Origin of the sequence: Terriglobus sp. 2YAB30_2 (assembly GCF_052114765.1) — a bacterium.
In the GTDB taxonomy this organism is placed as follows: Bacteria; Acidobacteriota; Terriglobia; order Terriglobales; family Acidobacteriaceae; genus Terriglobus.
Genome location: NZ_JBFRFJ010000004.1, coordinates 1 through 115343, shown reverse-complemented (window position 1 = coordinate 115343; position 115343 = coordinate 1). Strand labels below are relative to the sequence as shown.

Below are 115343 nucleotides of genomic sequence, written 5' to 3'. Positions count from 1 at the left end.
GTGGCCCGATGCCGTCCTGTTGCGCCTTGCTGTCCTTGCCTTCTTTGGCCTGATGGCCGAGGGGGCGATCGGTGACTGGGCATCGGTATATCTGCACTCCAATGTGGGCGTGACACTCTCGCTCGCTGCCGCGGGTTACGCTGCCTATGCCATCGCCATGGCGGCCGGAAGGTTCTCCGGTGACTGGCTGGCACAGCGCGTCAGCAGCAAGCACATCCTGCATGGCAGCGGCTTTCTGATTGCTTTAGGTATGGCCTGTGCTCTTCTCATACCCTCGTGGTGGCCGGCGGTCGGCGGCTTGATGCTTACCGGAATCGGAATTGCAAATATTGTGCCTATCATCTGGGGTGCGGCCGGACGCGATACACGCATGGGAGCCGGTCCCGCGATCTCGACGGTTACAACCATCGGCTACTGCGGTTTCCTCATGGGGCCTCCGGTCATCGGCTCGCTCTCCGTGGTCGTTGGCTTGCGCGCGGCAATGGCCGTTATTGCAATCGCCGGCCTTATTGTTGCCGTCGGGCCAGTATTGTTTCCAATAGAAGCCACCTCGCGAGAAGAAGAGAGACAAGTCATCGGCGCTTGATCTCTTCCACCAGCGAATCAGCACGCGGACTGCGGATTTGTTTTCACCGGATACCAATCGGGATTCTGGTAAGCTGTTACTACGATTTTTGACGAAAGGAAAGAACCATGGAGACCACTAATATCCCCAGCGATCCCAGGACACCGGCCGAGTTCTTTCCCAACGTCTCGCGCAGCTAGACTCTCCCTTCGATAGATTCAGAGTTCTTCGGCGCAGCCTGCGGGCGGCTCTCTCTACCCGTCTTCCCTTTTTCAACCTTGATTGGCCTGCGGATATCCGTGGCCTTTTGATTCCTCTGGGAGTCCTTATGAACGAACATTCCAGTAAAAACGCAATGCGCGAAGTACTGGCTTTCTTATTCCGTCACTGGCGCCGCGAACGGTGGATGGTCGTGTGGGTGGCGCTCTGCATGATCTTCGCCACAGCCGCTGACCTGCTGATGCCCATCTATGCGGGCAAACTCGTAGATGCAATCGCGATGCACGCATCCCTGCGTGCACTGGCGCTCCATAACGCACTGCAGGCGATCGCAATGATGGCGCTGCTCGGCATCGTGCTTACGGTGCTACGCTACGTGGCTCTGGCCGGGATTATCCGGCTGACGTTGCGGCTGATGACCCGTTTTGCCAGCGAGACCTTCTGGCGAGTGCAGCGGTTTTCGACGGACTGGCACGCGAATAACTTCGCGGGCGCAATCGTGCGTCGAATCACACGCGGCATGTGGGCCGTGGACGTGATGGACGACATTCTGCTGCTGGAGATGCTGCCGGCCTTGCTGGTACTGGTCGGCTCATCGCTGCTGCTTGGGCTGCACTGGCTCACCATGGGAGTGCTCGTGGCTGTTGGCGCCGTCGCGTACATCGCGGTCTCCATAGCATTGTCGCTGTACTACGTCGCCCCGGCAGCGCGGCTATCGAATGCGCAGGACACGCGGATCGGCGCAGCCATGGCAGATACGATCACATGCAACGCCGTCGTGAAGTCATTCGGAGCCGAAAGGCGGGAAGATTACCGGCTGGCGAAGATCGTGGAGAAGTGGCGCAGCCGTACCTCGCGAACCTGGATACGGGCAACGCTTAACGGAAGCCTGCAGACTCTTCTCCTGCAGGCATTGCGGACCTCAGTACTGCTCTATGCGGTATGGCTGTGGTGGCACGGACGAGCGACCGCCGGTGATGCAGCCTTCGTGTTGACGAGCTACTTCATCGTGCAGGCTTACCTGCGCGACATTGGACAGCATGTGCGCAACCTGCAACGCGCCGCCAACGAGATGGAGGAGATGGTGGAGTTCCACTCGCATTCGCTCGGCGTGATGGACCGCGCCGATGCGAAGCCGATTCATGTGCGAGAGGGTGCGATCACCTACGACCGCGTGACATTCCGCTATGGAATGCACACCGAGCCGCTCTTTCAGGATTTCTCCTTGAAGATCCGTGCCGGAGAACGCGTGGGACTTGTAGGCCACTCCGGATCTGGCAAGACCACCTTCGTGAAGCTGTTGCATCGCTTGTACGACGTACATGGAGGAAAGATCGTCGTCGACGGCCAGGACACTGCCCGCGTGACCCAGGACTCGTTGCGCGCGCAGATGGCCTTGGTGCCGCAGGAGCCGATTCTCTTTCATCGCACATTGGCGGAGAACATTGCCTATGGAAGGCCGGACGCTTCGATGGAGGAGATCGAGCACGCAGCCCGGCTGGCCAACGCGCATGAGTTCATCCTGCGCCAGCCAAAGGGATATCACACGCTTGTCGGTGAACGCGGTGTGAAGCTCTCCGGTGGTGAACGGCAGCGTGTCGCGCTCGCGCGCGCGTTCGTAGCGAACACTCCGGTGCTGGTACTGGATGAAGCGACCTCAAGTCTGGATTCAGAGTCTGAGGCTCTGATTCAGGAGGCGATGGAGCGGCTAATGGCGGGCCGCACATCGATCGTGATCGCGCATCGCCTCTCAACCGTGCGAATGCTCGACCGGATTCTCGTCTTCGAACGCGGAAGAGTTGTCGAAGAAGGAACGCACGAAGAACTGGTACGACGCGAAGGCGGCACGTACAGACGACTGTTTGAGCGACAGGCACTCGGCCTGGTAGTGGACGATGAGGACACGACAGATGACGAATCTGATTTCTCAGACAGTGTGGTGAGTTACTAACATTCGAGAGCAGTACTCCCTCATTGCCTCCTTGCTTCGCGGCTTTATCGCGAAGCAAGGGGGCAACGAGGAGATGTATGTTTTGGCTTGTGTATTTATTCACGGTTGTCGTGGGAGGGACCTTTGCTGTGATCCTGCGGGCTCTCAGGAGAGTGCTCAGGCGTCACTTTCCAGCAGCGCCTTACTGAGGCAACCATTCCGGTTACTCTTGAGAAATTAACCCCTCGCACCGTTGACACAACAAGGGGGAACTGGGATGCTGGTCCTCAACCCCCAATTCCGGGAAGTCTACACCTGGATATCGTTGTCCTCGAATCCGCTTCTCTCCGCATGCATGTGTTGCCCGATGCAACAGTGGAGATCCTTCATGACCGACAACGCTAAGAATTCCACCGCCCGAAACACAATCCAAGACCCACCGGAGTACAACGCCGAAAGTGCTAAGAACCTTGCCGCCCAGAAAGACCAGTCACCCACCTTCGATCAACTAGGCGCAGACCTCCAAGGCTTGATTACCCAATTTCGCGTTTGCATCGCGGAGCCAGCCATATACGGGCCAAAGTTCACGAGGGCGGCCCCGATCCTGGAAACATTCTGTAGTCCGAATGAAAATGACGAACCGATGACAGCCTCCGATGCATACCAGGCGATCAGCTACCAGCTCTCTCACTGAGGAGAGCTGGCTCCGGAGAAGTCCGCCTTACCCAATCCAAGAATGACGCAACTGTGGAGATCCGCCATGTCCGAAATACAAGCAGAAGGGCTCAGCACCGCCGCCACGAACCCAAACATTACCAATGATTCAAAGAAGATTCCTGCAAACGGGGGCGAGGAAGGCAGCTTTAGAAATCCTCAGACTGAAGAAAGACAACCCGGTAACCCCAACGGCACCGGCAGTGGCGGCAATGGGGACACAACCTCCGTCGGAGCCGCTCCTTCCAAGGGAGACGAAACCCCTGGGCACGAAAAGAAGGCCCCCAAAGGGTCCCTGAGTGGAGGCACAGACTTTGAAAAACCGTCGAGCAGCTCGGAAAAGACGATAGGAGGAAGTTACACAGATCAGTTGGGTAGTTCTGACTGGCTGGGAGGGCCGCAGAACGGAAGCGAAACCTCCACCGAATCCGATTTTACCCATCACCGCTTTAGCCAAACCCCCAGCGACGGCGGTAATGGTGACACAACCACAGTCGGATCCGCAGGAACCCCTGGTCGTCCTGGACACTAGAAGAATGGACCATTGAGGGGGTACGCCCAAACGCGAGAAAATTCCGCCCGGGAACGTCATTGGCGCGGTTTCCGGTCACTGCTGCGATCCTAGGCGGTTTCCCGTACATGTTTGCCCCGGTTTTGGTCGCTGCTTGGGGTCTGCGCTCTGGCGTGTCGGGAAACATCTGTTTGACGTACCCCCGCGCCAACCCCCAAACCTAAAAGTAATGTTGGGCTTGGGCTTGATGTCGACGCCCAGCATGCACCCGATGTCGGAAATCCAGCTAGTACGCACTTCTGAAAGATACAAGGGGCGCGTGCGAGCGCGCCCTCCGTGAATGCCCCGAGGAGAACAAACAGATGGCACATCTCGCACAACTCGTATGGATTCACCAGCAGTACGCGCCGAAGGACGCAATACCTGATATTTTCGGTGACCCATTTCTGGTCAGCCAGAATCGGCTGTTCCGAAACACCCGGAAAGGTGTCCTGGATAAGGGATATCGCTTTATCGCGGGCGGTTCACCACTGGCAAAATACTACGAGGCCGCGCCGCTCCTGATGCTGGGTGAATTGCTCTCAGAAAGGACCCTTCCATACCGTTCTACCCTGCCGCCAGTTCAGCAGTTGTTGAGCCGTACACCAACCATCGAGATTGAGGACCATGTTCTGCTTTCCCTCGCGACGAAGAACGTGGTATTTCACGAGTCATTGCATGGATTCGGATCTCACTACATCGACTCGGAGCTCGATGAAGCGGGTATCACGGATCCTGGGCAGCGCTTTGTCATCGCATCTGCGTTGGTCGAGTCGTTCGCAAACACGGTGGAGCGTCTTGCCTTCCATGAGGCCATCGAGCCGATGCATCGCCTGTTTCTTTTGATGAACACGTACGTGACGTATTCCGCTGAGACTTGTAAGTTGCTAAACGATATCGTGAGTCATTTCGGCCCGCGTAGCGCTTTTCGCATGGGGATGGGCGTTCTTTGCCTTTTGAACCTTCGCCGAACGGACCCTTCGGCTGCGGATCTGGCAACAATTGCAGATTCGGCCGCAGTGCCCCAATCTCTCACTAAAGCAGAGAGAAGGCTTTTGACCGAATCCGCCAATTTCTTGTGGGGGCTGCCGCGCGAATTTCGCGATGGTACCTCACGCTTCTTCTATCGAATGCACAGCCATGAGAAGGAATATCTCGATATTTCAGGTCAGCCGAGTTTTGCTCCACCCTGCACCGCAGAGATGATCAGCCATTGGGCAGACACAATGTTTGACCACGTCTGGGAAAGTCAAACGGAGGGCGCGGACTCGATCTAGGAGCGGAAATCATAATGGAATACAGGATATTCAAACATATCCTTCCCCCCGGGCAAGGTGAATTTTCCGAATGCTTATATCGAGCGAGGCCTCGAATCCGATCGTTTCAGGAATCCGGATCGGTTGGGGCCAGCGAGTCGCGCGGCCTATGGAGACCCATTGACGGAGCGGTTGTCGGGGGACGTCTGTTTGACGTACCCCCGCGCCAACATCGGTTTTGCGCTCATGCCGGAAAAATCTGGCTAGAAGCGATTCGTGGAATAATCCCGACGACGCTGGTTTAGTGTTGGTATCGCGTAGCACGGCCTTTTTTGTGTAGGTCCAACGGTCGTTCAGAAGAGATTGATACGGGTGCCGCGATGGTCTGGCTAGCTGGTATCGTTCCAGTGTCATGCGAATGGACCGTCGACAACTTCTTCAGTTACTCGCACTCTCCGGGGCAGGCGCCGCGGCGGCACGCGGTTTCGGCGCTCCTGCCCGCAAGCGGCCACCGAACATCATTGTCATCCTGTCAGACGATGTCGGCTACGGGGATCTAGGCTGCTACGGTGCAAACGATGTAAAGACCCCGCACATTGATGAGCTGGCGAAGGATGGACTCCGGTTCACCAACGCGCACTGTGATGCGGCGACCTGTACCCCTTCCCGCTACGCGTTGCTCACCGGCAGTTACGCTTGGCGGAGAGATGGAATCCAGGTGCTCCCCGGCGATGCGAAGCTTCTGATCCAACCGGATCAGCCAACCATCGCGTCGATCCTCAAGAAAGCCGGATACAGAACCGGGCTCGTCGGCAAGTGGCACATCGGCCTGGGAAGCGGAACCATTGATTGGAATACTTCCATCGAGCCGGGACCATGCGAAGTGGGCTTTGAGGAAGCGTTCTTCTTCGCTGCAACAGCCGACCGTGTACCCACGGTCTATATCCACGATCACCGAGTCGTTGGACTCGATCCGGCAGATCCGATCCAGGTCTCGTATCGCACGAAGGTCGGAAGCGATCCCACGGGGCGGGAGAATCCAGACCTTCTCAAGATGAAGCTGAGTGAAGGACATGATGGGACGATCGTCGACGGCGTTAGCCGAATCGGCTTTATGACCGGAGGAAAGTCAGCTCGCTGGACAGACGAGAACATGGCAGCCACGTTCACGGACAAGGCCGTCGAGTTCATCGAGAAAAACCACAACCAGCCATTCTTCCTGTACTTCACACCCAGCGACATTCACGTACCGCGTATGCCGAACGAGCAGTTCGCCAACAAAAATACCTGCGGCATCCGGTGCGATGTATTGAATGAACTCGATTGGAGCGTCGGGCGCATCGTCGACAAGCTCAGGAGCCTGCACCTTGAAGAAGATACGATCGTTATCTTCTCTTCCGACAACGGCCCCGTTGTTAACGACGGCTACGATGATGGAGCGGACCCATCATACCGACAGCCATCCGCCTGCCGGTCCTTGGCGTGGAGGCAAGTACACCATCACCGAAGGTGGCACACGCATACCCTTCATCGTGCGCTGGAAAGGAAATGTAAAATCCGGCGTCTCTGATGCGCTCATCAGTCAGTTGGATCTCACCGCAAGCCTGGCTAACTTCACCGGAACACGAGTTCCTCAGGGCGCTGCGGGAGATAGCGAGAACGTACTGCCCGCACTCCTCGGGCGTTCAAAGATCGGGCGTCAATCTCTCGTCGAAGAAGGACAGTGTCTGGCACTGATCGAAGGCGACTGGAAACTCATCGATCGGGCACAAAGACCTGGAACCACTCCTCAACCAAAAGGCCGATACATCCCCGATACCATCCTGGGCGATGCTCCGCGAGAGACTCCGCCACAGTCAGCGACTGAGCTCTACAACCTCAAGGCTGATCCGCACGAGATGCACAACCTTGCGACCCAGCATCCGGAGATCGTGGATAGGATGCAACGGAAGCTCGCCGGCATTCGTTCGCGTCGAACTCCCTAAAGAGCGTGGCTAAAGTATTTGAGAATTGTCTGTTAAACGAGATCGATTGCAACCACCTCATGTAACGCGATGGATGGAACCTCCAACCGGAGAAATCCTTCCTGGTGCGTATAGTTCGGCTTCGTCCCCGCGACCAGCAGTTTTACCTGTTTCACCTTGCGACCGGCTGGGATTTGAACTTTCACCCTTTGCGCAGAGATTGGGATGATCTCGCGTACCGGGCCCTTCATCATCATGGGGTTGGTCAGGTTCACCAGGTGGGCAGTGATGGAGCTCTTCTGCTCCCAGACGGAAACATCCAGCACACCTTTCCCTTCGACCGTCAACGGAGCGGGCTCATCCGTTGCCCAGAGCACCGCATTGCGGAGCAGCCTGGCCTGATCGAAGTTCAACGTCTCCCAGAACGTTCGATCGACGTCGCCGGGCAGATAAACCACACGCCCCTTGCCTACCTGACGAACGATAGCGCCAGGCTGCCCAGCAGGCGCATCTTCGCGGGGAAAGACCTCTTCCATCGGAAGATCCGGATAGGTGGGGATCACCTGCAAAGGATATGTTCCTTCGCCCGCCGGGGTGACCGATACCTGATTCACAGCATTGATGATGCGTACGGCGTTTTCGAAATCCTTCAGAAGAGGATGAAATTGCCCCGATGAGTCTTTCTTCAGACTCAAGTAAGAGTTCTTCATGGGGCCTTCCACTCTGCCTGCGTAATTAACACCGAAGAGAGAGGCGAGGCCAAAGTTTGGCTGACGAACGCCCCACTCGTTATACAGCGATGTCTCATAGGTGGCGATCAGGCCGCCGCCATCTCGCACAAACGTCTCAAGCTGTTTGCACTGCTCGGCAGAGAGTGCCGCGATATTGGGGAGGATAAGCGTGCGGAATGGACGGATGTGCTCAGGATCGAGCAGATGGTCGTGAACCATCTCAAATGGGATACGCGCCTCGACGAGTGCCTGATAAAAACCCAGACTTGGGTCCTCGACTTTAGCGCGCGCTTCGTCGCCTCCGTAGTACGTGGCAGTCTGTTGCGAGTACACAAGACCGACCCTGGCAAGCGGCTGCTCGTTACGCAAGTAGGTCTCATTCGCTGCGTGCCACTTGTAGATGTCTTCCACGACGGGCATCCAGCGCGGATCGATCACCTTGCAGTCAAACTTCGTGAACCACGGGCGGAGATCATGCGCGATGCCATCCGCAACCCACATTCGTATTTCGTCGTCACTCTGTACAGAATCTTTCCAACGGTATTTCTCCTCCAGTCCAACGCTGAAGATGCCGACGATCGCTTTGCGGCCCAGCGTGGCGCGGTACTCTTTACCGTTCTTGCCGTTGGCCCAGGAAGGCATAAGGCCTGATCGTCCCTGACGATCGGCGAAGAGTGTCGGCGCCAGGTCGCCGACCGTCTTCATATCAAGTTCGCTTAAGGCGCCGCCGCCTGCGTTGGCAATGTAGCTTGCGTTGGGATTGATGCGCTGGATTCTTTCGTTCCACAGCCGCCAAAGCTCAAAGAGCCGTTGCTGCCGCCAGAGGATGTATTGCCGCCGCGCCGGATCCTGAGGATTGTGGGTGCGAGGAAGCGCCATGCCGCTAAAAGCCTGGAAGTTCTGTTGGCAATGCTCGCAGTAACACATGCCCGATCCTGCCCATCGATTCGTGAAGATGCCGCCGGTCATGTACTTCGTCATGATCTCTTCGTGAACTGCGGTCATGAAGTCGAAGTTGTACGGTCCCAGAGCGCAGGTCAACCAGAAGTCTTTATCCGACGGATGACGAATCTTATCTCCGTTCGCACCCACCATGATCCAATCCGGATGCGCGTCATAGACGTCCTGATGGCAGGCATGAGCGTCCGTCCGTGCAACGACGACCATACCGAGCGCGCGGCAACTCCTCTGCAGGTCGCCAAAGGTATCCATATCCCTGAGCCACTTGCTGCGATAGTGAAAAGGAACCTGTGTGGGATAGAACGCAACAGCTCCGCCGGCGTTCAGAGTCACCGCATCAATGCGCAGACGCTTAAAGTAGTCCAGCCAGAATTGCGGATCGTAATTGCCAGGATCATCTTCGGCAAAAGCGATCTGAGCCCATCGCATGGGCCTGTCGTACCAGCCGCCATTCGGCTGACCCTGACGGCTAGCGTCCTGCTCCATCAACGCACCAAAAAAGGATTGCGAGTGACCAGTCGCGGAGGATGCAGTGATCATCGTGGCAGAAAGAAGAAAGTCTCTCCGGGTGATTTCGTTGCGATCATCTATCACGGTTGCTCCAATGGGTGCACGACGGCGGCCCCACTGTAGCATTTCTGTGCAAAGAAGGGCGAATGTCGCTCCGTCTTCACACGCAAACTTAGTGCAAGGTGTAGGTGAGATTCGTAGAGACTCGCAAGATATTGCGGCGCAGCAGGAAGGTGAAATTCAGACCGATGCCCCTCTCGCGAAAGGCATCGGTCTTTGCAGACGAAATCAAAGCTGGTTAGAAGTTAATCTTCAGCGCGAACTGACCGAAGCGGCGTTCGTCGTTGGCTCCACTATTGTTGCCGATACCGCCCTTGGACGCGGTGACCGGCAAAGGATCTCCCGGGTTGACGTTAGCAACATCATTCAGACCTTGCTGGATGAAAAGATTGTGATGGTTGAGAAGATCGAAGCCTTCTGCACGGAACTCGATGTTGACCTTCTCATGAATGGGGAAGGTCTTGCTGACAGACGCATCGAAGGTCCACGCGCCAGGTCCGCGGAAGCTGTTCCGGGAGACCATGGTCGCAGGGAACGGGCCCCAATCGGAGATTCCGCCCAGCGCAGCATTAGAGAAGGAGACGGCCGGCGGAAGGTTGCCGATGACGTAGCTGTTCAGTCCGCCGCCATTCTGGCCATTCGGGATTGATTTGAAGGTGTGTTGTGGGACCTTGCCGGCGAGTGGTGTATACCGCGCGACTTGATAGCCGCTGTTATTGTTCGTGCTGTCGAAGTAGGTGAACGGCGTACCCGTGCGGACAGTATAGATACCCGTTACCTGCCAACCGCCCACTGTTTGCGCCATGAAGCGATTGCCGCCGGCAAAGGAAGGCGTCCGGAAGATAGGGGCGACCACCAGACGATGACGGATGTCGAGATCCCCGTTGCCCCGATCGAAACCGGGATTGAATGGCTGCAGATATCCAAGCGCGAACGCGTTGTTGGTCTCAGAGAATGTCGTGCTCAGATCGTCTATCTGATGCGCGAGCGTGTAATTTGCCACCAGGCTCAACCCGGAGTTGTGGAGATTCGTACTTTGGAACTGGATGTTCATTGCCTGGTAGTACGAGTCGCCATTGGAGCCCCGGTTATTGATGTTGGAGTATTGGTTCGTCAGCCTTGTGAGCCCCGTGTTCCCACTGCTATCTGTTCTTGGGTCGCCAAGAAGCACATTGCCCGAACCCAGGGCATTGATGTTCTTGATGTCATAGAGATGGAGTCCGCGAGCGCCGGCATACTGCAGCGAGAGCATCGTATTGCGTGCCAGCTGCTGCTCCAGTGCCGCATCCCAGAACTGCGTCTGCGCCGTGCGGATGTTTTGATCCACATGCCGCAAGCTGGTGGGTGGCAGCGGAACACTACCCGACGATCCACCAAGCGGACCAGCATTCGAGGTAGTAATACGCACATTGTTGACTACGACGACAGCATAGTTCGGGGGATTCTGAATCACGTTGAAGGTGACATTGCCGAAGTTCCGTTCGTAGCTGAGGCCGAAGCCGCCACGAATTGAAGTCCGGCCTGTCCCGAATACGTCAAACGCGAAACCGACGCGTGGCGAAACCGTGCCCCACTGCGGTTTCCATAGTTCGCCAATAGGACTCTTTGGCGTGGTAAATACCTGACCGTTGCGAATGCTCTGGAAGAGATTTCCGCCCGAGCCATAGTAGAAGTTCGACTCCAGATCCTTCTTGTTGTTGTGTTGCACGCCATAGTGCTCGTAACGCACGCCATAATTAAAGGTGAACCTCGGCGTCAGCTTGTATGAGTCTTGCGCGTAAACTGCCCAGTCGTGGAAACGATTGCTGCGCGCAAAGACGGGTTGAGTTGCCGGCAGGTTGATGGAGCAGGCCGAGGTCCGCGTGAGCGTGCCTGTATAAGGATTGCGTACGCAGGGCAATGCGCCGTTTGGATTCACCGCGGCCTGGAACTGGAACAGATCGCCGGTGAGCAGATTCTGCAATCCGGCCGTCCGATTGACGCCAACCTGCTCTGTGGCCTGCGCGTACGCACCATAAGCGTTATTGGCCTGCAGGTAGAGATACTGTCCACCAAACTGCATGGAATGTTTCCCCTTCTGCACATTTAAATCCTGATTGATCTGGATCGTGTTTTGGGGTCCGCCGAACGGAAGGCCGCCATTCGCTGGGTTGAAGTCATAAAAGCCCGGCAGTTGGATAAACGTACTCGTCTTTGGCAGCTGCGCATTCACTGAAACGATCAGCGTTGGGACGTTCTGTAATTTCGTGTCGTAGGTCACGGGAGCGTTGAACCTGCTGAAGCTGAGCTTTGTGCTCGAAGCCACGGAGGGACTGAACTCGTGAAATGCGCTCAGGAGATAGGCCCGAGCCCTGGTGGCCGCGCCTACGTTGTATTGTGAGTAAGGCGACGCGAACGATGTACCGTTTGCATCTGTCTCCTCATAGTCTGCATAGCGGAAGAACATCCGAGTGCGGTCGCTCGGGTTGAAGTCCGCCCGCCCGACGATGTTATAGGTGTTTTGCGGAACACTGCCGCCGGCGTTGATCGGCGCGGTATACGCCACGACACCAAAAGCCGGCGTGCTGGCCGGGATCCCCGTTATTCCAAGCTGCCCCGCAGTGTAGGTGTTCGTGAAGTTGAAGTTCTTCCCGCCGGCGTAAGCCGTAAAGAAGGCTTGCGTGTTTGCCGCCGAAAGGGCAAGAAACTGGGACGTGGGAACTCCGGCAAAAGCGATTCCGGAACTGCGGACCCGGGTCCACTCCGTGCTACCGAAGAAGAACAGCTTGTCTTTGACAACGGGTCCACCCACCGCAAAGCCAAACTGATTACGCGTGTACTTTCCCTTGGGCTGACCTGCCTGCGCATTCAACACCGTATTCGATGTGTAGGCGGAAAGGCGGTTGAACTCCCATAGAGTGCCGTGGAATGCATTGGTTCCACTCTTCGTTGTCACGTTGACGATTCCACCCGATGCTCGACCATACTGAGGCTCAAAGTTGCTGGTCTGAACACGAAATTCCTGCGTCGCATCGATCGGCACATAGACTCCTATGCCATCCGTGAAGACGCTGATGTTTTCAACACCGTCCAGAAGAATCTCAGTACCGCTGGACCGTTGGCCGTTCACATTGAATCCGACGCCGCGCGTGGTAGCATTCTGTGAATTTCCACTCGACCCGCCTGAAACGCCTCTCGAATCTCCACTGTTTGTACTGTCGCCGGCGGATACGTTGCCTGCGAGCGCTACAAAGTCGTAAGCGTTGCGCGTAAGACTAGGCATTTGCGAGACCTGGGTTGCATTTACGATCTGCGACAACTCCTGTGACTGCGTGTTTACCTGTGCGCCCCCCTCAGCGGTCACCTCTACGGTGCTGGTGGCTTGGGTCACCGATAACTTGGCATCCGCCGTTACTTTGGCCGCAACCGTGACCTCAACACGCGTCGTGTACGCTTGGAAACCACTGGCCTTAATAGCGACCTCATAGGTAGCGGGCTGCAAGCCCGTGACTACAAAAGTACCGCCACTGTTAGTCGCCACGGAGCGAACCGCATTTGTTCCCAGGTTCGTGATGGTGACGGCGGCATTTGGAACAACCGCACTCGACGGGTCGGTTACCGTCCCTGAGATCTGTCCGGTCTCCTGGGCGTATGCGCTTTGATATGTGAGAGCAAGAATGAAGGCTACTACGCCTAAGAGAAAAGTTATCTTGCTGAGCAGACTGACTGGATTTTTCATTGGCACTCCTCGACGCTTGGGCAAGCGTTCGTACGGAGTGCGCAGTCCTGTTGCTGTTGGGGCGTTGCAGTAACGGGGCCTGCGGAGCGCCCCGTGCGTCAGTTTGTCCACGCAGCCCTCGCAAAGTATCAAGGCTGCAGCTAGTTATTATTGCATATTTTACAAAAACATGGTAGTAGTTCTCACCCTTCCGGCGCTCGCCGTCTACTGGTTCGCGATTCGTTTCCTCAAAATGGGATCCAGGTTCGTCTTATCGATCAGCGCCTCTCCCGTATCGACAAACACCGGGAACGGAGAGTTTGGATCCAGAAAATAGTCTCCACTCATTGGCTTCACGGGGTAGTGATGGACTTGGTCCAATGCCTTCAGCCCCAGAACGGCCATCGTGTAGGGCTTTTGGGCGATGGTCGAATCAATCGTTCCATCCCCCACCAACTGCAACGTATCGGTGTCCGTATCCATCGCTATCAGCACCCGGTCGGTCGCACTCCGCCGCTTGAGGGCTTCGGCTACGTTCGCCCCGGACCTTGATTCCAGGCAAATGAACGCGTCAATCTTGGCAGCACCCGTCCGCGCCAGGTACACCATCGCCTGATCCAGCGCCTTACCTGGATCCGCCTTAATGTCATAGACCTCCGCGGTCTTGATCCCGTTGAAATCCTTCAGGATGTCCTGATAGCCCTTCAATCGCTCCTCAAGGTTCGGCTGCCCCGGATTGGTGAAGAACACGACATTTCCTTTCCCATTCAGGCGCGCCGCCAGACGCCTTCCGCCCAGCCTACCCGCCTCAAGGTTATTGGTTCCAATGAAGTACAGCCGCTTGCTCTCCGGCGAATCCGAGTCAATCGTAATCACCGGAATGCCTGCCGCGATGGCAGCATCGATCTCTGGCGCCATCAGGCTCGAGCTCGCCACCGAGACCAGAATCCCCGCAGGCTTGCTTGCCACCGCTGCTTTGAACTCATCCACCTCGGCCTGAGGATTTAGACCCGCTGGCCCACGCGTGTCCACCGTGACCCCATATTCCGCTCCCGCCGCTGCAAGCCCCGCCGCGGCCGACTTCCAGTACGGCACTTCCGTGTTTGTGGCAATCAGGTAATACCGCTCGTTCTTACTATGCCGGGTGCAGCCCGTAAGCAAGGGAAGCACCACCGTCAAAAGCGCTAAAAAAATCCGTTTGCTCAACGTCATCATCGTCAACCTCCGGAACTTCTGTTGTGAAGCACAGCACTAGAGCATTTTTCCTGTTGCTCGGAATCCCGGGAGGAGCGTGCAGCGGGCGTTTTCATTGGGCAAAACGCCCATAGATGCACAAGCCCCGTACTACACCTACAGGAAAAATCCTCTATCCTCCGCAGTAGGTGAACACCCACGTCCTCGTTCGCGTGGGAGCCAGATATTACTCCAATTTGGATGAGGAAAGCTAAGTAGTTTGGAATCAGCGGATACCCTTTTTGAGACGGTGAGCGTATTTCCCTGTGCGTGTCATGTATGGTTCCGCACATATGAGCCGGAGCAATCAGGAGAAATTCCGGGCATGCGGGCGACAGGAGGTTTCGTTTCAGTTGTAAGCCATTCAGGTAATGAGCATTTTCCTTGTGGGTGCGGTGTACGGCTTCCGCATACTATGGGCATTTTGCGCAATGAAAACGCCACTGCACGCTCTTCCGAGATGCCCAGCAACAGAGAAGACGCTCTAGCGTGATGCCGTGATACTAAGATGGTGCTGTATCTATTCGACCGTTGAAGCCATGTAAAGAGATGAAGCGAAATGACAACGCTGACATCATCGTTTTCGAAGCGGCGCTTGTTTAAGCTTTTCAGGCAGATTCGAGATTTCTGCTACATGCCATGGAACGAGCAAAGCATGATCGCCGAGGCCTTCCTGCTGCTTGCCGCTACACGGGCGGCATTGCTTGTTGTCCCATTTCGCGCGGCGGCAGGGTGGGTTGGAGTCGTTGTTCCGCCCAACGGTCCTGGTCGATCACCGGCCCAGGGACTTGCCGCTGAACAGCGCAGGATTGCGGAGGAGGTGGCAGTTGTCGTACGACGGGCGTCTCGCGTGGCGATCTTCGAATCAAAGTGCCTTCCACAAGCCCTGGCTGCGCGCATGATGCTCAAGCGGAGAGACGTGTCGAGCGTGATTCACTTCGGTGTGCGTTGTGGTGAGGAGAGAAAATTGCTGGCACATGCCTGGCTTGAGGCAGGAGATGTCGATGTTACCGGTGGCGCGATAGCGACTCAGTATTCTGAGATCGCGCGGGTCATTTGACGGCTTTACGCCGCTCGGCTTCACGGACCAGCATCCGCGCGCGAAATGCCTCTGCAATAGAAGCAGCATCCACTTCATAACCGCACGATGCGGCGTAACCAACAAGAGCATCTTCATCGAAAGCCATCACCTGCGCTGGATCATGAGCACCGGTGATAGATCCTGACCTGAGGCTTGCCAGAAATCGGATCGCATTCTGCACGCGCTTTAGCGTCATGGTTGCGTATCCTCTGCAGTCGTTGGTTGTACCCCCAATGCTGTGAGGGCCATCAAAACAGCCGCCGTTGTAAAAATCCGGTAGGGCTCCTCAAGATGGCGGGCAGTGGCGCCACTCCTGTCGTCGGTGTCAGTACTCACGATGTCTGTACCCGACGGCCAGCTACCGTCCTCCAGTTGACGACAGGCTAACGCTTCAGCTCGGCGGTGGGCTTCCTGCTGGTCTGACGCATTGCCCAGCCGCAATATCCGTATGATCCAGGCATCGATCCAGGCACTTGGTGCGGATGGCCTGTAGGACCAGGCCCAGAGAATCGCACGATCGACCGATGCGCGATACTCAGTCACGGAGGCGAGCGCCTCAGCCGCGAGAGCGGTAGACAACGCAGGACACTGCCACCAGTAGGCCGTCCAGGAGCCGTCATCATTCTGGGTTTCACAGAGCCGTCTCATGGGAAGGCGTCCCAGTAAAGGCGCTACATTGGCCGCGGTACAGAGATGTTCGGACTGCCACCCATCGTCATTCTCTTTTGCCGCATGGCCGCGGTACTCAACAGATACGCCTGCTTGGTAGGTTGATATCCCGCCATACTGCAAAAGGTGTGCGCTTATAAACTGCATGGCGCGTACCAATGCCATCCCCTCATAGCCCATCCGTCGGAACAAATGCACTGCCCATGCTGTTGAGTCTGCATCAGGAGGTAGACAGCCGTTCCAACCCCACCCTCCACCGGCTCGCTGACGGCGCAGCAATTTGTTGACTGCATCCTCTGCCCCTCTGCGTGCATCGGCATCGTCGATGCAACCTAGAGCATAACCAACAAACGCCGTGGCCCATTCGTCGCTTGGGCCTAAGTTTGTTCGAAACTCGGTCCACCAACCGCTCTGGTGTTGGCGACTTAATAGAAATTTGATCGCGGCGCTCACAGTGGCCGACAGGCAGGGCGCATGCGAAGTGGAAATGGCGACCGGATCTGCTGGTGGCGTGTCAGACCAGCAATGCTGAGCACTGACATACGCTTTCGCCATCATTTTTCCCTCGGCAGAGAGAGTCACCTTGAGGTGTGACAGTGCACGCTCCACATACGGGACTGCATCGCCTGACCGGAGTTCCGTTGCCAGTAACCAACTTAGCGGCCACGTTTGTTTCGGCATATAGGGATACAACCGGCCGTCAACTTTCAGCAGGCAAGCGGCTTCCACTTCGGAGCAGATTCCAAGTTTCCCCAGGAGCATGAACAACTGTTGCCAGCGCGGTTCGGAAGACGGTTGTTCATCGAACATGATCTCGAAGCCGATATCTTTGGTCGGGCGGCGGTGTATGAAGTTGATGGCGACCGTGATGGTGTCCGCTATCTCGACGAGTTCGTCGAATAACTCGAACGCAGGCTGTGTCTCTCCGGGCCAGGCGATTTCCTGTAACAGCAGACCGAGCTTTGATTGGCGTACGTTTCGATAGTTGACCCTTAGAAGATCACCACGCGAGGGCATGGAGCCGATGTGACTTACTGAAACATTGTCCTGCATCGCAGGCGCCCAGGGAGGAGCCTCCTGGCTGGCCGCGGCGGTTTCCGAAATTTGCCCAGTTGTCGTCAGAGCCCGGAGTTGTCTCATCCGCAGATCATGGAGCGACAGTGCCGGTAAGGCCGGGAACTTGGCATCGACGGGAAGAAAGACCGAGGCCGGCTGATGCAAACGATCGAAATCCCATTCGAAGAAGATAGCGCGTGTTGGCTTGGCCTGAGAGTCGTCGCTCTCTCCTGACGCGACAAATTCTCGTAGCCGCGGTGGATACTGAAGCGAAGGACGGCTTTGCAGGAACCACGTGAGAGCATCATCGTCGTCGCCGTATGGCTGCACCATCTGGTGCAGATCAGGAGTTTGCGCTCCCGCATTCAATCTGAGTTCAAGGGCCAGCCTCGGAATAGGCGCAAGCTGTCGAGCGGCGTGATGGATGCTCTCACGCGTTTGTTCGTCAAGATGAAACCCGGAAAGTACGGGCCAAAGAAACTGAAGACATCCCTCGGCGGCTAGAAAGGGACCAGCAACGATCGAGGAGTTCTTGCTGCCGCTCATGACTGCTTCGACAGGCAAAGCTGTAAGCTCTTCGCAAATGCCTCTGCCGATTGCCTCAAAAGAGAAAGATTGTCCGGCATCTGCAGTTCCAGGATACTGGCCTGAGAAACCAGATGACTCATCATCCGTCCAGCAGCAAGAGGTGGAGCATTAGGCGGCAATGGATCGCGGATCAGATGCCTGGCGAGGTGTAGCACGGCACTTTGGCCGGATAACGTTCGTATTTCCGGGCTTCCGAGAGATAAGCTGCGTGGAAGCAGACAAATCGCAGCCGCAATCCGGAATGAGGCATTTTCGTCTTCCGGGATTGCTGCAGGAAGCAATAGCTTTTCATCCCATTGTTCGTCGAAGTCGCCTGGCAGCGTCCTCGCCCACCGCTCCTGAGCCGTCTCGGGTGAGTGTCCAAGTGCCTGCAGGCTGTCGAGGCGTAGTTTGTTACGACGCAATCCGGGGAGTGCACGCACTATGCTTTCGTCACAGCAGATCACCCGCACCAGATCATCAGCAAGCAGAGACCAGCCTGAACGCTGTAGTGCAGCAGAGAGGGTCGATTTTCCAGCTCCCTTAGGACCCATCAAAAGGATGGCCTCGCCGGCCTTTACCAGAGCAGCAGCGTGAAATGCGGGGAGGTTCAACCGGCACAAGACCGTGCGCATCACTGGCTCAAGAAGAAGTTCTATCAAGTTGCTCTGGGCAACAGATGGCAGAGCTGAGGACTTGACGACACGGCCATCCAATGACACGCGAAACCGGCAGCGAACGTTCCCGCCGGACCCGAAATCGTGTTGGATCCAGGTTTTGTCCTCTTCAAGGATGGGGCCGGTAGCTGCGACGTCTACGTTCAGTAGATCAGCCGCAACCGCCTGGTCCCAGGAATGGGACCAGGACACGTCGGCGTCAGCGGGAAGCGTTGCAGCTTCCCCTTCGTCAATGCTGAGTCCGTAATGGAGCATTCTCTTGGTAGCAATCGACGCAAAGGACCACAGGTCAGTGCATGAAGTGTTTATGCCTATGCGAAAGAGGCGGATGTTTAGGAATACGAACTACCGTCGCTGGCACCGCTGCTAGCGGCTTGAGTGATCTCTTCAATCTTGCCGTATTCCACCAATTCCGACTCCGCAAACTGAGACTGTTTTGCGGTGAGACGCGCCTCTTCCGAGGGTATTGTCTGCATAGGATCTCCTGAGTGTTCGCCGCAAGCATACGGTATCTATTCTCCAACTGCAAGAACTTGTTTTCCGCTCCATTGGGAGGTTGATGAGGATTCGTATTTAGGTTCTGGGAGTCCTCTTCGATGACATATAACTGACGTGCCGATATGGGGGGCGAGTGAACGACGACAAAAGTATCTATCACCTGTCCGAGCAGGTTCTAGCCGTTGAGACAAACGGTGAATACGTGTTAATGGACTATGGATCAGGCAAATTCTTCGGGATTCGCGGCGCAGCCCAAATTCTGATGGAGCCGCTACAGGCAGGGATGACATTGGATGCCATGGTGGCCCTGGTTCAGCGCCATTACGGAGTTGACGCGATCCTTGCGGAGAAAGATGTGCGGAAGATCCTGTCCAGGCTGCTCGATGCGGGGCTGGTTCTAGATGGAGATACGCCGCGATGAGCGCGATCGCCGGCTTATGGCACCGCGATGGTGCGCCAGAAGCCAGGGCACGACTAGGAACTGTGCTGGCCGCGCTCCATCATTACGGTCCTGATGCACGCACGCTGTGGGGGGACGGTGCGGTTGCGTCTGGCTACTGCCTTCGCAAGATCCTTCCGGAAGACGGTATGCAGGCACAGCCCATCTCGCCCGATGGGGGACGCACACACGTTGTCGCGGATGTCCGGCTGGACAACCGGCCTGAGCTTACTGAACTCCTTCGTATCACCCCGAACGACGCGGCAGCGATGAGTGATGCGTCGATCGTGGCTCACGCAGTAGCGCACTGGGGAACCGATTGCTTCCAGTACATTGTTGGGGATTACAGCTTTGCTGCCTGGAATTCGCTGGACCAAAGCTGGCTACTCGCCCGCGATGTTGCAGGCGCTCTTCCTTTGTACTTCTATTCCAACGAGAAGATCTTTGCATTCGCCTCTATGCCGATAGGACTCCTCGCGTTGGCTGAGGTTCCGGGCGAAGCGAACGAGGAAGGCTTGTTACAGATGCTGGAGATTGCTCCTCGTGCCTCGGCTGAAGTCACCGAGTGGAGCGCCTTCCAACATATCCGCAGAGTTCCGGCCGGCCACTTTATTCGCATTGATGGCCGTGGTGAGAGGACTTTTGAACACTGGAGACCGCCTGCTGAGCTCCGGCTGAAGCGTCCGGAGGATTACTACGAAGGCCTGCGAGAACACTTGAATCGCGCCGTCGCCTGCAGGTTGCGTGGAGCCGGAGATGCGGCATCGCACCTCAGCGGTGGATTGGACAGTTCTTCCGTAGCAGCCACCGCCGCTCAGTTGCAGGCACAACGCGGAGCCGGCATCGTTGCATATACGTCTGTCCCTCAGCAGCCCTGTTCCTTAGAACCCGATAACCGCTTCTCCGACGAACGTGCGCACGCAGCGGCAACGGCAGCACTGTACCCGAACCTTCAGCATGTCCTGATAACAAGTGAGGGCCGATCTCCTTGGCACTCGTTGGACAGTCATTTCTCGCTGTATCAGCAGCCCCTGCTGAATCTCTGCAACAACGCCTGGATTTCTGCGATTCATAACGATGTTGCGCGGAGGAACATCAAAGTCCTCCTCACTGGAAGTCTGGGGAACTTCACGATCAGCTATCGGGGACTTGATATGCTGCCCGCGTTGATCACAAGCGGGCGGTGGTCCGAACTTTGGCAGTTAACGCGGGCGCTTCACCGGCGTGGCATGTCGAGGAAGCTTCTGTTGGCGAGTTCCTTCGCTCCCTGGATTCCCAGGACTCTGCTCATGGCTGCAAAGAGGAGTCCTCCCCTCCCTAATCTCTTGCATCCTGACCACAAGGAAAAGCGTCGAGGGTTGCCGCCTCCATCTCCGTTTGCCTTTACCGCAGATCATGTCCGTTGGAGAATGTTCCTCTTGCAGCGAAGCGACCTGGCTGCAACTCGCAAAGGAACCCTGGCCGCCTGGGGAGTAGACGAACGTGATCCGACAACCGATCGCCGGCTGCTGGAATTTTGTATGAGCATTCCTGCGACGGAGTGGATGCGAGACGGTTTACCGTCTGCGCTGCTTCGGAATGGTCTTGCCGATCGCTTGCCGAAAAAAGTTCGCTACGAAACACGGAAAGGCCTGCAGGCGACCGACTGGCATATCGAAGCGGCTAAGGCTTTGCCGCAACTGCAGGAAGAGATACGGAAACTGGAGAAGTCCCCTTCCGTAAATGGCATGATCGATATCCCGCGCATGCGCTCCATGATGGAGAACTGGCCGAAGGATGACGACTCCGAGAAGATTAGTAGCTACCGATACACATTTCTTCGGACGCTTTCAGTCGGCAAGTTTCTCCGTGATGCGGAGAGCTGTAAGACCTCTATCAACGAGATTGCCAGCCAAAGCCCGTAAGCGACAGGACGTTCGAGCCGAAATGGTGGACGAGATCGATGCGTCGGCAGTTGGCCTTTTCAGGGCCGCGCGCAAACCACCGAGCTACGCTCCAGGGAGCGCGGCCGAAGTTGCCGTAGTTATCGGGATGGCGGCCAGGGACGCCACCGATGGTCATTCCTCATAGTTGTGTAGCCCCTGGCCTTCGCATTCCCTGTAGAACGCTCGGACTTCATTAGCCACAAAAGCTGAGTCTAAGAGCCCTGCCTGCATTCTCGAAACGACTTGACGGGAAGCTCTCTCCCTGGGTCGTGCAGTGCCGTTCTTAATCGCAGACTCGATGTCACCCACTCGACGTATACGAGCATGCCGGTAGGGGACTACAGATGGTCGAGAAATGAAGGGATGGTCCCCGACGCCCAGGCATACAAGGATTTCCGACCTTGACTGCTGTGTGCATATCGAGGCAGTCACTAACTCGCCACGGTTGTTAGGTTTTGACAGCACAATGTGTAGATGCTCTTTAGCCTGATCGTCATCTTCGATCATGAAAGCATCACCACAGTTCATGTGTTATGCGACGCTTCCCAAGATTCGTTCAGAACGCTCGACTTCATCGTTCTCCTTGAGAATCGCCAAAATATCGTCTTCCGGAACGCCTTGAACGGCAAGGATTTCTCGAGTACTGATAGCCGCTGATGAGCCGTCAGGATCATGCCATTCTGGCAACGTGTGGCTGAAATCACGCAGCTGCCACCGCGTCATCCTGCCATACTTGTCGAATATTTCCGACAGCAACTTCTCTTCTGCGCGGGACAGTTTATCCGTAGGACATTCCGCAGCCGTCAACTCGATCTCATAATTGCCAAGGGGAGGAGTTATGTACTGACTCCAAAATGGCTTGTCTACCTCATCAATCATGAGATTGTATGTGTGACTAACGACAGGCCCATGTGGCATCGAGTAGTGTGCATCATTGCTGATCGAAAACCCCCACCGAGCGAGCGCTTCCCTATCGGCGAGATAAAGCAACTTGATCAGTTTCAGGTAAGACATACGTCCGCCTCGCAACCTGAGAAGGTATGCTGCAGCTTCCGTGGCTTTCTGTTCGTCAAATGCCATACTCTACCTCCCTTAGATATATCGGCGAGGTGCAATTCTGTTTAGAAACGTTCAGAACTATCTAATAAAGTATACATCCTTCGCCATTCATTCGCCTAAGAATGCTTTATCCGTACAAGGAATATGTCTCGTACACCTGACTTGTACAGCTCGGCCATCGACTCCATTCGTTAGATACAGGAACGGAGCAGAAAACATGCCCTTAGGAGCGGCTGTAGGACTACGAAGAAGGGGAAATCAAGTGAGCCCGGGGAGTAAAACTATCGAACACCGTAGGTCGATACAGCTGCGGTGCTCCGCTGAACGTTAAGATCTGCCTTGGTACGCTCTTCTTCCCCACGATTCGGGAAAAAGCGTTGGATGAACTCGTTGTAAGTCGTGAGTTTTGAGGCGGTCTTCGTTTCGGGCTGGGCGTTAGTGTTCATTGCCATCTCCTCGATAGTAATTTGCAAAGAAGGACGGATTCCAATCCCTCTCGAAATAATGTTTTCGTTTGATCCAAATGAATCCATCACCTTTGCTGATGACAGCTACGTCAATCGGACCTCCTACGGTCTCGGCCTCACGCAGGATCTTCCGTTGGAACGAAGTGAGATTCACCAGTGATTCTGCCATTGCTGCTAGTTCATCTTTGGGTAGTCCATCCACGACGTCCATGACAGGTGCAACGAATTGAGACATTTGGAGATCGTCGATCTGATTGATGAAATTCTGTTTACATGTCTCAGCAGCCCGTCCAACGAGCCCAGTGATGCGCTCCCTCTCCGCTCCATTGCCTTCTTCAGGTGCAACCTGCTCAAGTAGGCTGGTTGTCATGGTCGACAAGGCTTGATCAAGGTGAGAGTGCAGTTTGATGCGAAATTGAGGGTCTACTCCACGCAGGAAACGGTGGACAGTGTCTGATTGTGCGTAGGGAAAGATCCAACAACGTCGCCCGTCATTGTTCAGGTTAGAAGATGATTGGGTAACTCTTCCATATCGAAGGACGTCCCCGATCATGCCGTCCACCCAATAGGCCTCAACTACCGGTAAGAATTCATCTCTCCCAAATCCAGCGAACGTTACACCTGAATAAGCAGGTGTCGTATCGATCAAGAACTGCTCGCGCACCAACTCTATAACGGCAGCCGCGGAGTCACGCGTTAATAATCGTTCGAAGATTTCCGCCGATAGCGTCTCAATGATGGGCGTTATCGCTCTTCCCGATGCATCTCTGAAAGCAAGGTCAATCCAATCGACACGACCACGACTATTGAGGATCGCATGGTTTTCAGCAATGAAATCGAGAAATATCTGCTGAACTTCTCCAGCGTCAAGCGCCCCGGTCGCCTCGAAGCGAGATCGAACGATCTCTTCGAAGGTGCTCTTCAGCATCCGGATGTAGTTCCGCAGAAAAGATGTTATCCACTCGATTTGTTTCGCATCTCCATAGAGATGCCGTTGCGAGGTCAAATATCCAAAGAAATCTGCTGCGTAGTCGGACACCTGCGGGAAAGATCGGGTGCCGAGTTGCCTTCGATAGGCTTTGATCATGGTTTCCCATGGGTAGCCCATAAAGTCAGCATTGTTGTGAACCATGATCCCGACGGGATGGTATTTGGACAACGTGAATAGCTTATTGGCCCCATTATGAACTTTGACGCCCCCGGCACTTCGGGTGGTAACAGCGCTATCGCTGGCGAGTGCAACAGCGTTTCTGTTCATGATTGCGATCTGGGCAGTCATCTGATGACGTGTTCTTGGGTCGAACGGAAGTGTAGCGCAGTAACCTCCGTCTCAAGCAATGAAGTTTCGATGCGCATTCAAAGAAACAAGTCCGATGCCTAGGAGGGCTTCGCTACAGCAATCATGCCGAAAGACGCAGAGACATCCATAAGAATGGGGATCGTCAAACCGTACCCTGGCGGCGACTTCCAGATAGCTGGCATCCGTAAACGATGCCAACCACCTTTTCAACGTAAGGCAAATAATGGCTGCGGAGCAACGCATTTATTGCTTCCTACTATTGGCGGTTGTGGCTGCATCAGCCCACCATAGGTACGCATCTAGCCTACATATGGCGAAGGGTGGGGAATCTTTCTGATGCCAGGTACCGCATCGAACCGCTGACGGCTGGACCTGTTCATGGCCGCGTGCAACATACGCCGCTACGCGCTCTAAGAGCGCGGCTGAAGTGCTGTATTTTCATCAGGATGGTGGCCAGGGACGGGATCGAACCGCCGACGCCGGCCTTTTCAGGGCCGCGCTCTACCACTGAGCTACCTGGCCCTTCGTGGAGTGTCCTTAGTATAGCAATCGAAAGGCGGATGGGACAAACCTCGACCCGGCGTCGGTAGGGTATGCTGGGCCTGTTTCCACGAAAGGATTTCCCTCTGATGAGATGCACACGAGTACTCGCGGCCCTCGCATGCCTTGCGATCACCGCGGCCGCGCAGACCCCTAGTGAGTTGAAGGCCGGCCGCGCCCTGGCCTCTGCCGTGAAACAAGGTCCTCTCTCTGCGCATGCCTTCCTGGCCAAGATGCCCAAGGGCAGCGACCTGCACGTCCACCTCTCCGGCGCGGTGTATGCCGAGACCTTCATCAAGGACGCCGTCGAAGACCACATCTGCATCGATCCGAAGGCCAAAGCCTTCGCCAAGAACCCCACCGGTACCTGCGCCGACGGCCTGGTGCCAGCCGAGAACGTACTCAAAGACCAGACCCTCTACGACAACCTGGTCAACGCCTTCTCCATGCGCTCGTTTGTGCCCTACGCCGGTTACAGCGGCCACGACCAGTTCTTCGCTACCTTCGGCCGCTTCGGCGGTCTCGACCGCAAACATGTCGGTGAATGGCTTGACGAGGTCGCTTCCCGTGCCGCCTCACAGAACGAGCAATATCTCGAGATCATGCACACGCCCGACTTCAGCGCCAGCGCTGCCCTGGGCTACAAGCTCGGCTGGAACGATGACCTCGAAGATCTGCGCCAGAAACTGCTCGAGGGCGCCGTGCGTGACAACGTCAAACGCGACATTGCGGAGATCGACAGCATCGGAGCCCGCCGCAACGAGATCGAACACTGCGGCACACCTTCCGCGACACCCGCCTGCGGCATGACAGTACGCTTCATCTTCCAGGTGCTGCGCGCCTTCCCACCGCAGCAGGTCTACGCACAGACCCTGCTTGGCTTTGAGCTCGCCTCCGCGGATCCACGCGTCGTTGGCATCAACTTCGTGCAGCCCGAAGACTCCTATATGTCGATGAGCGAGTACGACCGGCAGATGAAGTTCCTGCAGTTCCTCAAGACAAAGTACCCCAAGGTCCACCTCTCGCTGCACGCCGGAGAGCTCGCCCCCGGCATCGTCCCGCCCGATGGGCTGAAGTTCCATATCCGTGAAGCCGTTGAGGTCGCCGGCGCTGAACGCATCGGCCACGGTGTCGATGTCATGTATGAGACCGATCCTCACGCCCTGCTGAAGGAGATGGCCGCCAAACACGTGATGGTCGAGATCAATCTCACCAGCAACGACGGCATTCTCGGCATCACCGGCAACCACCATCCCCTGGCCAGCTACCGTGCGGCCAAGGTTCCGGTCTCGCTTTCGACCGACGATGAGGGCGTCTCGCGCAGCGATCTCACCAACGAGTACACACGCGCCGCCATGGAGCACAGCCTTACTTACATCGATCTGAAGAATATGGCGCGGACCGGCATCGAACATTGCTTTCTACCCGGGGACACTCTATGGTCGGGCCCTGACGCCTGGGGCAAGCCGGTTGCCGCCTGCGCCGCGCAGCAGCTGGGTGCTGACAAACCTACGACCAAGTGCGCAGAGTTCCTGAAATCCAGTGAGAAGGCAACACAGCAGTGGGAGCTGGAACGCCGCTTCCGCACCTTCGAGGCAGGTGTGCAATGAAGTCCGCTCTCATCGCCATCGGCGAGTTGCTGCTGCTCTTCGTTGCAGCACTCGTCGGTTTCGTCATGCATCCTTTCAACGTTGAGAAAATTCTTCGCACCGAAAACGGCGTGGTGCGTGTAATGGTCTATGACTGGATCATCGCCGCCGCCATTTCCTGGATTGTCCTTCTGGCCATCGAGTTCGGCATACGGCGGAACCGCAATGCCTGGCTCCGGCCGACCCTCTGCTTCGCCGTCGTGGTAGTACTCGGCCTTTTGTCACATCTCGGACTTAAGTCCACCGAAGTAGGTCTCAACCACTTCTAAACTCTGCCCTCTAAAAGACATAGCGAGAAATATCGCCGCCCCGGCTGTCAACCCAGCCGGGTTTTTTTCGTCATACACCGAAGTAATGTGCCTATTTTCCGCAGGAATGGAACGAGATTTGCATTGATTTCCTCGGGTTAGTGCTGTGAAGTTGTTATGTAAGGGGTCCGAACAATTCACGGGCTAAAGCAGGACGGAACGATGAGCCTGCATATCTGGGACCCCGAAGGGCGAGGTTTTATCTGGCATGACTCTGCAGGATGTTGCCGCTGAAGCGTTGAGAAATAGTCGTGTTGCCTACTTTTCCATGGAGATCGCATTGGAAGTAGGGTTGCCCACTTACTCGGGCGGTTTGGGTGTTCTGGCGGGAGATACGTTACGCTCCGCCGCGGACATGGGAGTTCCAATGGTCGCTGTGACCCTGGCTCACCGCAAGGGTTACTTCCGTCAGATGCTCGACAGCGACGGACGGCAGACCGAGGCTCCAATGCCGTGGTCGCCTGAAGGCCGTTTGCCCTCGGCCGAGGCGGTCGCTGCCATTACTGTTCAGAACCGTGAGCTCCTGGTTCGCGCGTGGCGCTACGATGTCGTTGGCGTAACCGGGCATGTGATTCCGGTGCTGCTGCTCGATACCGACGTCGAACCGAATGACTCGTGGGATCGCACCTTTACCGACACCCTTTACGGTGGCGACAACTACTATCGTCTCTGCCAGGAAGCCGTACTCGGACTCGGCGGCATCGCTATGCTGCACGCTCTCGGCGTTCAGCCAGAGGTCTTCCATATGAACGAGGGCCACGCGGCCCTGTTGACCACTGCTCTGCTGGAAAACCGGCTGAACGGACGTCCGTTGAGCACGGCTACCGATGAAGAGGTTGAGGCAGTCAAGCAACAATGCGTCTTTACGACGCACACGCCCGTACCCGCGGGTCACGACCGCTTTGGCTACGACCAGATGCTCGCCATCCTTGGACAGGAGCGCGCCGGCCTCTATAGCCGTTTCGGTGGCATCCACGATGGGTTGCTGAACATGACATACGTGGCCCTTCGCTTCTCTCGCTACGTAAACGGTGTCGCAATGCAGCACGGCAAGGTTTCGCAGCAGATGTTTCCGGATACGCCGATCCACTACATCACCAACGGCGTACATGCGGGCACCTGGGTCTCGCCGGCCATGGCTGACCTCTTCGACCGGAAGCTGGATGGATGGCGCGCCGACAACTACGCTCTGCGCGGCATCTACGGAGTCGAGCCGCAGGAGATCGCAGCCGCGCACGCCGTAAACAAGCAGCGTCTGATCGAGACCGTAAAGGAACGCACTGGCGTCATCCTGCGTGAAGATGTCCTGACCCTGGGCTTTGCCCGCCGCGCTGCCACCTACAAGCGCGCGACCCTTCTCTTCGAAGACACGCAGCGTCTTCTCCATATCGCTGAGGCGATCGGCGGCCTGCAGGTTGTCTACGCCGGCAAAGCACACCCCGCTGATGGACCCGGCAAGGCATTGATTCATGAGGTCATCAGCGCAGCCCACGGCCTGAAGCGGAGCCCCATCCACGTCGTCTATCTCGAAAACTACGACATGAATCTGGGCGCGTTGCTTACCGCCGGCGTGGACATCTGGCTGAACACACCGCGGCGTCCCTACGAGGCCAGCGGCACCAGCGGCATGAAGGCCACGCTCAACGGCGTACCCAACCTCAGCATCCTGGACGGATGGTGGATCGAGGGCTGCGCCGAGGGCTCGACCGGATGGGCTATCGAAGACGGCGTAAATGATGAAGAAGAAGCAGTCTCGCTCTACGAAAAACTGGAGAAGGCTGTAGGCCCAGCCTTCCTCGACAAGCAGAAGTGGGCAAAGATCATGCAGCACGCCATCGGCATCAACGGGGCCTTCTTCAATACGCAACGTATGGTCGACCAGTACATCTGCCGGTCTTACCGCCTGGATCGCGCGACTCTGCAACCAGCCAGTCTTGTTGCACCGATCGCCGAAAGCACGCTGGTAAGTGAGACCTCGATATAACCCTGGACACCAAAAAAGACACGAAAAAGAGCCTGCAGCGGGATGCGAAACCGCTGCAGGCTGCGAGTGTTTCGAGGGTCCTCAGTTACTCCTGAGGAGCTTGGTCAGGTAGTCCAACGCTTTTGGATCCTTCGACTGGCCGAGCCAGAAGATCGCCTGCTTGCGTACATCAGGATCCTTGTTGGTTTCTGCTACCTGGATCAGTTGAGCGGCTGCTTCGCCTTCCGGCAGCCGCGAGATCGCGAAGACCGCAGACCGGCGAATGCCTCGGTCCGGGTCATTCTGAACAATTTGACGAAGTTCCCCCGCAGCTCGTTTGCCGGCTTTCTGAGCCATCCAGAACTGGGCCTCTTTGCGGACGTGAGGCGAAGCATCGTTCTTTGCCATCCAGATCAGTTCATCGATGGCTGAGGGATTTTCTTTACCAAGGGTTAAGTCGAAGGCGAGCTTGCCGCGCAGATGTTCATCCTGCTCGGTGCGTGTAAGCTGCAGCAATCCCTTGACGCCATCCTGCCCGCGATGCGCACCCAGCCAGAAGGCAGCCTTCTCACGGACAAACGAATCGCCATTGGTTGTCATGGAAATTAGAGTGCTGGTCGCCGCAGACGATTCATGCTGCGCGATCACCATCACCGAGGCATCGCGCACCCTGCGTTCCTGCGAGGCATTGTTGGCCAGCGATGCGAACTCGCGAATGCTCTCATCCTGAGAGACACCCTCAAGCCACACAAACTTCACCCCGCCGGTATCCAGCTTGCGGTTCGGAGTCGCCACGCGGACCTTTGTGACCGCGCCCTTCTCCATGCGCAACAGAACATTTACATGGTCGAAGTCCTGCCGGTCGCTATCCCGTGCTTCTCCGTCATGGGAGCCCTCCAGATAAAGGGTCTCTCCATCGTTGTCCGAGAAGTGTCCGAGTACTGGGATGGAATAACCCACCCACGCAGTGCTGTCTTTCGCCGCGGCGCTCAGCTCCGCGGACAGACCATGAGCGACGTGCGCGTCGACCTGCACGCCGGTAACAGCCGGTTGCTGGGCCGCAAGCGGTGCAACCAGCCCAAGTGAAACGACGAGGATGCGGAAGGCGATTCTCATGGCCTTTGTCTCCTGATACGAGAGTTTTCGTAAAAAGTTCTTAGGGTATGGGAAAAATCCGGAAAATCGATCCAATTCACTGGATGACGGAGGGATAACTGCCTGTATCGTCCATTTCCGGACAGACGACACAGGCAGGTTGGTTATTGGCGCAACAGCTCGAGCATGTAGTCCTGGGCGACCTTGTCGTTCATCAGTGCAAGCTGCGAGACGATCTGCCGCTTCAGCTCAAGATCCTTCTCACCTCGGGCAATTTCAACCAGCTTCTGAGCATCTCCGGAGATGAACATCGCAGATACGGCAGCCCGCTTCGTCTTCGGATCAGTGGATTGTCGATAGGCATCTGCCAGCGTATCGTTCGCCTTCTTCCCCTGGGTGATAGCCAGCATCTGCATCGCCTGCCGCTGTAGATCGGGGTCCTGCTTGCCAAGCGCGATCTCCCGCAACAGGTTCTGGCACTCGGGCGACTTGTTCTGGCCAAGGACGAAGAGCGCCTGCCTCTTCACCGCCTCCGGCTGATTGCCCCGAAGCAGGTCGCGGATCACCGGGACAGCTCGACTGGCATCCTGGTTCGCCAGCGCGCCCAGCGCAAGGATCTTCAGATCGGCATCGGGATCTCCCGTACTTCTGCGATCGCGCCTGTAGGTATACGAGCCCTCCCCTGCCGGAACCGGCGGCATGGGAGGAACCGGCGGGACGGGGCCGATCGCAAAGGTGTTCTCGTCGTCACCGCTGGACGATGACGATGAAGAGGAGGAGCTGGACGTGGAGGAGCTCGTCCTGCCGTTCTTGCCCACAACCACACGCACATGTCCGGTGCTAATACCCAGGGCGGCGCAATCCTTATTCCACGTGGACTTCGGATACTCGCCCCGCAGTGCACTGCAGGTCGCTGCCGAGTCATCGCGCCGGCCCAGCTTGTTGAGGGCATAGGCCTTCCAGTAAAACGCCGCGTCGGCCTTCGATCCCTTAGCGGCAATGACTTTGTCGAAAGAAACGATCGAGTCCTGCCAGCGCTGCTCGTTCATTGCCTTGGTTCCGGCAGTGTAGTCGTCTTCCCCGGTAGGGGCGCCGGGCTCAGTGATAAAGATTGCGGGCTGTAGGGGACCAGCAGCAAGCGCAACGTGCGCGCAACCAGCGGATGCCAGACCTGCAAGTAAAATCCAGTGCTTCATAAGTGCATCTCCTTTGTGACCAAAAAACTCATTTACTACTGCTTGCCGCTTACCTCGAAGAGCCGTGCTCATCGTTCTGGCGCAGCACACGCAGGTCCAGCAAAAGCCCGTCGGTATTCATCTCCAGCCGCAACTGCCACGTACTCCTCGGTGTCTCCGGCGCATGATCCAGACCGATGAGGACGCGTCCGAGGTTGTCGAGCACTACCGCCTCTGCGAGATCACCGCGGTCGCGCGCTGTCTGCGTATAGACCGCGTTCTTCAGCAGCAGATCGTGTGCCTGGGCGCGTGTCGCCTCATCGAGTGGGCCCTCTTCATGGTTCACCGTGGTGAGCAGACGTTCGGCGGAGTCGAGATGCGCGGAGATCTGCGGATCGTCAGACGGAACATCGGTCAGCGGTCCATGGCCGTTGATAGGGTGCGCCTGTTGATGCCGGCCCACAAGACTCTTCAACGCATCGGTCACCGAGGCACGCTGCGTCGCGGTCTCTTCTCCTCCGCCGGTGTTCGGCATATGGTGCATGCGCAGACCAACCACAATCATGACGACTGCCGCTGCGGCAAAAGCTCCGGCAGCCGGCCACATCCAGAGGGAGAACCACCGCTTCTTCTTCGGCGCTGCCTCCAGCACGGCCAGATTGCCGCGTAACCGCTGCCAGCTCAGGTCCATATCCACCGGCGTCCGCATTGGCACCGGCTCGGCCGAGAAAACACGCAAGGTCTGTGCAACGGACTCGGCCAGCGTGGCACACTCCGCGCATTGCTCGAGATGTTCGCCGATCGAGCGGGCCTCAGAGCTCTCGCCCATCTGGTACGCAATCAGATCTTCTTCGCTATAGTGCTTCATCGCATACCTCCTGCGACGGGTTCCAGGGCACGCCGAAGCTTGGCGACGGCGCGAAAAACAGCCTGCTTGGCTGAGTTGACGGGGACACCGAGCGCCTCGGCGATCTCCGCCATACCGACCTCTTCCATATGGCGCAGAGTGAAAGCAGTGCGCTCCATCGGGGTGAGGGATGCCATGGCGGCATGCCGCAGCGTCGCCGTCTCCATGTCCAGCAGAGCGCGCTCCGGACCGGCGCGGTGGCTGGCCACCTGCACGGTGCCCTCACCCACCTCGTCGGAGACACGCGGCGCATAGACCGAAAGGTCCCGATTTCTGCGCTCTACCAGATTCATGGCCGTATTCATCGCTATCCTCGTCACCCAGGTTCCAAAGGCAGCATCCTGCCGGAACTCCGGAAGTTTGTTGTAGGCGCGCAAAAAACTCTCCTGCGCCGCCTCTTCCGCATCGGCTTCGTTGCCGGTAATGCGGAATGAGATCCGGAAGACGGCAGCGTAGTGGCGGTCCATCAGAACGCGGTACGCGTCCCGGTCGCCGGCAACTACCCGCCGGATCGCCTCTTTTTCTGCCTTCTCCATTTCGCCTCCTTAGACAGGGGGGATAGGGGTGCGGTTAGGTACGGTGTGAAAATTTTCTACCCCAACCAACGCGATGGAGCATTTTCCCTGTGGGTGCAATGCAGGGCTTCCACATCTATGGGTGTTTTCCGCAATGAAAACGCCGCTGCACGACCGTTCTGGGATGCCCAGAAACAGGGAAAACGCTCTAGAGTCTTCTTATGCCGCAACCACCCTACAGTACCGAACGACTGAGATTCTTCCGTTCCCAGAACCTCGACGAACGTGAAAAGAGAACCATGGATCACATCGAGGAGTTCGGATGGGAGGTTGTTATGATCGATCCCGTCCATGAAGGAACTGGCCGACTTACCTCCAAGGCTGGTACGCAGTGCGCGATACTCCTACAACACCATGGCAACGCTTCGAACATGGTCCTGACGAAGACCACAATTAGGGTTCTAAGCGCTGAAGGCGCGTTCCATATCATCCTGGGGCAACGCCCGGTCCCGGTCACATTGAACGACTAAGGGCTGAAGGCCCGCTCTATAACTCGACTCCCAATGCAGCGCGAATCTTATCGCGGTGAGAGTTATCTTCGTGCCAGCTGAAGAATTCTAACGGGGAGAGCAAAGACCGGGCCCATGTCCCCGAGGGACATGGGGCACCCCGTGCATGGGCTCTGTCTAATTCTTCGATACACCTGAGGTTCCACTCGTGGCGCACTAATGCGTGCTACTGGGATCCTTCACCGCGGCTCGCGAAACTTATTCGCCCGCTGGAACTCTTCCCTCAGCTCCGGAGCGCGCAGATGCTCGCGCAGGTGCTGCAACCGCTGCTCCAAGGCCAGCAACGAGTTCGCCAGCGGCGCCGTATTGGTCATGGCAACATCGCGCCACATGCTATACGGCGAGCTTCCCAACCGTGTCATTTCCCGGAGCGCACGGCCGCCGATGGCCCGCAGATCCGGGTCATCGCCGAACGTATCCTCCAGCAGCGCCGACAACGCGGTCGACACCATCTGCGGCAGGTGTGAGACCCACGCCAGCAACTGATCGTGACGCGCCGGCTCAAGGTCCATCACCTTGGTCCCAATCGCCGACATCCACTCACGCCACGCGGTCTCCTCCACCGTCGTCTCCGCATCGACCGGCGTAAAGATCCACACGGCTCCCTGATAGAGCCCTGCCTCCGCAATAGCGGCGCCGCCGGATTCCTTGCCGGCCATGGGATGCCCGGGCAGAAAGCGTGGTCCTGCAGAGCTGGGAAACAGCCTCTGGGCAACATCCGCGATCTGCACCTTCGTGCTTCCGGTGTCGGTTACAAGCTGGCCTGGCTTCAGCACCGGAGCCAGAATCGTCATCCAGTCCAGGATGGCGAGCACCGGCACAGCCAGCAGTATCACATCGCTCTTCCGTGCAACCTCCACCGCGGCCTCGCGGGTGGAGACAACCTCGTCGATCGCGCCTGACTCGTGGGCGATGAGCAGCTCCGCGGGACTGAGATCGAAGCCGGTGATGTGGCCGGAAAATCCCGCAGCCTTCAGCGCCAATCCCGTGGAGGCGCCGATCAACCCGGTTCCGACAATGAGAAGAGAGTTCACTTACTGGGCGTCCTTGTACTCCTCATACCAGGCCATCTGGATCGCCTCCAGCAGACCTTCGGTCGACTTCATCGGGTCGCCCACAAAATCGGGCAGCTCCGTGACAAGTTTGTGCAGGTCCGTGAAGCGGACGGTGAGGGGGTCCAGGTCAGGAAACTTCTCCTGAAGCTGGATACCGATCTCTTCTGCGTCAGACCATTCAATTTCGCGAGGCATGCATCACTCTCCGACAGTTAGTGTATCCGGCTTCGTTCGGTCAACCAGGGCAACCTGTACTGTACTCAGAGTCTCTACATAAAGTTTTCAACTTTTAACTTGCAACTTTTCCGGGCCTATAATCAGTCCGATACGGGGAAGATTTAGCCATGGCCCTGGGTGAAGCGCGAAAGAAGATGCCGGGAAAGCCGGACAAGATTCCGGACAAGCTGTACTTCCGCATCGGCGAGGTTGCGCGCCTGTGTGGCGTGCCGGCCTATGTCCTGCGTTTCTGGGAGAGCGAGTTTCCCAACCTGAAGCCCAATAAGGGCGGTACGGGCCAGCGTCTCTACCGCCGCCGCGATGTGGAGATGGCGCTGCGCATCAAGCAGCTCCTCTACGACGAGGGCTACACCATCGCCGGCGCCCGGCAGGCCTTCAAGACCGAGCAGCGCCAGAAGGATGCTCCGGCGACGCTCTTCCGCGTGGAAGAGAACTCAGATCGAAGCAAGATGGACGGTATCCGGCGCGAAGTTCGCTCTCTGGTGGAGATGCTCTCGCAGCCCCCGGGAACCCCTCCAACGACAACCAAACGGCGCGCTTCCGGACGTAAAGCCTCAAAGAATCCTGAGGATTCCGGGAAGCCCGACGCAACAGACCGTTTATTCTGAAAAGACGATGCAGGAATCCCACAAGCTATCGCAAGACGAGCGTCGCGAAATTCGCCGTCAGGCCGCGGCTGCGACCAGCATTCGGCGTGTCCGCGAAGATGAACACGGCGTTCGCTGTCTCTTCTGCCCGGGAACATCGTTTCGCCGTTCCAAGTTGCGCACCAGCGACCTGCTGCACGTCCTTTTCCTGCGTTATCCCGTGCGCTGCCTGACCTGCAGCCAACGACAGTTCGCCAGCATTCCCGTCGCCGGCCTCTCCGTCCCCGCCAGCATCCGTCACTCCCGCGCACCTGGACCGAAGGAGACCTGGAAGAGCTGGACCAACGGATCGGCGGACGATCCCGCGGCACAGAAGTCGCAGACGCCGTCGTACGCTCCCTACACCACGGTGAAGGTCTCTCAGGGACAGAGCTCCAAGAAGGGGCCTGCCGCCAAAGCACCGAAGCGCGCCGAAGAAGACGACGCTATCTGGTAGCGCGCCCCTTTTCCCACCGTTTCCACTTCCCTGTTCTCCTCCTGGGATAAGTGCAGAATCTGCCTTGCCATGAGGTTCACGGGATCGCACGCCCATAAAATCGTCTCAAAAGCGTACGCATGCAGAACAGCCAGGAACAGACGAACAGCAAACAGCCCAGGCTGCTCCGATGGCTGCAATGGCTGAAACCGGGCGCCACGCACTCAGCCTTTTCCGCATCACTGCTGCTCATGGCCGGCAGCGTAATGAGCAGCGGCGTTCTTGCTCTGATACGGCAGAAGCTCATCGCCCACCTCTTCGGCGCCACCAATGCCACAGATGCCTACATCGGGGCCTTCGAGCTTCCCGACATGGTGTACTACTTCCTGATCGGGGGTCTCGCCTCTTCTACCTTCGTCAGCCTGCTGAGCGGCTACAGAGAACGGGGCGAAGAGGCCGAAGGTGACCGTGCCCTCTCCGTAATTCTGAACACCATGATCCTGGCGTTGGGCGCAGCCATTGTTGCCGCCGAATTCTTTGCACCGTGGTACGTCTCGGTCAAGTTTCCGCATTTCGATGCTCCCACAGCTGCTCTATGCGTCAGCCTGACCCGCATCCTTCTGCCGGCACAGCTCTTCTTCTTTGCGGGCGGTGTCTTTGGTTCAAAGCTGATGGTGCAGAAGGTCTTTTTTTTCCAGGCGCTCACACCCAGCATTTACAACCTGGGCATCATCGGCGGAGCTCTCGTCCTGCATAGCCGCATTGGCGTGCACTCTCTGGCGGTCGGCGCTGTCGCGGGCGCTTTCTGTGGCATGTTTCTGCTCAACGTCTTCGGAGCCCGCCGGGAAGGCATGCGCTGGCAGCCTGTACTCGACCTCCGCCATCCGGCCCTGTGGCAGTGGCTCAAGCTTGCTGCACCGCTCATGATCGGCCAGTCCCTTACGACCTGGGACCAATGGATCCGGACCTACTTCGCCTCCCAGGGAGTCGGTGATATTACCCGTCTGGCCTTTGCGAAACAGCTCTTCAATTCGCCAATGAACATCCTTGGACCGGCGGCCGGAGCAGCTTCACTTCCCTTCTTCGCATCGCTCTACAGTCAAGGCAAACTCGCGGAATTCGGTCAGGCAGTCAATCGCGCCGTCACCCGCCTGATGGCTGTCTCTCTGCTGGCCGCCGGATGGATGATCGCCCTGGCCGGCCCGCTGGTGGACGTCACCCTGCGCGGCGGACGCATGGATGAAACCAGTGCGCGGACGACAGCGTGGTTCTTCACCATCTTCTGTCTCTCACTCTTTCTGTGGACCTCGCAGAACTTATACGCGCGGGCATTTTTTGCCGCCGGCAATACATTCACTCCTATGCTCTCCGGCACGATCGTCACGGCAGTCTCCATGCCTGTGTACTGGCTGCTCTTTCATCGTCTGGGCGTTGAAGGTCTGGCGTGGGCTTCGAATGCCGGCATCCTGCTGCATACCTCTGCGCTGGTCGTGTTGCTGCAACGCAATCGACTCACTCCCGTCTCTGGCCTGGAGTTCGGCGAGCTGGGACGAGCCCTTTTAGCCTCTGTCATCGGCTGGGGCGCCATCGCCGCCGGCTTGCACGCATTGCCCGCATTGCAGGGCCACGTTCAAAATCTTTCTGCAATTGCTGGAGCCAGTGTCGTATGGCTTGGTATCGTACTCGTTGTCCTGAAGGCAACTGGCTCTCGCCTGCCAGGACAGATTCTGGGAAGGTTTGCGCGATAAAACATTTTCCCTGGAGGTGTGTCCATGTACGTCCCCGCGCCGCGCACACTTGTCCTTAGATCTTAATGTTGCTTTGCCCATAGAGGGCCACCCGGCCCGGGTGGCCCTTACCTGATTCGCAACTACTTCTTCAGGCCGAAACAGTAGAGCTTGCCATCGTAGGTTCCGGCGTAGAGCTTTCCGTTCGAGATCGTGACATCAGTGAAGTGATTGAAGCCGGTAATGGTGTCGCCGCTCGACCACAGTTCCTTGCCGGTGGTTCCGTCCAGCACATAGACCGTCGCGTGGTTGGACTTCGCCGCACGAATGGTGGAGTCGAAGTTCAGACCGATGTCAGGCCACGCCTGCTGTGTGTTGTCACCGCTGCCATGCGTGATGATCATGCCGTTGGCGATGACCGGAGGATCGCCGCGGAACATGTCACGCGAGATCCAAGCCGGCTCCAGAGAGGGCTTACCCGCCTTGTCCACCAGCTTGAAGGCAGCGACACCGCCCTCTTTCGCCGCAGGCGTCTGCGTGATGGGGAACTTGGTCTGTTCCGGAGCAGCTGGGCCCCAGAACGGCACGACGACCCAGCGCGTACCGGCCTTGTCTTCCCACGAAGAGACAGCACCCCAGCTTCCCGCGTTCTGGAAGTCGGCGGCGAAGTTGCAGAACAACTCCGTGCGATAGAGGGGAGTGTGATGATCCGGCGTTCCACCCAGATTCTTCGGGTCGAGCAGATAGACCTTGCACTCCTTACCCGAGGCCGCCATCAGCTCCCGGCCCTTGTAGTGGAAGACCGTCGGCGTGTTGTTCGGATCGAGGTCGCGCTTGCGCAGCCAGTCCCAGTTAGGCGGCGTGAACCAGTCCTTCGGATGCCAGTTGCCGTCAGCCTGCAGCTCGAAGCCAACCACCGAGTTGCCGATCAGCGGATTCTTCGGATCCGTGGTCACGTCGTAGATACCGTCGCCGGTCGTTGTCCACACTGTGCCGTCATCGGTAATCACCGGTCCACGGCGTCCCCACAGACCACCGCCGCCAGCGAAACCGACTGTCTTGTGTATAGCCTTGGTCTTCAGATCGACGGAGATGATGCCGCCGCGACCGTGATAGTCGGCGAAGATTACCTGATCCTTGTAGAGCTGTACACCGAACTTGTTGATGACGCCGGTTGCTATCGGACCAAAGACCACCTCTCCGGTCGCTGCGTCCAGGCCGACAACATTTCCCTTGCCGTCAACCATGTAGAGCGTGCGCTTGCCGGCAGCGTCTGCATCCGAGATCGCCGGAACACCTGTGGTGCCGCCGGGCCCAAGGAAATTCATGTGCCGCGGATCCGATGGTCCGCTCCGTTGCGTCCCCGGAGGGCCCTGCTGTTGCGGCGGCGCCGGCTCGAAGGTCTTGCGCCATACCTCCGCGCCAGTATCGGCGTCGAAGGCGTAGATCACATCCGAGACACCCAGAACGTAGAGCATGTTCTTGTCGCCGGAGGCAGTCTTCAGTCCGTGAATCGCGAGCGGCGTCATCAGAGCGTGCAGCGCGTGCGGCTTCACGTCGGTCTGGATCGACCACAACAGCGTAAGGTCTTTGACATTGTCCTTGGTCAGGACGGTTTCGTCTTTGGCCCAACCGGAGCGGGCGTTATCACCACCGTCCATCGTCCAGTTCTGCGCGACAGCGGCGCCACAACTCAAGGCGACGGCAGCGAGTGTGATGAGCTTCTTCATACTCTTATCTCCTCAAAGAGCGCATTACCGCTCGGTCGGTACGCCAAAGGCGTACACGGTGTTGTCATGGGTCGAAACATAGGCTCGGCCATTGGCATAGCCAAGCTCGACATGCGAGAAGCTGGTGATCTGCGTTCCGCTGGACCAAAGTTGCTTGCCGGTGGCGGCATCAAGGATGTACAGCGTCGCGGGCTTGGAAGCCTTTTCTACTTCAGCTACCGAATACGCCGATCCGTCCTTCTTCGCCAGGCGCGGACTCTCACCCGTGGAGAGCGCCATCACCAGACCGTTCGAGATCACCGGTCCCGCAGGCGAGACCAGATCACGCGAGACCCACTGCTGCACAAACGTGGGCTTACCGTCTTTCTCTTCGATCTTGAACGCAACGATCGAGCCGGTCGGAGCCGGGCCGTTGGCTCCGGTCTTCGCGGCTGCCGCTCCGCGAATCGAGGCATAAAGCCAGCGGGCATTCCCGTTCGCCTCATCTTCCCAGGTCGAGAAGGTGCCGTAGATGCCGTTACCGCCGAAGTCCGCGTCCGGAGCAACGACAACGTCTGAAACCGCCAGCGGCGTCTTGTGGTCCGATCCGCCGAGCGAGTCGCCATCCAGCAGATACAGCTTGCCGTCGCGTCCGCCGGCCACCAGAACGTCTTTACCCTTCCACTGGAAGAGCGCGGGCGTCACGCCTGGGGCGGCGACGCCTTTCTTCAGCGCGGGCATCTTTGAGGACGGCGTGAAGTAGTCCTTCACTTCGAGCGTCTTCGGATCGAGCGCTACAACCGTGTCGTTGTACTCACCCGCGACATTCCCTTTGCCCTCGGCGATCATGCCGTAGAGCATCCCCTTGGAGCCGATCGTGACTCCACCCGGGCCGGAAAATCCGCTGCCATTGGTCATGAACGAGGTCACCGCATACTCGGCCGGCTTCACCAAAGGCATGTCCGGCATATCAGGAAGTACCGGTGGCGTCAGCGTAGCGGCGTAGAGGCCGTTCGGTCCGGCGCAGCTATCGACGGTTGAGGCGTAGATGACATTGCTGTTGGTGTTCAGACCGCTGACCTTCGATCCGGCAGGAACAAACTGCACCGGAGCAATGTACTTCTTCGCATCGCCGTCCTGCTGGCGCGCAGCATGAAGCATGCCGTCGCTCGAGACCGCCCACACATACGGCTGCGGGCGCTGGAAGCCGCCGCCGCCAAAACCGCGGCGTCCCATACTATTGCCCGGCATCACGACCGAGGCAGTCTGGCCACCCGAGCACAGTGCGGTCGGCGTTCCGCTGGGCTTCACATCGAACTTCGTCTCGAAGTACTTCTCTCCGAGGTCGGAATCGATGGAGTAAAGGGCATTGCTGCTGCCGCCGACAAAGAGCAGCTCCTTGAAGCCGGCCCAGCCGATAAGGTTTGTCAGATCGATGGGCGTCGAAAGCGCATCCAAGCCTACAGCCGTATTCGGGAACTTGAACTTGTACAGGAGCTTCACCTGGCCCTTGGTGATGTTGTCCTTGCTCAGGTACTTGTCGTTACGCGCCCAGCCGTCGCGCTGCGGATTGCCGCCGACGCTTGGCCAGTCCGCGGCCCATAGACTGGCGCATGCCGTGACAGCGATGCATGCCGACCAAAGAAATTTCCTACGCATGTGGAAGACCTCCCCTCCAGAATCCAGAGCACGCTGGACATTTGCTGCAGCGATAACAATACGGATGAACCGTGAAATTGTGGCGTTGAGACGGGTTCAGTAACGCAAATTTGAGACGTCTTAAGCCGATGACGTTAGACCACATCGAAAACACCGTTGTCAACGTCTCAAATGCATGTTTCCTGAGCCACAACTCGCCAAACAATGCGGCGCAGGGGAGACGGAAACAGAGCTCCAAAAGTCGCAGATCGGGGGAATTTCTGCTCGAATACGGTGGCAGCCGTGACCTTCAGGCCAGGTTATCCAGCTCTGTAACGAATGGGCTTTCGCCCTGGCCTTTTAAATGGCCAGCCAGAAAAGACTCAGGGCTAAAAACCCATTTACTTTCATGCGTTTATCAGGGGGGCTGAAGCCCGCTGGATACCCCAGCCAGCAAAGCCGGCCGGGGACCCCGCTGGATACCCCAGCCAGCAAAGCTGGCCGGGGACCCCGCTGCTCCCACCAGAAATGAAGTTATTCGGTGGGCGCTTGCTGACCGCGGTGGGTTTCCAGCTTATGCCACTGATCCAGCGTAAGTTCGCGGCGGATGCCTAACAGCATGCGGGCGTTTGCCTTTTCCAGCTCGGCCCGGGCTTGCGCGACGCGATCAATCTGAGACAGGATGCGGTTCTCATCGGGCTGCTCCGCCGAGACCAGAGGGCCAAGAGTGTCCTCTTCCTTCCGCAGCGAGCGGAAGAGCGAAGCCAGGGTTCCACGGTTGGCATCGAAGATCGCGTCCATGCGGGAGCGCTGTTCTTTCTGAATCCCGATCGACTCTGAAAACTTCTTATCGTCCCACCACCGTCCCGGAGGGCCAACCTGCAGACCGCCGTGCATGGTGCTCATCGTGCCCGGGTTATTGCCGCCAAACGGAGGGGGAGACGAGTTCCGCCGATCAGGAAAGCCGCCGCCAAAACCGCCACCGTTCCCCATTGGTGGGCGACCACCCCCACCCCGCATGCCGCCCCCGCCCGGAGGGCCGCCAGGGCCTTGCGCAAGAGCAGCTGAGCCGCCAATCAGGATGGCAAGCAGGGCCAGGGCGAGTTTGAATCGATACGTCATTTGGCGAAGAAAAAAGAATAATAAAAGAGATTAGCGCTTCGTTGTCCTGGCTTTGCCGGACTCGTTGGCAAAGGCCGCCTCGTGCTGGGCAGCGGGCTGCGCAATCTCCTGGTTGATAGCGGACATCAGTTCATTGTCTGCGGCAATCTGTTCCGCCGTAGGCACCGGTGACTTATGTTGTACGGACGCCTGCTGCGGCGCATCGTTATCGCGGATCAGGAATGGCACGGCAACCGCAATCGCAAGCACTGCAGCCATAGCCATACCCGCAGCTGGGCGGAAGGAAAGTCCCAGACGTTCGAAGAAGCCGGGCTGAGGTGTCGGCATTTCCGCCACGCGCTGGCGGCTCCAGTCCATGGATGCCTCGCGCAGCATGCCCATCGTCTCTTCCACCCGAGTCATTTCCTGGCGGCAGTGTTCACACGAGTTCAGATGGGCTGCGGCAGTGCCGTCATCCAGTCCCAGCAGAAGATCGGTGAACTGTTCGTCTGTGAGGTGCCGGTTCATCGCGTACCTCCCAGTGTAGACGCGTTTGGACCAAGCTGTGCTCGAATGGCAGTTACAGCCCGGTGCAGGTGAGTCTTGACGGTATTGACCGGCATGCCGGTTGCCTCGGCAATCTCCGCTAGATCCATCTCTTCCAGGAATCGCATGACGAAGACCGAACGCTGCCGTTCAGAGAGCGTCGCCAGGGCGGCATGCACGCCTTGGACGCGTTCCCGGGCGATCAGGGCGCTCTCCGGCGAGCTGGCGCGCGAGCTGATCTGGTGCGACATGTCGGTGACGTCGGCGGCCGTCGCACGGAAGTTGCGCCAGAACTTGAACTTCTGGGTGCGGACATGATCGCGCACCAGGTTGGTGGCAATGGACATCAGCCATGTCGAGACGGAGCAGTCGCCGCGGAAGCTGGCCCGGTTGGCATAGGCCTTGACGAAGCAGTCCTGGGTGATGGACTCAGCGAGATCCGCGTCGTTGATGGAATAGGCTACGTAGCGGTAGACCTTGGCGCGATAGAGCCGAACGAGACCGTCAATGTCCTCAAGCTCGTGCGTGCGGGCCTCCTGCCGTGCGGCAAATGAGAGTATCGCGGTGCTGGCGGTAGCAGGCATACACCCGTTTGGACGGGATTACACCGGCGCGGAGTACATCGACCGTCATCAAAGCGAAGACTAAAGGGCCGCAAATGCGGCCCTTAGTTACCTTTGTACCGGATTTTGCCTAGGGCGTGTCACTCAATTGCTATCGCTTGGCAATTGAATTGGCGCCACCTGGATTGGGATTCCATAGGATTGGAATTCCCTACAGCGTACGCCCAACGATCGGGGCAAGCTGCTTGAGCTGGGCGTTCAGTTTGTTGAGCTGCTCCGGGAAAAGCGACTGGGCGCCGTCACTCATCGCCTTATCCGGATTCGGGTGCATCTCCATCAGCAGACCGTCGGCTCCGGCAGCTACCGACGCCAGCGCCAGTGCCGGCACCAGGTCGCGCTTGCCGACACCATGCGACGGATCGCCGAAGACCGGCAGGTGGGTCAGCTTCTTCAGCACCGGAATCGCCGAGACGTCCATGGTGTTGCGGGTGTAGGTCTCAAAGGTACGGATACCGCGCTCGCACAGCATCAGGTCGTAGTTACCGCCGGAGAGGATGTACTCGGCAGAGAGCAAGACCTCTTCGATCGTGGCGGCGATACCGCGCTTCAGCAGGCATGCCTTACGCACATGGCCAAGCTCCCGCAGCAGGTTGAAGTTCTGCATGTTGCGCGCCCCGATCTGGAAGACATCGATGTACGGCAGCATGGGCTCGATCTGCGAGATCTCCATCACCTCAGTGATCACCAGCAGGCCATTCTTATCCGCAGCCTCGCGCATGATCTTCAGCCCCTCGATGCCCATGCCCTGGAAGCTGTACGGCGAGCTGCGCGGTTTGAAGGCGCCGCCGCGCAGGAACTTACAGCCGGACTCCGCCACCTGTTTTGCAGACAGATCGATCTGTTCTTTCGATTCCACGGAGCAGGGACCCGCCATCAGGACCACCTCTTCTCCGCCGACAACCACGCCGTTGGCGAACTTGATCTTCGTCCCTTCAGGACGGAAGTTGCGGCCGGCAAGTTTGTAGGGAGAGGAGATGCGATAGGCGTCCTGGACGCCCGGCAGTACCGTGAACTCGGCAACATCGAAGGCCTGGGGTGTGCCTACACCGGCGAGGATGGTCTGCGCCGCCCCGGTAGTACGGTGGACGGCGAAACCGAGCTCCACCATGCGCTCGATGACTGACTGGATATGTTCTTCGGTTGCTGCATCCTGCATTGCGACGATCATTGCTGTCTTCCTTTTCGATCCTGCTAGTTGTCTTTCTTCTGGAGCGCTCGCATCACGTCTACGATGCGCTCGTAAATCTTCTGAATCTCCGTGTCCGGCAACGGACCGGGATTACAACCCTTCACGTGATCAAAGACCTGTTGTTCGCGGCCTGGCTCGTATACGGGCATGGCCTGCTGCGCCTTCAAGCGCCCGATGGCCTCTGCTGCTTCCGCCCTCTGGCTGATAAGGCGGACAATCTGCTCGTCGAGCTCGTCAATGCGCTTGCGCCAGTCTGCTATTTCCATCGTTGCTGCATCTCCTTATCGTTTCCTTTCATGGTATTCAGCTTCTATCCGCGCAGTCCTCGAACAAACTCCGCCACCGCCGCCGCCGCCTCCTGCGGCGTGGACTTCTCGATGATGGCTACAATCGCCGACCCGATGACCGCCGCATCGGCGTACTCGCCTACCGTCCGCACATGCTCCGCATTGGAGACGCCAAAGCCCAGGGCAATCGGCTTGTCAGTGAACTGACGGATCCGTTGCACCAGCTTTGAGGCATCATCCGAAAGCGTGGACGAGACACCGGTAATTCCCGTACGCGAGATGGCATAGAGGAAGCCCTCGGTATGCTCCGCGATGGCCTTCAAACGCTCGTCAGGCGAGGTGGGAGCAGCCAGGAAGACCGGCGCCAGCCCATGCTTCTTCATGGCAGCCATGTATTCAGCGGCTTCTTCGACAATCATGTCGGTCAGCAGCACGCCATCCGCTCCCACTGCCTCCGCCTCGGCACAGAATGACTCCAGACCCATACGAAGCACCGGGTTCAGATAGCTGAACAGGATCAGACCCGCTTTCGGACGCTCGGTACGAATCTCCTTGCAGAGAGTAAGCACGTCCGTCAGGCGAACGCCGCGTCCGACGGCGCGTTCCATCGCCCGTTGAATCACAGGACCGTCGGCCAGCGGATCGCTGAAGGGAACGCCGAGTTCCAGTACATCTGCGCCGGCATCGATCGCCGCGATGGCGATCTGCTTTGTCGTCTCCAAATCAGGGTCACCCGCAGTGAGGTAGATCACCAGACCCGGTTTCTTCGGAAATTGAATCGGCATTATGCTCCGGCTCCCTTCAGCTCCATCTCGCGAGCCAGGATGCCCATATCTTTGTCGCCACGGCCGCTCACATTGACGAGGATCACATCCGTCTTCGCCAGCTTCGGCGCCTGTTTGATCGCCTCTGCCACGGCATGCGCCGACTCCAGCGCCGGCAGAATGCCCTCGGTCCGCGACAGCACCTTCACTGCATTCAGAGCCTCGGTATCCGTTGCCGAGGTATAGGTGGCGCGGCCCTGGTCGTGCAGCATCGCGTGCTCCGGACCTACGGACGCATAATCCAGACCCGCCGAGACCGAATGTGTCGTCGCGACCTGTCCCGCATCATTCTGCAGGACATAGCTATACGTTCCCTGCAGCACACCCGGCAGACCACCGGAGAAGCGTGCCGCATGCTCACCCAGCGCCGTACCGCGTCCACCGGCTTCGACGCCGATCAGCCTTACATTCGGTTCGGGAATGAACTCATAGAAGGCTCCGATAGCATTCGAGCCACCGCCGACGCAGGCGATCACCGCATTGGGCAGCTTGCCCTCGTGCTCCAGAATCTGCTGCTTCGCCTCGCGCGAGATCACGCGGTGGAAGTCACGCACCATCGTGGGATAGGGATGTGCGCCCAACGCCGAGCCGAGAATATAGAACGTCGTGCGCACGTTCGTGACCCAGTCGCGCATCGCCTCATTGATGGCGTCCTTCAGCGTCGCCGAGCCGGAGCCGACACCGCGTACCTCCGCGCCGAGAAGACGCATGCGGTAGACGTTCAGCTCCTGGCGGCGCATATCTTCTTCGCCCATGTAGATCACGCACTCCATGCCGAAGAGAGCGCAGACCGTCGCTGTCGCCACGCCATGCTGTCCGGCGCCAGTCTCGGCGATGATGCGCTGCTTGCCCATGCGCCTGGCCAGCAGTGCCTGACCGAGAGCGTTATTGATCTTGTGCGCTCCGGTGTGCAGCAGGTCTTCGCGCTTGAGGTAGATCTTCGCTCCACCCAGGTTCTCCGACAGGCGTTTGGCGAAGTAGAGCGGTGTCGGGCGGCCGACATAGTCCTTCAGCAGCGCCGCAAGCTCGCCTTGAAAGGCCTGGTCTTCGCGGACGGCGGCATAGGCGCGTTCCAGCTCCTGCAGGGCCGCCATCAGCGTCTCTGGCACGTAACGGCCGCCATAAGCGCCGAAGCGGCCATTGCCGAGGGTACGGACGGGGTCGATGATGCTGTGTTCCATCGGTAGAGTCCTTTTCTGGTGCAAAAAAACAAAAGCCGCGACCCTTAGGGTTCGCGGCTTCGGTTGGAATCTCGTCGTGTACTTCTGGTAGTGCTAGTCGTTCGACGCTAAACCGCCGGAGCCGCTACTGTGTACCAGTAGCGGAAGGTAAAGCTGAAAAACTGGCGGGAACGCGTCATTGCACTTTTGAACATACACGGATTTCGCCCGGCGAGGCAACCAATTGGCCGAAACGCAGGATTTTTTCTTTTCCTCCACTGGCAAACACTTCCCTCCCCCGTCTCTCTAAACCTGATGCATGCGCCCGGGTGGCGCAGAAGGAGGACGTCATGATGCAAAAGAACGTCACGAACTTCGGCAGATTCAGTTCCGCACTCATTTTGGCGGGTTTGCTCTCAACTCCATTTACGGCAGTCTCCCAGGACCGCACCTACCGGGAGCAGCAGGCTCACGACCGCGCCAAAGCCGCGCAGGACGCCCAAGATAAACGTCACCACACTACCGCCAAAATCGTAGGTGGCTCGGCAGTCGGCGGCGCCGTGTTGGGAGGCGTGATGGGTGGCGGTAAGGGAGCCGCGCTCGGAGCCGGCGTAGGCGCCGGCGGCGGCTATGTCGCCGACAAGATCCGCAAGAAGAAAGGCACGGAGAAACGGGAGAAGGAATACCCAAGGTAACTACATTGGTGCCCCCGGTAACGGCACCAGAGTTCACTTGAAACGGACCGTCTTTTGTGGCGTACTTACTGGCTTGAGGCGCGGGTTTTTGAACCCGTTGCCGCTCACGCTGCATCTAGATATGCAGAAAGCTGGTGATGGTGATTTATGCTGCGAAAGACGGTTCTCGCCGCTGTAGTTGCCTTCGTTGCTATGGGCGTGGCTCATGCCCGGACCCCGCAAGCGAAGGCTCGTGATCATACTCCGCGTGTGAAAGATCGGACGCCGCACGTCCGTGGCGCCCAACCCGGTCGCCGCGCGTAGAGTTCTCTCTTCCTAAGCGAAACGAAAGGACGCCCTTTGCGGCGTCCTTTCTCGTTCCCACTCAACAATCAAAGTTCGCACGCAAGTTCCGGTCTCCGCAGTCGTACCCCTTCAACTTTTAACTTTCAATTTTTAACGAGCGCCGAAGGCGCTCCCTAGTATCCCATCGCTCCGGCGAGGGCATTTTTCTTTATGGCGTGCCTAACCCTCCACAGAAGGTGGCTAGGTACTTCCCACCCCGTGCCGTACTTCTTCAACTTTTAACTTTCAACTTTTAACTCGCGCCGCAGGCGCGCTAGTGCCCCATGGCCTCCGGCGCAGGCTTCTGTTTTTTCGGCGGTAAACGCATCATCAACGGCAACGGAGACAACAGCAGAATCACCACCGCCAGCACGAAGAAAGCGTTCTTGTAGCTGAGCATCTGCGCCTGACGCAGCATCTCCTGATAGGCGCGGCCCATTGCCATCTGGGTCGCCTGCGCCGCAGTCGTGCCGTGATCTCGCAGGATGGTGGCGAGTCCGCCGATATAGTTCTCATACGCCGGCGAGCCGGGCACCGTATTCATGGCAAGCTGCGCCTGGTGCGTCTGCGCGGTGCGTGCCAGGAACGTCGTCAGCAGTGCTGTTCCTGCACTTCCGCCCAGGTTGCGGGCAAAGTTCGAAAGCGACGAGATCTGGTTCATCTTCGCCGGCGGCACACCCACATAGTTCAGTGTGGAGATGGGAATGAAGATAAACGGCAGACCGATTACCTGCACCATGCGCCATAGCGTCACAGTTCCGTACGCAGCATTCAGGTCCAGACGGGTGAGGTTGTAGATACCAGCCGCTGTTGCCACATATCCCATAATGACAAGCGCACGCGGATCGATCTTGCCCAGCGATCTGCCCGCGACCGCCATGCCGATCATCATGACGAAGCCTGCCGGCGACAGCACCATGCCGGCCCTCTCTGCCGTATATCCCAATAGCACCTGCAGGTATTGCGGAATCAGCACAGTAGACCCGAAGAGCACCATACCCAGCACAAGCTGCAGAAAGACAGCGGTGCCGAAGTTGCGGTTCTTTAAGAGCTTCAGATCGACGATCGGGTCTGGGTGCCGCCACTCCCACCAGGCGAAGAACAGCAGCAACGCGGCCGCAGTGATTCCCGCTGCACGGATCATCGGATCGGAGAACCAGTCCTTCTCCTGGCCCTTATCGAGTGTGAACTCCAGCAGACCAACGCCCAGCGCCACCAGACCGAGACCCATGAAGTCCACCGGCTGGCGGTGCGCCTCTGCCGCACGCGCCTTGAGGTATGGCGGATCTTCCACCATCTGGTTCGAGAGCCAGAGCGAGAGCAGGCCGACCGGAATGTTGATGAAGAAGATCCAGTGCCAGTTGTAGTTGTCGGTAATCCAGCCGCCAAGCGTGGGACCGATGGCTGGAGCGACCACCACGGCCATGCCATACACCGCGAAGGCCTGCCCGCGCTTCTCCACCGGAAAGGTATCGGCCAGAATCGCCTGCTCCGACGGCGCCAGGCCGCCGCCGCCAAGGCCCTGCAGCACGCGCGCCAGAATCAGGATCGGCATCGAGGGCGCAATGCCGCAGAGGAACGAGCAGACCGTAAACAGAACGACGCAGGCCATATAGAAACGCTTGCGTCCGAAGCGGTTGGAGAGCCAGCCCGAGATGGGAAGAATGATGGCCGAGGCGACCAGGTAACTGGTCAGCACCCATGTCGCCTCTTCCTGGCTGGCGCCGAGCGAACCGGCGATGTGTGGCAGAGCGACGTTCGCGATGGAGGTATCGAGCACCTCCATGAAGGTGGCCAGCGTGACCGTAAGAGCAATGGCCCAGGGATTGTGCCGGGGCTTCCAGTTGTGGTCGTACGACATGATCGAATATCAGCTAGCTGCGATAGAATATCAGCAAGCTGATGATCGAAAGCGACAGGAATGCAGAAAAAACCTCCCGGAAACAATCGGAGGCTCGTCGGACTCTCAAGCTGCTGAAGCGGCTGACACTTGGTTTCCGCGCGCGGCTGGACGAAGATCTGCGGCCGCTGGGCATCACCTTGGCACAGCTCCGCGTGCTGCATGCCATCAAATCAGAAGCCACAGCCAGCGGCGCCCAGGTGGCGCGGGAGTGCAGCATCACCCCCCAAACCGCACATGGCCTGATTCTGCGCGCAGAGAAGAACGGCTGGATCGTCCGTCAACAGGACGCAACCAATGAACGCCGGCGCATCGCCAGCCTCACGGCAACCGGTGAAAAGCTGCTGCAGGATACCGACGTGGTTGTGCGGAAGATTGAGATGGACCTATGGGAGGGCGTAAAACGCTCAGACCTGAAAGCCATGAATGACCTGCTGGAGATGGCCGCGGACCGGCTGTAGCATTCAACACTCCCCATAACCTGGGTGCCCCATATATGCGAAGCATATGTGGGTGTATCGAGCGTAAGCTCGATCCTGATTTACCTTCATGAAATCGGAGTTACATCAAGAAGATTAAAAACGATTCGAGCTCCGCTCGAATGTCCCACATAAGCTACGCGTATGTGGGGCACCCGTCCCTATAGAGTCGAGTTCACGAGACCCACTGGTCATTTACCCTAATGTCATATGGCGACTGAGACAGCGACCCCGAGCGTTTCCCTTGCGGATGTGCAAGCCGCCCGCGAACGGATGCGCGGCAGTGTCTACGAATCTCCGTGTTCCCGATCGGAGAGGCTGTCCAAGACCACTGGACTTGAGATCTATCTCAAGCTCGAAAACCTGCAGATGACTGGCAGCTTCAAAGAGCGCGGGGCACTGAACAAGATCGCCACCCTCACTCCGGAGCAGGCCAACCGCGGCGTTATCGCCGCCAGCGCAGGCAATCACGCCCAGGGCGTCGCCTACCACGCCACTAAGCGCGGCATTCCCGCCACCATCGTGATGCCGGTGCAGACACCTCTGGTTAAGGTCACTGCCACTCGCAACTTCGGCGCTGAGGTAGTGCTGCACGGCGCCAACTACGACGAGGCTTACGCCGAAGCCCGGCGGCTCTGCGATCTGAAGGGCATGACCTTCGTGCACCCCTTTGACGATCCTGCCGTTATCGCCGGCCAGGGTGTCATCGGCCTGGAGATCCTGGATCAGGTCCCTGCCCTGGAAGCGGTCGTCATCCCGATCGGCGGTGGCGGACTGACCAGCGGCATCGCCGTTGCGCTGAAAGAAACGAACCCGAAGATTCAGGTCGTCGGCGTGCAGACGGCGCGTCTGGCCAGCATGAAAGCCGCTGTAGAAGCGGGACATCACGTCACCCTCGATCCCGCCACTACCATCGCCGACGGCATTGCAGTACGCCGGGCCGGTGACGTCACCCTGCCGCTCGCGGAACAGTACGTCGACCGCATCGTCACGGTCGAAGAGGATGAGATCGCGTCCGCCATCCTGGTCCTGCTGGAACGAGAGAAGACACTGGCCGAAGGCGCCGGCGCGACTGCCCTCGCCGCCGTCATGCAACATAAGACCGGTCTTCCGCCGGGTACACGGACTGCGGTTCTGGTCAGCGGCGGCAATATCGACGTCACCCTGCTTTCGCGCATCATCGAACGCGGTCTGGTCAAGGATGGCCGTCTGATCCGCCTGCGCATCCATCTGCTGGACAAACCCGGCGCCCTCGCCGAGCTTACCGAGCTGATTGCGGTCCACCGTATCAACATCGTGGACACCCTCTACAACCGGGCCTACTACGACGTGAACCTGGGCGACACCGCCATCGATATCACCATGGAAGCCCGCGGTCCGGAGCATGTGGCAGAACTGCTGGCAGCCTTGACCGAGCGGGGTTTCCGGCACCAGCGCGTCCAGTAACCTGGGCCGGCAAACCATTGTGACCATTGCCGGCCCCAATACCCCGCAGTAAACTTTCTATACAACATCACATAGATTCGTTGATACTGTGGTGCTCCAGAAGAGGCACCCGCGTATGCACGTTTTTAAACGTACATACTTTCTCTTTGCCTCACTGTCTGCTGCACAAGGCATCTTACGTTTCTGGAGAAATGCACGATGGCTCCAAACCTGCAATATGCAACCGAAGAAGAGCTCAGCACGGGACCTACGCGCCAGCGGCTTGCAATTGAGTGCGGCATCGTCGCCGCCCTGTGTTTTCTTGCCCTGAAGTTTGGCGGCTTTCATAAGGGAGGCAATCCCCTTGGCGAAGTCGTCGAGATCAACGTAGTCTCGGCCCTTGTCATCTCTACCGTAGTCACTCTGCTTTTTCTCGCCGCACGTGTGTGGCGCATGCAGGGCAAACGGGAGAGATTATCAGATGAATAGGTCTGGACCTCGCTTCAACAGAAAGGGCCTCCCCAGCGGGAGGCCCTTCTTGTTTCGTTACCGATTACGGTTCCTGTGGAGCCTTTTCCCTTTAGGTGTAGATACCCAGCATCAGGGAAATACTCTTACTCCTTGTCGGCCTCAACGTCGATGGTGATCTTCACCTGGTCGCTGACGACAGCATCCGGGAACTTGCCGCCGAAGTTGAAGTCAGAGCGCTTGATGCTGCCGGTCGCGGAGAAGCCGGTCACCAGCTTGCCCTGCTGGTTCTTCTGCGGAGGCGTTGGTCCATCCACCGTCAACGTCACCGGCTTGGTCACGCCGTTCAGCGTAAGGTCGCCGGTCACCAGGAGGCTATCGCCGGAACGCTTCACCGAGGTCGAGTTGAAGGTCAGCGTGGGGTACTTCTCCACGTCGAAGAAGTCGGCTGACTTCAGGTGATCGTTGCGCTTCTGAACACGGGTATCCAGCCCCTTGGTCTCAACCACTGCCGTCACGGTCGACTTGCTGGGATCCTTCTCATCCCAGGTCACGGTGCCGTTTACGGCGCCGAGCGAGCCGCGCACGTTGGACACGGAGAGGTGCTTCACCTGGAAGCCGGCCTCCGAGTGGTTCGGGTCAATCTTCCATGTCGAAGTCTGAGCAAATGCCTGCGATCCAACCAGAAGCAGGCCTCCAAGAAGGGATGCAACGAACGTACGAGTCACTTTCATTTATGTCTCCAAAATCCTGGTTGGGGAGCGCCCCAGGCGCCCGGGTTGATGTTGATGGTGGCAGGAAGCGCGCGGATTGCGACGGTCCGCGCGACCGTGTCCGGCTCAGGCTACGAGTTCAAAGACCAACACCTCGCTATTGCCTGTGCTTCCCGACTGCAAATGAATCTTTGATTCTTGCCGCAGAGCAGCGGCATCGCCTGCTTGAAGGGACGTTCCATTCACCTGTACGTCACCCTTCACCACATGCACCCATGCTGAACGTCCTTCCGCGAGCTCATAGTCGAGCTCCTTGCCCGGCTCAAGCTCCGCCACAGCCACAGCGGCGTCCTGGTTGATGGTCGCCGCGCCGGCCACCGGCGTCGACGAGGCGAGCACGCGAAAGCGGTTCTTCTTCTCCGCCGGATCGAAGGCCAGTTGCTCATAGCTGGGCTTCTCACCGCGTGTACGCGGCTCGATCCAGACCTGGAACAGGTGTACCGGCTCTGCGTTCGATCCATTGAACTCGCTGTGTACGACACCCGACCCTGCGGACATACGCTGGATCTCATTCGGCCCAAGCTCTTCCGTATGGCCCATGCTGTCCTTGTGGGCCAGCTTGCCAGAGATGACGTAGGTCAGAATCTCCATATCGCGATGCGGGTGCGAGCCGAAGCCACGGCCGGGAGCGACCACATCCTCATTGATCACCCGCAGCGGGCCGAAACCCATGTGGTGGGCGTCATAGTAGTTGGCGAACGAAAACGTGTGGTAACTATCCAGCCAGCCATGGTTGGCGTGGCCACGCTCTTTGCTCTTGCGTACGGTAATCATGCTTTTTCCCTTTCCTGCCGCTGGGACTTTGCCTTGTTATTGGCGACGGCGGCGGTCTGTCCCAGCTTCTTCAGGCCGTCATGCAACGCCTGGCGGTCAGCGGCCGAAAGCGGCCGCATCATCTCCTCCAGGTCGCGGCTGTGCGCCGAGAAAGTGCAGCGGATGAGCTTCTCTCCTTCGTCCGTCAGCTCGACAATCCGAACCCGGCGATCCGTCGCGTGAAACCCGCGGCGAACCAGATTGCGGCGCTCCAGCCGGTCAATCGCGGCCGTTGTCGAAGCGTTCGCAAGTCTTGCCTTTTCAGCAATCTGCGTCATCGAGAGAGGACCTTTGTGCAGCAGCATCTCAAGCACGATGAAGTCACTCAGCCCCAGGCCCGTACCGACAATAGAATCTTCGGCAAAGGTCCGGACGGCGTCGTAGGCCTTCATCATCACCAGCCAGAGGCGGGTTGCCGAGAGTGCTTTCTGCTCGCTCATTCCTGTGTCCTGCTCCTTTCTACTACATCGGATGTTTCGATATCGAAATAGATTCAGCGGAAGTATGGGGGCGTATTCCCTCGAACCTAATGTAATTTCCTGTAAGAGATTTGTGGCATCCGTGCCCACCCTGGCGTTGCGAGCGGGTAATCCCGGGATCTTTCCGTATCGAATAGCTACGCTGTCCGTCCGGAGGAGGTCTGGACGCAGTTCTTTCCGGAGCGCTTAGCCCGGTAAAGCCCCTGATCCGCACGCGAGATCAGAGCCTCCAGCGACTCATCCTCTCCCATCGAGGTCGCCAGGCCGATGCTGGTCGTCGTGTGAAAGACGATCCCAGCGTATTCGATCGGGGCTGACTCCACCATCTGGCGAAGGCGCTCTGCCATCTGGAGCGCCTGACTTTCTTCCGTCTCCGGCAGCAGAAGAATGAACTCCTCGCCTCCATAACGGCTCAGGATGTCCGAGGTACGAATGGAAGACGCAAACATGGTCGCAATGGCGCGCAACGTAGCATCGCCGGCGCTGTGCCCCATGGTGTCGTTGGTCTGCTTGAAGTTGTCGAGATCAGCCAGCAACAGGCTGTAGCTGCGGCCTGATCGGTGGGAGCGCGAGACTTCCAATGAAGCACGCTCAAAGAAGCCGCGGCGGTTTAGTGTTCCGGTCAGCTCATCATGCAGGGCAATCCGCGCCAGCCGCTCATTGACACGGATCAGCTCCTGACGGCTCGACTCCAGCTCACTGGTTCGCGTGGCGATCACGGCTTCCAGCTCCCGCTGGCGGCGCGCCATGTAAGCAAGACGGACCCGGACCAGCAACAGCACGACACCAATCGTCAGCAGGATCAGCAGGATTTGAAACCACAAGGTCTCTGTCACACCATTGCGGATGTGAATAGGAAAGCTGGTCTCCTGCGATGGTCCCGCGCCATTGCGGCTAACGGCACGGATATGGAAGACATACTGGCCGCCGGGAAGGTTGGTGTAAGTCGCGGAACGGCGGCTGATGCTTGGCACACTCCAGCTATCGTCGAAGCCTTCCAGTTGATAGGAGTAAAGCGTGTCGTCGGGCGAGGTGTAATCCAGCAGCGCGAAGTTCACCTCAAAACCGCGATGAGACGGGAAGCTCAGTTGCCCTGCTCCCGCCTGGCGGGCCAGCAGCACCGGCGATTGTGCGACTCCCTGCACCGTCACCTCGGTCGCTACCAGCGGTGCAGCAAAGGTCCACGGGTGGAGCTTTTGCGGCCGGACGATGACCACGGAGGAGTTCCCCGGAAAGAGAATGGTTCCATCATCCAGCATGGCGGAGCTGAACAGGTTCTGCGCCGTCGCCTGCAATCCATCCGGCGCCCCGTACCGCCGTACGGAAAAGCTCTTTGGATCCACGGCGGCAAGTCCGCGGGGCGTATTGATCCACATCGTTCCATCGAGACCGCGCCGGATGACCAGGATGATGTCGTCCGGCAGGTTGTTATGGTCGTGGTCGATCGTACGGAATCGCGCCTTCCCATCCGGCTTGAGCTCGTCCATCACCTGAACGCCGGAGCCGATGGAACCGATCCAGAGACGGCCCTGCGCGTCCTCCGCAATCGGCTGGATGTTGTCGGTCGCAATCGAAGCCGAGTCGTTCTTGTCATGGCGTATGTGACGGAAGCTTTCGGTCGCGGGGTCGAAGAGATCCAGCCCCAGCCGTGTTGTCACCCACAACCGCCCGTGAGAGTCCTTCAACATGTCGCGGACGTAGTCGTCCGAGATGCTGGCGACATTGTTCTGATCGTGAGCGAAGACCTTCAGTTGCCCGGTGCGCCGGTTGTAGCGCGCCAGACCGTTATAGCTTCCCGCCCACAGGTCGTCGCCATCCACCAGCACCGCATTCACGATCTGCTTGCGAAGGAAGACATCGTCGATGGGGCGGTAGGTCCGCGTCGCGACATCGATCAGGTACAGGCCAATGCCTCCGGCGATTACTGTCTTCTCATCAACTGCCTTGATCGCCAGCGCCTCACGATGGGAGATCTGGTCCCCGCTCACGCCCGGCGCAGGCTTAATGCGATGAATGCTTCCATCCCGGTCAATCTCTGCAAACCCGCCCTGGTCGAAGCCAACCCAAACACGGCCATACCCGGCGCCGACGCTGCGCACCTCCGAACCATAGAGACGGTCTGGCCGCAACGGCGAGCTGCGGATGTTGAAGATGCCGCGCCCATTCACGGTGATGGAGGAAAGACCGCTGTCGGTCCCCAGCCACACCACCCCGGAGCGGTCACGAATCATGCCACGAATGAAGTCATTGCTCAGAGGCGCCGATGCGGTCGGGTCCTTAGCCCAATGCAGCGTTTGCCCTGTGGCCGTATCAAGCGAGAACAGCCCGCCGCCATAGGTCGCAAACCACAGCAGGCCAGGCTGCATCTCCAGAAAGACACGCACCGTGTGAGGCCCGACCAACGATCCCTCTCCGGCAAGCCCAGGATATCCATGCACCGTCCCGGACTTTCGATCGACAGCGCCGATCCCCGTGGTGTCGGTTCCTATCCAGATCCCTCCGACATGGTCTTGGAAGATCGACCAGACCGAAGGCCGCTGTCCCAGCTTGTCGTCGCCGGCGAAGAACTCAAATTCCCCGGCGCCTTTCCCCAACATGTAGAGTCCTGTGCCGGATCCCACCCAGAGGTTGCGATCCTTATCCTGCAGCAACGCGAAGATGCCGCCGGATGGCATTCTGCCGGTGACTGGCTGGCCCCTAAGTCCACCGTAGAGATCGAACTCGCCCGTACTGTCGTGATAGTGAGCGAATCCGTTCTGTGTGCCAATCCAGACACCGCCTTCTCCATCATCAGCCATACAGAAGACACGCGCCTTGCGCAGCACTGAGGGGGTCTTCACCGGAGTGACAAAGCTGTCCGTCGCCGGCTGATAGATGCTAAGACCGGCGCTTCCCGTGCCGACATACAGGCCACCGTCAGCCCGCGGCAACAGCACCCGCACATTGTTATCCGGCAGAGAACCCGGGTCATGGGCATCGTGCGTGTAGTTATAGATCTGGTCCCCGTCGAACCGGGAGAGCCCGCCGAAGCTGGCGATCCAGACATAGCCCGTGGTGTCCTGCGCGAAGCCATAGACAGAGTCATGGGGCAGACCCTGCTTCATGGTCATCACATTAAAATTCATCTCGGAGATAGCCTGAAGCTTATCCCCATCCAATCCGGCAGCCGAACCAGTCTGTGCGCCGGCTCTGGCTCCAGAATAAAAAATCCCGGCCAGCGCTAGGAACCACAGCGCCGGACGGAGAACCCACCACTCCGCTTTCACCAACGACCGCCGCGTCACGACTCCTCGTCCAAAGGGAAAAATATCATGCTCCGAGGTATCTTCCCCAGGCTTTTTGTCACAGCGGACTATGCTGATGCATATGGAACTCTCTGCCATGGAAGCGCGCGTGCTCGGTGGGTTGATGGAGAAAGAGATCAACACCCCGGAGTACTATCCCCTGTCTCTGAATGCATTGATCGCCGCATGTAACCAGAAGTCATCGCGCGAACCGGTTATGGAGCTCAGTGAAGAAGAGGTGCGTTCCTCACTTCGCCACCTGGAAGACATCGGTTACACCTCCACTGTGCACGACAGCCGCGTGCTTAAGTTTGAACACCGCGTACGCACGGTGTTGAACCTGCGCCGTGACGAGACCGCTGTTTTGTGTCTACTGCTGCTGCGCGGACCCCAGACTCCGGGAGAACTGCGTACACGCGCCGACCGCATGTACACCTTCGATGACCTGGCGGCGGTGCAAAGTACGCTGACCCGCATGGTGGAACGAGAGACGCCTCTCGTTGTCCTGCTGCCCCGCCAGGCGGGAGCAAGGGAAGCCCGTTACGCACATCTATTGTGTGGGATGCCTGAGACCAGTGAAGTGGCTGCTCCTGGCAAAGCATCTTCACCCAGCCGCCTGGAAGAGCTGGAAGCCCGCATCGCCGCCCTTGAAGCCCGCGTCGCCGAACTTGAGACCAGGTAGGCTAGGCGATATATATTCGAAACCCGTGCTCTGGGTGCCCCATTCACGCGGAGCGTGAGTGGGAGATTCGAGCGAAGCTCGAACCGCTTTTGTTTGTCATTTATCGAAGCCTATGGATCCCAGATCAGGGACATCCCACCCATCGCGTTGCGATGGATGGGGCACCCGGGCCCGAAGCTACCCACGGCTTAACTCTTTGACTCTTCCGACTCCGCTTCTCAGAATCTCCGCAAACCCCTTAACAATCGCTCGATGTTCGCCTTCGCGGTACGCCAGCTCCAGATCGCTGCGCACCTTGACTCCCCGCAGGCGCACACATACCACATCGTTCAGCGCAATCTTCTCGACACACGCCGGCGCGACCGTTATCCCAAGCCCCGCACCCACCAGACGCAGCAGTGTCAGCCACTGCGGCGCCTCCTGCACAATCTGTGGCCGGAAGCCGTGCTCTTCGAAGATGGACATCGGCTTTTCAAACGCCCGCGTTCCCGCAGACGGAGCATGAAAGACAAACGGCTCGTCGCGCAACGCAGCGGCCGAGATGCTGTTGCTGGCGGCAAGCGGATGCTGCTTCGGAAGCACGGCAACATAGGGCTCGTTGAGCAACGGTTCCACATGCAGGCCGTTCGCAGGGCCCCCATCACGCAGAATGCCCACATCGATCTCTCCGCTCATGAGAGACCGCATCACCGACGCCGTGTAGCTCTCGAAGAGCTGAAGTTGCACCTTGGGAAACCGGCGGCGATACGTGCCGAAGGTACGAGGCACGACCGTCAGCATGGCAGAGCTGATAAAACCCACGCGCAGTAAACCCTGCTCGCCGCGGCCGATGCTGCGGGCCTCCTGCATGTCATCCTGCACATTGCTCAGCGTGCGGCGCGCGCGTTCCAGGAAAGCCTCGCCCGCGGCAGTCAGGCGAACCGCACGGGATGTCCGCAGAAAGAGCCGGCAACCAAGGATCTCTTCAAGCTTACGGATCTGCTGGGAGAGCGGAGGCTGGGCGAGATGCAGGCGGCGCGCAGCACGTCCGAAGTGGAGCTCGTCCGCGACGGCGACGAAGTAGCGCAAATGACGCAGCTCGATATCCATATCTTTAACATCCTAATGTGGATAAACAGGATATTGGACATATCGCACATGGGGCGAAAGACTCAGACGTACTGGAGGTGACCCCATGCAGGGCGCTTTGCTGCTGGCCGATCTCCCCGTCGAACGCGGGCGAGTAACCATCCGTACCTTCCAACCTGGAGACGAAGCTGCCTTCCGCTCTCTGAACGAGAACTGGATCAGCAAACACTTCACGATGGAAGATCACGACTACGAGACGCTGGACGATCCACATACGCACATCCTGAACCCAGGCGGACAGATTCTATGCGTGGAAGAGGATGGCGCAGTCTTCGGCTGCGTAGCTCTTGTACCCATGCAGGAAGCGCGTAGCTTCGAGTTGGCGAAGATGGCCATCGATGACTGCTGGCAGGGACGCGGCATGGGCCGCAGGCTGCTCACCGCAACCGTTGGATATGCCCGGGATGTCCTGAAGGCGAAGAAGCTCTTTCTCGAGAGCAACGCGAAGCTCGAGAACGCCGTGCATCTCTACGAAGCGGTCGGCTTCCGTCATCTTCCACCGGATCGAGTGAAGACATCACCCTATGCGCGCGCAAACGTGCACATGGAGCTGGTCTTCTAAATCAAATTTCGCGGGATTACGCCAAGGTGACCGGCATCCCGGTGAACTCGTTCGCCGGGTTAAGGGTAGAGGAGAACGACTGCTCCTCTACCCAACCTTCCTGAGGGGCTTCAGCCAAAAGCTGAGGCCCAATTTTTTGCGTTCAGACACCACGCACGTGAAACTATTCGAGCGAAGCTCGAATCAGTGGGAGCCGTGGCCTGAAGGCCACGGCTCCCACCCTACTCATCCAGCTTGAAGGTCTTGATCTTCACCAGCTTGGAAACCGTCAGGTCTTTCAACCCCCTCGCCTTCATCTTTTCGATAAATGGCTTATCGATATGAAAGACGCACATCTCGATCAATTCCCTGTCGTTGGGATTAAGCCCCATCGACTTGATCTCGCGGATGCGCTCCGGCGTGACGCCAACAGCCTTCATCTCCGTCAGTTTATTCGCGCGTAACTCCGGATATCCTTCGGCTGCGATCGCACGGATGTATTCAGGATCGACATGCAAGGCCCGCAGACCCATCAGGTGGTTTGCAGTGAGATCCGTGACCCCGGTCGCCTGGATCTGCTTGATCCACGCAATGGAAACGTCCAGCATCGCAAAACCTTCCAGGCGCTTGTCGGGAATCTCTCCCTCCAGACCAAGGGAACGCACCTGGCGCGCGTAGTCCGTGTTGGGGGTAAACGTATAGCGGCCCGCGAGCATGCCATCATGCACGACACCGTTGCACCGCATCTCTCCTGCGTCTGCATGCAGACGAGCATCCACCGGCGTACCTTCCTGGGTCAGGAGATCGCGCGTAATGCCCCAGCGCTCCCAACCCATGCTGGAGTTCGAGGTTCCACAGCCGCCGTCGCCCTCGCAGTCTGTGCGGTTGATCAGAAACGAGACCTGATCCGGATGCTTCTCCGAAGGCGAAAGCATGCACACACCGGTCCGTGTTTGGGCGTGCGCCGCCGCCAGCCCCAGGATGAGGAGCGTGAGTGTAAGCGTCTTCATGGTGTCTCCTTAGAGAGTTTTCCCTGTTACTGGGCATCCCAGAAAGGGCGTGCTGCGGCGTTTTCATTAAGGAAAACGCCATGGATGTGGAAGCTCTTGACTACGCCCTCAGGGAAAATCTCCTTTAGTCTTCGAGCAGTCCGCTGATCTTCAGCTTCACCAGCTTGTCCAGCGAGGTGTTGTTGAAGCCGTGCGACTTGGCCTTGGCGATAAAGGCCTCATCGATGTGAAAGTTGGCAGCCTCGCGAATCGTCTTCATATCCGCGTTGGGGAAGGTCTGCTTCACCCAGCGCGTGTACTCCGGCGTCACGCCCTGGGCCTTGAGCGAGACCAGCTGGTGGGCATCCAGGTCGGCAAAGCCAGCCGCCGCCATGCTCTTGGCATACTCCGGAGTCACGCCAACGGACTTGATGGAAACCAGATCATGCAGGTTCTGCACCGGGATTCCCGAGTTCTTCAAGCCGGCCGCGTATTCCGGAGTAATGCCCATGGACTTCAATGCGACCAGATCATGCACGGTCGGCGAACCATAGCCCATACCGGCAATCTGCTTGGCATAGTCGCCGGTAATCCCCAGGCTCTTCTCAGAGATCACATCGCGTAGCGACGCAGGTGGGATGCCGGAGCTCTTCAACTCGGCGACATACTCCGGTGAGACTCCCATCGACTTCAGTGCTACCAGGTCATGCAGGTTCGGGGTGCCGATCCCGAGTTGCGAGATGGACTTTGCATACTCCGGTGTCACACCCACCGACTTCATGCCGACCAGATCGTGCAGCGTGGGCTTGCCGTAACCCGAGTCCGCCACTAACTTGGCATACTCCGGGGTAACGCCAACCGACTTCAGGCTTACCAGATCATGCAGCGAAGGCGTGCCGTAGCCGGCTTCCGCCATCTTCTTGGCGTATTCCGGCGTCACGCCAACCGACCGCATCGAGATGATCTGGTCGAGGTCCTTATCCAGGTCCAGCGGATATCCCGCGTCCTTCATCTGCTGCAGGTAGGCGGCGCCGCCGCCCTTGACGGCATCCTGAAACATCGCCCTGCGTGCAGCGGAGACGACCGGGGCCACATTCGCGGCAACCGCGACATTGACAGCCGGAGTAACAGCGACCTGGATTGCCGAGTTGACCTGCGGAGCAATGTCGCCCATCGGGTCGGGCGCAGGATTCGGTTGCGCTGCGGGTGTGGGATTGGATTGGGCGGCTGGTGCCGGCGCCGCCACAGGCCTCGGTGTAGCTACCGGCGTAGGCGCGGTCTGCGGAGCGGCAATGTTCTCAGCCATCAGAGGCGCCGGGATCGGAACGATCTTCGCCTGCTGCTTCAGTCCCTGCGCCATCTTCGGCGCCAACATCAGTCCCACCACCACGGCTCCGGCCACTGCGGCCTGTACCCCACTCTTCATTCCTGCCTCCATCTGTCGTCCCTCTCCCAGAATCTGTTTCACCCTGCCCAGCAGCGGCGTCTGTCCGTTATTGAGCGCCACAGCCAGCCGCAGCCGCTCCGTACGCTGTTCTTCCAGGCGTAGCAAAGCCTGGGCATAGACCACCGGATCGGCACAGGTCTGCGCCGCCACGGCATCGCAGCACACCTCACGCAGATCCCGCGCGCGGCGGCTGATCCACCAAACCGCCGGATGGAAGAAGAGCAGGCTCTCGATGGCTGTCTGCAGCAGGTTTGCCGCGTAGTCCCATCGGCGGATATGTGCCAGCTCATGCGCCAGCACCGACTCAAGCTCCTCCGGCTCGAGCTGCGCCAGGATGCTTGCCGGCAGAATCACGGCCGTACGCCACACTCCCATTGCCAGTGGCGACAGTACCTCGTCGGAGAAGCGCAGGGCGACGTTGCGGCCCGTGCGAAGCTGCCGGTTGATGCGCTGGAACATAAGCTCCAGCTCCGCCGGAACCAGCCCAGTGGCACGCCGCCGCACCAGCTCCAACTGCCACCATCCACCTGCGGCACGCAATGCGAGCAGCAATACGCCACCGATCCAGATGCCGTCGATCCAGGGAAGAATGCGGTCAGCGTTCCAGGCGATCCACAATTCGCTCTCCTGGACAACCGGCACGGCGACCGGAATCTCCTTCACAATCGCCTCGTGAAACGCTCCCAGCTGGGACGCGGCGACCGTCTGCCCGTCGTGCGAGATGTGCACCACCAGCCGTGACTGATCGACATAGGTTGCGATGGCTGCCAGCGGCATCAGCAGCGTAGCAACAAGTGCAATCAGATAACGCGTGTTTGCTCCTGCCTTATGCGTCAGGCGGTCGGCAATGCTGTAGAACATCGCAATCGCCGTTCCCTGCCAGCAGAAGTGCAGCAGAGTCCAGCCCAGCGCCACCATGGTTCCGTTGTCGATCAATCTCATCGGTCGCCCCTCTCGCCGTTGCTCTGACTTACTTTTTGCGGCGCTTTAGAAGTTTGCGAATCTCGTCCAGCTCTTCTTCACTGGCCTGTTCCATCTCCAGTGCGTGCAGTGCGAGCTGTGCCGCGCTTCCGGCGAAGAAGCGCTGACTCAGCTCACGCATAAAACGGCGCTGCGCATCCTCACGTTTGATCGCTGCGCTATACACATGAGCGCGCTCGCTCTCATCGCGCGTGACCAGACCCTTCTCGGTCATGATCTGCATCAACTTCAGCACGCCAGTGTAGACCACCGGACGCTGCGCATTCACGTCCTCGAAGATCTCGCGAACCGTGGCCTGACCACGATTCCAGAGAATCGTCAGCAATTCAAGCTCGCCTTCGGTCGGTTTGGGTGTCTCCCTGTTCTTCATCATGGGAAGAACGTTATACGAACCCGTTCGTACGTGTCAACGAAAAACTTCGTACGAAATTATATGCACGAAAAAGGGTGCAGAAATTCCCCATACGCCGGGCGCCCCGGGTCCCTAAGGGACCTGGGCATTCGCGCTACGCGCGAACCGTCTTTTTGTTTGTCATTTTGGTAGTGATCGGGGACGCCGGCCAGCTTGCTGGTTGGAGTGGATCGACCATGAGAAGCGGAGAAATTTGTTTCTCACTCAACATCCTTGGTGACTCAGTCAGAAAGACAGGTCGCGCGTAGCGCGATGCCCATGTCCCCGAGGGACACCACCCCAACGAACAAGTTCGTTGGTGACCAGGGACATGGGGCACCCAATGCGTGGCTCTCAGTCCACTTTTGTAATCAAGCACTTCAAATACCGCGTCTCTGGCAGCGTCAGCACCTCCGGATGATCCGGAGCCGCCGCCCTAGTCTCCAGCAGCCGCACCCGCCGCTTTGCATCGGCAGAGGCCGCCGCGACCGTGGCCACAAAATCCTCCAGGTGCACATGGTGCGAGCATGAACACGTCACCAGCACGCCACCAGGCTTCAACATGCGCAGAGCCCGCAGGTTCAGCTCCTTGTAACCGCGCATCGCACCCTCAGCCGCACGCCGTGTCTTCGCAAACGCCGGTGGGTCGAGCACGATGGTGTCAAAACGTTCATTCGCGGCATCGTACTCGCGCAGCAGCGCAAAGGCGTCGCCCTCGATCCATTCAACAGGCTTCCGTATCTGCGACGCATTCAACTCAAGATTGCGGTCAGCAACCTCCAGGGCCGCACGGCTTTGGTCCACAGCCGTGACCTCATCACACACCCGCGCCAGGTGCAACGCAAAGCCGCCCTGGTAGGTACAGACATCCAGCGCACGTCCGTGTGCGTAGCTCGCTGCCGCGGCATAGTTCAAGCGTTGATCGAGAAACGCTCCCGTCTTCTGCCCCGCATTGGCGTCGTAATGAAACTTCAATCCATTCAGATCAAAAACGGTCGCCAGCTTTGCCTCGCCGCGATTGAAGATCGCCTCGGCCGGAGCCGGTGCGAGCTGCTCCAGCTCACGCACACGCGGATCAGGCCGCTCGACGATGGTTCCAATACTCTCGATCTCACGCAGCACTTCCACGACTGCATCGCGAAGGTCCGCCTGCGCTGTTCCCTGTGTCAATAACTGCAGCACCGCGAGATCGTTGTAACGATCGAGCACAATCCCGGGAAGCTCATCCGCCTCACTGAAGATCAACCGGCATGCAGCCCGGCCCTCACGACGCGAGACCGATGCACGCACACGCTCACGCACCAGCGCCAGGTATCCGGCACGGTCCAATGCCGGGTCAGTAGAGACCATGCGCAGCGCAATCTGCGACGCTGCACTGTAGATGGCTGACCCGAGCGGAATGCCGCGATTGTCGGCCACGGCGACCACCGCGCCGGGCGCGATGCCCTCAGGGAGAGACTGCACATCAGAGCTGTAGACCCACACGTGGCCCTCGCGAATGCGATCGGCGGCGCGGCGGGAGATGGCGATAAACGACTGTTGCTTCACCCCTTAATCGTCGCATAGGAGCATGGAGCATTTTCCCAGTGGGTGTAATGTAGGGTTTCCGCATCCATGGGCGTTTCCGCAATGAAAACGCGACGGCACACCCTCCCGGGATACCCAGCAACAGGGAAACGCTCTAGAATCAACCCCAGGACCTATGGCGCAGGACAAAACGATCTACACCTCCCTCACCGGCTTTGGTCTGCTGAACAGCCCGGCATTGAACAAGGGCACCGCTTTTACCGAAGCCGAGCGCGACGAGTTCTTTCTTCACGGCCTTCTGCCGCCTCAAATCGGAACCCTCGACCAGCAGGTAGAGCGCCGGATCAAGGCCTTTCGGGCGTTGAATAGCAATCTCGAAAAGTACGTCTTCATGCGCGACCTGCAGGACCACAGCGAGACCATCTTCTATGCCTTGGTCTCCCACCACATCGAGGAGATGCTCCCGATCGTCTACACACCCACCGTAGGCGAGGGCTGCCAGCGCTTCTCGGAGCACTATCACACGCCGCGCGGCGTCTATCTCAGCTATCCCAACAAGCACCGCATCGCGCAGATCCTCTCTCACCCGCGCTACGACCACATCCGCTGCATCGTCGTCTCCGATGGTGAGCGCATCCTTGGTCTGGGAGACCAGGGCGCCGGCGGCATGGGCATCCCCATCGGCAAGCTGGCGCTTTACACCGCGCTCGCCGGCGTCCATCCCATGTGGTGTCTGCCTGTCTTTCTCGACGTTGGCACCGACAACCAGGACCGCCTCGACAACCCGCTCTATATCGGCTGGAAGAACCGCCGTATTCGCGGGAAAGAGTACGACGAGTTCGTCGAAGAGTTCGTTCGCGCCGTACGCCGCCGTTGGCCTCATGTTCTGCTGCAGTGGGAGGATTTTGCCGGAAACAACGCCAGCCGCTTGCTTGAACGCTACCGTACGAAGGTCTGCAGCTTCAACGACGACATCCAGGGCACCGCGGCCGTCTCCACGGCCACCATTCTCGCCAGCTCCTCGCTCACCGGCATTCCGCTACGCGATCAGCGTGTCGCGATCTTCGGCTTCGGCTCCGCAGGCACCGGCATCGCACAACTGCTAGCAAAGGCCATGCAGGACCAGGGGCTTTCGCAAGCTGAAGCACGCAGCCGTTTCTTCCCTGTCGATATCGGCGGCCTTGTATTGGAAGACACACCCCATCTGCGCGATGACCAGAAGGCCTTCGCACAATCGCGCTCCGCTCTCGCCAACTGGCAACTCAACGATTCCGCCTTTATCAGCCTTGAAGATGTCGTCCGCAACGCGAAGCCCACGGTATTAATCGGAGTCTCTGGCCAGTTCGGCGCCTTCAACGAGACCATCGTGCGTGAGATGGCGAGGCATGTCGCACGGCCTGCGATCTTCCCCCTCTCAAACCCAACCTCACGTGCTGAAGCCACGCCGCTCGACCTGCTGCACTGGACGGATGGACGCGCCATCATTGGCACCGGCAGTCCGTGGGGCACAGTGGAATACAACGGAGCTCCTTATCGCGTCGCACAGACCAACAACTCCTACATCTTCCCCGGTCTCGCGCTTGGCATCATCATGTCGCGCGCCAAGCAGGTAAGCGACGGCATGATCATGGCCTCCGCAAAAGCCCTGGCGTCGGTGACTCCTTCCTGCAGCGATCAGAGTGCATGCCTGCTGCCGGAGATGAGCCGCATCCGCGAGGTCTCGACCACCATCGCCCGCGCTGTCGGTATGCAAGCTCAACAGGAAGGCCTCGCAGCCGTGAAAGGCGATGCCTTCGAAAAGGCTCTACGCGAGCATGTCTGGGAACCGGTCTACATGCCCTACCGGAGGCGCAAATAGCCGCGTGGGATGCCATCGTCGTCGGTGCCGGAGCCGCCGGCATGATGGCCGCGATCGAAGCCGGCAAACGAGGCCGACGTGTGCTTGTGCTCGACCACTCGCAGCGCATTGGACGCAAGATTCTGATCTCCGGCGGCGGGCGCTGCAACTTCACCAACGTCGGCGCTCGTGCGGAGAACTATCTCTCCGCGAACCCGCACTTCGCCAAGTCTGTTCTTGCGCGTTACACACCACGTGACTTCATCGCTCTGGTGGAGAAGCACCGCATCGCTTATCACGAGAAGACGCTCGGCCAGCTCTTCTGCGATGGCTCAGCGCAGCAGATCGTCACTTTGCTTGAGCGGGAAGCCACGGAAGCCGGAGTCACCATCCAGGCCGACACCGCCGTGCAAGAGGTACAGCACAGCGATTCCTTTACGCTGCGCACCAATCGGGGAGAGTTCCACGCGCCATCGTTGGTCATCGCCAGCGGCGGCCTTTCCATTCCCAAGATCGGTGCAACCGGCTTCGGCTATGACATCGCCCGTCGGTTCGGTCTGCGTGTGCGCGACCTCCGCCCCGGCCTGGTGCCGCTGGTCTTCAACCCAAACGATACGAAGCAATGGTGCGATCTCACCGGGCTCTCCGCCGAGGTGATTGCCTATGCCGGCAAACGCAGTTTCCGGGAGAAGCTGTTGATCACGCATCGTGGCATAAGCGGGCCGGCCGTGCTGCAGATCAGTTCCTACTGGCAGCCCGGCAGCGCATTGCACTTCGACATGGCTCCAGGGAAGAAGGTACTCGAAGCATTGCAGGCATCTCCAAGTGGGCGCGACACAACCGCACTGCGTCAGGCACTGTATGCTGCTCTTCCACAGCGGCTGGCTGACCGGTGGATAACAACGCATCCGCAGCAGAAGTGGAGCAACGCCGCCCTGGAAGAAAGTGAGCAGGGGCTGCATCAATGGGAAATCATGCCCGCCGGCACCGAAGGCTACGAGAAAGCAGAAGTCACAGCAGGCGGCATCGACACCGACGACCTCGATGCAAAGACCATGCAGGCACGCAACGTGCCCGGCCTCTTCTTCATCGGCGAAGTTGTCGATGTTACTGGCTGGCTCGGGGGCTACAACTTCCAGTGGGCCTGGGCTTCGGGCGCAGCCGCGGGACGAGCGTTGTAGATGGCACATCATTCATCTCATAACCAGGCTCGACAAATTCGGTAACCAATACCCTGGGTGCCCCATCCATTGCAAAGCAATGGGTGGGACGTCGAGCGAAGCTCGAATCATGCTGTCCAGCTCGGGGAAAGTAAACAAAAGCGGTCTCACATCGGGAAGATGCTCAACTACCTCAGCGCGTCGCCGTAGCCTTCATGCAGCTATCAATCATCTCCAGCGCCTTTTCAAATGAGGCTCGCGCAACCAGAAAGATAGATTCATCGTCAGGATCTTCCCGCAGATAGAGATAGATCCCCGCAAGGCAGGCATCGCGCTCGTCTTTCGATAACCGAATCAGTGTCTCCGCATCCAGCAGAGGAACATAGAACGGATAGCTGCGATAGACATCGTCGTCGATCTTGCCTTTCAGCCACGTCGAAATCTGCCGCGCGTCTCGCTCTGCCCATCCTTCTGAAGCAATAATCTCCAGCAGTGCTCCGGAGTCTGCCATCTGCTCTTCCACATCCAGGCGAGCATCTTCATCCTTGGCAAGGATCCGGCGCACCTCATGGGAGAGCGTTGGAAATTTTTGACCCGGCAGACGATGCGTGAAGTCCCGCTTCGTCATCGAACGTGGTGGCTCGCGGTCAGGCCACACTCCCATAGCGAGGCTGGGGATCCACTTCGAGCTGTTACGGCTCAGAAGAGTTGCGCCCCCGGGCCGAGGCAACTGTGTCATCTGGATCAGGATCTCCCGGCGCATCAGCTTGCTCTGCTGCCGTTCCATCCAGTGCTGACACCCGGAAAGAAGATCGATCAGGCCCATTCGCTCCTCATCCGAAAGAGGAAACCTGCATTCGATGCGAAGAGCTGATAGTTCCTCCGGGCCGCGGTCAACGATAGGAAGCTGTTCGATCTCCCACTGTGGTTTCATTGCGGCTGTTTCCTTTCCAGGTCAAACACCGGATGCGGTTCTCCGTCCTGGCGCATCTTCTCCAGAATCTCAGTCAGCACCTCATCGAGGCTCTCTTTGCTGGCGAACAGAATTCCTCGGTCATCCGGGCTCTCCGCAATAAAGACATCGAAGACCTCAAACCACTGAGCCAGATCATCGGGCGTGGCAGCCAGGAAGTCGCTTGCCTTCCAGTACGGAATGATGAAGGTCAGGCCGTCGAAGGAGGCCTCGTCTTCGAGCCCTTTGCCGAACACCTGTTTGCTCTTCTCCCGGAAGGCGTCTCCCAGCAGGAAGGTCGCCTGCCACAACGCATCGGTGTCGAAGTGTTTGAAGGCGGGCATCTCACGAACGGCCGGATAATCCGGAATCGGTGGAGGTGTAGTCGCGGGGTCGGGAGGAAGATAGATCATCGTATATCCACCGTTCCCCAGGAATAGTTCGCGCTTCCATTGCTCATCCCGGTGCAGAAACCAGAACATGTAATCGGCGACGTGTTCATTGAAATCGAACTTCGCTTTGCCCTTGATAACCGCGTCGAGGTCTTCTTCGGTAGGAATCGGCGGTAGCTTGCCGTTCGGCTTTCGTCCAAGTCCCATCAACGGTATCAGCTTGATCTGGTGTCGATGCAGCGTCTCCTTCAGGTGGCCCTGGGGCGCTGTGAGCTTCATCTGCAGGAAGCTCTCCTGTCTCAGCCTGCCGTCTTTCGCCAACACGGCGTGAAGCTCATCGAAGAATCGGTGCAGCCACTGTAGCTCTCTGCCGTAGACCGGTGTGTTGCTGACCGGAAGCCAGTAGAGAGAGCAGACAGTAACTTCATGCGACTTTCTGATGGGAAGCATTCCCTGCTCGGGAATGGGATTGAGGCGGTTACGAGGCTCTTTCTTCGTCGTCTCTGGATTCATCGAAGATCACTGATTCCCCAAAACTGAACCTACTGTTGTTTTGCCTGCTTCTGTGCCTTGATGGTTTGCTCGATGAAGGCTTTCCCGGCCTCGTCCGCACTTACACCGCGGTTCGGCGTGGGCGCCTGCATGCCGGTTGGCTGCGCACTTCCTTTGACCTGCAAAAGGAATTGGTTTGCCGCATTGGCCGCCTGGAAGTGGCCATTGCGCGATGTCCAGCCGCTGCCCGTAGGAATACGATCTCCCGAGGTCAGCGCGATATAAAGCATGCGGCTTCGGCCATCGTCCTGTGCGACTTCAGCATGATCGACAGCCGTGAGTGGATAGACGGTCTTCGTCGTCCGGAAGAATGCGTGATCTTCGATGACCAGGTTGTGGTCTGCCCTGGAGAACATCAGCGTGGAGGTCTGCGTAACCGTGTAGAGACACAGCACAAACGGGATGAACCCGGCAAGGAACAAGATCGAGACCGGCTTGAAGCCGGTCTGCTTGATCAGGATCGCAAAGATAATCGCCAGAGGAAATCCGATAACCGCCAGAGGGATTGCGACGAGATACTCCGGCGGAAAGTGCAGGATAAGATCGCCGTTTCTCGCGTGCAGAATCTGGATTGCTGATGACCAGGAAAAACCCATGTACTCCTCAATCGAAGGGGGTGATTGGCGTGGGGGCGGGCAGTGCGTTCGGCTTGAATGGAGTTCCGAAGCGAAGCATCGCGATCAGAGCGCCCGTTACCATCAGCTTTGCCGAGGTCAAACGGATCGCGGTCTTGATCGCTGCGATCTTCACATCGATTGCCTTCGTGTCCATTCGGAAGACAGAGATGTCGCCCTTCCACATGCTGAGATCGAACTTGGCGCCGTTGATCGTGGTAGCTGTGGTGCAGACGTCCAACTTGGCGATGTCATACAACGTGACCCGCAGATCATAGCGATGGAAGCAGTCTTTGAACGACTGAAGCCACGACTCGGGGTGTGTCTCGACCAGGTCTCCCTGGTAGTTGCGCGTCGTTACGCCGGTAAAGTGCTCCGTTCTGGTGTTGCCATTGAGCTGCATGTGCGGGCCGAAGTGGCTCACATTCGTACTCTGAACCACCGTCGATGTGAGATTTCCATTCAGCGTGTAATTGTGATCGGTAGTGATGGTCTCATTCAGCGTGCCGGACAAGATACTGGTCATGTCTCCGGTCTGGTAATAGTTCAAATTGCCCCTGATCTCACGCAGGACATTTCCGGTAACCTCATCCCATTCCTGAAATGCCGGAGAGCCGCTGAAGGGGATTCTTGCTCCCATGGTCGGCAGCTTTGCATCGTCTGTCCCATAGGTTCTCGTACCAATCTTGATGGAGGTATCCATGACAGGCGCCATGATTAATTGGTCTCCTTGGTGAAGAACTTGCTGCGGATGTGGACCTGGCCATTCGGTGCGCTCAGGCAGATATCTCCATCTTCGGAGTGCACCAGGATCGTGGACCGGCCATGCTCATCGGTGTTCTCCAGCATGGCAATACGCAGCTTATTCGGCGTGGCCATGACCAGAGACTCCTTGCCTTGCTTGTCAATGAACTGGATGCGGTTTCCGCTCTTGGTCATCAGGCGCTTGATGTCGTTGTTAGGAATCTCGCCACCGAAGAACGCATCGCGCGGCTGCTCATGCACACCGTTCCATAGAGCTCCAATTACGACCGGACGCTCCGGATCACCGTCTTCAAAGGCCACGGCAACTTCGTCTCCGACTTCGGGCATGAACATGAACCCGCGGCCAGGGCCGGCGTGAGGACTGGTTGTTCGTGCCCAGTGCGTCGAGCCGTCTTCCTGCCAGAAGAACTGGACCTTGACTCTGCCCATCTTCTTCGGATCGTTGTGATCGACGACACGTGCCGGGACGATTCCGTTCCAGGTGCGGGCGACCGGTGCATGCTGATTGCGATACTCCTTCCACGGCGTGCACACGAAGCTGTTGCTATAGCCCTGGGGAGTCCAGTTATGCTCCACACGCACCAGGCCGTAGGTGCCCTTTGCATCCAGAGTGCCGCTGATCGTCACGGTGTTGCCGGCTAACAGCGTCTGATTGCGCGACTGCCCGCGTCCGGTAATGGCACTGCCAATCGAGCGCTCGCTCTCCGCCTGCAGTTGATCGTTGTAGTGATCCAGCGTAACGGCTCGAGCCCGCTGCGGTTCGAAACCCGGAGGCAGCTTCTGCGATGCCGACTGCACCGCGCTGGTAAGCCGTTGAGCTCCATCATAGAACTGCGGCGCCTTCGATACGTTATTGAAGGTATTCGACTGCATGACGTGGTGGTCATAGTGCGAGCCGCAAAAGCTTGCTGGCGAGAGTGTGCCCTGCAGACTGAAGCCGGTCAGTCCGCCTTCTTCTCTCCAGTTGATCGAGCTGCCGCTACGGAAGCTGTTGAAGATCTCGACGCCGGTCTCGTTCGGGCGAAGCCATGCTCCGTAGTCATCGACGATACGGTTCAGGAACGAGAAATCGGTCTCGCCATACTGCACGTAGTTCAGCGGAGAACCGTCGCCCGCATTGACGCTTACTGGAATGCCATCGCGGCCGCCGATGGTACCCGCAATCGATGAAAGCGTCTGCGCAGGAAAGTACTGCTTGCGCTCCGTCACATCGAGCTTGTAGCTGGTGCTTACTGCCATCAGGTAAGCCGTATAGCTTCCCCAGATCTCATACACCAGGCGAACATCATAGAAAAAACCCGAAAAGTGGACGTGTTTCGTGCCGTCCTCATCGGTGGTTGTGATTTTTATCGTCTTCCCAAGCAGATCTTCCACGGATAGACGATTGTCTTCGGTCTGACGGCAGGCAATGGTGCACCACCAGTGCTGGTTCAACTCCTGCACCACATCGACTGACGTGAGAATAGAGTCCTGCAGCAGGCCGTCACTAATCTCAACGGAGGGTAAAGCCATGGGGGAGCTCCTCGGTTGCGGTCGTTGGAGCATTTTTCCTGTAGGTGTCGGGCAGGGCTTGTGCATCTATGGGCGTTTTCTGCAATGAAAACGCCGCTGCACGCCACTTGCGGGATACCCGGCAACAGGAAAAATGCTCTAGCCAGTTTGATGCCGAGTTCGGGGGAACTCGGTCGATTTCGATCAGTCTATTTCACATCTCCAATCGCAATCCACGAAGCCCAGTACGATTTGCCATTAAATAATAATGAACTCATCCCGGGGCACCCTTGAATTCATCAAAAAATCACTCTCCGCCTTCATGGGCGGGGAGTGGGCTGCCAGTATTGCAAACCTTCCAGATCATGAGTTCCTGCGAGTCGTTCTCCTGGTGATTGTCCTAGAGGACGGAGACTACCTCCACGATCTCATCCGTAGTCACGATCGCATCCGCATAATTCGGCAAGTTGATATCGAGAGCAGCATTGAGTTCGACCCATCCGTAACTACAAGCCGGCAGATTCCTTCTTCACCTGCCGGCATAGAGAGAAATCGGAATCCGCATTACGCCAGCGCTGCAGCACAGCCTGATAACTCAGCTGAGCCTTCTGTTTTTCACCAGCGGCTGCATATGACCTTGCCAGACCCAGCTCTGCCATATTCAATAAGGGGTCGTTCATGACCAGACCAGGGTGATCGATAATCTTTCGAAATTCGACAATTGCTTCCTGGGGGCGATGCATGGCGAGCAGCGCCTGGCCGCGAATATAGACTGAGTGAAGCGGCTGGCTTAGCTCAAAAGGCGTAACCTCCTGGAGAAGGCCGATCGCCTTCTGTGGCTGATTCTGAGAGAGCGCCAGCGCCGCCTCGATAGTTGGCACATAGTCATATCGCACTAAGGTGTCGTCAGGAAATCTTCTGGTGAGATCGTTCACCAGCTTCGATACCTCTGACGCTTCTCCCACCATCGCAGACGCGAAGGCCGCACCATATTCCACGCTCTTAGCCGTGGAGATGCGAAGAGCACTCCGGAGCTGGCCTTTCGCGAACTGTGAACGCCCGTACAGGGCCTCCGGAATTGCTTCCGCAATCTGCAACTGGGCCTCTGTGTCATGCCTGGATGACTGTCTCGCTAAGCTGGTGGCCCGTCCTGAGAGGTCACGCGCCTCGGAGAGGCGCCCCGTCAGGGATAGCGTCGCTACCTCATAGCCAAGAAGCGAGGGATTGGCCGGTGCAGCTTGCACAGCGCGCTTCATGCCATCTTCATCGCCCTCGAGGAAGGCCATCCGATATGCATCTGTGACGAAACTGGGAAGAAACAGCTTTCTCGCTGAGGCCTGCTGCAGAACCCTGCCCGCGTCGTCCGGTTTTCCGGTCGCAATCAGGTTCAGAGCCGCATTGCGATAACCAATGACAAAATCGGGATCGATCTCAATCGTCTGATTGCTCTCCTCCAGCGCCTTCTCATACTGGCCGTAAGCGGGATAAATCACACCTGCAAGGAAACTGTGGGCATAGACGTCGCGAGGATACATCTGTTCCCAGGCCTCGCACGTCTCCTTACCGCGGGCCAGATTCCCCGAAACCAGCAGGTCGTAGGACACATCGATCAAAAACCGCTCTCGATCGCTGGCCCTGTTCCTCAGCTCATAAGCCTTCTGGGTGGCCTGCATTGCCGGAACCTCTTCACCGAGATCGGCATACATCCGTCCAAGCCATACGTAGGCCACCGCGAACTGGGGATCCAGCTCTGTGGCGTGCATCAGGAGTGGAATAGCCGCTCTGCTCCCTCTGCTATTGAAGAGCCTTGTGGCCTGGCTGAAGTCTTTGAGCGCATCGAGCGATGAGGTCGTCGCTTCAGGCAGCGGGATGTCCAGTTGATCGATCGATGCTCTTGACTCGCCAATCCGAGCACGAAACTTTGCGGCCATCTCCCCGAGAGCCTGTAAAGCATCTTCTTTTCGCTTCACCTGGATCTGTTCAGCGTCGAGCTCTTCTCCCGTGCTGCATCGTCTCGCCCGCAGGCCCAGGATGTACTCATTACCCAGACGCGCGACCGATCCTTCCAACACGGCGTCTCCCCCGATACGTTGGCAGATCTCCCGGCCCAGCTCAGGAGGGAGGGGACTATCAAGTTTCATTCCCATCAATCCCAGGGTCTTACGAATCTGAGCCTCGCTCGCCAGCCGGATGACAGGCGATTGCTCGAGCTGAACGATCATGCCTTGCCGCAGCGCGTCGTCAAATACCGCCTCCCCGCTTGTATTTATAAAATCGGCCAGCACCAGGGTGCTCTTCGTACTGAGCCTGGGCATCTCGTTGCGCGCCTGTCTTGTAAAAAAGACAATTGCAGTCACGCATAGACCTACCGCGAGACCATAGATCCAGATGCGACGAGGCGCATATCTGGCGGAGTGAGACATTGCCAAAGTGCTCTCGCCTCCGCCCGCCTTTGGAAGCTCTTCAGCAGCGATCGCCTCGGGCTCATCGTGCTCACGTACTTCGTTAGAGGCAGGACTGGACGGATCCGCCGTTCTCACCTGCGCAATGAAACGGTACCCAAGTGTCGGCACCGTCTCAATGTACTTCGGAGCCTTAGGATCATCGCCCAGTTGCTTCCGGAGTATGGCAATCGCCCGGGTCAAGGTCGATTCTTCGACAAAGGTGTCTTTCCAGACCGTTCCCAGGATCGTCTTTTTTTCAAGGAGCGTTCCTGGAGCGGCAACTAACAGGAACAGAACCCGAAGCGCTTTGGGTTCAACCGACATCCGCTCCCCACGACGGCTGAGAGAAAAGTCCTGCTCACTAAGCTCATAGTCGTCAAACAGATAAAGCACAATCACCTCTGCGGACTCCATGCCCCTGGAACGGACAAGGGATTATGCGAAGCCTGGTCTTTTTCAAACCATCGGGGACAGATTACTATCGACGGATTCTCCTCACCTCCAGTTGTGTTGAAACAATGAACAACCTCGCCAGGGTTTGTTTGGTTCCTTGGGTGTCCTGAATGAATTGGATGTATCTGGAGATCAGACAAGCCCGTAGGGCCGGCCGCGTCGTGGGCAACTCATGCACGCGTGATATGTCAGTTGAGATGAGTGCCGGTGAGCCGCCTGCTCGCTACAGATGAGAAGGTACAGGGCGCGCGTAAGGTTGGAAGGATTTCTCCTGGCCACCTGTTCCTACCTGCGCGCCCTGGCTTCCATCCAGGATTGTTACGCCCTAGTGCAGCTCCTGCGCAGACGTATCCACGCGCGCGGCGCTCTTTGACTGGATTGTCTTACGGTAGACCCCGACATTGGTGACGGCATTGCCGCTTCCGTCGGTAGAGGTCGTCGTGATTGTCATCGTCTGACCATCCGGTGAGACAGCGCGGTGGCTTGTCGCCACCGCCCGTCCCCCACGGGTGTACTGCGCAATCACTTCAGAAGGGCTAACGCGCTTTGTTGAAACTGGCAGGAGCATGCCCTTCCCGCCAGACACGATCACCGGTCGTCCATCATATCGGGCAACGTAATCTGCGGTGAAAGAGATACCGTCCCTCAGATGCGTCTCCGAGTGGTAATGCACCCCTTCTTTCGTCTCCTTCATTTCGATGGTCATGGCCTCGGGAAGGCCGACCGTATACTTTGACATTTTTGTGTCCATGATCCACTTTCCAAGAAATGGATCCACGGCGCAGAGAATCGTGGAGCACGCCAGCAGCACCGCCATCGTAGCGATATGGGTAAGTTTCATGCCCATTTCTCCCTCTACAGTGACCGCAGAAAGTCCAGAACGGACTGTTTGTCTCTCTCTGAGAGCCCATTGAACCGTCGAACTACCGTGTTCGCTTCCGAGGGAGCGTAGCGCGTGGAATCGCGGTCTCTGGATGGATTGTCGCCTCCATCCGAGCCAGCATGAGAGAAGTGGTCTTGAACGGCCACCATGAGATCGTCGGTACGTCCATCGTGGAGAAAGAAGATGCGCTGGCCTAGTCCCCAGAGTGGCGTCGTGCGGAACTCGTCCGGACCGGCATCACCCTGCACGATATTGTCGGCAAGAGTTGCACCCATGTGGTGCACCAACAGGTCCGAGTAAAGATTAACTTTCCGGCCCCGGAGAGCGACCGTCTGGGGACCGATCTCTTCCGAAGGAGATCCAGGATTCGCCACACCCGGTGTTTCAAAGGAAGGTGTATGGCATAAAGCGCATCCGACTTCGCGGAAGAGTTTCTCACCTCGTTTTGCCGACTCAGTCTGCGCGCCGAGCGAGGGAGCGTCAACGAAGCGCATGAACTCGGTAAACATCAGCCACGCCGGCATGATCTTGAGCGGATTGTTGTACGAGAGATCGTCAGTGCGCGGCACATCGAAAGGCTCATAGGAGAGGTTGCACTCGCTGTCCTCAGAGTGAGTGATGGGGAAAAGATCATTGCTAATGCCCATCTCCACGTTGTAAGCCTCTCCCGCAAAAACGGTCAGAGAAGCATTCTGCGCCTTCCAGCCAAACCGGCTGATGGTTCCGTTGTTGGGAACTATGTTCGGATGGCCTTCAATTCCCAGAAAGCGCTTCAGGTCGCGATCGGAGTTCATGTTCGCGCGAATCGCCGAATCCTGAATCGATTCGATCAGGCCCAGACCGAACAGCTGCAGCGGGATGCGATAGGAAAGGTTGTTCCTTCGAATTTCGTGGTCAAAGTCCGGTTGTTTGAGTTTGCACGCAGGTGCATCGGAGCGCCCTGCTACCGTGAACAGCTGATGGACACCGCCGTCTCTGCTGCCGTCGGTGTTGAACTTGAATCGCACTTCACGGAAAGCTCCGTCCCGTTCTTCAAAGGTTGGAATCGTATTGGTCGCACCCATGCGGTTCGCGACCGTAAACGCAACATTCTTCCGCGTAGCGCTGCCGCCAATCATCGGTTGGAAGTGGCAGATGAAGCATTGATCGGCATTGAATCTCGGTCCCATACCAGCCGAGTTGACCATAGCGAGGGGAGAAAACGGATTTTGCGGGTCCGGGTCGACCGGAAGAACTCCCTGAGGCTGCTGCGCACACGTGTCACAGGTGCCTTCAAGTTCCGAGACGCGCAGCAGGCTCTCGGCAAAAAGCGAGATTTCGTTTGCGTTGAGCCCGGCTACCGGGTTGGGAATGGCAGAAGTTGGGTTGGGGCGTGGGCCCGGATCTTTCGCTCGGAATGAGAACTCGCGAAATTGGGCATGAAGGTTGAGGGAAACAAGGAAAATAAGTACTACAAACGGTCTACGAATATCAGTCATGGGGATGGACCTGCCTTCGATCGTTCAACTTTCCTGGAGTCAAAATTTGCGCTTTCTCCAGCCGACGCAAGGCCGGCAGCGCATGGCGGAATCTCCGCGTAGGTGCCGAACGCAGATTGCCCATGTGTTGTGTGGAGAGAGATGCGAAACCTGTTGTGGTTCAGCCCGACTATAGGGGCTCACCTACATCGGGGATTACGAGGAAAGTCTTAGCTTTTTGTGATGGACCACTCGGCCCTGCTTTTTCATCAACTTACATCTGCCGGTTTTTCTGGCCGGTTTCCGATTACGTATGTAACCATGGAACACGCCGAATGAATACGACATTAACCGCGACGTCCACAACGGCCATTGCACCCGCGAAAAGTCATTACATCGTCCTGGACGGCTTGCGGGGTGTCGCGTCCCTGATGGTCGTGATCTTCCACACCTTCGAGGCATATGCGGATGGAAATCCGATCAAGCAGATCATCAACCATGGTTATCTGGCGGTCGATTTCTTCTTCCTACTCTCCGGCTTCGTCATTGCCTACGCCTATGACGATCGCTGGAGCCGCATGGGCCAGTGGGAGTTTTATAAGCGGCGCCTGATCCGGCTGCAGCCGATGGTCGTAATGGGCAGTTTGATCGGCGCGGCCCTCTTCTACTTCCAGGGCGGCAGCATGTTTCCGCTGGTGAACTCCACTCCGGTCTCGAAGATGCTGCTGGTTATGCTGCTGGGCTGCACGCTGCTTCCATTGCCGGTCTCCCTGGATATTCGCGGCTGGAGCGAGATGCATCCGCTCGACGGTCCCGCATGGTCACTCTTCTTCGAGTACATCGCGAATATTCTGTATGCGCTTGGTCTTCGAAAGCTTTCGAATCGAGTGCTGTGGGTACTTGTATTATTCGCAGGAATCTTTCTTGGACAGGTCGCGATCTTCGGGCCGCGTGGCGATCTGATCGGCGGCTGGTCAATCAATGCGGCGCAGCTTCACATCGGCTTCGCACGCCTATTGTTCCCGTTCCTTGCAGGCATGCTGTTGATGCGTGTGGGAAAGCGAATTCATACTCGGGCCCCCTTCGGCATCTGCACGCTGCTTCTGATAGCAGCGCTTGCCTTTCCGCGATTGGGCGGAGCACAACATCTCTGGGTCAACGGGATCTACGATCTCCTGTGCGTTGTCGTCGTGTTCCCCATCATCGTCGCGATTGGGGCTGGAGAAAAGCGTGTCGATGGCCCATCCATCCGCATCGCCCGCTTCTTCGGAGACCTCTCTTACCCGCTTTACATCACGCACTATCCGCTGATCTACATCTATACCGCGTGGGTAGTGCAGGAGAAAATCCCGCCTGCTCGCGGAGCGATCTGGGGAGTAGTCCTTCTGATTGCAGCAGTGTCGATCGCATATGCCTGTTTGAAGCTCTATGACGAACCGGTCCGCCGTTGGCTCAGCCGTCGCTTCCTCGCAAGGGCTTCCTGAACCCGCATTGCTCTCGCGCTTATGCCATGACACTATCTGAATCATGAAATGCTCTCCGTGGTGGGCTGCCTGTTGCGTGCTCGCGTTGACCTCGGCGCTGGCTCAATCACCGGTCTTCAAGATCACGCCTCTGCGTCCGGTCGAAGAGCTCCGCAAGGAAGCATTGGCGACCCAGCCTCCCCATGAGGAAGGCGACTTCCTAAAACCAGACCTTGCCGAGTTGGTGCGGCTCGACCAGACGATCAAGCTCGACATCCGTTACGCCACCGCGAATAACTTCCTGGGCACACCGGTTTACACACAGGCGCGCGCCTTTCTACAACGCCCAGCGGCGGAGGCGCTCGTGCGTGCAAGTCAGGAACTGCGGCCGTTGGGTTATGGCCTCATCATCCACGATGGCTACCGGCCCTGGTACATCACCCGCATCTTCTGGGACGCCACACCGGATAACCTGAAGATCTTTGTCGCCGATCCCAAAGCCGGCTCAAAACATAACCGAGGCTGCGCCATCGATCTCTCGCTCTACGACCTCAAAACCGGCACGGAGGTCACCATGCCTAGCGGCTACGACGAGATGACCGAACGCGCCTATGCCAATTACACCGGCGGAACCGAAGAGGAACGCAGCCGGCGAAGCATTCTGCGTCATGCGATGGAGAAGCAGGGATTTCAGGTCAATCCAACGGAGTGGTGGCACTTCGACTACAAAGACTGGAAGCAATATCCAATTCTGAATCGTCCCTTCGAAGCACTCGGAAACTAGAGAGCAAAAGAAAATGCGACGGCCTTCGCCGTCGCATCTCCTATTTCAACCTGCTGCGGCCTTAGCAGTGATAGATCTTCGGGGAACGAATGCCACGCGTCGCATTGCGTGTATCGACCACCAGCCTGGACTCGGCAACGATCTTCTCGAAGTCGTAGGCGGAGTGATCCGTCACGATCACCACGCAATCGTACTGGTCGAGGTTCTCCAGAGGAGCGCTCTCGGTGTTCAGCCAGTACTTACGCCCTGATCCCACGCGCGGGAAGTAGGGATCGTTGTAACGTACCTCGGCGCCCTTCTTCTCCAGCATCTCGTAGATAGGCAGCGAAGGCGATTCGCGCAGGTCATCGATATCTTTCTTGTACGCAAGGCCGAGCATCAGCACCTTTGCGCCCTTGATGGACTTGCCCTGATCGTTCAGCGCATTCACCACGCTGCGGATCACATGCTCCGGCATGCTGCGATTCACCTCACCGGCAAGCTCGATAAAGCGTGTCGAGAAGTGATACTCCTTCGCCTTCCACGAGAGGTAGAACGGATCGACAGGGATGCAATGGCCGCCGATACCGGGACCAGGATAGAAGGCCTGGAAGCCAAAGGGCTTGGTCGCCGCCGCATCGATCACCTCCCAGATGTCGATGCCCATGCGCATGCAAAGCTGCTTGAGCTCGTTCACCATGGCGATGTTCACGCAACGGTAGATGTTTTCGAGCAGCTTGGTCATCTCGGCCGTTGCCGGTGTAGAAACGCGTACCGTGCGCCGGAAGATGCTGGAATAGAGGACCTCGGCAGCCTCAGAGGCACGACGATCGATACCGCCGATCACCTTGGGGATGTCGTGGCGCTCCACATCGGTATTGCCCGGATCCTCGCGCTCTGGCGAAAAGGCAACCATCACGCCATCCAGCTCTTGCGGCGTCTCCGCCGCTTGCGAGTGCCGGTCACGCAGCACCTGCACATCGGTCTCTTCGCCGATGCGGTCGATGGTGGCAGCAATAATCTCTTCCGTCGTTCCCGGATAAGTCGTGCTCTCCAGCACCACCAGCTGACCGGCGTGAAGATGGGGCGCCAGCGCCTCAATGGTGTTGACGACGTAGCTCATGTCCGGAGCGCTGTGGTCGTCAATCGGCGTCGGAACGCAGATCAGAATTGCGTCGAGATAACGGGCCTCAGAGAAATCAGCCGTCGCGACAAAGCCGTTCTTCTGCGCTGCCTGAATGCTCTCCGCCTCAATGCGGTGAATGTACGATTTGCCCTTGTTGAGAAAGTCGACCTTCAGCGGATCGACATCAAACCCGGTAACCGCAAAACGTTCGTCACTGAATAGTAGAGCCAGCGGCAGACCAACATAGCCGAGACCTACAATTCCTACCTTCGCTTCGCGGTTGGCAATACGATCTTTCCATGCATCAAGTGTCGCAGCTTCGGGTGCGACCGCCTTACGGATGATGTGAAGTGGAGTCACGTACCAGAATCTCCCTCTAACTTCTTATGAGTTCTTCGGTATTTGAGGAGTACGCACTACTCAAATACCAGGCAACGGTGCGTCGCAGTCCCTCTTCAAACCCAACGATCGGGGTGTAGCCAAAGGCTTCATGGGCGGCAGTGACATCTGCCTGTGAGTCACGGACATCTCCGGTGCGCTCCGGCCCATACTGAGGGGGCTCAGCATAGTTCAATAGATGCGCGATGACGGCATAAGTCTCATTGAGAGTGTGCCGTTCTCCGCACGCGACGTTGAAAACCCGTCCCGCAACCTTCTCCGCCGGAGCGGACATCGCCAGCAGATTGGCATGGACAGCGTTATCAATGTAGGTAAAGTCACGGCCTTGCTCGCCATCACCAAAGATCACCGGCCGTTCGCCCTGCATCATCTGCAGCGTAAACTTCGCCATCACACCGGAGTACGGCGAGTCCGGCACCTGACGCGGACCAAAGATATTGAAGTAGCGCAGGCACACCGTCTCCAGACCATAGACCTGCCAGTAGCTCTGCATGTAGAGCTCACCTGCCAACTTCTGCACTGGATACGGTGCAATCGGCTGCGGCTTCATGGTCTCAACCCGAGGGAATCCGGGTTGGTTGCCATATGCGGATGACGAAGCGGCATAGACCACGCGTTTCACATTGTTCGCGCGCGCCGCTTCCAACAGATTGAAGGTGCCGTTGATATTGGTTTCGTGGCTTGGCCGCGGCTTCTTAACCGAGCGCGGCACCGAGGGCAAAGCCCCCTCGTGAAAGATGTAGTCCACGCCTTCGCACGCCTTCATCACGGCATCCGCGTCACAAAGGTCGGCTTCGACGAAGTCGATCCCATCCATCACCGGCGCGAGATTCTCGCGCCGTCCCGTAGCAAAATTGTCGAGCGCCCGGACCTGCTCTCCACGGGCAACTAACGCTTCCGTCAGATGCGATCCGATAAAGCCGGCAGCTCCTGTAATCAGATACTTCGCCATAATGACCGATAAACCCTTAAACGCAATTATTGCTTCTTCGACTCGGTAATGAAATAGCACCTGGTCCGAATTTTCTACCCTATCTGCCGGATATATCGTTTCGAGTCGAACTTTCGCCCGGTAGATTCGCGCGACATATACCGGATCTTCCCAAAGATAGGCCGCTCATTCCATGGCCGGTCGAACTTTCCCAGCATCGCCCAGGCGATACCGGCGTATCCATTCGGATCGCGCCCGTCGAGGAAGTACTTGTCGTTGAGATGGATACCTCGCCGCACCGCTATCTTCACGCTCGGCGACCATTCCAGGATCTTTTTCGCCCAGTACATGCGCATGACGTTGTGCATCCAGCCGAAGTCAAGCATCTGGCGCTGTGCCGCATTCCACAGGTCGTCGTGGGTCTGGGCAGCCTCCAGTTGCGCCAGGGAATACAGGTGCGGCCGTTCGTCCCTGGCATGCTCCACTATCGTTTGCTTAGCCCAGTTCTCCGCTGCGGCGTCCGAATCGTAAACGTCATGCTGAAACCAGCAGTAATTGATCGCCAGCTCCCGCCACACCAGAAGCTCATTGAAGTAGCTGTCGCGGGCGGACTTCAACCCAGGCTCTTTCTTCACCGCCTCCTGCACGGCAAGCGCGATTGCCAGCGGCCCGATGTGGCCAAAGTGCAGGTATGGCGAAAGCCGTGAGCTGCCATCCAGCTCCGGATGATTGCGGTCGTGCTCATACCCTGCGAGCATCTCCCGCACAAAGTGCCGCAGCCGTTTCATCGCCGCACGTGTTCCTCCGGTCCACTCCTCGACGGGAAGGACGCTGCGGTCCAGGTCTCTCCATCCCCGCGTGATGTCGAGATTTAGATTCTCCGCTTGCAGTCCGCGTGGATGCCTCCAGGCATGCTGCGCAGTGGGATTTCGGTAGGGCTTCAGGAAATGCGGCCATAACTTTTGTACGCGCGGCCTCAGCGTATAGGCCCCGTATTGAGCTTTTTCCAGCAATCGCGAAGGCACCACCACATCAGCATCCACCGTCCAGAACGGCATATCGATATGCCGTGCAATATGCCTGCGCCAGCTCTCTGGTGCACGCATCGGGTTCTCATCTCCGATGACGATGGCGGCCTTCGCCTCAGCGAAGAACTTCAGGTGATCCTCATGCGGGGGACGGCGAACAACAAAGCTGACATTGCGCTCCGTCAGGTCGTGCTCAACATCGCGCAGTCCCTGGTTAAGAAAGGAGTAATGGCGCAGGTTGGCATGCGGAAAGTTCGAGATCGCGGCGAAGTACACCACGACCGGCAGGCCGAGTTCGTTGCCCAGATCGATTGCCGTATCCAGTGCATGATTATCGACGCCACGTTCAGCGCGCTGCATCCAGTAGACGACGCATTTTCCAGCCCTGTCCGGCATCCCGCAACGACGCACGGTCACACGCGGGTCTTCCGCAATGGCTCTGAGGGTGTCGGGCAGCTCCAGCAAATCGGTCATATCAATAAGAATGCGGCCCGAAGGCCGCATTCGTGTACTGCAATTTCAGGTAGCTTTGCCTTACCAAAGTCCCCAGGCGCGACTCATATAGTCACTCAGCGTCATCGCAATCAGGACGAGGAAGGTGAAGACGCCGGCGCCGATGGTCAGCTTGAGCAGCTTGGACTGGTACTTCATGTGCATGAACCACAGGATCACCACCGTCGCTTTGATGACAGCAATGAGGACAGCCACGATCGGGTTCAGGGCGCCCATCTCGACATAGGCGGCCGCCACCGTGATCGCGGTAAGCGCCAGCAGTGTGCCGTAGATAGTCAGATAGACCGAGGGCCCGACGATGTGGTGCTCATGATGCTCGGGATTCGTGATGTTTGCAGGGTCGTGATGAAGATCCGACATTTACTTTGCTCCCAGATCGATGAGATACAGCAGCGGGAAGAGGAAGATCCAGACGATATCGACGAAGTGCCAGTACAGACCGAAGTTCTCGATCGGCGCAACATAGCCTTCGGTGAACTCGCCGCGGTTAGCGCGAACCATGTACCAGAAGATCAGCACAATGCCGATGATCATGTGCAGGGCGTGCATGCCGGTCATAGCGAAGTAGAGCGAGTAGTAGACCTGCGTCTTCTGCGCCATATCGACGCCAAGCTTGCCGAAGTCGGCAATCGAAAACTTCAAGCCCGGGATGTGGCTGTCGTGCCACTTCTCGGCGTACTCAAAGTACTTCACCACCAGGAAGGCGATACCGAAGAAGTTGGTCAGACCCAGAAAGTTGACCAGCGCCTTACGCTTGCGCGTCTCCGCCGCCCACACGGCCATCGCCATGCAGAAGCCCGACGTGATCAGGATGCCCGTATTCAGCGCGCCCAGCTTGATGGAGAGCGTGTGGCTGGCGGCGACGAAGGCCGGGTTGTACCAGTTGCGGTACAACAGGTAGGCCATGAACAGACCGCCGAAGAACATGATTTCGGTCAGGAGGAAGAGCCACATGCCGAAGCTTGCCGCCTCGCGCTGCTGCTCCTCCGTCTCAAAATGATGCCGATGCTGCGGCAGATGCACGTGTTCGTGCTCGTGCTCCTCGTGCAGCTCGCCGGGTTGCGTTACTACCATCGCGTTATCCAACGGTCGTCACCTCTTGTTTCTGCTTGTGGGCCAGCCACTCAAAATCGTATGCCTCGTAGTCGACATACGGAATCTCCGTAAAGTTCTCGGTCAGCGGCGGCGACTGCAACTGCCACTCCAGACCGGTAGCCTGCCAGGGATTAGGACCAGCAATCTCACCGTACTTCAGCGACCACGCCAGGTACAGGATTGGCAGCAGATAGCCGACGCCCAGAACCGTTGCGCCCGCCGTCGACAGCACATTCAGCACCTGGTAGTCAGCCGGGTACGCATGGTAACGGCGCGGCATGCCCAGGTAGCCAAGAATGAACTGCGGGAAGAAGGTCAGGATGAAGCCGATAAAGGTCGTGACCGCAGCCAGCTTTGAAAGCGACTCAGGGTACATGCGGCCCGTCATCTTCGGCCACCAGAAGTGGATACCGGCGAGGAACGCCATCAGCATGCCGCCCACCATCACGAAGTGGAAGTGCGCCACGATGAAGTAGGTCTCGGTCAGATGAATGTCCATACCCAGCGAACCGAGGAAGACGCCCGTCAGACCGCCGATGGTGAACAGACCGATGAAGCCGAAGGCGTACAGCATCGGGGTCTCGAAGGTGATCGAGCCCTTATACAGCGTCGCCGACCAGTTGAAGATCTTGATAGCTGAAGGCACGGCAACCAGCATGGTCAGCAGTGAGAAGACCAGAGCCGAGTAGTTGGAGACACCCATGATGAACATGTGGTGCGCCCATACGAAGAAGCCGAAGACCGCGATGGCCACGGAAGAGAAGGCGACGGCCGTATAACCGAAGACGCGTTTACGGCTGAAGTTTGCCATCACTTCGGAGATCACACCCATGCCCGGCAGAATCATGATGTACACGGCGGGGTGCGAGTAGAACCAGAACAGGTGCTGGAAGAGCAGCGGATCGCCGCCCTTGGCCGGGTCGAAGACTCCCAGGCCAATCGTACGCTCCAGAACCACCAGGACGATCGCAATGGCCAGAACCGGTGTACCCAACACCATCAGGATGGAGGCAGCGTAGTTCGACCACACGAACAGGGGCATACGGAACCAGGTCATGCCCGGTGCGCGCATACGGTGAATCGTCACGATGAAGTTCAGACCCGTGAAGATCGAGCTGAAGCCGGCGACGAAGATCGCCAGACCGGTCGTAATCACGTGCGTGTTCAGATAGTGCGTCGACAACGGCGTCGTGAAGGTCCAGCCCGTGTCCACACCACCCAGAACCAGCGCGGTCAGCGTGAAGGTGCCGCCAATCAGGTACAGGTACCAGCTCAACAGGTTGATCTTCGGGAAGGCAAGATCCCTTGCTCCGATCATGATCGGGATCAGGAAGTTGCCGAGTGTTGCCGGAACCGAGGGCACCAGGAACAGGAAGATCATCACGATGCCGTGCATCGTGAACATCTTGTTATAGGTGTCGGCAGCCAGCAGGTCACCTGCAGGAGTCAGCAGCTCCAGACGCACCAGGCCTGCAAATGCTCCACCCAGGAAGAAGAAGCCGGTGATCGAGATCAGGTACAGCATGGCGATGCGCTTGTGGTCTCCGGTCAGGAGCCAGCTCAGCAGGCCGTGCTCAGCGTTCAGGTAATTCCGCTTCGGAAGAGCAGCAGTGCTCTGATCCGGAAGGCTAACGATAGTGCTCATGGCTTCACCATCCCCGGCGTGGTCGGCGCCGCTTCTGTGGACGTTGCTGTGGTCAGCGTTTGCTGCACACGATAGTTGGTCTTCAGAGACTTGAGGTACTCCACCAGATCGATCAGGCCTTCTTCGCTGATCTGGCCCTGGTAGGTCGGCATAATCGGCTTATAGCCGGCCGGAACGTGCGACGACGGATTCAGGATCGTGTCGCGCAGAAACGCCTCGTTGGCAAGCTGCGTCGATCCGTCTTCCATCTGAACCTTCTTGCCGTACAGACCGGCGAGGTTTGGTCCGCGGGCGCCGGCAGCGCCGGTGTGGCACTGGTTGCAGCCCAGGCTCGCAAACAGGCGCTCACCGTTCTGTGCCAGGCTCATGCCGCTGGTCGAGGCGTCAGTCCACTTCTGGTAATCGTCTGGCGACAGAGCCGTGACCGTACCGATCATGCCCGAGTGCAGCGTGCCGCAGTACTGGGTGCAGAACAGGTGATAGACACCCGGCTCGGTGGCATTGAACCACACCGTCGAGTAGCGGCCGGGAATCACCTCACGCTTCACGCGGAACTCGGGGATCGAGTAGGAGTGGAACACGTCCTGCGAGATCATGGTCAACTGCACCGGACGGCCTGTGGGCACGTGCAGCGTGTTGATCTCGTGCTGGCCGCCTGGATGCTCGGCCTTCCACATCCACTGCTTGCCGACGATGTAAATGTTCATCGAGTTGGCAGGCGGGTTGTAGATGCGGAAGTACAGCAGCGCGCCCCAGACGAAGGTCACGAGGAAGATGACCAGCGGAATGATGGTCCAGGTTGCTTCCAGCAGCGTGGAGCCTTCGATCTGCGTCGCCTCGGGGTTGCGCTCCTTACGGTAGCGGAGCGAGAAACCGAAGATCAGCGCGCCGACGATCAGCACACCGACAAGCGTCATCGCCAGCAGGAAGAAGTAAAGAGCGTCGGCATAGGGAGCAATGGTCGACGCCTCCTTCGGAAACAACGCCGAAGAGGTGAGCCACTTGTTTAGAAATTGCCAAAGTACCGGACTGATTCCCATCGTTTCCCTTTATCCGTTCTGTCGCTTCGTCAAAGAATGATCACGTCCCAGCCTTACATCCCGCCGGAACATCAAGAACATGAACCCACCCAGGCCGGCCACGGTAACCATGCCGCCCAGTTGCACCACACGCGACACGATCAGGCTGTGCTTGTTCTGCTGTGGGTCGTAGTGATAGCAATACGTCAAAATGTTGGCGACCGGCGAACCGATCTTGTTGCCGGAAGCTTCGATCAGGCCGAGCAGCAGATCCTTGGGCGAGTACTCCACGCCCATGTAGTACTGCGCCAGCCGTCCCTCGGGTGTCACCACTTCCAGCGCCGAGGCATGCGCGAACTGCGAGGTCTGCCCATCCGGGCTCTTTACCTCGACATAGCCATAGCCTGTCGCCTGTGAGGCCGCATCGATCGAGGTCTTCGGTCCGACCAGAAAGTGCCAGCCGTTCGCCGTCTCCGGGTGTCCATACCGCTTCACATACATCGCCTTCTTCTCGGCCGCATCCTGCGGGGTCTCCCGCGGATCGATCGAGACCATCACGATGTTGAAGTCACTGCCCGGCTTCAGCTTCACCATCTGAAGAGCGGAGGCCATGCCATCCATCTCCTCTGAGCAAAGCATCGGGCAGCGGTAGTACACCAGAGCAAAGAGCCCGGGCTTCTTGCCGTCGAAGTAGTCGTTCAGCGTGACGGACTTTCCGGTCTCGTCCGTGAACGGAACATGCAATGGCAGTGGCGTATTCAGGTGCTGCTCCACGCCTACGCGCTGCAGCACGGTCGGCAGTTGCCCGCCGCTGACTTCGCCAGTCTGTTTGTCACCATAGCCGCTGACCTGCCCCATTGCGGAGGCGCACGCCAGCGCGCATCCCAACAGGGCGGCGAGGCGGGTCTTCCGAATTGGGTGCATCGTCGTCATGGTTACTTCTTCTCTTCCTTACTTGCTTCTTTTGCGAACTCAAGCTTCTGCTCGCGCTCCGCAATGCGCTCCTGCTCAAAACCGCTACGGGCAAATCCCGTGGTCAGCGGAGCTGTCACGACCGGAGTATCCACGCCCACCATCTTCGCCACAGTCGTGGCAGCCTTGGCATCGGCAGCCAGGGGAAGTCCGCGTTCGGCGGTCAGTTCAATCGCACGGTCGATCGGAATGCGAACCGAGTTCGGCATGCCCTGCACCTGCGAGTAGTTCTCCAGCAGCAGGTCTTCCCTGGCGTGCAGATCGCTCGAGCTCTGGTTGCCGTCGTCAGGATCGAGACGCGGTCCAGGAAAAGTCTTCACGATCTGCGAGGCAGAGCGCTGCTCAAAGACCGGGTTCGAAGTCAGACCATCGCTTGTCTTCGCCGGTGCGTACTGTTGGTGCCACTTGTCCAGCGGACCATCATCCTTGGCAATCTGGCTGTTCACCAGGCGGCCAATGAAGAAGCAAACCACGAAGAAGACCGCTACGAAACCGGCCAGGCCGCCAACGAAGACCAGAATGCCGCTGACGTTGACGTCGGTAACTTCATAGCCCGGATGCTCAGGATCATTCACCTGAGGATGCGGATTCGGATTCAGGGTATCCCCGTCGTTCTGATTGGGCTTAATGTGCATGCTCGGGCTCCAGAATCTCTTCGGTGTGCGGGTCGTTCACAACAACCAGCGGACGCGACATCAGCGTCGTCAGGTAGTACGCCATCCAGATGGCCACGATCGCCACCGGGACCGTGACGTAGGCCAGGATGCTGAAGTTGCCGCTCAGGTGCAGGTTGTGGGCCGCATCCGGGAAGTTCGGCTCAATCAGCCAGAACAGGTCGAAAGCACGGGCGAAGATCATCCAGCCAGTCAGGGCCAGCATCTTCGACTTCGAACGCTTCAGGTCCTTCGACAGTAGCAGGACGAATGGGATCACCCAGTGGAAGATGAAGTCACAGGTGCAGATCACCCACCATCCACCATTGATACGGTTCAGGTACCAGGGAAGCTCTTCTGGCTGATTGCCCGACCAGATGATCAGGAACTGGGCAAATGCCAGATAGATGTTCAGCATGACGAAGCCAAGCATGAACTTACCGAGGTCGTACTGCTCAGTCTTGCGGAGGATCGTCGCCATCGGCTCATACTTCGAGAGCCGGATCGACGTGTGGACTGCAGCCGCCAGCACAACATATCCCTGGCCGACCAGGAAGAGCAGGCCCCACACCGACGAGTACCAGGTCACATCCAGCGCCATGATCAGGTCGATGGCTACGATCGTCAGCAGAGCGACGTAGATCAGAACGCCGATACCTGACAGATTTTCGAACTTGATGCGCCAGCGGTCGTAGCTGCCCTGCGATCCCCGCTCAGGATCGGCCTCGCGCTCGAGCGACCACTTGTTCAGGAAGTAGGTAAAGGCTCCCATGATCGCAAAGACCACAACAAACTGCACGACAACGCTGGCTGGAGAGAGCATCGGCCGCTTGAAGTTGAGGGCGTGAGCCTGGGCTTCGGTGAGCAGCTTGGACTTCAGGCCTTCTTCTACCGCCTCAAAGGTCGGGAAGGCGGCCCAGAGATACAGCTTCTTGGCGAAGACAAGGATCGGGATCACCAGGAGGATGACCAGGGGAAGCGTACGCGTCATTGCTTCCAGCGGACGGCGCAGCAGAAGACCCCACTTACCGCCCGAAACATACTGCAGCATCAGCAGACAGAGGCCGCCGCCGCAGAGTGAGAAGGTCATCATCCATCCCAGCAGGTAGCCGCGCAATACGTGGTCCGCACCGCCACCGAAAAGGAAGAGCAGTGAGGCGATCGCCGCGACCGCCGCCACAATCAAAGCGCGCGTGCGCCAGGCGGCAACAGCCTCAGGCGCCAGCAGCGATGCCGGCAGCGTCTTTGGCCCGTGGTGAGCTCCATGTCCGTGTTGTTCGTGTCCGTGTGCCATTCGTTACGGCCTTAATCCTTCTTCAGATCTCGAAAATCAGTCGGTACCCAGATACGCGATCAGATGATCGATATCCGTGGAAGAGAGCTTGGCGGAAAATGACGGCATCTGAATCTTGCCCGTCGGAATACCCTGCGTGACGACCTGCCGGATACGATCCGGACCAACCCTGCCTACGATACCCACCAGCGAGGGAATGTTCGGCGGAAGTCCCGTACGCGCCGCCTGATGGCAGACACTGCAGTTCGCTGTATAGACAGCCTTTCCTGCGGCAATATCCTCTGCCTTGGGCTTGGCTGCAGCGGTAGTCTTTGCCGCCGGAGCCGTTTCCTTGGTCACAGCCGGCGTAGTCGCCTTCTGGTTTTCGCTAGTAGCTGGAGCTACACCTGGGGTCGTCGTCGGTGTCGGCGTTGCAGACCCGACCGGCTTCGCTACCTCAGGAGCTGCGGGCCCCGTAGTATTCGGCACCGACCAGTCACCTGCGAAACCCGCCGGCATACCCTGCTCTTCCGCCAGCTTCAACAGCGGCTTCACCTCAACACCGGCCGGCACGTCGCTCGCCTTGGCGTTCTGGCTCAACTGAAGCGCGCGGATATACGCGGCGATCGCCCAGCGGTCAGCCGGCGTAATCTGCGCCGAGTAATCAGGCATCGCGCCATAACCGTTGGTCATCACGCTGAAGAAGTGGCCGAGCGGCGCGCTGCGCAGGCGCTCCGTATGGAAGTTGCCCGCCAGACGGTAGCCGCGCTCAACGATCTCGCCGGCGCCGTTGCCCACACGCGAGTGGCACGGCGTGCAGTACACATTGAACCGCTCCTGGCCGCGCTTCAGTACATCGAGCGTCGCCGGGAAGGGCATGCCGTCAGCTTCCTTGCCGTCCGTCAGGCCGGTGTAGAAGTAGCTGTCCTCATGCAACTGGCCGCGAGCGACGGTGTTGGTCACCTGCGGACGAGCCGAGCGGCCGTCCGCAAAGATCGTCGTCGAACGCTGCGGAAACATCTTCGGCTGGTCGTGCATATCCTGACGGCAACCGGTCAGGACAGCAACGCTGGCCAGGGTGGCTGACAGGATGAGGCGTGCGCCTTGAACCTTGAAGCTTGCGCCCTGCATTAGAGATCTACCTCCACCACGCTTACAGCATGAAACTGCTCGAGGAAGGCGCGCGTCTCGTTCACATTGAACTTGGGATCGATCGCTTCCAGGCACAGGAAGAACTTGTGGTCGGTCGCTCCCTGACGGAAGTTGGGAGCGTTGAACAGCGGATGGTACGGCTGCGGCAAACCGTTCAGCGCCAGCATGCCGAAAGCAGCCGACAGACCACTGAACAGAATCGTCCACTCGTAGGTCGGGATGATGAATGCCGGCCACGAGAACAGCGGACGCCCGGCGATGTTCAACGGATATCCCCAGCGCGCGATCCAGGTCTGCATCAGAAACGCCGTCGTCAAACCCAGGATGCCGCCCATCAGGGTCAGCAACGGAACGCGGTTACGCACCACGCCCAGAGCCTCGGCGGCCTCTTCCACCGGATACGGTGTGTAGCACTCCATGCGGCGGTATCCGGCATCCCGTGCGGCCTCAGTGGCGTGCACCAGGGCTCCAGGAGTATCGAACTCCGCCAGCAGTCCGTAGGTTCCTTCTTTTACCGGCATCAGGCGGTCTCCTCTACGGTAGTTTCAGCGTCCAGGCCCTTGATCTTGGTCTGGGGCAGCATCATCTTGATCTCGTTCATCGGAATCATCGGGGCAAACCGGACGAAGAGCAGGAACAGGAAGGTAAACATACCCAACGTGCCGACGTAGAGCATGTAATCCCACTTGGTCGCCTTATATGTACCCCAGCTCGAAGGCAGGAAGTCGCGGTAGAGCGAAGTGACGACGATAACAAAACGCTCGAACCACATACCGGTGTTCACGATCAGAGACAGGATGAACAGATACGTTACGTTCACCCGCAGCTTGCGCGACCACAGGGTCGTCAGCGGAATGGCAATGTTGGTCAGGATCAGGATCCAGTAGCCCCAGCCCATCGGCCCGAACATACGGTTCCACATCATGAAGAACTCCCAGTGGCTGGCGGAGTACCAGGCCATGAAGACTTCCATGCCGTAGCCGTAAGCCACAATCAGACCGGTACCGAGCATGACCTTAGCCATGTTGTCCAGGTGGCGCAGCGTGACCAGATCTTCCATGTGGTAGAACTTGCGGATCGGAATCGCCAGCGTAAGTACCATGGCGAAGCCGGAGTAGATGGCGCCGGCGACGAAGTAAGGCGGGAAGATCGTCGTGTGCCAGCCCGGCAGAGCGGCGACCGCGAAGTCGAAGCTGATGACCGTGTGTACCGAGAGCACCAGGGGCGTCGAGAGGCCGGCCAGAAGGAGCGAGGCCGTCTCATAGCGCATCCAGTGGCGGGTCGAACCGCGCCAGCCCAGCGAGAGCATGCCATAGACGTATTTGGCCAGCGGCAACTGCGCCTTGTCGCGCAGGGTTCCGAAGTCGGGAATCATGCCGATGTACCAGAACACCACCGAGATGGTCGCGTACGTCGAAACTGCGAACACGTCCCAGCACAGCGGCGAACGGAACTGCGGCCATACGTTCATCGTGTTCGGGTACGGAAACAGCCAGTAACCAAGCCACGGACGCCCAACGTGCAGAACCGGGAACAGGCCGGCGCAGCATACGGCGAAGATCGTCATCGCTTCGGCGAAGCGGTTGATCGAGTTACGCCAGGTCTGCTTGAAGAGCAGAAGAATCGCCGAGATCAGCGTTCCGGCGTGACCGATACCGATCCACCAGACGAAGTTGATGATGGCGAAACCCCAGGCGCCTGGGATGGTTACACCCCAGATGCCCACGCCCTTCAGGAAGAGCCAGGTAACGGCAATCACCAGGAAGGTCGCCACGCCGGAGGCTACGATCAGGCCGAAGAACCAGCCCAGCGGCGTGTTCGACGTCAGCACGACGCCGGCAATCTTCTCGGTTACCGATTTGAAGTTGTGGCCCGGAGCGATGACGGCAAATTCACCCGTCTTCGGGTCGATCATCGGATCGCTGATTTGTCCCTTGGTCGCCATTTATGCCAGCTCCAGCTCAGGATTCGGGTTGATGACTCCCGCCGTGTAGGTCGTACGCGGACGGTAGTTCAGGTCTGCAAGCACGCCATAGTTGCGCTCTTCTGCCTTGCGCTTGGCTACCTTGCTCGCCGGGTCGTTGATGTTGCCGAAGACGATGGCGTCGGTCGGGCAGGCCTGTTGGCAAGCCGTCACGATATCACCGTCGCGAACCTCGCGGTTTTCCTTGTCGGCCTGGATCTTCGCGGACTGGATACGTTGCACGCAGTACGTGCACTTCTCCATCACGCCGCGCGAGCGGACCGAAACATCCGGATTGCGGCCAAGCTTCAGGCTCTCCTGCTCATAGTCTGAGTAGAGCAGGAAGTTGAAGCGGCGAACCTTGTACGGGCAGTTGTTCGAGCAGTAACGAGTGCCGACGCAGCGGTTGTACACCATCTGGTTCAGGCCCTCGGGCGTATGCACCGTCGCACCTACCGGGCAGACCTGTTCGCAGCCTGCATTCTCGCAGTGCTGGCACAGCATCGGCTGGAAGTGCGCCTTGGGAGCGTGCAGATCACCCTCGAAGTAAGTATCGATACGGATCCACTGCATGTTGCGGCCAACCTTCACCTGCTCACGGCCAACCACCGGAATATTGTTTTCCGAGTAGCAGCTGATCACGCAGGCGTTGCAGCCGGTGCAGGAGTTCAGATCGATCGACATACCCCAGGCGTTCTGCAGCTTGCCGCTCGACTTATCGATGTGCTTGTAGCTCCAGTCATCCGGGAAGAAGCTCATGTCTTCTTCCGGGGTCTCCTTCAGACCAGGACCTTCATGCGCGAAACCAGGATTCTTCTTCGCCTCTTCCGCCGTGGCATAGCGAATGATGCCGCGCGTCATGGCTTCATTACCGGCCAAGGAGTGCGATTTGGAGAAGTCCTTCGCCATACCAACACTGGCAACCGTCGACTGCGCGAAGCTTCCGCGGTTATCGAGCGAGTGCACGGTGGTGACGCAGACGTCGTACGTGCCTTCGGTCTTCTTCGCCGAACCGCCTGTCCAGGAGGCCGCCGAGGAGGTACTAACGGCGTACGCATTGAATCCGTGTCCTGTAGCGACGCGCCCGATAGTGCTGCCGAAGCCGACGTGTACTGTGATGGAACCCTGCGGATGGCCCGGAACCATCAGCACCGGAGCCTTGACCTTGTTGCCGCCTACGGTGAGCTCGACCATCTCGGTCTCTTCCACACCGAGCTTCTTCATGGTCTCCATCGACATCAGCGCCGCGTTATCCCAGCTCAGGTGCGTGACCTGCTTGGGGACTTCCTGCAGCCAGCCATTGTTGGCATAGCGTCCGTCGTAGAGAGAAACGTCCGGCTTGAACGAGATCTCATACTCGCCCGAAGGCACCGAGCTTGGCGTAATGCTTCCAGCCTTGGCCGAAACCGACTTCGGCGAGAAGGCGGTGTCCGCCACCCAGCCATCGTGCAGCGCCTTGCGCCAGCCCGCCTCAAAGTTACCCTTGATCACGGTCTTCGCATTGGCCAAAACAGCGTCGTAGCCGGAGCTCTGCGGATTGTCGGTGAACTGCGCCAGGAGATCATGCGCTGTCTTTCCGCCATACAGCGGATCGATCATCGGCTGAATGATCGAGAGCGTGCCGTCATACGCACGCGCATCCGACCAGCTCTCCAGGTAGTGAGCCTTGTTGATGTGCCAGTGAGCGATCAGGGCCGTCTCGTCGACGAGTGCGCCGTGATGCACGATCACCTTGGCCTTCTTGGCCGCCTCGGCGAAGTTCAGATCCGCAGGAGCTGAGTAAACCGGATTGACACCCAGAATCACCAGCCACGACACCTTGCCGGCATTCAGATCAGCAACCAGCGCCTTCAGGTCAGCATTCTGCTGGCTAGGAATCGGGTTCACCGTCTCGGTGTAGACCACCGTCTTGCCCACCGCGCCGATCTGCGCGTTAATCAGGGCCGCAGCAGCGTGGACCGCAGGCGAGGTAGCCTCGCCCGGAATCACGACAGCCTTGCCACCGGCCTTGGTCAGATCCTTCTTGACCGTCTCCAGGAACTTCGCGGCCTCAGCCGGAGCAGCTCCCTGTCCAGCCAGCGCCAGAGCGAACTTCTCTACATCCGAGGGCTTGAGCGACAGGCGATGCTCAGCCTTGAAACCGGTCACCGACGGCATCGACTCGACGACGTAGAGGCGGTTCTGCTCCTTGCCTTCTTCGTAGCGATGACGCTCGGCATAAGCAGCCGACAGCGGCAGGAAACCCGGGAAGTGGCCTCCGCTCAGGAAGTCGGCATCGAGCGACAGAATCACATCGGCGTCTTCCAGCTTGTACTGTGCATCGACGTACTCGCCAAAGGCAGCCATCGATCCGGCGCGGGCGGCATCACGATTCACCGGCTCCCACTGGATCAGCTTGGCGGCCGGATACTTTGCCTGTGCGGCCTTCCACTGCGCGGCCAGCGTCGGCGAGGTCACCGTCTCGCTCAGGATGTACAGCCCAGCGCCCTGGCGCAGACCATCCAATCCCTTCGCGAGAGCGTCCTGAAAGTTACCCCAGCTCTTGTTGTTGCCCTCAAAGAGAACGTGCTGCGAACGGTCCGGATCATACAGATCAAGTACTGACGCCTGCGTAAAGGCATCGCTCTTGCCCTTCGTTGCCGGGTGCTCAGGATTGCCGTCGACCTTGATCGGACGGAAGGCATCGGACTTCACCAGAACCGGCACTGCACCGGTCGGGAAAGGATGCGCCGTCGCAAAGTACATCGGCTTACCGAGAACCAGGTCCTCAGGAGCCTTCACATAGGGATAGATCGGTTCGTCAGGCTGTTTGGTGCAACCGGTAAGACCGGCAAGCGCAAAGCTGGCGCCCATCACCTTCATGAAGCCGCGGCGCGAAACACCGGACGTCATCTCGCTGGCCTGGCGCGGGAACTCCTCACGGAGCATCTCGTCGAACCCAGGCTGCTCGGCCAGCTCATCCAGGCTGGTCCAGAAGCGGCGGCCGGTCTTATTGGCCAGCTTGGCCTGCACCTCTGCCAGCGTCATACGCTTCGGCTTGGCCGGAGCAATGGTGCTTACTACCTCAGGCTGCATCGGTTGATTCATCTCCGTACTCATCTGTGGCACACCTCGCAGCTCGAGAGCTCGTTCGGGGTGCGGATGTGGTACTTGTCCGTCAGGAACTTACCAAGGTCTTCCTGGCTGGTGAACTTTACGTAGTTGAGCGGAAGCTTGATTACCGGAGCTACAGCGCCTTCAGACCTGGCGCCGGGCGCCGACTCCTGCAGCAGAGCGACCTTCGGACCTTCCGGCTTCTCGGTAGAGCAAACCACACCCTGCGAGGTCGGTCCGCTTACGCCCGTGTCGGCGCAGTAGACCGGCTTGTCAGACGTGGGGCCAGTCCAGGCCATGTTGTAGATCTCGCTGGTCGGACGGAGGTTCTTGCCAGGATTACGGTGGCAGTTCAAGCACCACTCCATCTGGAGGGTGTTCTCCTGGTACATCAACGGCATCTCATCCACTCGGCCATGGCAGCTTGCGCAGCCGATGCCCTTGTTCACATGGATCTCGTGGTTGAAGTACACATAGTCCGGAAGGTCATGTACGCGGGTCCACTTGATGGACTCGCCCGTTGCCCAGCTCTGACGAACCGGCTCGAGCATCTCGGCGTTCGTCCAGATCTGCGCATGGCAGTTCATACACGTCTTGGTCGGCGGAATGCCGGCGTACATCGACTTCTCCACACTGGTGTGGCAGTACTGGCACTGCACGCCAAGACCCTCAACGTGATGCCTGTGACTGAACGGGACGGGCTGATCCGGTCGCTGGCCCTGCCGTGTCACCCACGGAGAGCGCTGCAACTGGTTCAGCGCAACGCCCAGTGCGATCACGATCAGGCCCGTGATAACCAGACTTGCCCGGGCCAGCGCGTTCGAACTGCGGTCAAAAACTTGCGCCATGAGTGCGTTCCTGTTTCCTCTGCGTCAAAGAGAAGTCGTTGCTGATGTTTTGAAGAAGGACCATCCAGGACGTGGGGTTGAGAGCTGTCCAGGAAAACCTGCCTCGGAAAGTTTGAGTATAAGCAGCGGGTCAGGACCCCTTCAAGTGACCCCCATCACTGCAACCATCATTTCTTTCTACAACTTCGATAATCGACACCATTCCGTCTAGGTGCCTTGCACAACATCTCGTGCAATCTGTGGGTAAAGCGGCAGAAAAGACACAACATCTGACTCGCCGGTCACCGATTAATCTCTGAAATTCGCACTCAAATGGTCTTAGATTGATATTCGCCCATGATTTGTCGATATCCGAACAACCTTTATCGATGACGCTGTGGGTGGATTTTCATAAGGGGTGTCCTCTACGAAGCCGTCTTCAACGAAGAGGCGACCCGCTCCACCGCATACCCGTCTTCATGCCCTCATCGCGTACAGTCTCAAATCCCATGCGCCTGTACAGATTCTCGGCGGGGTTTCCGCGATCGACACTCAGCACGACGTCCAAACCCGCGGCAGAGGCCTGCTCCAGCACACCTCGCAATAGCGCGCTTCCAAGGCCACGACCGCGGTCCTCTGGCATTATCGAGATCTCGACAACTCGCAGCGCATCCGGCTCGGTCGCAAGATACAGCCTCCCGATCGGCCGGCCATTCTTTTCCGCGATCCACCGCTCCAGCCGCTTATAGGTGCGGTCATAGTGTGTCCACTGCATCCGTTCCTGCATCGCTAAAAAATCGCGCATCTGCTCTTCGGGCCATCCGGCGGCGCAGAACTCAGGAGATCGCACCGCATAAAACAGCTGTTTCAAGAACTCCGCATCGTCGGGCCCTTCTCTACGAAGTTCCATGCCTTCAAGCATAGCCATCACATCTCAATCTGCCGGTCCCGGATATTCTTCCACCGAGATACAGTAGCTCATCACCAGCAACGGCTGAGAAACACATAACTTTCGATACACTCTCCTGCATGCCCAGCTCCGGCTCCGGCCGCACTCACAAGCCCCCGTATGACGCTGCACACGCGATCGCTGAACTCTCTGCCGCTGACCCGAAGCTTGGCCGGTTGATTGAGCGCTGGGGTCCTTTCACCATGCGCCTGGCCGCGACACAGTCGCCCTTTGAAGCACTGGCCGAGAGCATCATCTACCAGCAGGTGCATGCCAACGCGGCGCGCGCCATTCACGGCCGCATGATCGAAAGCTTTCATCACGTCTGCGGCATCGGCAATCATCCTTCGCCCGAGCACATTCTCGACTGCCCAAACGAGCAGCTGCGCAAAGCAGGGCTCTCGCATAACAAGACACTCGCTCTACGTGACCTGGCAGCAAAGACCATCGACGGCACCGTGCCCACGCTGGCAAAGATCAAGAAGATGTCCGACGAAGAGGTCATTGAACATCTCGTTCAGGTGCGCGGCATCGGTAAGTGGACTGCCGAGATGCTGCTGATCTTCCGCCTCGGCCGTCCTGATGTTCTGCCGCTCGATGACTATGGTGTACGCAAAGGCTTCGCGCTCACCTTCCTTGGCCTGAAGCCAACGCAGAAAGTCACACCGGACTTGCTCGCAACCAAGGAGCAGATGTTGAAGCGGGCAAAGAGGTGGCGCCCATGGTGTTCGGTTGCAAGCTGGTACATGTGGCGCGCCTGCGATCTGGCTGCCGGCAAACTGCCTGCAGAGTAAACAAATCGGCTAGACCATTTTCCCTGTAGGTGTAGAGTAGGGCTTCCGCTATGGGCGTTTTCCGCAATGAAAACGCCGCTGCACGTCTCTTCCGGGATACCCAGCAACGGGGAAAACGCTCTATGTCACAGGTTTCTCTGCCCGCGCCGATAGCGGCGCCAGAGAAACCACCCCGGCAGTCCAAGCAGAATGGTCCAGAGTACAAGCAACGCTCCATACTCAGCCAGGAAGAGAAGGAGGCCCGAGGCTGTGTCGGCGATATGCCTCCAGCCCTTTCTCAATGCGTCATGTAGACGTGCAGGAAGAGTTGCCTCTTTCGACTCCGCGGTGATTTCTTGGGCATGAAGCGTTATCGTTGCAAATGTAACCCGCTGATGGAGCGCCTTCTCTTCCGCTTCCATCTGTTCGATTTCGCCCCGGATGCGCGCCGCACTTTCTTCCACCTCCAGCACATCGCCGATGCTTCCCGTACGCTGTTGCAGAATCGCGCGGAAGCGTTCTTCTGTGACTCGCGCGGTCTTCAGGCGCTGATCCAGATCCGCGGATTGTGCAGTGACATCTTCGCCGGACCGGCTCTCACTCATCACCTTGCCCAGCCCGCGTAATGCGCCGGAGGCTGCGTCAAGAACGGTGTCAGGCACTCGAAGCTCCGCATTGAATATGCGCCCCCCGTATCGGGGTGTTTCCACCTGAAGACTGGCCGCATAACCCTGATACTGCCTTAGGATCGACTCCGTCTGTATTCTTGCTTCCACCACATTCGATGTCTGCACCATGATCGCCGCCCTCCGGGCAATCAATGTCGCAGGCTTCACAGCGGAAAGATCCGGCCGCTGCTTTGCAACCACATCTTCCCCCACACCCAGCTTGTCATTCGTATAGCGCGAACGTGGAGTGCTGAACCCCTCCGGCGCTCGTAGCACAAGCGGCGGCGGCGAATCTAATATGGCAGATGTGGAGATATAGTCAGCCCTTCTTGCGCCACTGGACCACACCAAGATTAGCAACAGCAGCGATGCTCCGGCGCCCGCCACAATCCACTTGAGCTTCGGTAATTGCTTTTGCTTAGGCCTTTCCTCCAGGAGATCTCGAACCTGGGCCGGCATCGTAGAAAGTCCTGGCGGAACCTCCCATGCCGCCAGGGAGGCCGAAGTGCGACGCATATCAGCCGCTACTCCAGAGCAAACTTCGCAGGCGAACAGATGCGCCTCCATCTCCTGCGCCTCGGCGACGGGAAACTCTCCGTCGAGCCATGCCATGATCTCTTCCGGCGAAAAAGGGTGCTGTGCCATAACCATCCTGCTCATACTCCCTCCTTCTGGCGGCTTCCATCCGCCTGTGCAGTTCCCTGCAAAAGATCGCGCAATGCCGTCCGCGCGCGAAAGAGACGAGACCGCACCGTGTTGACCGGAAGCGAGAGCAGCGCAGCGATCTCCGCGTAGCTCAACTCTTCAAACTCGCGCAGCATCACTACCTCACGGTCGATCGCCTCCAGCTTCGCTACTGCATCGCGCAGAACGAATCCCGTATCAGCGCCTCTCGCCGTCGCGGTTTCGACCTCTTCACTGCTCCAGAACATGGCGCGAAACGCCGCCTTTCTGCGGAACGAACGGAGCTGTTTCAGCGCGATGGCGTAGAGATAGGTTCGGAAGGTTGCCGACGGCCGGTAGTGTGGCGCCGACCGCACTACCGCCATCCACGTCTCCTGCGCTAGCTCGTCCGCCACTGACGGCTCTTTGAGACGGCGCCGGAAGAATCCACAAAGCGGATTCCGATAACGCGCATACAGCTCTTCGAATGCGGGAGTGATGCCAGATGCAAAGGCGAGCATCAACTGCTCATCGCTCGTGCCTTCCCCTGCTCCCGACATCCGCTCCTCCGGCTTGCAGACCATCTCTCGCACCATGCGGCAACGCTCTGATAATTGCGCGAGCGGCGAGAAAGTTCCCTGCTTTCCAAAGACGGATTGGAAAATATTTTGTCGGCGGAAAGACAGCTCTCTTTCAGGCCTAGATGGGAAACGTACACAGGAAGCGTCAAAAACCCATCCTTCGCGACACTACAGCGAAGAATGGGGCCGTGAGGGATTTAGTTTTTTACTCGCAAGGATTCCGCGGAAACTTGCCCGGTACTGCAGGAAGACCAGCACCCACAAAAGCGCCGCAACCAGGGCCGGAGCGATGCCAGGCGACATCGTCAGATGGTACGCCAGGATGTTATACAGCTCTGCCGCCAGCAGGGTGAGCGCAAGGGGCACAAAGAAGCCTGACAACAGCAGCAGGCCTGCAATCAACTGCACCGCGAAGAAAAAGTCGGCGAAGTGAGACATGGCCACTGCGCCGAAGAACTGCAGCGCCAGCGGGTTCGCCGGAGGCTGCTGCGGAATGAAGTGCAGGAATCCGTTCAAGCCAAAGACTGTGAACATCAACCCCAGAAGATAGCGGGCAATCAACGATGCAATCTTCATCAGTCGTTCTCCTTATGCGCTCTGCGCGTGTAGTTGTACGGCGTCAAGATGAGGCCGCAGGAAAGTGTCCCGGTCCTGGCCATACCGCAGCGCCGAAGTTCCGCCGGCTGTAAGGAAGGTCGTATCTGTCACGCCAAGAAAACCGAAAGCCGAGCGCAGATACGGCTCCACAAAGTTCAGCGACTCCATCGCGCTCCCCGGTCCATAGACGCCTCCGGTCGCAAGCAGAAAGGTCGCCTTCTTGCCGGTAATCAAGCCCTTCGGTCCGCCTTCCCCATACGAGAAGGTCTTCCCGACGCGCGCGATCTGATCGATCCACAGCTTCAGCGACGCTGGCACGCTGAAATTATGCATCGGAACTCCAAAGACGTATTCGTCCGCGTTCTGAAGCTCCGCGATCAGCGTATCGGAAAGCTTCAGCAACTCCGCCTGCTGGCCGGTGCGCTGGTCTTCGGGTGTGAATGCGGCTCCGATCCACTCCGCTGTAATCGGCCACAACACGGTAGCGGTAAGATCGCGCACGATAACCTGGCCGTCGGGATGGGCGGCTTTCCAGGTCGACTCAAAGGTCTCGGTCAGTTGGCGCGTAACGGAAGCCCCATACAGTGGGCTGGAATCGACGCGTAAGAGGGTAGGCATGGCCAGAAATCTCCTTTACGACAAATGATGGTTAAGCAACATCTGTCGATTCATAAATAATCGACAAGTGTTGCAAAAGCAACTGCCGACGCGAAAAGAGTTATCCTGCTCTTAGATGGAACCGGCAACCCAAGCCGAGCATGTTTGTACGGAGCCGACTGATCCACGCATCCGCCGTACCCGCCAAATGCTCCAGGATGCCCTCCTCAACCTGCTGAATCGAAAGCACTTCAGCGACATTTCCATCAGCGATATCGCGGCGCAGGCCGGTGTAAACCGGGCCACGTTCTATCTCCACTACCCCGACAAGAACGCTCTGCTTCAGGCCATGACCGAAGTCCGCTTCCGGGAACTCCTCGACCGCCGCGGCGTCGTTTTCAGCTGCGAAGGTGTGTTGCGCTCCTTGGCGCTGGGAGTCTGCGACTTTCTCTCCCAGACGGGAGGGTGCCCCGAACAACTGGCCTCTATGCCGCTTGAGACCTCGATCATTCCCGTCGTCGAAGGCATGATCCTTCACGGCTTCCGGGTGCACCAGGCGCCACCGGAGACGCCGACAGCCCTGATCGCCGCGACCGTCGCATGGGCCATCTTCGGCGCCGCCAAGCAATGGATCCAGACACCGGATCGGCCCCCCGCTGAAGAAGTGGCCACGACCATAGAAACACTGGTCAAGCCGATCTTCTCCGCCATTCAAGCCGCCCAATAGCCCAGCCACGTCTCCAGTTGGAACACGAATTTTGGAGCAACAAGCTTTTCCCGGCCTAAGCACCCGGTGTATGAGTTATTTCAGAGTGAGATCTGGATCAGTTGTTGCAGCACGGGCATGGCGGCAACGTCGGCCGGCGGGTACTGGTCGAGCTCGCAGAAGAAAACCTCTTAGGCGCGTCGCGCGCTTCTTTCAGCATGCATGCCCAGCGCAGCGGGCAGCCTGAGTCAAGCAGTCGATGACGTCGTCATCGGTTTGTTATGGCCGGCAAGGTAGAGCAGCATGGGCCTTGCGGAAAGTAGATGGTTACGCCGATCATTGGCTGTTTCACAGGAGCAACAAAACATGAAGCGCTATCTGATTGAACGCGACATTCCGAAGGTTGGTTCTTTGAACTCTGGGCAGCTCTGCGATGCAGCGGCGACCTCTAACGCCGCACTGGCGCAGCTCGGCCCGGACATTCAATGGGTGCACTCCTACGTCTCCGCTGACAAGACCTTTTGCATCTATCTGGCCAAGGACGAAGCAGTGATTCGTCGTCACGCCGAGATCAGCGGATTCCCGGCAAATAAGATCACCGAGATCTCAAGCATCATCGATCCTTCGACGGGGACGAAGTAGCCCGGATGCCGGATAGTTCCGCCATCCGTGACCTCGTGGGCGAAACAAAATCCTGTGAACTCGTGAGATAGAGTGGGTGCACCATGCCTCGCTCCATCGCCTGTCTTCTTTTACTGCTGGCCACCATTCCTGCCGGCCTGGCTGCTCGTTTTGCCCCACTGCATCTCTCATGGTTCTGGGAAAAGTATCTCGGCTCTGCCCTCTGGGCTGCGGCCCTCTACTGGTTTGTTGCGGCATTGTTGCCGCGGCTGCGGCCACTCGCACTTTTCTTTATCTCCGCCATGGCCGCAACCCTGGTAGAACTCTCGCGGCTTTTCCGGAGCCGCATATTGACGCCTTTCGCCTTACGCTCGCCGGACGGCTTCTGCTTGGCCGTTTCTTCTCGGTTAAAAACATCGCCGCATATCTTCTAGCCATTGCGTTTACGGCCTGGGCCGACACAATCTTCCGCCCCGGCGCATCCAATGCTGAGGCACACTAAAAGAGTGCCTCAACCCATCGTTACGACTCACCTGCCCGGATGATTGGGCAAAGCAGAAACATGGAGAGCAATGGCAAAAACGAAAAAAATCGCGGGAATGCCTGAGTCCGGCACCCCCGTCTCCCCGTCGCCGGAGCAGCATCAGCGCTATGTCTGCGTGCATGGGCACTTCTATCAGCCGCCGCGCGAGAACCCATGGCTTGAGACCGTGGAGGTACAGGAGTCCGCGCAGCCGTATCACGATTGGAATGAACGCATCACCGCCGAGTGCTACTCCACTAACGGAGCTTCGCGCATCGTTAACTCGGCCAACCAGATCGTGCGCATCTCCAACAACTATTCGCGCATGAGCTTCAACTTCGGCCCCACGCTGTTAAGCTGGCTTGCCGAGTTTGCACCGGTCACCTATCGCACTATCCTCGATGCCGATCGCATCTCGGCACAACGCTTCAGCGGCCACGGTTCCGCCATGGCGCAGGTCTACAACCACATCATCATGCCGCTGGCCACTGACCGCGACTGCCTGACGCAGATCCGCTGGGGCAAGGCAGACTTCCGCTTCCGCTTCGGCCGCGACCCGGAAGGCATGTGGCTCGCCGAGACCGCAGCCAATCGCCATGTGCTCGATCTGCTGGCACAGGAAGGCATCAGTTTCACCATCCTCGCTCCTGCACAGTGCGCTCGCGTCCGTCCCCTTCCCAGGGATGGAGGAGCTCCCGCTGGATGGATTGATACCAATGACGCCAAAGTCGATCCCTCACAGCCCTATCTCGTGAAGCTCGACGAGGGCCGCTCCATCACCGTCTTCTTTTACGATGGTCCGGTTTCGCGTGCTGTCGCTTTCGAAGGCCTGCTGAACTCCGGCGAATATTTCGCCAACCGCATCATCAATTCTCTCCCTCCGCGCGACAACAATGGAGTTGCCCCACAACTGGCGCATATCGCCACCGATGGCGAGAGCTATGGACATCATCATCGTCATGGCGAGATGGCGCTGACATACGCCTTTCACTTCATCGAGCAGCAGGGCCTGGCGAAGCTGACCAACTATGGCGAATTCCTGGAGAAATTTCCAGCTTCCTGGGAGGCCGAGATCTTCGACAACACCTCCTGGAGCTGCGCGCATGGCGTAGAGCGCTGGCGCTCCAACTGCGGCTGTAACACCGGACGCGCAGGCTGGAATCAGGAGTGGCGTGCACCACTGCGCGAAGCTCTCGACTACGTCCGCGATAACGTCAATCCGCTCTCGGAAGAGTTCGCTAAACCCTTCCTCAAGGACTTGTGGGCCGCCCGTGATGCGTATGTCCATGTCATTCTCAATCGCAATCCTGAGAACGTCCATGCCTTCTTCGCCGAGCACGCCACACGCGAGCTCACTGGCGAAGAACGAATCCGCCTGATCGAGTTGCTGGAGCTGCAGCGGCATACGCAACTGATGTACACCTCCTGCGGCTGGTTCTTCGATGAGATCTCCGGCATTGAGACTGTGCAGATCATCGCCTACGCCGGCCGCGTGTTGCAGCTTGCCCATCAGCTCTTCGGCGAGAAGGGCAAAGAGCTTGAAGGGAAGTTCCTCGATATTCTGAAGAACGCAAAATCCAATATCGCCGAGATGAGTGACGGCGCCCAGGTCTATCGCCGCTGGGTGCTGGGCATGCGTGTCGGTCTGGAGCAGGTGGGCGCGCACTACGCCATCTCCTCCATCTTCCGCACCTATCCGGAAGAGGGCTACATCTTCTGCTACGACATCCGCCGGCACGAATACAAAGTCTTCTCCTCCGGCCGTGGACGCGTGGCGCTGGGTACCGCCACGGTGCGCTCACGAATTACCGGCGAGTGCGAGATGGTCGCTTTCGCCGTCTTGCATCTAGGCGGCGACCAGAACCTCTCCGCGGCCGTGCGTTCCTACTCTCCGAACGAAGAGGAAGCCTTCAAGAACTTTGCCACGGCCGTCTCCGGAGCCATGGCGCAGGCCAATCTTCCCGACATCATCCGCAGCATCGATGGTTTCTTCCATCACGACCGCTCGCAGACCAGCTACTCCCTGCGTTCGCTCTTCTCCGACGAGCAACACCGCATCCTGCAGACCATTCTGACCAGCACGCTCTCCGAAGTGGAAGAGAGCCTGCGTCGCATCTACCAGGACCACGCATCTCTGCTGCACTTCATCCGCCAGAGCAACATGCCCACTCCGCCCGCCCTGGCCATCACCGCCAACTTTGCGCTCAACGCGGGGATCCGCAATGCCGTAGAGGCTGATCCCTTCGATGCCCCCGCACTCTCCAGCCTGCTGCAACAGGCCTTGACGGATGAGATTCAACTCGACGGTCAGATCATCGGCTACTCCGCCGGCAAACGCATGCACGCCGTAATGCAACAGTTGCGGGATACGCTTTCATCCGACTCTCCCTCGGTAGAGACGCTGCAACTGGCAACCACCATGGCCGAGTGCTTCCGCCAACTCCCCTTCGAGGTGCGCTTCTGGGACAGCCAGAATGTCTGGAACTATCTCCTCGATCAGGTCCGCAACGATCCGCGCCTGAACGAGGCATGGCAGGATGGTTACCGTCGGCTCGGCATCGCGCTCGGCATCGGTGTCGATGAGCTGGTTGTAGAAGAGGGAGTCGGGAAACCCTAGCAGCATCCGGCTACCCCGGATGCTGCGTTAAAAGTTGCAGGTTAAAAGTTAAAGCGTTAAGGTCTGGGCGATTGGAGCCTCACCACATGTGCTCGGAGTAAATGGGTGCTACCCATGACTTAACGCTTTAACTTGCAATTTTTAACTTCTAACGTCGGCCCACCCACGCTTAATCGAGTCGCAATCGCTCCAGAGTCCTCAGCTGCTCGCCAAGCATCTAAGATGGAATTCGCTATGAGCCTTCTGATTACGCCGCAGCAGCTGAACTCGCGCCTGAAAGACCCCGGCACTATTGTGCTGGACGCTACCCTTCCGCCCGTCGGCGTTACACCACCTGTAGACACCCGCGCCCGCTACCTGGCGAAGCATATCCCCGGCGCGGCCTTCTTCGACATCGACGAACTTTCCGATCACACCACACCGCTGCCGCACATGCTGCCTAACGAGCGTGAGTTTGCGAAGGCAGTCTCTTTCCTCGGCGTCGGATCTGATATGACCGTCGTTATCTACGAACAAGAGGGCGTCTTCTCTGCTCCGCGTGCCTGGTGGATGCTGAAGACCTTCGGAGCGGAAGATGTAGTCATCCTCGATGGCGGCCTCAAGGCCTGGGAGGAAGCAGGTTATGCAACCCACTCCGGCTTCGTCACCTGCAAGCCGGCAAGATTCACACCGCGCTTCGACGCCGAGGCAGTCATCAGCTTCGACGAGCTCCAACAGGCCCTGGCCGCGGGAGAGACCATCCTGGATGCCCGCGCAAAGGGCCGCTTCGACGGCACCGCTCCCGAGCCACGTCCCATCTCCTCCGGCCATATGCCGGGCTCCATCAACATTCCCTTCCTGGAGCTCACCGAGAACGGCCGCTTCAAGTCCGCGCGCGATCTGAAGGCGTTGTTCGAGGCGAAGGGTGTGGACAGGAAAAAGCCCATCATCACCAGTTGTGGCTCCGGCGTGACAGCCGCAGTACTCGCTTTTGGCCTGGAGATGATCGGCGCAAAACATGTCACTCTCTACGACGGCTCCTGGTGCGAATACGCCCAGCACCTGGAGGCGCAGATCGAGAAGGCACAGTGACCTCAGAAGAGCTCATCGTACATCTCGGGCTCGAACGTCATCCCGAAGGCGGATGGTATCGCCAGACCTATCTCGCCGCGAAGAAGGTACATACACCTCGCGGCGAGAGGGCTGCCTCCACCGCCATCTACTTTCTGCTTAGCGGCAATGAATTCTCTGCCCTGCACCGTATCCAGTCTGACGAAGTGTGGCACTTTTATGCCGGTGACACGCTGGTCGTGAGCGTGATTCATCCTGACGGCCGCCACGAAGACCTTCTCCTCGGCCAGAGCCTTCCCGCAGGCGAAACCCTGCAAGGCTGGGTCCCCGCAGGTGCATGGTTCGGCGCCCGTTTGAAATGGCCCGGCACCTATGCGCTGGTGGGTTGCACCGTCGCCCCCGGCTTCGACTTCGCCGACTTCGAAATGGGCAACCGCGAGACCTTGAGTCGCCAGTTCCCGCAGCATGTGGAGCTTGTCGCGAAGCTGACGCGGTAGTGAGGCGAGGTTGAAGACGTACCGCATTGCCTGGGTTTGCGTTCCGGCTACTTGAGTGTTTGTGGCAACATTCCCAAGTTGAAAGTTGAAAACGTACTGTTTGGGCTGGCTAAGGTTTCGTCCCATCCCATGCTCTACGTTTTCAACTTTCAACTTAGAAGGCCCCGCCACCGAAGCCTAAAGTCACCCCAGCAGCCATACCAACCGCTACCGTACGTCTTCAACTTTAGGGAAATACTTCGGTTCCACCCCCACCCTCCAAGGGTCATACGCCCCGGCGAAGTTCGTCCGGAACCAGATCGGCGGATGTCCGTCTGACCAGAACTCCTCAAACGGATGCGGCCTTGGATCGTCGAGCGATGTCTCGCCCAGCACCTGGAAGCCATGCACCGCTGCCCGTTGTGGGTCGGCGACGATGCCGTGAATGACTTCCTGGCCATAGATGTCGGCGTTGTGCTCCAGCGTGCGGCTAATCGCGTTCCCGATCGGATCGGAGAGCTGGATCAGCAGCACACTCAACAGCAGCAGTACCGGTGCTGAAGCCCATTCGGTCTCAGCAGAGATTCCCCATCGGGCTCCAAAACGCCGAATTGTTGCGCGCTCGGCCCATACGCCTATCGGCAGCAGTACCAGGATCAACAATGCGGTAGCCCCCATGCCCAGCCAGAGATGCTGCATCACGTAGTGCCCCGCCTCATGGCCGAAGACAAACGCGATCTCGTCCGGAGTTGCACGGGCAATCGTCGTATCCCACACCACCACGCGCTTCGAAGCGCCGACGCCGGTGACATACGCATTCAATCCCGTCACCTTCTCGCTGGCCTTCATCAGGAACATACGATCTGGAGGAATCGCAACCCCACTGCGCTCAACGACTTTCTTGAGCTGCGCCACCAGAGCCGGGTTCGACTGCTGAAGCGGCTCGAACTTGTTGAAGAGCGGATCGATGAAGACCGGCGCGATAAAGACCATGAACACGATGCATGGCAGCATCGCTGCCCATAGCCACCACCACCAGGTACGTGGAAACCGGCGGATCAGTGCATAGACGCCGAGACCGATAAGGACAACGAGGCCGGTCCGCAGCGCAAGCCCTTTGCCCCAATCCGCAAACCAGCTTCCCCAGTGCTGCACAGAAAGTCCATAGCGCACGGCCAATCGATGCCCATACATCGACAGCGGCAGCTTCAGCACCGACACCGTCACCAGCATGGCGCCCAGAAAGAGAACGCCCTGCATCCAAGGCCGCAATGCATGTCTTTCAATCCACGTGCGCACCCGTCGAAAGTAGCCCACACTCAGCAGCACCAGAAGGATCGCGATATCAGCCATAGGTGAAAGCCAGGAGAGCATGGTCCGCTGGCGATGGAGCGCCACGGCCTGTTGCATCTTCTGCGGCGGTAAGCTGTAGAGCATCGGACCGGAGCGCGCCGCCTGTTCTGCGGCCACGACCGCCGGCGGCTCCGCCCGGGCACAGGGGAAAACTGTTGCAAACAAGACAACAAAGAGCCAGCTCAGGCGTCGAAGAGTCATCGGGCGTTGGTGTATCTCCGTCAGAGTGCTGCGATTGTTGCATCGCCGCGTTTCAGGCGCAAGCGGAGCCGCCCAAATTCCGATAAACTCGCATCTCACACGGCCTCTTATGTCCTTGAAGTCAATCTGCACGCTTCTGGCAATCGCATCTGCGGTTGCACCTGCTGTCGTCTCTGCCTCCGGCGCACCCTCTACGCCGCAGCCGTCTGCGTTGCTCGACACCATGCACACCGAGCTTAACCGCGCCATGGATTCGCTCGGAAAGGGCGACCAGCAGCCCCATCCCTACTTCATCTCCTATGAGGTAGCGGACGCCTCTTCGCTGAATCTCGTCGCGCAGTACGGCGCCATCGTTACCACATCGCAAGGCCACCGCCGTGTCGCTGATGTGCAGGTCCGCATCGGTTCGCCCGCCCTCGACAACACGCACGGCGACCACCGCACCTCGGCGCTCACCACGATCAACCTTCCTTTGACTGACGACAAAGAGGCCATTGCCCGCTCCCTGTGGTTTGCCACCAATCGCGGATACGGCAAAGCCCTGGACGGCTACCTGAAGGTGAAGACGGAGACCCAGGTCCGCGCGAAGGAAGAAGATGCTTCCCCGGACTTCTCCGTGGAGAAATCGACCGATTCCGAGACAAAAGCGGTGGCTCCGCTCGCCACCGACATAGAGGCGTGGAAGACGCGGCTTCGCGACATCTCCGCCAGTTTCAAGCCCTATAGGAACATCTTCTTCAACTACGTCGCTCTAACAGCCTCCAACGAGACCGATTACTTCACCTCTAGCGAAGGCACACGTATCGCCAATCCCTACACCACGGCACGCCTGGTCGTAGTCGCCCGTGCCCGTGCCGACGACGGCATGGATCTCTTCCGCGTTGAGACCTTCGAGGCCGATACCCTGGACCACCTGCCGGACCAGAAGGCCGTCCTTGAGAAGTTGACGGCGCTGGCAAAAAATCTCGAAGCTCTGCGCACCGCTCCGGTAACTCAGCCGTTCAACGGACCGGCGATCCTCTCCGGCCGCGCCTCTGCAGTCTTCTTCCATGAGGTGCTCGGCCACCGTCTCGAAGGCCAGCGACAGCGTGGTGATGAGGAAGGACAGACCTTCACCAAATCGCTTGGTAAACCGATCCTTCCCGACTTCCTCTCCGTCGTCGACGACCCCACCATTGCGGCGCTTCATGGCACTCCGCTGAACGGACACTATAGCTACGACGACGAGGGCCAGCCCGCTCAGCGCGTTGAGCTTATCCAGGATGGCGTCCTGAAGACTTTCCTGATGTCGCGGCTGCCGATCGCTTCCGTGTCCACCTCGAATGGCCACGGCCGCGCACAGACGGGCCGCATGCCCGCCGGACGCCAGGGCAACCTCATCGTCAGCTCCACCAAATCGGTCAACGACGTTGAGCTGCGCAAGATGCTGGTTGAGGAAGCAAAGAAACAGGGCAAGCCCTACGGCCTGTTCTTTGAAGACATCTCCTCCGGCTTTGCCGTCACCACGCGCCGCTCGCCGCAGGCCTTCCAGGTCATTCCGCTGGTGGTCTATCGCGTCTATGTCGACGGCCGCCCGGACGAGCTGGTCCGCGGCGTCTCTATCGTCGGTACACCACAGGCAGCGCTCAACCGCATCCTCGCTACCGGCGACCGCCAGGAGATCTTCAATGGCGAGTGCGGTGCTGAGTCCGGCTCGGTTCCCGTCTCTGCCGTCGCTCCGGCCATGCTGGTGAGCGAGATTGAAACTCAACGGCAGGCACAGGGGACCACCCGGCCGCCCATTCTTCCACCACCAGGCATGGATGAGGAGGCTAAGTAAATGAAGACATGCCGTATCTTCTCCTCTCTCACCGTCCTTGGCATTGCTCTCGTTCCTGTCGCTGCCGTAGCGCAGCAACTTCCTGCCGCTGCTGTCACGCAACAACAGACCGATCCCATGCTCATTGCCATGCAGCAGGAGATGGAGCGCAGCCGCCAGAAGCTGCTGCTGCCCGGCATGCTGCGCCCCTACTTCATGGAGTACCGCCTCGAAGACGTCACCGAGTACCAGGCCGACGCAAGCTTCGGCGCCCTGACCAACGAGACGGAGAACCACCAGCGCTTCGTGCGGGTTCAGGTCCGTGTCGGCAGCTATAAGTCGGACAACTCCAGTGCACGCGGCGAAGGCACCGTGCAGGTCGCGCCCATGGACCAGAATCCCGAAGCCATGCGCTACGCTCTCTGGTTTGCCACGGACGAGGCCTACAAAGCCGCACTCAATGCATACTCCCGCAAGCAGGCCGACCTCAAACGCTTCGAAACTCCGCCGACCGCCGATGACTTCTCTCCTGCGAAACCGGTGACGAAAATCGATCCGCTGGTGAAGCTCGACGTCGACCGTGAGGACTGGAAGCAGCGTGTCATCGAAGCCAGCGGCCTCTATGGGACAGATGCGCGCGTAAAAGAGTTCGCACAACAGATTCAGTACTCCAACTCAAGTTTTCGCGGTCTGGCGGTCAACCGTTACCTGGTCAATACCGACGGCACCGCTATCCGTCGCGGATACACGGCGTACTCCGCCGGCATCAGCGTCGGCACACAGGCGCCTGACGGCACGCGTCTCTCGCGGGACAACGGCCCCGTGGCTGCACAGGCAAAAGACCTGGAGACGGCGGCTGTCTTCAAGCAGCGTGTCATCGACGATCTCCTGAGTCTGCGCGCCCTGCAGAACGCTCCCATCGTCATGGCGGAGGATTACCACGGTCCTGTGCTCTTCAGCGGCGACGCCTCCACCGATGTTCTCAACCGGCTCTTTGTTCCCAACATCGAAGCAGACAAGCCCGATACAGGAACCATGGCACGCACCCAGGGTGCCTTCTCGTCGAGCTGGAAGCAGCGCGTTCTTCCTGACTTCCTCGACGTCAAGGACGATCCCGCGATGAAGACCTTTCACGGTAAGTCGCTCATCGGCTCTTACGATATCGACGATGAGGGCGTACCGGCGCAGACAGTACAGGTGGTATCGAAGGGTATCCTGCAGAACTACCTCATCGATCGCGAGCCGGTGAAGGACTTTCCGGAGTCCAACGGTCACGGCCGCGCCGCTCTCGGCCGCCGCGCCGAATCCCACTCCGGCGTGATGATCTTCACCCCCACAAAGGTCACACCTGCCGCCGGGATGGAGAAGAAGATCCTGTCCATGGCGAAGGAGCAGAACCGCCCCTTTGTTTACATTGCGGAGACGATGGGCGGCGAGCTTACTCCGCGTCTGCTCTACCGTGTCACCCCTGACGGCAAACGTGAGCTGGTGCGAGGCGCTGTCTTCGACGAGCTCGACCAGCGCAGCCTGCGCTCAGACATCATCGCAGCCGGTGACGATCCGTATATACAGAACTCGCTCGCACCGCTGCCGCAAACCACCATTGCGCCATCGCTGCTGTTTGGTGACATCGCCGTAAAACGCGCACAGAACGAGCAGCAGAAGCTGCCCTACTACGGACCTCCGCAGTAGAGCATTTTCCTCGTGGGTGTAGTGTAGGCCTTCCGCATCCTATGGCGTTTCCGCAATGAAAACGCCACTGTTTGCTCTTCCGGGATCCCCTGCAACGGGGAAAACGCTCTAAGCTTGAGGGATACTATGCACCTCGATCCGCAACTGCTGAAGGCCATCGCTCTCTCGCTCTTTATCCTTCTGGTTTTGTCCAGTCGTATGAGCAAGGGCTCTGTAAAGCAGACACCTGAGGGACCAGCGTTTCCCCTCAAACCGCTCTTTGCCTTTTCCCGCTGGATCCTGCTGGTGGGTTACGTCGCTCTTGTCGTTACGCTGTCGGTCATGCACGTCAGCAAGATTCCGCCGGTTTGGATCATGGTGGTGCTCATCCTCGTCTGCGTTCTGGTGGTGCTGCGTATGCCTGGAACCATCGTGCTGACTCCTACCGCCGTGGTGCAGCGCTTTTGGTTCTTCAGAGACAAACAGATTCCCTATACCGAAGTCATGGCCGTCAGCGTCTCACAGGCAGGACGCGTCACTCGCGTCATGGGCTCCAACCGGGTCACCATTCTGCATTCCCCCAATCATTCGGCGTCCGAAGCCTTCCGTCAGGAGATGGAACTGCGGACGGGCAAGAAGGCCGTGTTGTAAAGGATTTTCCCTGTAGGTGTAGAGTAGGGCTTCCACATCTATGGGCGTTTTCCGCAATGAAAACGCCGCTGCGCGCCCCTTCCGGGATGCCCAGCAACCGGGAAAATGCTCTAAACAGACCCGAACTTCGTATCCACGGGCTGCGTATCTGCTTCTACAAACAAAAGGAGAGCGGTTCATGAAGAAGCTTTGGCTGTGGCTGTGCGTGGTATTGGCTGGAACGTTGACGTTGCAGGCACAGGCGCCTGTTGACGTAACCGGGACATGGCAGGGAACGATGCAGCCTCAGGGCGCTCCCCGCGAGATGCGCATCCTGCTGAAGATCAGCAAGGATGATGGGGTGTTGAAGGTAGTCGGATATTCCATCGATCAGGGTGGCGCACCGTTGAATGCGAATTCGGCCTCGGTAAAGGCGGATACATTTACCTTCGAGATCGCAGGCATCGGCGCGAAATACGAAGGAAAGATCGCCGCTGACGGCAAGAGCATGACCGGCACTTTCACTCAGGCTGAGCGGCCGACGCCGCTGAACCTCGCCAAGGTCAATCCCGAAGCAGCATGGGAGATTCCCAAGCCGCCCGCTCCCATCAAGCCGATGGCGAAAGACTATGACCCGGTCTTCGAAGTTGCGACGATTAAGCCCAGCAATCCAGACCAACCTGGCATGGGCTTTGGGCTTGGACAGCGCCGCTTCCGCACCATCAACACCACGCTGATCGACATCATGAAGTTCGCCTACGGCGTGCAGGACAAGCAGCTCGTCGGCATGCCGGCTTGGGCCAATGAGATCAAATGGGATATCGATGGACGGCCCGATGGGGAAGGCCAGCCGAACGGAGATCAATGGAAGTCCGCTCTCAGGAAGTTATTGGTGGAGCGCTTCCAGCTCAAGTCCCACGGTGAAGATCGCGAGATGCCGGTCTACCTTCTGGAGCCGGCAAAGGGGGGCGCGAAGCTCTTCAAGAGCGAGGCTGCGGCAGATGGACCGAAGGGCCTCAACTTCCAGGGGGCAGGCATCTTCGTCGCACGCAATGCGACCATGCTCGACTTCTGCGGCCTGCTGCAGGAGACGCTGCTCGATCGCCCTGTACTGGACAAGACAGAGCTTGGAGATAACCGCTATGACTTCAAACTGACATGGCAACCCGATGCCACGCAGTTCGGCGGCCGCTTCGCGAACGCGCCTGTCTTCGATCCTCCACGGCCCGACCTCTACACAGCACTGCAGGAACAGCTCGGCCTGAAAGCCACGCCGACCAAAGCGCCCGCCAAAGTGATGGTCTTCGAGAAGGTCGAGAAACCGTCCGAAAACTAGTTGCTGGTTGCTAGTTCCAGTTGCTAGTTTTGTCGTCGTTGTTGGAATTCAACTAGGGTGTATCGACAAATTGCTGGAGGTGTAACCACGAGCATGCGAGGGCGACGGTAGCAGCGAAGCAAGCAGCGTATTTGCAATATCTTGTGGCGAACCTTCTGAACTGTTTGAGTCTGTTGAAGCATCGTTCGATGCGGTTTCTGAGTTTGTAGAGCGTCAGATCGTAGGTTCGCTGCCGCCGCCGGTTGGCTTTGGATGGGATCACGGCAGTGGCTCCCATGGCTTGAAC

The 115343-nt window shown here is 58.4% G+C and carries 102 protein-coding genes and 1 tRNA gene (1 of these 103 running past the window's edge); 36 read left to right on the top strand and 67 right to left on the bottom strand.

The window, feature by feature from the left end:
- The 6 genes from AB4Y89_RS08160 to AB4Y89_RS08135 all read left to right on the top strand — a co-directional run.
- On the top strand, positions 1-586 hold the end of the coding sequence (locus AB4Y89_RS08160) for an MFS transporter (protein WP_442300423.1). The gene continues 623 nt to the left of window position 1, outside the view; only the last 586 of its 1209 coding nucleotides appear in the window; its start codon lies off the left edge, out of view; it ends in the stop codon at positions 584-586.
- Between the two features lie 307 nt (positions 587-893).
- Positions 894-2735 (top strand): ABC transporter ATP-binding protein, encoded by a 1842-nt coding sequence (locus AB4Y89_RS08155; RefSeq protein WP_442300422.1) that lies wholly within the window; start codon positions 894-896, stop codon positions 2733-2735.
- Between the two features lie 367 nt (positions 2736-3102).
- Positions 3103-3408: a hypothetical protein gene (locus AB4Y89_RS08150; RefSeq protein ID WP_442300421.1), complete on the top strand. Its 306-nt coding sequence runs from the start codon at positions 3103-3105 to the stop codon at positions 3406-3408.
- Positions 3409-4301: 893 nt separating this feature from the next.
- Positions 4302-5255 (top strand): hypothetical protein, encoded by a 954-nt coding sequence (locus AB4Y89_RS08145; RefSeq protein ID WP_442300420.1) that lies wholly within the window; start codon positions 4302-4304, stop codon positions 5253-5255.
- A 397-nt stretch (positions 5256-5652) separates the two neighbouring features.
- Positions 5653-6804 (top strand): sulfatase-like hydrolase/transferase, encoded by a 1152-nt coding sequence (locus tag AB4Y89_RS08140; protein ID WP_442300419.1) that lies wholly within the window; start codon positions 5653-5655, stop codon positions 6802-6804.
- Positions 6767-7219, top strand: a complete 453-nt coding sequence (locus tag AB4Y89_RS08135) for a hypothetical protein (RefSeq protein ID WP_442300418.1) — start codon at positions 6767-6769, stop codon at positions 7217-7219. Before AB4Y89_RS08140 ends, AB4Y89_RS08135 begins: the two co-directional genes overlap by 38 nt.
- A 32-nt stretch (positions 7220-7251) precedes the next feature.
- On the opposite strand, the gene AB4Y89_RS08130 is transcribed toward AB4Y89_RS08135, so the two are convergent.
- From AB4Y89_RS08130 to AB4Y89_RS08120, 3 genes are all read right to left on the bottom strand, one after another.
- Complete coding sequence (locus AB4Y89_RS08130; RefSeq protein ID WP_442300417.1) at positions 7252-9375, bottom strand: beta-galactosidase trimerization domain-containing protein; 2124 nt, start codon at positions 9373-9375, stop codon at positions 7252-7254.
- A gap of 322 nt (positions 9376-9697) precedes the next feature.
- Entirely contained in the window at positions 9698-13177 is a 3480-nt protein-coding gene (locus AB4Y89_RS08125; protein ID WP_442300416.1) for a TonB-dependent receptor domain-containing protein, read from the bottom strand.
- A gap of 204 nt (positions 13178-13381) precedes the next feature.
- On the bottom strand, positions 13382-14371 hold the full coding sequence (locus AB4Y89_RS08120; RefSeq protein ID WP_442300415.1) for a substrate-binding domain-containing protein: 990 nt from the start codon (positions 14369-14371) through the stop codon (positions 13382-13384).
- 652 nt (positions 14372-15023) lie between these two features.
- Here AB4Y89_RS08120 and AB4Y89_RS08115 point away from each other — a divergent pair.
- Positions 15024-15449 carry a lasso peptide biosynthesis B2 protein gene (locus AB4Y89_RS08115; RefSeq protein ID WP_442300414.1) on the top strand — a complete coding sequence of 142 codons (426 nt, stop codon included), beginning with the start codon at positions 15024-15026 and terminating at the stop codon, positions 15447-15449.
- On the opposite strand, the gene AB4Y89_RS08110 is transcribed toward AB4Y89_RS08115, so the two are convergent.
- From AB4Y89_RS08110 to AB4Y89_RS08095, 4 genes are all read right to left on the bottom strand, one after another.
- On the bottom strand, positions 15442-15666 hold the full coding sequence (locus AB4Y89_RS08110) for a hypothetical protein (RefSeq protein WP_442300413.1): 225 nt from the start codon (positions 15664-15666) through the stop codon (positions 15442-15444). The genes AB4Y89_RS08115 and AB4Y89_RS08110 overlap by 8 nt on opposite strands.
- Complete coding sequence (locus AB4Y89_RS08105; protein WP_442300412.1) at positions 15663-17741, bottom strand: prenyltransferase/squalene oxidase repeat-containing protein; 2079 nt, start codon at positions 17739-17741, stop codon at positions 15663-15665. The genes AB4Y89_RS08110 and AB4Y89_RS08105 overlap by 4 nt, the downstream gene beginning before the upstream one ends.
- Positions 17738-18694 (bottom strand): hypothetical protein, encoded by a 957-nt coding sequence (locus AB4Y89_RS08100; RefSeq protein WP_442300411.1) that lies wholly within the window; start codon positions 18692-18694, stop codon positions 17738-17740. The genes AB4Y89_RS08105 and AB4Y89_RS08100 overlap by 4 nt, the downstream gene beginning before the upstream one ends.
- A gap of 77 nt (positions 18695-18771) precedes the next feature.
- Positions 18772-18915, bottom strand: a complete 144-nt coding sequence (locus AB4Y89_RS08095; RefSeq protein WP_442300410.1) for a hypothetical protein — start codon at positions 18913-18915, stop codon at positions 18772-18774.
- Between the two features lie 155 nt (positions 18916-19070).
- Here AB4Y89_RS08095 and AB4Y89_RS08090 point away from each other — a divergent pair, with 155 nt between their 5' ends.
- Positions 19071-19358 carry a PqqD family protein gene (locus AB4Y89_RS08090; RefSeq protein ID WP_442300409.1) on the top strand — a complete coding sequence of 96 codons (288 nt, stop codon included), beginning with the start codon at positions 19071-19073 and terminating at the stop codon, positions 19356-19358.
- Positions 19355-21280 carry an asparagine synthetase B family protein gene (locus tag AB4Y89_RS08085; protein ID WP_442300408.1) on the top strand — a complete coding sequence of 642 codons (1926 nt, stop codon included), beginning with the start codon at positions 19355-19357 and terminating at the stop codon, positions 21278-21280. Before AB4Y89_RS08090 ends, AB4Y89_RS08085 begins: the two co-directional genes overlap by 4 nt.
- Here the strand turns inward: AB4Y89_RS08085 and AB4Y89_RS08080 are convergent.
- The 5 genes from AB4Y89_RS08080 to AB4Y89_RS08060 form a co-directional block, all read right to left on the bottom strand.
- A complete protein-coding gene (locus AB4Y89_RS08080) occupies positions 21252-21437 on the bottom strand; it encodes a hypothetical protein (protein WP_442300407.1) in 186 nt (61 codons plus the stop codon). The genes AB4Y89_RS08085 and AB4Y89_RS08080 overlap by 29 nt on opposite strands.
- Before the next feature lie 395 nt (positions 21438-21832).
- On the bottom strand, positions 21833-22381 hold the full coding sequence (locus AB4Y89_RS08075) for a Panacea domain-containing protein (protein ID WP_442300406.1): 549 nt from the start codon (positions 22379-22381) through the stop codon (positions 21833-21835).
- Between the two features lie 260 nt (positions 22382-22641).
- Entirely contained in the window at positions 22642-22806 is a 165-nt protein-coding gene (locus AB4Y89_RS08070) for a hypothetical protein (protein WP_442300405.1), read from the bottom strand.
- Entirely contained in the window at positions 22796-24106 is a 1311-nt protein-coding gene (locus AB4Y89_RS08065) for a hypothetical protein (RefSeq protein ID WP_442300404.1), read from the bottom strand. Before AB4Y89_RS08065 ends, AB4Y89_RS08070 begins: the two co-directional genes overlap by 11 nt.
- A 468-nt stretch (positions 24107-24574) precedes the next feature.
- Positions 24575-24649: transfer RNA gene (locus AB4Y89_RS08060), tRNA-Phe, on the bottom strand.
- 107 nt (positions 24650-24756) lie between these two features.
- Here AB4Y89_RS08060 and AB4Y89_RS08055 point away from each other — a divergent pair.
- The 3 genes from AB4Y89_RS08055 (at position 24757) to glgP (ending at position 28608) form a co-directional block, all read left to right on the top strand.
- Positions 24757-26277 (top strand): adenosine deaminase family protein, encoded by a 1521-nt coding sequence (locus AB4Y89_RS08055; protein ID WP_442300403.1) that lies wholly within the window; start codon positions 24757-24759, stop codon positions 26275-26277.
- Positions 26274-26585, top strand: coding sequence for a hypothetical protein (locus tag AB4Y89_RS08050; RefSeq protein ID WP_442300402.1), 312 nt, complete (start codon positions 26274-26276; stop codon positions 26583-26585). Before AB4Y89_RS08055 ends, AB4Y89_RS08050 begins: the two co-directional genes overlap by 4 nt.
- A gap of 247 nt (positions 26586-26832) precedes the next feature.
- Positions 26833-28608 carry an alpha-glucan family phosphorylase gene (gene glgP, locus AB4Y89_RS08045; RefSeq protein ID WP_442300401.1) on the top strand — a complete coding sequence of 592 codons (1776 nt, stop codon included), beginning with the start codon at positions 26833-26835 and terminating at the stop codon, positions 28606-28608.
- A gap of 81 nt (positions 28609-28689) precedes the next feature.
- Here the strand turns inward: glgP and AB4Y89_RS08040 are convergent, their stop codons facing one another.
- From AB4Y89_RS08040 to iscX, 6 genes are all read right to left on the bottom strand, one after another.
- On the bottom strand, positions 28690-29703 hold the full coding sequence (locus AB4Y89_RS08040; protein ID WP_442300400.1) for a HEAT repeat domain-containing protein: 1014 nt from the start codon (positions 29701-29703) through the stop codon (positions 28690-28692).
- 143 nt (positions 29704-29846) lie between these two features.
- Positions 29847-30878 carry a HEAT repeat domain-containing protein gene (locus AB4Y89_RS08035; RefSeq protein ID WP_442300399.1) on the bottom strand — a complete coding sequence of 344 codons (1032 nt, stop codon included), beginning with the start codon at positions 30876-30878 and terminating at the stop codon, positions 29847-29849.
- Between the two features lie 49 nt (positions 30879-30927).
- On the bottom strand, positions 30928-31725 hold the full coding sequence (locus AB4Y89_RS08030; protein ID WP_442300398.1) for a hypothetical protein: 798 nt from the start codon (positions 31723-31725) through the stop codon (positions 30928-30930).
- Positions 31722-32300: an RNA polymerase sigma factor gene (locus AB4Y89_RS08025; protein WP_442300397.1), complete on the bottom strand. Its 579-nt coding sequence runs from the start codon at positions 32298-32300 to the stop codon at positions 31722-31724. The genes AB4Y89_RS08030 and AB4Y89_RS08025 overlap by 4 nt, the downstream gene beginning before the upstream one ends.
- A 727-nt stretch (positions 32301-33027) precedes the next feature.
- Positions 33028-33882, bottom strand: a complete 855-nt coding sequence (locus AB4Y89_RS08020) for a prephenate dehydrogenase (protein WP_442300396.1) — start codon at positions 33880-33882, stop codon at positions 33028-33030.
- On the bottom strand, positions 33883-34098 hold the full coding sequence (gene iscX / locus AB4Y89_RS08015) for a Fe-S cluster assembly protein IscX (RefSeq protein WP_442300395.1): 216 nt from the start codon (positions 34096-34098) through the stop codon (positions 33883-33885). It abuts the gene before it with no gap.
- A 149-nt stretch (positions 34099-34247) separates the two neighbouring features.
- Between iscX and AB4Y89_RS08010 the strand changes: the two genes are divergently transcribed.
- The 3 genes from AB4Y89_RS08010 (at position 34248) to murJ (ending at position 36950) form a co-directional block, all read left to right on the top strand.
- Entirely contained in the window at positions 34248-34748 is a 501-nt protein-coding gene (locus tag AB4Y89_RS08010) for a MerR family transcriptional regulator (RefSeq protein ID WP_442300394.1), read from the top strand.
- Positions 34749-34755: 7 nt separating this feature from the next.
- Entirely contained in the window at positions 34756-35223 is a 468-nt protein-coding gene (locus AB4Y89_RS08005; protein ID WP_442300393.1) for a hypothetical protein, read from the top strand.
- A 119-nt stretch (positions 35224-35342) separates the two neighbouring features.
- The gene (gene murJ / locus AB4Y89_RS08000; protein WP_442300392.1) at positions 35343-36950 is read left to right on the top strand and encodes a murein biosynthesis integral membrane protein MurJ; all 1608 of its coding nucleotides are present in this window, start codon (positions 35343-35345) and stop codon (positions 36948-36950) included.
- A 122-nt stretch (positions 36951-37072) separates the two neighbouring features.
- Here the strand turns inward: murJ and AB4Y89_RS07995 are convergent, their stop codons facing one another.
- From AB4Y89_RS07995 to trpB, 9 genes are all read right to left on the bottom strand, one after another.
- Complete coding sequence (locus AB4Y89_RS07995) at positions 37073-38659, bottom strand: outer membrane protein assembly factor BamB family protein (protein ID WP_442300391.1); 1587 nt, start codon at positions 38657-38659, stop codon at positions 37073-37075.
- Positions 38660-38683: 24 nt separating this feature from the next.
- Entirely contained in the window at positions 38684-40297 is a 1614-nt protein-coding gene (locus AB4Y89_RS07990) for an outer membrane protein assembly factor BamB family protein (RefSeq protein WP_442300390.1), read from the bottom strand.
- Between the two features lie 513 nt (positions 40298-40810).
- Positions 40811-41269, bottom strand: coding sequence for a periplasmic heavy metal sensor (locus tag AB4Y89_RS07985; RefSeq protein WP_442300389.1), 459 nt, complete (start codon positions 41267-41269; stop codon positions 40811-40813).
- A 159-nt stretch (positions 41270-41428) separates the two neighbouring features.
- Positions 41429-41905: a hypothetical protein gene (locus AB4Y89_RS07980; protein WP_442300388.1), complete on the bottom strand. Its 477-nt coding sequence runs from the start codon at positions 41903-41905 to the stop codon at positions 41429-41431.
- On the bottom strand, positions 41902-42507 hold the full coding sequence (locus AB4Y89_RS07975) for an RNA polymerase sigma factor (protein ID WP_147645984.1): 606 nt from the start codon (positions 42505-42507) through the stop codon (positions 41902-41904). The genes AB4Y89_RS07980 and AB4Y89_RS07975 overlap by 4 nt, the downstream gene beginning before the upstream one ends.
- A gap of 190 nt (positions 42508-42697) precedes the next feature.
- Positions 42698-43714: a 3-deoxy-7-phosphoheptulonate synthase gene (gene aroF, locus AB4Y89_RS07970; RefSeq protein ID WP_442300387.1), complete on the bottom strand. Its 1017-nt coding sequence runs from the start codon at positions 43712-43714 to the stop codon at positions 42698-42700.
- A 23-nt stretch (positions 43715-43737) separates the two neighbouring features.
- A complete protein-coding gene (gene pheA, locus AB4Y89_RS07965; protein ID WP_147645988.1) occupies positions 43738-44001 on the bottom strand; it encodes a chorismate mutase in 264 nt (87 codons plus the stop codon).
- Between the two features lie 44 nt (positions 44002-44045).
- Positions 44046-44807, bottom strand: coding sequence for a tryptophan synthase subunit alpha (gene trpA, locus AB4Y89_RS07960; RefSeq protein WP_442300386.1), 762 nt, complete (start codon positions 44805-44807; stop codon positions 44046-44048).
- On the bottom strand, positions 44807-46027 hold the full coding sequence (trpB, locus tag AB4Y89_RS07955) for a tryptophan synthase subunit beta (protein WP_442300385.1): 1221 nt from the start codon (positions 46025-46027) through the stop codon (positions 44807-44809). The genes trpA and trpB overlap by 1 nt, the downstream gene beginning before the upstream one ends.
- A gap of 329 nt (positions 46028-46356) precedes the next feature.
- Between trpB and AB4Y89_RS07950 the strand changes: the two genes are divergently transcribed.
- Positions 46357-46701, top strand: a complete 345-nt coding sequence (locus AB4Y89_RS07950; RefSeq protein ID WP_442300384.1) for a hypothetical protein — start codon at positions 46357-46359, stop codon at positions 46699-46701.
- A gap of 598 nt (positions 46702-47299) precedes the next feature.
- Here the strand turns inward: AB4Y89_RS07950 and AB4Y89_RS07945 are convergent.
- The gene (locus AB4Y89_RS07945; protein WP_442300383.1) at positions 47300-48886 is read right to left on the bottom strand and encodes a DHA2 family efflux MFS transporter permease subunit; all 1587 of its coding nucleotides are present in this window, start codon (positions 48884-48886) and stop codon (positions 47300-47302) included.
- Between the two features lie 41 nt (positions 48887-48927).
- Here AB4Y89_RS07945 and AB4Y89_RS07940 point away from each other — a divergent pair, with 41 nt between their 5' ends.
- The 3 genes from AB4Y89_RS07940 to AB4Y89_RS07930 all read left to right on the top strand — a co-directional run bounded on the left by AB4Y89_RS07940 (position 48928) and on the right by AB4Y89_RS07930 (position 51318).
- A complete protein-coding gene (locus tag AB4Y89_RS07940; RefSeq protein WP_442300382.1) occupies positions 48928-49386 on the top strand; it encodes a MarR family winged helix-turn-helix transcriptional regulator in 459 nt (152 codons plus the stop codon).
- A 228-nt stretch (positions 49387-49614) separates the two neighbouring features.
- On the top strand, positions 49615-50850 hold the full coding sequence (locus AB4Y89_RS07935; protein WP_442300381.1) for a threonine ammonia-lyase: 1236 nt from the start codon (positions 49615-49617) through the stop codon (positions 50848-50850).
- A 198-nt stretch (positions 50851-51048) separates the two neighbouring features.
- Positions 51049-51318, top strand: a complete 270-nt coding sequence (locus AB4Y89_RS07930; RefSeq protein ID WP_442300380.1) for a hypothetical protein — start codon at positions 51049-51051, stop codon at positions 51316-51318.
- Between the two features lie 125 nt (positions 51319-51443).
- Here the strand turns inward: AB4Y89_RS07930 and AB4Y89_RS07925 are convergent, their stop codons facing one another.
- The 4 genes from AB4Y89_RS07925 to AB4Y89_RS07910 all read right to left on the bottom strand — a co-directional run bounded on the left by AB4Y89_RS07925 (position 51444) and on the right by AB4Y89_RS07910 (position 56646).
- Positions 51444-52031, bottom strand: coding sequence for a YceI family protein (locus AB4Y89_RS07925; protein WP_442300379.1), 588 nt, complete (start codon positions 52029-52031; stop codon positions 51444-51446).
- 105 nt (positions 52032-52136) lie between these two features.
- Positions 52137-52844, bottom strand: coding sequence for a pirin family protein (locus AB4Y89_RS07920; RefSeq protein ID WP_442300378.1), 708 nt, complete (start codon positions 52842-52844; stop codon positions 52137-52139).
- Positions 52841-53323 carry a MarR family winged helix-turn-helix transcriptional regulator gene (locus AB4Y89_RS07915; RefSeq protein ID WP_442300377.1) on the bottom strand — a complete coding sequence of 161 codons (483 nt, stop codon included), beginning with the start codon at positions 53321-53323 and terminating at the stop codon, positions 52841-52843. Before AB4Y89_RS07915 ends, AB4Y89_RS07920 begins: the two co-directional genes overlap by 4 nt.
- A gap of 176 nt (positions 53324-53499) precedes the next feature.
- Positions 53500-56646, bottom strand: a complete 3147-nt coding sequence (locus AB4Y89_RS07910; protein ID WP_442300376.1) for a diguanylate cyclase — start codon at positions 56644-56646, stop codon at positions 53500-53502.
- A gap of 97 nt (positions 56647-56743) precedes the next feature.
- Between AB4Y89_RS07910 and AB4Y89_RS07905 the strand changes: the two genes are divergently transcribed.
- Positions 56744-57328, top strand: a complete 585-nt coding sequence (locus AB4Y89_RS07905; RefSeq protein WP_442300375.1) for a YceH family protein — start codon at positions 56744-56746, stop codon at positions 57326-57328.
- Between the two features lie 177 nt (positions 57329-57505).
- Here the strand turns inward: AB4Y89_RS07905 and AB4Y89_RS07900 are convergent, their stop codons facing one another.
- Positions 57506-58417, bottom strand: a complete 912-nt coding sequence (locus AB4Y89_RS07900; RefSeq protein ID WP_442300374.1) for a LysR substrate-binding domain-containing protein — start codon at positions 58415-58417, stop codon at positions 57506-57508.
- An 85-nt stretch (positions 58418-58502) separates the two neighbouring features.
- Here AB4Y89_RS07900 and AB4Y89_RS07895 point away from each other — a divergent pair, with 85 nt between their 5' ends.
- The gene (locus AB4Y89_RS07895; protein WP_442300373.1) at positions 58503-59018 is read left to right on the top strand and encodes a GNAT family N-acetyltransferase; all 516 of its coding nucleotides are present in this window, start codon (positions 58503-58505) and stop codon (positions 59016-59018) included.
- A gap of 221 nt (positions 59019-59239) precedes the next feature.
- Here the strand turns inward: AB4Y89_RS07895 and AB4Y89_RS07890 are convergent, their stop codons facing one another.
- The 4 genes from AB4Y89_RS07890 to AB4Y89_RS07875 form a co-directional block, all read right to left on the bottom strand.
- Entirely contained in the window at positions 59240-60007 is a 768-nt protein-coding gene (locus AB4Y89_RS07890) for a hypothetical protein (protein WP_442300372.1), read from the bottom strand.
- Positions 60008-60131: 124 nt separating this feature from the next.
- Entirely contained in the window at positions 60132-62375 is a 2244-nt protein-coding gene (locus tag AB4Y89_RS07885) for a M56 family metallopeptidase (protein ID WP_442300371.1), read from the bottom strand.
- Between the two features lie 28 nt (positions 62376-62403).
- Positions 62404-62787: a BlaI/MecI/CopY family transcriptional regulator gene (locus AB4Y89_RS07880; RefSeq protein ID WP_442300370.1), complete on the bottom strand. Its 384-nt coding sequence runs from the start codon at positions 62785-62787 to the stop codon at positions 62404-62406.
- Positions 62788-63159: 372 nt separating this feature from the next.
- Entirely contained in the window at positions 63160-64353 is a 1194-nt protein-coding gene (locus tag AB4Y89_RS07875; RefSeq protein ID WP_442300369.1) for a class I SAM-dependent rRNA methyltransferase, read from the bottom strand.
- A 154-nt stretch (positions 64354-64507) separates the two neighbouring features.
- Here AB4Y89_RS07875 and AB4Y89_RS07870 point away from each other — a divergent pair, with 154 nt between their 5' ends.
- Together AB4Y89_RS07870 and AB4Y89_RS07865 are read left to right on the top strand one after the other, a co-directional pair.
- On the top strand, positions 64508-66190 hold the full coding sequence (locus AB4Y89_RS07870; RefSeq protein WP_442300368.1) for an NAD-dependent malic enzyme: 1683 nt from the start codon (positions 64508-64510) through the stop codon (positions 66188-66190).
- Positions 66151-67350, top strand: a complete 1200-nt coding sequence (locus AB4Y89_RS07865; RefSeq protein WP_442300645.1) for an NAD(P)/FAD-dependent oxidoreductase — start codon at positions 66151-66153, stop codon at positions 67348-67350. Before AB4Y89_RS07870 ends, AB4Y89_RS07865 begins: the two co-directional genes overlap by 40 nt.
- 172 nt (positions 67351-67522) lie before the next feature.
- Here AB4Y89_RS07865 and AB4Y89_RS07860 read toward each other — a convergent pair whose 3' ends face one another.
- The 8 genes from AB4Y89_RS07860 to AB4Y89_RS07825 form a co-directional block, all read right to left on the bottom strand.
- The gene (locus tag AB4Y89_RS07860) at positions 67523-68263 is read right to left on the bottom strand and encodes a hypothetical protein (protein WP_442300367.1); all 741 of its coding nucleotides are present in this window, start codon (positions 68261-68263) and stop codon (positions 67523-67525) included.
- Positions 68260-69186 carry a hypothetical protein gene (locus tag AB4Y89_RS07855; protein ID WP_442300366.1) on the bottom strand — a complete coding sequence of 309 codons (927 nt, stop codon included), beginning with the start codon at positions 69184-69186 and terminating at the stop codon, positions 68260-68262. The genes AB4Y89_RS07860 and AB4Y89_RS07855 overlap by 4 nt, the downstream gene beginning before the upstream one ends.
- Before the next feature lie 29 nt (positions 69187-69215).
- Positions 69216-69821: a hypothetical protein gene (locus AB4Y89_RS07850; RefSeq protein WP_442300365.1), complete on the bottom strand. Its 606-nt coding sequence runs from the start codon at positions 69819-69821 to the stop codon at positions 69216-69218.
- Positions 69822-69828: 7 nt separating this feature from the next.
- On the bottom strand, positions 69829-70554 hold the full coding sequence (locus AB4Y89_RS07845; RefSeq protein ID WP_442300364.1) for a hypothetical protein: 726 nt from the start codon (positions 70552-70554) through the stop codon (positions 69829-69831).
- A gap of 2 nt (positions 70555-70556) precedes the next feature.
- Positions 70557-72116, bottom strand: a complete 1560-nt coding sequence (locus AB4Y89_RS07840) for a type VI secretion system Vgr family protein (RefSeq protein WP_442300363.1) — start codon at positions 72114-72116, stop codon at positions 70557-70559.
- A gap of 485 nt (positions 72117-72601) precedes the next feature.
- Positions 72602-74953 (bottom strand): winged helix-turn-helix domain-containing protein, encoded by a 2352-nt coding sequence (locus tag AB4Y89_RS07835; RefSeq protein ID WP_442300362.1) that lies wholly within the window; start codon positions 74951-74953, stop codon positions 72602-72604.
- 364 nt (positions 74954-75317) lie between these two features.
- A complete protein-coding gene (locus AB4Y89_RS07830) occupies positions 75318-75833 on the bottom strand; it encodes a hypothetical protein (RefSeq protein WP_442300361.1) in 516 nt (171 codons plus the stop codon).
- A 14-nt stretch (positions 75834-75847) separates the two neighbouring features.
- Positions 75848-77353 (bottom strand): di-heme oxidoredictase family protein, encoded by a 1506-nt coding sequence (locus AB4Y89_RS07825; RefSeq protein WP_442300360.1) that lies wholly within the window; start codon positions 77351-77353, stop codon positions 75848-75850.
- A 314-nt stretch (positions 77354-77667) separates the two neighbouring features.
- On the opposite strand from AB4Y89_RS07825, the gene AB4Y89_RS07820 reads away from it, so the two are divergent.
- On the top strand, positions 77668-78816 hold the full coding sequence (locus AB4Y89_RS07820) for an acyltransferase family protein (RefSeq protein WP_442300359.1): 1149 nt from the start codon (positions 77668-77670) through the stop codon (positions 78814-78816).
- Between the two features lie 43 nt (positions 78817-78859).
- Positions 78860-79579 (top strand): M15 family metallopeptidase, encoded by a 720-nt coding sequence (locus tag AB4Y89_RS07815; protein ID WP_442300358.1) that lies wholly within the window; start codon positions 78860-78862, stop codon positions 79577-79579.
- Between the two features lie 61 nt (positions 79580-79640).
- On the opposite strand, the gene AB4Y89_RS07810 is transcribed toward AB4Y89_RS07815, so the two are convergent.
- From AB4Y89_RS07810 to AB4Y89_RS07735, 16 genes are all read right to left on the bottom strand, one after another.
- The gene (locus AB4Y89_RS07810; protein WP_442300644.1) at positions 79641-81026 is read right to left on the bottom strand and encodes a nucleotide sugar dehydrogenase; all 1386 of its coding nucleotides are present in this window, start codon (positions 81024-81026) and stop codon (positions 79641-79643) included.
- A 34-nt stretch (positions 81027-81060) separates the two neighbouring features.
- On the bottom strand, positions 81061-82035 hold the full coding sequence (locus AB4Y89_RS07805; protein ID WP_442300357.1) for an SDR family oxidoreductase: 975 nt from the start codon (positions 82033-82035) through the stop codon (positions 81061-81063).
- Between the two features lie 74 nt (positions 82036-82109).
- Positions 82110-83546: a deoxyribodipyrimidine photo-lyase gene (locus AB4Y89_RS07800; RefSeq protein WP_442300356.1), complete on the bottom strand. Its 1437-nt coding sequence runs from the start codon at positions 83544-83546 to the stop codon at positions 82110-82112.
- Positions 83547-83576: 30 nt separating this feature from the next.
- Complete coding sequence (locus tag AB4Y89_RS07795; protein ID WP_442300355.1) at positions 83577-83915, bottom strand: cytochrome C oxidase subunit IV family protein; 339 nt, start codon at positions 83913-83915, stop codon at positions 83577-83579.
- Positions 83916-84629 carry a cytochrome c oxidase subunit 3 family protein gene (locus AB4Y89_RS07790; protein WP_442300354.1) on the bottom strand — a complete coding sequence of 238 codons (714 nt, stop codon included), beginning with the start codon at positions 84627-84629 and terminating at the stop codon, positions 83916-83918.
- A 4-nt stretch (positions 84630-84633) separates the two neighbouring features.
- Entirely contained in the window at positions 84634-86295 is a 1662-nt protein-coding gene (locus AB4Y89_RS07785) for a cytochrome c oxidase subunit I (protein WP_442300353.1), read from the bottom strand.
- Positions 86292-87335 (bottom strand): cytochrome c oxidase subunit II, encoded by a 1044-nt coding sequence (gene coxB, locus AB4Y89_RS07780; RefSeq protein ID WP_442300352.1) that lies wholly within the window; start codon positions 87333-87335, stop codon positions 86292-86294. The genes AB4Y89_RS07785 and coxB overlap by 4 nt, the downstream gene beginning before the upstream one ends.
- A 9-nt stretch (positions 87336-87344) precedes the next feature.
- Complete coding sequence (locus AB4Y89_RS07775; RefSeq protein WP_442300351.1) at positions 87345-88247, bottom strand: SCO family protein; 903 nt, start codon at positions 88245-88247, stop codon at positions 87345-87347.
- A gap of 2 nt (positions 88248-88249) precedes the next feature.
- On the bottom strand, positions 88250-88921 hold the full coding sequence (locus AB4Y89_RS07770; protein WP_442300350.1) for a hypothetical protein: 672 nt from the start codon (positions 88919-88921) through the stop codon (positions 88250-88252).
- Entirely contained in the window at positions 88911-90233 is a 1323-nt protein-coding gene (locus AB4Y89_RS07765; protein ID WP_442300349.1) for a hypothetical protein, read from the bottom strand. Before AB4Y89_RS07765 ends, AB4Y89_RS07770 begins: the two co-directional genes overlap by 11 nt.
- Positions 90234-90269: 36 nt before the next feature.
- A complete protein-coding gene (locus tag AB4Y89_RS07760; RefSeq protein ID WP_442300348.1) occupies positions 90270-91343 on the bottom strand; it encodes a c-type cytochrome in 1074 nt (357 codons plus the stop codon).
- Positions 91343-91885, bottom strand: coding sequence for a DUF3341 domain-containing protein (locus AB4Y89_RS07755; RefSeq protein WP_442300347.1), 543 nt, complete (start codon positions 91883-91885; stop codon positions 91343-91345). The genes AB4Y89_RS07760 and AB4Y89_RS07755 overlap by 1 nt, the downstream gene beginning before the upstream one ends.
- On the bottom strand, positions 91885-93309 hold the full coding sequence (nrfD, locus tag AB4Y89_RS07750) for an NrfD/PsrC family molybdoenzyme membrane anchor subunit (RefSeq protein ID WP_442300346.1): 1425 nt from the start codon (positions 93307-93309) through the stop codon (positions 91885-91887). Before nrfD ends, AB4Y89_RS07755 begins: the two co-directional genes overlap by 1 nt.
- A complete protein-coding gene (locus AB4Y89_RS07745) occupies positions 93310-96426 on the bottom strand; it encodes a TAT-variant-translocated molybdopterin oxidoreductase (protein ID WP_442300345.1) in 3117 nt (1038 codons plus the stop codon).
- Positions 96423-97268 (bottom strand): cytochrome c3 family protein, encoded by an 846-nt coding sequence (locus tag AB4Y89_RS07740; RefSeq protein WP_442300344.1) that lies wholly within the window; start codon positions 97266-97268, stop codon positions 96423-96425. Before AB4Y89_RS07740 ends, AB4Y89_RS07745 begins: the two co-directional genes overlap by 4 nt.
- 418 nt (positions 97269-97686) lie before the next feature.
- Positions 97687-98157, bottom strand: a complete 471-nt coding sequence (locus AB4Y89_RS07735; protein WP_442300343.1) for a GNAT family N-acetyltransferase — start codon at positions 98155-98157, stop codon at positions 97687-97689.
- Positions 98158-98276: 119 nt separating this feature from the next.
- Between AB4Y89_RS07735 and AB4Y89_RS07730 the strand changes: the two genes are divergently transcribed.
- Positions 98277-98990: a DNA-3-methyladenine glycosylase family protein gene (locus AB4Y89_RS07730; protein WP_442300342.1), complete on the top strand. Its 714-nt coding sequence runs from the start codon at positions 98277-98279 to the stop codon at positions 98988-98990.
- 125 nt (positions 98991-99115) lie between these two features.
- Here AB4Y89_RS07730 and AB4Y89_RS07725 read toward each other — a convergent pair whose 3' ends face one another.
- The 4 genes from AB4Y89_RS07725 to AB4Y89_RS07710 all read right to left on the bottom strand — a co-directional run bounded on the left by AB4Y89_RS07725 (position 99116) and on the right by AB4Y89_RS07710 (position 102096).
- The gene (locus AB4Y89_RS07725) at positions 99116-100297 is read right to left on the bottom strand and encodes a DUF4349 domain-containing protein (RefSeq protein WP_442300341.1); all 1182 of its coding nucleotides are present in this window, start codon (positions 100295-100297) and stop codon (positions 99116-99118) included.
- On the bottom strand, positions 100294-100896 hold the full coding sequence (locus AB4Y89_RS07720) for an RNA polymerase sigma factor (protein ID WP_442300340.1): 603 nt from the start codon (positions 100894-100896) through the stop codon (positions 100294-100296). Before AB4Y89_RS07720 ends, AB4Y89_RS07725 begins: the two co-directional genes overlap by 4 nt.
- Before the next feature lie 153 nt (positions 100897-101049).
- Positions 101050-101457, bottom strand: a complete 408-nt coding sequence (locus AB4Y89_RS07715; protein WP_442300339.1) for a hypothetical protein — start codon at positions 101455-101457, stop codon at positions 101050-101052.
- A 12-nt stretch (positions 101458-101469) separates the two neighbouring features.
- Positions 101470-102096 (bottom strand): FMN-dependent NADH-azoreductase, encoded by a 627-nt coding sequence (locus tag AB4Y89_RS07710; protein ID WP_442300338.1) that lies wholly within the window; start codon positions 102094-102096, stop codon positions 101470-101472.
- A 115-nt stretch (positions 102097-102211) separates the two neighbouring features.
- Here AB4Y89_RS07710 and AB4Y89_RS07705 point away from each other — a divergent pair, with 115 nt between their 5' ends.
- From AB4Y89_RS07705 to AB4Y89_RS07680, 6 genes are all read left to right on the top strand, one after another.
- A complete protein-coding gene (locus AB4Y89_RS07705; protein ID WP_442300337.1) occupies positions 102212-102802 on the top strand; it encodes a TetR/AcrR family transcriptional regulator in 591 nt (196 codons plus the stop codon).
- Between the two features lie 345 nt (positions 102803-103147).
- Positions 103148-103423, top strand: a complete 276-nt coding sequence (locus tag AB4Y89_RS07700; protein WP_442300336.1) for a DUF4242 domain-containing protein — start codon at positions 103148-103150, stop codon at positions 103421-103423.
- A gap of 83 nt (positions 103424-103506) precedes the next feature.
- Positions 103507-103836, top strand: coding sequence for a DUF2809 domain-containing protein (locus tag AB4Y89_RS07695; RefSeq protein ID WP_442300335.1), 330 nt, complete (start codon positions 103507-103509; stop codon positions 103834-103836).
- A 138-nt stretch (positions 103837-103974) separates the two neighbouring features.
- Positions 103975-106542 carry a DUF3536 domain-containing protein gene (locus tag AB4Y89_RS07690; protein WP_442300334.1) on the top strand — a complete coding sequence of 856 codons (2568 nt, stop codon included), beginning with the start codon at positions 103975-103977 and terminating at the stop codon, positions 106540-106542.
- A 234-nt stretch (positions 106543-106776) separates the two neighbouring features.
- Entirely contained in the window at positions 106777-107613 is an 837-nt protein-coding gene (gene sseA, locus AB4Y89_RS07685) for a 3-mercaptopyruvate sulfurtransferase (RefSeq protein ID WP_442300333.1), read from the top strand.
- Positions 107610-108089, top strand: a complete 480-nt coding sequence (locus AB4Y89_RS07680; protein ID WP_442300332.1) for a cupin domain-containing protein — start codon at positions 107610-107612, stop codon at positions 108087-108089. The genes sseA and AB4Y89_RS07680 overlap by 4 nt, the downstream gene beginning before the upstream one ends.
- A 207-nt stretch (positions 108090-108296) precedes the next feature.
- Here AB4Y89_RS07680 and AB4Y89_RS07675 read toward each other — a convergent pair whose 3' ends face one another.
- Entirely contained in the window at positions 108297-109622 is a 1326-nt protein-coding gene (locus AB4Y89_RS07675) for a M48 family metallopeptidase (RefSeq protein WP_442300331.1), read from the bottom strand.
- Positions 109623-109731: 109 nt separating this feature from the next.
- Between AB4Y89_RS07675 and AB4Y89_RS07670 the strand changes: the two genes are divergently transcribed.
- From AB4Y89_RS07670 to AB4Y89_RS07655, 4 genes are all read left to right on the top strand, one after another.
- A complete protein-coding gene (locus AB4Y89_RS07670) occupies positions 109732-111441 on the top strand; it encodes a TldD/PmbA family protein (RefSeq protein ID WP_442300330.1) in 1710 nt (569 codons plus the stop codon).
- Positions 111442-113112 carry a metallopeptidase TldD-related protein gene (locus AB4Y89_RS07665; RefSeq protein ID WP_442300329.1) on the top strand — a complete coding sequence of 557 codons (1671 nt, stop codon included), beginning with the start codon at positions 111442-111444 and terminating at the stop codon, positions 113110-113112.
- A gap of 126 nt (positions 113113-113238) precedes the next feature.
- Positions 113239-113742 carry a hypothetical protein gene (locus AB4Y89_RS07660; RefSeq protein WP_442300328.1) on the top strand — a complete coding sequence of 168 codons (504 nt, stop codon included), beginning with the start codon at positions 113239-113241 and terminating at the stop codon, positions 113740-113742.
- A 178-nt stretch (positions 113743-113920) separates the two neighbouring features.
- Positions 113921-115057, top strand: a complete 1137-nt coding sequence (locus tag AB4Y89_RS07655; RefSeq protein ID WP_442300327.1) for a TIGR03435 family protein — start codon at positions 113921-113923, stop codon at positions 115055-115057.
- A gap of 52 nt (positions 115058-115109) precedes the next feature.
- Here the strand turns inward: AB4Y89_RS07655 and AB4Y89_RS07650 are convergent, their stop codons facing one another.
- Positions 115110-115334: a transposase gene (locus tag AB4Y89_RS07650; RefSeq protein WP_442300643.1), complete on the bottom strand. Its 225-nt coding sequence runs from the start codon at positions 115332-115334 to the stop codon at positions 115110-115112.
- Between the last annotated feature and the right edge of the window lie 9 nt (positions 115335-115343).

Coding starts and splice junctions, on each gene's coding strand:
- AB4Y89_RS07985 (WP_442300389.1), bottom strand. CDS start 41,269: ATGGGGAACGGTGGCGGTTTTGGCGGCGGCTTTCCTGATCGGCGGAAC.
- AB4Y89_RS07830 (WP_442300361.1), bottom strand. CDS start 75,833: ATGAAACTTACCCATATCGCTACGATGGCGGTGCTGCTGGCGTGCTCC.
- AB4Y89_RS08035 (WP_442300399.1), bottom strand. CDS start 30,878: ATGAAGCACTGGATTTTACTTGCAGGTCTGGCATCCGCTGGTTGCGCG.
- aroF (WP_442300387.1), bottom strand. CDS start 43,714: ATGATCGTCGCAATGCAGGATGCAGCAACCGAAGAACATATCCAGTCA.
- AB4Y89_RS07995 (WP_442300391.1), bottom strand. CDS start 38,659: ATGAAGAAGCTCATCACACTCGCTGCCGTCGCCTTGAGTTGTGGCGCC.
- AB4Y89_RS08065 (WP_442300404.1), bottom strand. CDS start 24,106: ATGACTGCCCAGATCGCAATCATGAACAGAAACGCTGTTGCACTCGCC.
- AB4Y89_RS07885 (WP_442300371.1), bottom strand. CDS start 62,375: ATGAGATTGATCGACAACGGAACCATGGTGGCGCTGGGCTGGACTCTG.
- AB4Y89_RS07725 (WP_442300341.1), bottom strand. CDS start 100,297: ATGAGCAGGATGGTTATGGCACAGCACCCTTTTTCGCCGGAAGAGATC.
- AB4Y89_RS07700 (WP_442300336.1), top strand. CDS start 103,148: ATGAAGCGCTATCTGATTGAACGCGACATTCCGAAGGTTGGTTCTTTG.
- AB4Y89_RS07800 (WP_442300356.1), bottom strand. CDS start 83,546: ATGCGGCCTTCGGGCCGCATTCTTATTGATATGACCGATTTGCTGGAG.
- AB4Y89_RS07860 (WP_442300367.1), bottom strand. CDS start 68,263: ATGAAACCACAGTGGGAGATCGAACAGCTTCCTATCGTTGACCGCGGC.
- AB4Y89_RS07720 (WP_442300340.1), bottom strand. CDS start 100,896: ATGGTGCGAGAGATGGTCTGCAAGCCGGAGGAGCGGATGTCGGGAGCA.
- AB4Y89_RS07815 (WP_442300358.1), top strand. CDS start 78,860: ATGAAATGCTCTCCGTGGTGGGCTGCCTGTTGCGTGCTCGCGTTGACC.
- AB4Y89_RS07975 (WP_147645984.1), bottom strand. CDS start 42,507: ATGCCTGCTACCGCCAGCACCGCGATACTCTCATTTGCCGCACGGCAG.
- AB4Y89_RS08085 (WP_442300408.1), top strand. CDS start 19,355: ATGAGCGCGATCGCCGGCTTATGGCACCGCGATGGTGCGCCAGAAGCC.
- AB4Y89_RS08095 (WP_442300410.1), bottom strand. CDS start 18,915: ATGCAGACAATACCCTCGGAAGAGGCGCGTCTCACCGCAAAACAGTCT.
- AB4Y89_RS07785 (WP_442300353.1), bottom strand. CDS start 86,295: ATGAGCACTATCGTTAGCCTTCCGGATCAGAGCACTGCTGCTCTTCCG.
- AB4Y89_RS08115 (WP_442300414.1), top strand. CDS start 15,024: ATGCCATGGAACGAGCAAAGCATGATCGCCGAGGCCTTCCTGCTGCTT.
- AB4Y89_RS07850 (WP_442300365.1), bottom strand. CDS start 69,821: ATGGGTTTTTCCTGGTCATCAGCAATCCAGATTCTGCACGCGAGAAAC.
- AB4Y89_RS07825 (WP_442300360.1), bottom strand. CDS start 77,353: ATGACTGATATTCGTAGACCGTTTGTAGTACTTATTTTCCTTGTTTCC.
- glgP (WP_442300401.1), top strand. CDS start 26,833: ATGACTCTGCAGGATGTTGCCGCTGAAGCGTTGAGAAATAGTCGTGTT.
- AB4Y89_RS07845 (WP_442300364.1), bottom strand. CDS start 70,554: ATGGCGCCTGTCATGGATACCTCCATCAAGATTGGTACGAGAACCTAT.
- AB4Y89_RS07660 (WP_442300328.1), top strand. CDS start 113,239: ATGCACCTCGATCCGCAACTGCTGAAGGCCATCGCTCTCTCGCTCTTT.
- AB4Y89_RS07775 (WP_442300351.1), bottom strand. CDS start 88,247: ATGACGACGATGCACCCAATTCGGAAGACCCGCCTCGCCGCCCTGTTG.
- AB4Y89_RS08055 (WP_442300403.1), top strand. CDS start 24,757: ATGAGATGCACACGAGTACTCGCGGCCCTCGCATGCCTTGCGATCACC.
- AB4Y89_RS07805 (WP_442300357.1), bottom strand. CDS start 82,035: ATGGCGAAGTATCTGATTACAGGAGCTGCCGGCTTTATCGGATCGCAT.
- AB4Y89_RS08025 (WP_442300397.1), bottom strand. CDS start 32,300: ATGGAGAAGGCAGAAAAAGAGGCGATCCGGCGGGTAGTTGCCGGCGAC.
- AB4Y89_RS08040 (WP_442300400.1), bottom strand. CDS start 29,703: ATGAGAATCGCCTTCCGCATCCTCGTCGTTTCACTTGGGCTGGTTGCA.
- AB4Y89_RS07695 (WP_442300335.1), top strand. CDS start 103,507: ATGCCTCGCTCCATCGCCTGTCTTCTTTTACTGCTGGCCACCATTCCT.
- AB4Y89_RS07925 (WP_442300379.1), bottom strand. CDS start 52,031: ATGAAAGTGACTCGTACGTTCGTTGCATCCCTTCTTGGAGGCCTGCTT.
- AB4Y89_RS07990 (WP_442300390.1), bottom strand. CDS start 40,297: ATGCGTAGGAAATTTCTTTGGTCGGCATGCATCGCTGTCACGGCATGC.
- AB4Y89_RS08130 (WP_442300417.1), bottom strand. CDS start 9,375: ATGGAGCAGGACGCTAGCCGTCAGGGTCAGCCGAATGGCGGCTGGTAC.
- AB4Y89_RS07765 (WP_442300349.1), bottom strand. CDS start 90,233: ATGGCACACGGACACGAACAACACGGACATGGAGCTCACCACGGGCCA.
- AB4Y89_RS07755 (WP_442300347.1), bottom strand. CDS start 91,885: ATGCCGGTAAAAGAAGGAACCTACGGACTGCTGGCGGAGTTCGATACT.
- AB4Y89_RS07670 (WP_442300330.1), top strand. CDS start 109,732: ATGTCCTTGAAGTCAATCTGCACGCTTCTGGCAATCGCATCTGCGGTT.
- AB4Y89_RS08075 (WP_442300406.1), bottom strand. CDS start 22,381: ATGGCATTTGACGAACAGAAAGCCACGGAAGCTGCAGCATACCTTCTC.
- AB4Y89_RS08125 (WP_442300416.1), bottom strand. CDS start 13,177: ATGAAAAATCCAGTCAGTCTGCTCAGCAAGATAACTTTTCTCTTAGGC.
- AB4Y89_RS07835 (WP_442300362.1), bottom strand. CDS start 74,953: ATGGAGTCCGCAGAGGTGATTGTGCTTTATCTGTTTGACGACTATGAG.
- trpB (WP_442300385.1), bottom strand. CDS start 46,027: ATGGAACACAGCATCATCGACCCCGTCCGTACCCTCGGCAATGGCCGC.
- AB4Y89_RS07940 (WP_442300382.1), top strand. CDS start 48,928: ATGATCGAAAGCGACAGGAATGCAGAAAAAACCTCCCGGAAACAATCG.
- AB4Y89_RS07710 (WP_442300338.1), bottom strand. CDS start 102,096: ATGCCTACCCTCTTACGCGTCGATTCCAGCCCACTGTATGGGGCTTCC.
- murJ (WP_442300392.1), top strand. CDS start 35,343: ATGCAGAACAGCCAGGAACAGACGAACAGCAAACAGCCCAGGCTGCTC.
- AB4Y89_RS07675 (WP_442300331.1), bottom strand. CDS start 109,622: ATGACTCTTCGACGCCTGAGCTGGCTCTTTGTTGTCTTGTTTGCAACA.
- AB4Y89_RS08105 (WP_442300412.1), bottom strand. CDS start 17,741: ATGAGCGGCAGCAAGAACTCCTCGATCGTTGCTGGTCCCTTTCTAGCC.
- AB4Y89_RS07730 (WP_442300342.1), top strand. CDS start 98,277: ATGCCCAGCTCCGGCTCCGGCCGCACTCACAAGCCCCCGTATGACGCT.
- AB4Y89_RS08030 (WP_442300398.1), bottom strand. CDS start 31,725: ATGAAGCACTATAGCGAAGAAGATCTGATTGCGTACCAGATGGGCGAG.
- AB4Y89_RS07880 (WP_442300370.1), bottom strand. CDS start 62,787: ATGATGAAGAACAGGGAGACACCCAAACCGACCGAAGGCGAGCTTGAA.
- AB4Y89_RS07820 (WP_442300359.1), top strand. CDS start 77,668: ATGAATACGACATTAACCGCGACGTCCACAACGGCCATTGCACCCGCG.
- AB4Y89_RS08005 (WP_442300393.1), top strand. CDS start 34,756: ATGCAGGAATCCCACAAGCTATCGCAAGACGAGCGTCGCGAAATTCGC.
- AB4Y89_RS08150 (WP_442300421.1), top strand. CDS start 3,103: ATGACCGACAACGCTAAGAATTCCACCGCCCGAAACACAATCCAAGAC.
- AB4Y89_RS07980 (WP_442300388.1), bottom strand. CDS start 41,905: ATGAACCGGCACCTCACAGACGAACAGTTCACCGATCTTCTGCTGGGA.
- AB4Y89_RS07665 (WP_442300329.1), top strand. CDS start 111,442: ATGAAGACATGCCGTATCTTCTCCTCTCTCACCGTCCTTGGCATTGCT.
- AB4Y89_RS07705 (WP_442300337.1), top strand. CDS start 102,212: ATGGAACCGGCAACCCAAGCCGAGCATGTTTGTACGGAGCCGACTGAT.
- coxB (WP_442300352.1), bottom strand. CDS start 87,335: ATGGGAATCAGTCCGGTACTTTGGCAATTTCTAAACAAGTGGCTCACC.
- AB4Y89_RS07870 (WP_442300368.1), top strand. CDS start 64,508: ATGGCGCAGGACAAAACGATCTACACCTCCCTCACCGGCTTTGGTCTG.
- AB4Y89_RS07855 (WP_442300366.1), bottom strand. CDS start 69,186: ATGAATCCAGAGACGACGAAGAAAGAGCCTCGTAACCGCCTCAATCCC.
- sseA (WP_442300333.1), top strand. CDS start 106,777: ATGAGCCTTCTGATTACGCCGCAGCAGCTGAACTCGCGCCTGAAAGAC.
- AB4Y89_RS07895 (WP_442300373.1), top strand. CDS start 58,503: ATGCAGGGCGCTTTGCTGCTGGCCGATCTCCCCGTCGAACGCGGGCGA.
- AB4Y89_RS07745 (WP_442300345.1), bottom strand. CDS start 96,426: ATGAGTACGGAGATGAATCAACCGATGCAGCCTGAGGTAGTAAGCACC.
- AB4Y89_RS08140 (WP_442300419.1), top strand. CDS start 5,653: ATGGACCGTCGACAACTTCTTCAGTTACTCGCACTCTCCGGGGCAGGC.
- AB4Y89_RS08110 (WP_442300413.1), bottom strand. CDS start 15,666: ATGACGCTAAAGCGCGTGCAGAATGCGATCCGATTTCTGGCAAGCCTC.
- AB4Y89_RS07920 (WP_442300378.1), bottom strand. CDS start 52,844: ATGATTACCGTACGCAAGAGCAAAGAGCGTGGCCACGCCAACCATGGC.
- AB4Y89_RS08120 (WP_442300415.1), bottom strand. CDS start 14,371: ATGATGACGTTGAGCAAACGGATTTTTTTAGCGCTTTTGACGGTGGTG.
- AB4Y89_RS07735 (WP_442300343.1), bottom strand. CDS start 98,157: ATGGAACTTCGTAGAGAAGGGCCCGACGATGCGGAGTTCTTGAAACAG.
- AB4Y89_RS07930 (WP_442300380.1), top strand. CDS start 51,049: ATGGCTCCAAACCTGCAATATGCAACCGAAGAAGAGCTCAGCACGGGA.
- AB4Y89_RS08145 (WP_442300420.1), top strand. CDS start 4,302: ATGGCACATCTCGCACAACTCGTATGGATTCACCAGCAGTACGCGCCG.
- AB4Y89_RS07790 (WP_442300354.1), bottom strand. CDS start 84,629: ATGGTAGTAACGCAACCCGGCGAGCTGCACGAGGAGCACGAGCACGAA.
- AB4Y89_RS07890 (WP_442300372.1), bottom strand. CDS start 60,007: ATGAAGACGCTTACACTCACGCTCCTCATCCTGGGGCTGGCGGCGGCG.
- AB4Y89_RS07915 (WP_442300377.1), bottom strand. CDS start 53,323: ATGAGCGAGCAGAAAGCACTCTCGGCAACCCGCCTCTGGCTGGTGATG.
- AB4Y89_RS07840 (WP_442300363.1), bottom strand. CDS start 72,116: ATGGCTTTACCCTCCGTTGAGATTAGTGACGGCCTGCTGCAGGACTCT.
- AB4Y89_RS07715 (WP_442300339.1), bottom strand. CDS start 101,457: ATGAAGATTGCATCGTTGATTGCCCGCTATCTTCTGGGGTTGATGTTC.
- iscX (WP_442300395.1), bottom strand. CDS start 34,098: ATGCCTCGCGAAATTGAATGGTCTGACGCAGAAGAGATCGGTATCCAG.
- AB4Y89_RS07795 (WP_442300355.1), bottom strand. CDS start 83,915: ATGTCGGATCTTCATCACGACCCTGCAAACATCACGAATCCCGAGCAT.
- AB4Y89_RS07650 (WP_442300643.1), bottom strand. CDS start 115,334: ATGGGAGCCACTGCCGTGATCCCATCCAAAGCCAACCGGCGGCGGCAG.
- AB4Y89_RS08100 (WP_442300411.1), bottom strand. CDS start 18,694: ATGCTCCATTACGGACTCAGCATTGACGAAGGGGAAGCTGCAACGCTT.
- AB4Y89_RS07935 (WP_442300381.1), top strand. CDS start 49,615: ATGGCGACTGAGACAGCGACCCCGAGCGTTTCCCTTGCGGATGTGCAA.
- AB4Y89_RS07950 (WP_442300384.1), top strand. CDS start 46,357: ATGATGCAAAAGAACGTCACGAACTTCGGCAGATTCAGTTCCGCACTC.
- AB4Y89_RS07905 (WP_442300375.1), top strand. CDS start 56,744: ATGGAAGCGCGCGTGCTCGGTGGGTTGATGGAGAAAGAGATCAACACC.
- AB4Y89_RS08050 (WP_442300402.1), top strand. CDS start 26,274: ATGAAGTCCGCTCTCATCGCCATCGGCGAGTTGCTGCTGCTCTTCGTT.
- pheA (WP_147645988.1), bottom strand. CDS start 44,001: ATGGAAATAGCAGACTGGCGCAAGCGCATTGACGAGCTCGACGAGCAG.
- trpA (WP_442300386.1), bottom strand. CDS start 44,807: ATGCCGATTCAATTTCCGAAGAAACCGGGTCTGGTGATCTACCTCACT.
- AB4Y89_RS08155 (WP_442300422.1), top strand. CDS start 894: ATGAACGAACATTCCAGTAAAAACGCAATGCGCGAAGTACTGGCTTTC.
- AB4Y89_RS07945 (WP_442300383.1), bottom strand. CDS start 48,886: ATGTCGTACGACCACAACTGGAAGCCCCGGCACAATCCCTGGGCCATT.
- nrfD (WP_442300346.1), bottom strand. CDS start 93,309: ATGGCGACCAAGGGACAAATCAGCGATCCGATGATCGACCCGAAGACG.
- AB4Y89_RS08080 (WP_442300407.1), bottom strand. CDS start 21,437: ATGACCATCGGTGGCGTCCCTGGCCGCCATCCCGATAACTACGGCAAC.
- AB4Y89_RS08070 (WP_442300405.1), bottom strand. CDS start 22,806: ATGAACACTAACGCCCAGCCCGAAACGAAGACCGCCTCAAAACTCACG.
- AB4Y89_RS07760 (WP_442300348.1), bottom strand. CDS start 91,343: ATGCAGGGCGCAAGCTTCAAGGTTCAAGGCGCACGCCTCATCCTGTCA.
- AB4Y89_RS07900 (WP_442300374.1), bottom strand. CDS start 58,417: ATGGATATCGAGCTGCGTCATTTGCGCTACTTCGTCGCCGTCGCGGAC.
- AB4Y89_RS07740 (WP_442300344.1), bottom strand. CDS start 97,268: ATGGCGCAAGTTTTTGACCGCAGTTCGAACGCGCTGGCCCGGGCAAGT.
- AB4Y89_RS08010 (WP_442300394.1), top strand. CDS start 34,248: ATGGCCCTGGGTGAAGCGCGAAAGAAGATGCCGGGAAAGCCGGACAAG.
- AB4Y89_RS07690 (WP_442300334.1), top strand. CDS start 103,975: ATGGCAAAAACGAAAAAAATCGCGGGAATGCCTGAGTCCGGCACCCCC.
- AB4Y89_RS07655 (WP_442300327.1), top strand. CDS start 113,921: ATGAAGAAGCTTTGGCTGTGGCTGTGCGTGGTATTGGCTGGAACGTTG.
- AB4Y89_RS07770 (WP_442300350.1), bottom strand. CDS start 88,921: ATGCACATTAAGCCCAATCAGAACGACGGGGATACCCTGAATCCGAAT.